The sequence below is a fragment of the Thioalkalivibrio sp. ALE20 genome (genome assembly GCF_000381405.1).
Lineage (GTDB): Bacteria > Pseudomonadota > Gammaproteobacteria > Ectothiorhodospirales > Ectothiorhodospiraceae > Thioalkalivibrio.
In genome coordinates this window covers 1-115,343 of record NZ_KB906475.1, presented here as the reverse complement: position 1 = coordinate 115,343, position 115,343 = coordinate 1, and the positions used below count along the sequence as shown (strand labels likewise).

The 115,343-nt window shown below is 66.5% G+C and carries 100 protein-coding genes, 1 tRNA gene, 1 other RNA gene and 3 pseudogenes (1 of these 105 running past the window's edge); 74 read left to right on the top strand and 31 right to left on the bottom strand.

What is annotated here, in order from left to right; all coding sequences use genetic code 11:
• The 7 genes from F790_RS0109075 to F790_RS0109045 all read right to left on the bottom strand — a co-directional run.
• Positions 1-1,232, bottom strand: partial view of an efflux RND transporter permease subunit gene (locus F790_RS0109075; protein ID WP_019591456.1) — the start only. The gene continues 1,840 nt to the left of window position 1, outside the view; 1,232 of the gene's 3,072 nt are visible here — the first part of the coding sequence; its start codon is at positions 1,230-1,232; its stop codon lies off the left edge, out of view.
• Positions 1,229-2,446 carry an efflux RND transporter periplasmic adaptor subunit gene (locus F790_RS0109070; RefSeq protein WP_019591455.1) on the bottom strand — a complete coding sequence of 406 codons (1,218 nt, stop codon included), beginning with the start codon at positions 2,444-2,446 and terminating at the stop codon, positions 1,229-1,231. The genes F790_RS0109075 and F790_RS0109070 overlap by 4 nt, the downstream gene beginning before the upstream one ends.
• A gap of 235 nt (positions 2,447-2,681) precedes the next feature.
• Complete coding sequence (gene phoU / locus F790_RS0109065; RefSeq protein ID WP_019591454.1) at positions 2,682-3,404, bottom strand: phosphate signaling complex protein PhoU; 723 nt, start codon at positions 3,402-3,404, stop codon at positions 2,682-2,684.
• Positions 3,405-3,417: 13 nt separating this feature from the next.
• Positions 3,418-4,245: a phosphate ABC transporter ATP-binding protein PstB gene (pstB, locus tag F790_RS0109060; protein ID WP_019591453.1), complete on the bottom strand. Its 828-nt coding sequence runs from the start codon at positions 4,243-4,245 to the stop codon at positions 3,418-3,420.
• 363 nt (positions 4,246-4,608) lie between these two features.
• Entirely contained in the window at positions 4,609-6,276 is a 1,668-nt protein-coding gene (pstA, locus tag F790_RS0109055) for a phosphate ABC transporter permease PstA (protein ID WP_019591452.1), read from the bottom strand.
• 9 nt (positions 6,277-6,285) lie between these two features.
• Positions 6,286-8,556, bottom strand: a complete 2,271-nt coding sequence (locus F790_RS0109050) for an ABC transporter permease subunit (RefSeq protein ID WP_019591451.1) — start codon at positions 8,554-8,556, stop codon at positions 6,286-6,288.
• 191 nt (positions 8,557-8,747) lie between these two features.
• Positions 8,748-9,716, bottom strand: a complete 969-nt coding sequence (locus F790_RS0109045; protein ID WP_019591450.1) for a PstS family phosphate ABC transporter substrate-binding protein — start codon at positions 9,714-9,716, stop codon at positions 8,748-8,750.
• Positions 9,717-9,874: 158 nt separating this feature from the next.
• Between F790_RS0109045 and F790_RS0109040 the strand changes: the two genes are divergently transcribed.
• On the top strand, positions 9,875-10,501 hold the full coding sequence (locus F790_RS0109040) for a YIP1 family protein (RefSeq protein ID WP_018869554.1): 627 nt from the start codon (positions 9,875-9,877) through the stop codon (positions 10,499-10,501).
• Positions 10,502-10,503: 2 nt separating this feature from the next.
• On the opposite strand, the gene phoR is transcribed toward F790_RS0109040, so the two are convergent.
• The 7 genes from phoR to F790_RS0109005 all read right to left on the bottom strand — a co-directional run bounded on the left by phoR (position 10,504) and on the right by F790_RS0109005 (position 17,725).
• Complete coding sequence (phoR, locus tag F790_RS0109035; RefSeq protein WP_019590043.1) at positions 10,504-11,817, bottom strand: phosphate regulon sensor histidine kinase PhoR; 1,314 nt, start codon at positions 11,815-11,817, stop codon at positions 10,504-10,506.
• Between the two features lie 13 nt (positions 11,818-11,830).
• Positions 11,831-12,520 (bottom strand): phosphate regulon transcriptional regulator PhoB, encoded by a 690-nt coding sequence (gene phoB, locus F790_RS0109030; RefSeq protein WP_018869552.1) that lies wholly within the window; start codon positions 12,518-12,520, stop codon positions 11,831-11,833.
• Between the two features lie 92 nt (positions 12,521-12,612).
• Positions 12,613-13,944: a DUF3422 family protein gene (locus F790_RS0109025; protein ID WP_019591449.1), complete on the bottom strand. Its 1,332-nt coding sequence runs from the start codon at positions 13,942-13,944 to the stop codon at positions 12,613-12,615.
• Positions 13,945-13,993: 49 nt separating this feature from the next.
• Positions 13,994-14,866 (bottom strand): squalene synthase HpnC, encoded by an 873-nt coding sequence (gene hpnC / locus F790_RS0109020; RefSeq protein ID WP_019591448.1) that lies wholly within the window; start codon positions 14,864-14,866, stop codon positions 13,994-13,996.
• A gap of 135 nt (positions 14,867-15,001) precedes the next feature.
• Positions 15,002-15,679, bottom strand: a complete 678-nt coding sequence (gph, locus tag F790_RS0109015) for a phosphoglycolate phosphatase (protein ID WP_019591447.1) — start codon at positions 15,677-15,679, stop codon at positions 15,002-15,004.
• Positions 15,676-16,380, bottom strand: a complete 705-nt coding sequence (gene ubiG, locus F790_RS0109010; protein ID WP_019591446.1) for a bifunctional 2-polyprenyl-6-hydroxyphenol methylase/3-demethylubiquinol 3-O-methyltransferase UbiG — start codon at positions 16,378-16,380, stop codon at positions 15,676-15,678. The genes gph and ubiG overlap by 4 nt, the downstream gene beginning before the upstream one ends.
• Positions 16,381-16,387: 7 nt before the next feature.
• The gene (locus tag F790_RS0109005) at positions 16,388-17,725 is read right to left on the bottom strand and encodes a TRZ/ATZ family hydrolase (RefSeq protein WP_019591445.1); all 1,338 of its coding nucleotides are present in this window, start codon (positions 17,723-17,725) and stop codon (positions 16,388-16,390) included.
• Positions 17,726-17,927: 202 nt separating this feature from the next.
• Here F790_RS0109005 and F790_RS0109000 point away from each other — a divergent pair, with 202 nt between their 5' ends.
• From F790_RS0109000 to F790_RS0108990, 3 genes are read left to right on the top strand one after another with little or no spacing between them, the layout of a single operon-like run.
• Complete coding sequence (locus tag F790_RS0109000) at positions 17,928-19,058, top strand: polysaccharide export protein (protein WP_038036657.1); 1,131 nt, start codon at positions 17,928-17,930, stop codon at positions 19,056-19,058.
• A gap of 18 nt (positions 19,059-19,076) precedes the next feature.
• Positions 19,077-19,517 carry a low molecular weight protein-tyrosine-phosphatase gene (locus F790_RS0108995; RefSeq protein WP_019591444.1) on the top strand — a complete coding sequence of 147 codons (441 nt, stop codon included), beginning with the start codon at positions 19,077-19,079 and terminating at the stop codon, positions 19,515-19,517.
• Positions 19,518-19,552: 35 nt separating this feature from the next.
• The gene (locus F790_RS0108990) at positions 19,553-21,781 is read left to right on the top strand and encodes a polysaccharide biosynthesis tyrosine autokinase (protein WP_019591443.1); all 2,229 of its coding nucleotides are present in this window, start codon (positions 19,553-19,555) and stop codon (positions 21,779-21,781) included.
• Between the two features lie 13 nt (positions 21,782-21,794).
• Here the strand turns inward: F790_RS0108990 and F790_RS0108985 are convergent, their stop codons facing one another.
• Together F790_RS0108985 and F790_RS0108980 are read right to left on the bottom strand one after the other, a co-directional pair.
• Positions 21,795-23,702, bottom strand: a complete 1,908-nt coding sequence (locus F790_RS0108985; protein ID WP_019591442.1) for a nucleoside-diphosphate sugar epimerase/dehydratase — start codon at positions 23,700-23,702, stop codon at positions 21,795-21,797.
• 316 nt (positions 23,703-24,018) lie between these two features.
• A tRNA-Ser gene (locus F790_RS0108980) sits at positions 24,019-24,109 on the bottom strand.
• A gap of 437 nt (positions 24,110-24,546) precedes the next feature.
• Between F790_RS0108980 and soxB the strand changes: the two genes are divergently transcribed.
• Both soxB and rlmM read left to right on the top strand, forming a co-directional pair.
• Complete coding sequence (soxB, locus tag F790_RS0108975) at positions 24,547-26,280, top strand: thiosulfohydrolase SoxB (protein ID WP_018869542.1); 1,734 nt, start codon at positions 24,547-24,549, stop codon at positions 26,278-26,280.
• Between the two features lie 255 nt (positions 26,281-26,535).
• A complete protein-coding gene (gene rlmM / locus F790_RS0108970; RefSeq protein ID WP_019591441.1) occupies positions 26,536-27,606 on the top strand; it encodes a 23S rRNA (cytidine(2498)-2'-O)-methyltransferase RlmM in 1,071 nt (356 codons plus the stop codon).
• Positions 27,607-27,616: 10 nt separating this feature from the next.
• On the opposite strand, the gene F790_RS0108965 is transcribed toward rlmM, so the two are convergent.
• Positions 27,617-28,036: a secondary thiamine-phosphate synthase enzyme YjbQ gene (locus tag F790_RS0108965; RefSeq protein WP_019591440.1), complete on the bottom strand. Its 420-nt coding sequence runs from the start codon at positions 28,034-28,036 to the stop codon at positions 27,617-27,619.
• Positions 28,037-28,708: 672 nt separating this feature from the next.
• Here F790_RS0108965 and F790_RS14835 point away from each other — a divergent pair.
• From F790_RS14835 to F790_RS0108915, 11 genes and pseudogenes are all read left to right on the top strand, one after another.
• A pseudogene (locus F790_RS14835) lies at positions 28,709-29,035 on the top strand (nuclease-related domain-containing protein); the annotation flags it as partial.
• 318 nt (positions 29,036-29,353) lie between these two features.
• A pseudogene (locus F790_RS14830) lies at positions 29,354-29,636 on the top strand (integrase core domain-containing protein); the annotation flags it as partial.
• Between the two features lie 216 nt (positions 29,637-29,852).
• Positions 29,853-31,511, top strand: coding sequence for a hypothetical protein (locus F790_RS14495; protein ID WP_156824326.1), 1,659 nt, complete (start codon positions 29,853-29,855; stop codon positions 31,509-31,511).
• Entirely contained in the window at positions 31,504-32,991 is a 1,488-nt protein-coding gene (locus F790_RS14245; protein WP_083938867.1) for a hypothetical protein, read from the top strand. The genes F790_RS14495 and F790_RS14245 overlap by 8 nt, the downstream gene beginning before the upstream one ends.
• Positions 32,992-33,468: 477 nt before the next feature.
• Positions 33,469-33,601 (top strand): annotated as a pseudogene (locus F790_RS14995) (transposase); the annotation flags it as partial.
• Between the two features lie 349 nt (positions 33,602-33,950).
• Complete coding sequence (locus tag F790_RS0108940) at positions 33,951-34,184, top strand: hypothetical protein (protein WP_019591436.1); 234 nt, start codon at positions 33,951-33,953, stop codon at positions 34,182-34,184.
• Entirely contained in the window at positions 34,181-34,534 is a 354-nt protein-coding gene (gene tnpB, locus F790_RS0108935) for an IS66 family insertion sequence element accessory protein TnpB (protein ID WP_019591435.1), read from the top strand. The genes F790_RS0108940 and tnpB overlap by 4 nt, the downstream gene beginning before the upstream one ends.
• A 48-nt stretch (positions 34,535-34,582) precedes the next feature.
• Complete coding sequence (locus F790_RS0108930; RefSeq protein ID WP_156824324.1) at positions 34,583-36,265, top strand: IS66 family transposase; 1,683 nt, start codon at positions 34,583-34,585, stop codon at positions 36,263-36,265.
• Positions 36,266-36,308: 43 nt separating this feature from the next.
• Positions 36,309-36,461, top strand: coding sequence for a hypothetical protein (locus tag F790_RS14670; RefSeq protein WP_019591433.1), 153 nt, complete (start codon positions 36,309-36,311; stop codon positions 36,459-36,461).
• Positions 36,462-36,800: 339 nt separating this feature from the next.
• The gene (locus F790_RS0108920) at positions 36,801-37,352 is read left to right on the top strand and encodes a heme NO-binding domain-containing protein (protein WP_019591432.1); all 552 of its coding nucleotides are present in this window, start codon (positions 36,801-36,803) and stop codon (positions 37,350-37,352) included.
• Positions 37,345-39,054, top strand: coding sequence for a response regulator (locus F790_RS0108915; protein WP_019591431.1), 1,710 nt, complete (start codon positions 37,345-37,347; stop codon positions 39,052-39,054). Before F790_RS0108920 ends, F790_RS0108915 begins: the two co-directional genes overlap by 8 nt.
• Before the next feature lie 138 nt (positions 39,055-39,192).
• Here F790_RS0108915 and ssrA read toward each other — a convergent pair.
• Positions 39,193-39,554, bottom strand: a transfer-messenger RNA (tmRNA) gene (gene ssrA / locus F790_RS14235).
• A 131-nt stretch (positions 39,555-39,685) separates the two neighbouring features.
• Here ssrA and purL point away from each other — a divergent pair.
• From purL to F790_RS0108745, 34 genes are all read left to right on the top strand, one after another.
• Positions 39,686-43,558, top strand: coding sequence for a phosphoribosylformylglycinamidine synthase (gene purL / locus F790_RS0108910; RefSeq protein ID WP_026332912.1), 3,873 nt, complete (start codon positions 39,686-39,688; stop codon positions 43,556-43,558).
• Positions 43,559-43,582: 24 nt separating this feature from the next.
• Positions 43,583-44,122 (top strand): PilZ domain-containing protein, encoded by a 540-nt coding sequence (locus F790_RS0108905; RefSeq protein WP_019590030.1) that lies wholly within the window; start codon positions 43,583-43,585, stop codon positions 44,120-44,122.
• A 66-nt stretch (positions 44,123-44,188) separates the two neighbouring features.
• On the top strand, positions 44,189-45,589 hold the full coding sequence (locus F790_RS0108900) for a sigma-54-dependent Fis family transcriptional regulator (RefSeq protein WP_019591429.1): 1,401 nt from the start codon (positions 44,189-44,191) through the stop codon (positions 45,587-45,589).
• A 144-nt stretch (positions 45,590-45,733) separates the two neighbouring features.
• Positions 45,734-47,107 (top strand): sigma-54-dependent Fis family transcriptional regulator, encoded by a 1,374-nt coding sequence (locus F790_RS0108895; RefSeq protein ID WP_018869493.1) that lies wholly within the window; start codon positions 45,734-45,736, stop codon positions 47,105-47,107.
• 80 nt (positions 47,108-47,187) lie between these two features.
• Positions 47,188-47,517 (top strand): flagellar hook-basal body complex protein FliE, encoded by a 330-nt coding sequence (gene fliE / locus F790_RS0108890; RefSeq protein WP_018869492.1) that lies wholly within the window; start codon positions 47,188-47,190, stop codon positions 47,515-47,517.
• 29 nt (positions 47,518-47,546) lie between these two features.
• Entirely contained in the window at positions 47,547-49,241 is a 1,695-nt protein-coding gene (gene fliF, locus F790_RS0108885) for a flagellar basal-body MS-ring/collar protein FliF (RefSeq protein WP_019591428.1), read from the top strand.
• A complete protein-coding gene (gene fliG, locus F790_RS0108880) occupies positions 49,231-50,244 on the top strand; it encodes a flagellar motor switch protein FliG (protein WP_019022113.1) in 1,014 nt (337 codons plus the stop codon). The genes fliF and fliG overlap by 11 nt, the downstream gene beginning before the upstream one ends.
• The gene (locus F790_RS0108875; RefSeq protein ID WP_019591427.1) at positions 50,241-51,005 is read left to right on the top strand and encodes a FliH/SctL family protein; all 765 of its coding nucleotides are present in this window, start codon (positions 50,241-50,243) and stop codon (positions 51,003-51,005) included. The genes fliG and F790_RS0108875 overlap by 4 nt, the downstream gene beginning before the upstream one ends.
• A complete protein-coding gene (locus tag F790_RS0108870) occupies positions 51,002-52,381 on the top strand; it encodes a FliI/YscN family ATPase (protein ID WP_019591426.1) in 1,380 nt (459 codons plus the stop codon). Before F790_RS0108875 ends, F790_RS0108870 begins: the two co-directional genes overlap by 4 nt.
• Positions 52,378-52,839 carry a flagellar export protein FliJ gene (fliJ, locus tag F790_RS0108865; protein WP_018945937.1) on the top strand — a complete coding sequence of 154 codons (462 nt, stop codon included), beginning with the start codon at positions 52,378-52,380 and terminating at the stop codon, positions 52,837-52,839. The genes F790_RS0108870 and fliJ overlap by 4 nt, the downstream gene beginning before the upstream one ends.
• Before the next feature lie 67 nt (positions 52,840-52,906).
• Positions 52,907-53,992, top strand: a complete 1,086-nt coding sequence (locus tag F790_RS0108860; protein ID WP_019591425.1) for a flagellar hook-length control protein FliK — start codon at positions 52,907-52,909, stop codon at positions 53,990-53,992.
• Between the two features lie 209 nt (positions 53,993-54,201).
• Positions 54,202-54,681, top strand: a complete 480-nt coding sequence (gene fliL, locus F790_RS0108855) for a flagellar basal body-associated protein FliL (RefSeq protein WP_019591424.1) — start codon at positions 54,202-54,204, stop codon at positions 54,679-54,681.
• Positions 54,682-54,691: 10 nt separating this feature from the next.
• Entirely contained in the window at positions 54,692-55,669 is a 978-nt protein-coding gene (gene fliM / locus F790_RS0108850; protein ID WP_019591423.1) for a flagellar motor switch protein FliM, read from the top strand.
• A gap of 16 nt (positions 55,670-55,685) precedes the next feature.
• A complete protein-coding gene (gene fliN / locus F790_RS0108845; protein ID WP_019570011.1) occupies positions 55,686-56,279 on the top strand; it encodes a flagellar motor switch protein FliN in 594 nt (197 codons plus the stop codon).
• A gap of 2 nt (positions 56,280-56,281) precedes the next feature.
• The gene (gene fliO / locus F790_RS0108840; RefSeq protein WP_018869482.1) at positions 56,282-56,716 is read left to right on the top strand and encodes a flagellar biosynthetic protein FliO; all 435 of its coding nucleotides are present in this window, start codon (positions 56,282-56,284) and stop codon (positions 56,714-56,716) included.
• Positions 56,713-57,468, top strand: a complete 756-nt coding sequence (gene fliP, locus F790_RS0108835; protein WP_018869481.1) for a flagellar type III secretion system pore protein FliP — start codon at positions 56,713-56,715, stop codon at positions 57,466-57,468. The genes fliO and fliP overlap by 4 nt, the downstream gene beginning before the upstream one ends.
• A gap of 9 nt (positions 57,469-57,477) precedes the next feature.
• Positions 57,478-57,747 carry a flagellar biosynthesis protein FliQ gene (fliQ, locus tag F790_RS0108830; protein WP_018869480.1) on the top strand — a complete coding sequence of 90 codons (270 nt, stop codon included), beginning with the start codon at positions 57,478-57,480 and terminating at the stop codon, positions 57,745-57,747.
• 29 nt (positions 57,748-57,776) lie between these two features.
• Positions 57,777-58,529 carry a flagellar biosynthetic protein FliR gene (gene fliR / locus F790_RS0108825; RefSeq protein ID WP_369772470.1) on the top strand — a complete coding sequence of 251 codons (753 nt, stop codon included), beginning with the start codon at positions 57,777-57,779 and terminating at the stop codon, positions 58,527-58,529.
• Between the two features lies 1 nt (position 58,530).
• Positions 58,531-59,691 (top strand): flagellar biosynthesis protein FlhB, encoded by a 1,161-nt coding sequence (gene flhB, locus F790_RS0108820; protein ID WP_019570007.1) that lies wholly within the window; start codon positions 58,531-58,533, stop codon positions 59,689-59,691.
• Positions 59,688-61,787, top strand: coding sequence for a flagellar biosynthesis protein FlhA (gene flhA / locus F790_RS0108815; protein ID WP_019591421.1), 2,100 nt, complete (start codon positions 59,688-59,690; stop codon positions 61,785-61,787). Before flhB ends, flhA begins: the two co-directional genes overlap by 4 nt.
• A 55-nt stretch (positions 61,788-61,842) precedes the next feature.
• Complete coding sequence (flhF, locus tag F790_RS0108810; RefSeq protein ID WP_081622833.1) at positions 61,843-63,249, top strand: flagellar biosynthesis protein FlhF; 1,407 nt, start codon at positions 61,843-61,845, stop codon at positions 63,247-63,249.
• Positions 63,233-64,057, top strand: coding sequence for a MinD/ParA family protein (locus F790_RS0108805; protein WP_019570004.1), 825 nt, complete (start codon positions 63,233-63,235; stop codon positions 64,055-64,057). The genes flhF and F790_RS0108805 overlap by 17 nt, the downstream gene beginning before the upstream one ends.
• On the top strand, positions 64,054-64,815 hold the full coding sequence (locus tag F790_RS0108800; RefSeq protein WP_018945948.1) for an RNA polymerase sigma factor FliA: 762 nt from the start codon (positions 64,054-64,056) through the stop codon (positions 64,813-64,815). Before F790_RS0108805 ends, F790_RS0108800 begins: the two co-directional genes overlap by 4 nt.
• Positions 64,816-64,854: 39 nt before the next feature.
• Positions 64,855-65,235 (top strand): chemotaxis response regulator CheY, encoded by a 381-nt coding sequence (locus tag F790_RS0108795; protein ID WP_018945949.1) that lies wholly within the window; start codon positions 64,855-64,857, stop codon positions 65,233-65,235.
• Positions 65,236-65,270: 35 nt separating this feature from the next.
• Positions 65,271-66,053, top strand: a complete 783-nt coding sequence (locus F790_RS0108790) for a protein phosphatase CheZ (RefSeq protein WP_019590015.1) — start codon at positions 65,271-65,273, stop codon at positions 66,051-66,053.
• A gap of 72 nt (positions 66,054-66,125) precedes the next feature.
• Entirely contained in the window at positions 66,126-68,393 is a 2,268-nt protein-coding gene (locus tag F790_RS0108785; protein ID WP_019590014.1) for a chemotaxis protein CheA, read from the top strand.
• A 2-nt stretch (positions 68,394-68,395) separates the two neighbouring features.
• The gene (locus F790_RS0108780; RefSeq protein ID WP_018869470.1) at positions 68,396-69,508 is read left to right on the top strand and encodes a chemotaxis response regulator protein-glutamate methylesterase; all 1,113 of its coding nucleotides are present in this window, start codon (positions 68,396-68,398) and stop codon (positions 69,506-69,508) included.
• 1 nt (position 69,509) lies between these two features.
• Positions 69,510-70,253, top strand: coding sequence for a flagellar motor protein (locus F790_RS0108775; protein WP_019590013.1), 744 nt, complete (start codon positions 69,510-69,512; stop codon positions 70,251-70,253).
• 7 nt (positions 70,254-70,260) lie between these two features.
• Positions 70,261-71,133: a flagellar motor protein MotD gene (gene motD, locus F790_RS0108770; RefSeq protein WP_019590012.1), complete on the top strand. Its 873-nt coding sequence runs from the start codon at positions 70,261-70,263 to the stop codon at positions 71,131-71,133.
• A gap of 17 nt (positions 71,134-71,150) precedes the next feature.
• Complete coding sequence (locus tag F790_RS0108765; protein WP_018869467.1) at positions 71,151-71,954, top strand: ParA family protein; 804 nt, start codon at positions 71,151-71,153, stop codon at positions 71,952-71,954.
• Positions 71,951-72,697 (top strand): chemotaxis protein CheW, encoded by a 747-nt coding sequence (locus F790_RS0108760; RefSeq protein ID WP_018869466.1) that lies wholly within the window; start codon positions 71,951-71,953, stop codon positions 72,695-72,697. The genes F790_RS0108765 and F790_RS0108760 overlap by 4 nt, the downstream gene beginning before the upstream one ends.
• Positions 72,698-72,835: 138 nt before the next feature.
• Complete coding sequence (locus tag F790_RS0108755) at positions 72,836-73,294, top strand: chemotaxis protein CheW (protein ID WP_018869465.1); 459 nt, start codon at positions 72,836-72,838, stop codon at positions 73,292-73,294.
• A 73-nt stretch (positions 73,295-73,367) separates the two neighbouring features.
• Positions 73,368-73,595, top strand: coding sequence for a hypothetical protein (locus tag F790_RS0108750; RefSeq protein ID WP_018869464.1), 228 nt, complete (start codon positions 73,368-73,370; stop codon positions 73,593-73,595).
• A gap of 83 nt (positions 73,596-73,678) precedes the next feature.
• Entirely contained in the window at positions 73,679-74,101 is a 423-nt protein-coding gene (locus F790_RS0108745) for a DUF2802 domain-containing protein (RefSeq protein ID WP_018869463.1), read from the top strand.
• A gap of 23 nt (positions 74,102-74,124) precedes the next feature.
• Here the strand turns inward: F790_RS0108745 and F790_RS0108740 are convergent, their stop codons facing one another.
• Together F790_RS0108740 and F790_RS0108735 are read right to left on the bottom strand one after the other, a co-directional pair.
• Positions 74,125-74,442, bottom strand: a complete 318-nt coding sequence (locus F790_RS0108740) for an EscU/YscU/HrcU family type III secretion system export apparatus switch protein (RefSeq protein WP_026300852.1) — start codon at positions 74,440-74,442, stop codon at positions 74,125-74,127.
• Positions 74,439-75,632 carry a flagellar hook-length control protein FliK gene (locus F790_RS0108735; RefSeq protein WP_019590010.1) on the bottom strand — a complete coding sequence of 398 codons (1,194 nt, stop codon included), beginning with the start codon at positions 75,630-75,632 and terminating at the stop codon, positions 74,439-74,441. Before F790_RS0108735 ends, F790_RS0108740 begins: the two co-directional genes overlap by 4 nt.
• Before the next feature lie 155 nt (positions 75,633-75,787).
• On the opposite strand from F790_RS0108735, the gene F790_RS0108730 reads away from it, so the two are divergent.
• The gene (locus F790_RS0108730; RefSeq protein WP_019591420.1) at positions 75,788-76,294 is read left to right on the top strand and encodes a low molecular weight protein-tyrosine-phosphatase; all 507 of its coding nucleotides are present in this window, start codon (positions 75,788-75,790) and stop codon (positions 76,292-76,294) included.
• A gap of 59 nt (positions 76,295-76,353) precedes the next feature.
• On the opposite strand, the gene F790_RS0108725 is transcribed toward F790_RS0108730, so the two are convergent.
• Complete coding sequence (locus tag F790_RS0108725; protein WP_019591419.1) at positions 76,354-79,383, bottom strand: Rne/Rng family ribonuclease; 3,030 nt, start codon at positions 79,381-79,383, stop codon at positions 76,354-76,356.
• Positions 79,384-79,861: 478 nt separating this feature from the next.
• On the opposite strand from F790_RS0108725, the gene F790_RS0108720 reads away from it, so the two are divergent.
• The 3 genes from F790_RS0108720 to F790_RS0108710 are packed head-to-tail and all read left to right on the top strand — an operon-like array spanning position 79,862 to position 82,547.
• A complete protein-coding gene (locus F790_RS0108720) occupies positions 79,862-80,845 on the top strand; it encodes an RluA family pseudouridine synthase (protein ID WP_019591418.1) in 984 nt (327 codons plus the stop codon).
• Positions 80,842-81,546, top strand: coding sequence for an HAD family hydrolase (locus F790_RS0108715; protein WP_018869457.1), 705 nt, complete (start codon positions 80,842-80,844; stop codon positions 81,544-81,546). Before F790_RS0108720 ends, F790_RS0108715 begins: the two co-directional genes overlap by 4 nt.
• Positions 81,547-81,587: 41 nt before the next feature.
• The gene (locus F790_RS0108710) at positions 81,588-82,547 is read left to right on the top strand and encodes a S49 family peptidase (protein WP_019590007.1); all 960 of its coding nucleotides are present in this window, start codon (positions 81,588-81,590) and stop codon (positions 82,545-82,547) included.
• A gap of 67 nt (positions 82,548-82,614) precedes the next feature.
• Here F790_RS0108710 and F790_RS0108705 read toward each other — a convergent pair whose 3' ends face one another.
• Genes F790_RS0108705 through F790_RS0108685 form a run of 5 tightly spaced genes read right to left on the bottom strand, consistent with a single transcriptional unit; the run spans position 82,615 to position 89,118 of the window.
• Positions 82,615-83,310 (bottom strand): CsiV family protein, encoded by a 696-nt coding sequence (locus F790_RS0108705; protein ID WP_019590006.1) that lies wholly within the window; start codon positions 83,308-83,310, stop codon positions 82,615-82,617.
• Entirely contained in the window at positions 83,311-86,781 is a 3,471-nt protein-coding gene (gene mfd, locus F790_RS0108700) for a transcription-repair coupling factor (protein WP_019591417.1), read from the bottom strand.
• 51 nt (positions 86,782-86,832) lie between these two features.
• The gene (locus tag F790_RS0108695) at positions 86,833-87,753 is read right to left on the bottom strand and encodes a carbon-nitrogen hydrolase (RefSeq protein ID WP_019590004.1); all 921 of its coding nucleotides are present in this window, start codon (positions 87,751-87,753) and stop codon (positions 86,833-86,835) included.
• Entirely contained in the window at positions 87,750-88,829 is a 1,080-nt protein-coding gene (locus tag F790_RS0108690; RefSeq protein WP_019590003.1) for an agmatine/peptidylarginine deiminase, read from the bottom strand. Before F790_RS0108690 ends, F790_RS0108695 begins: the two co-directional genes overlap by 4 nt.
• Positions 88,830-88,836: 7 nt before the next feature.
• Positions 88,837-89,118 (bottom strand): hypothetical protein, encoded by a 282-nt coding sequence (locus tag F790_RS0108685; protein ID WP_018869451.1) that lies wholly within the window; start codon positions 89,116-89,118, stop codon positions 88,837-88,839.
• A 242-nt stretch (positions 89,119-89,360) separates the two neighbouring features.
• Between F790_RS0108685 and F790_RS0108680 the strand changes: the two genes are divergently transcribed.
• Entirely contained in the window at positions 89,361-90,611 is a 1,251-nt protein-coding gene (locus F790_RS0108680; RefSeq protein WP_019022089.1) for a lipoprotein-releasing ABC transporter permease subunit, read from the top strand.
• Entirely contained in the window at positions 90,604-91,305 is a 702-nt protein-coding gene (locus F790_RS0108675; RefSeq protein WP_019591416.1) for an ABC transporter ATP-binding protein, read from the top strand. The genes F790_RS0108680 and F790_RS0108675 overlap by 8 nt, the downstream gene beginning before the upstream one ends.
• Before the next feature lie 18 nt (positions 91,306-91,323).
• On the opposite strand, the gene F790_RS0108670 is transcribed toward F790_RS0108675, so the two are convergent.
• Complete coding sequence (locus F790_RS0108670) at positions 91,324-92,001, bottom strand: DUF2062 domain-containing protein (RefSeq protein ID WP_018869448.1); 678 nt, start codon at positions 91,999-92,001, stop codon at positions 91,324-91,326.
• A gap of 95 nt (positions 92,002-92,096) precedes the next feature.
• Between F790_RS0108670 and F790_RS0108665 the strand changes: the two genes are divergently transcribed.
• The 17 genes from F790_RS0108665 (at position 92,097) to galU (ending at position 111,622) form a co-directional block, all read left to right on the top strand.
• Positions 92,097-94,355 carry a ComEC/Rec2 family competence protein gene (locus tag F790_RS0108665; RefSeq protein ID WP_019591415.1) on the top strand — a complete coding sequence of 753 codons (2,259 nt, stop codon included), beginning with the start codon at positions 92,097-92,099 and terminating at the stop codon, positions 94,353-94,355.
• 312 nt (positions 94,356-94,667) lie between these two features.
• A complete protein-coding gene (mtnA, locus tag F790_RS0108660) occupies positions 94,668-95,756 on the top strand; it encodes an S-methyl-5-thioribose-1-phosphate isomerase (protein WP_019569988.1) in 1,089 nt (362 codons plus the stop codon).
• A gap of 77 nt (positions 95,757-95,833) precedes the next feature.
• Positions 95,834-98,482, top strand: coding sequence for a DNA gyrase subunit A (gyrA, locus tag F790_RS0108655; RefSeq protein WP_019591414.1), 2,649 nt, complete (start codon positions 95,834-95,836; stop codon positions 98,480-98,482).
• The gene (gene serC, locus F790_RS0108650) at positions 98,479-99,561 is read left to right on the top strand and encodes a 3-phosphoserine/phosphohydroxythreonine transaminase (protein WP_019591413.1); all 1,083 of its coding nucleotides are present in this window, start codon (positions 98,479-98,481) and stop codon (positions 99,559-99,561) included. The genes gyrA and serC overlap by 4 nt, the downstream gene beginning before the upstream one ends.
• A 13-nt stretch (positions 99,562-99,574) precedes the next feature.
• Positions 99,575-100,738 carry a phosphoglycerate dehydrogenase gene (locus tag F790_RS0108645; RefSeq protein WP_019591412.1) on the top strand — a complete coding sequence of 388 codons (1,164 nt, stop codon included), beginning with the start codon at positions 99,575-99,577 and terminating at the stop codon, positions 100,736-100,738.
• 3 nt (positions 100,739-100,741) lie between these two features.
• The gene (gene pheA / locus F790_RS0108640) at positions 100,742-101,827 is read left to right on the top strand and encodes a prephenate dehydratase (protein WP_019591411.1); all 1,086 of its coding nucleotides are present in this window, start codon (positions 100,742-100,744) and stop codon (positions 101,825-101,827) included.
• Between the two features lie 9 nt (positions 101,828-101,836).
• Positions 101,837-102,988 (top strand): histidinol-phosphate transaminase, encoded by a 1,152-nt coding sequence (hisC, locus tag F790_RS0108635; RefSeq protein WP_019591410.1) that lies wholly within the window; start codon positions 101,837-101,839, stop codon positions 102,986-102,988.
• Positions 102,985-103,866 carry a prephenate dehydrogenase/arogenate dehydrogenase family protein gene (locus F790_RS0108630; RefSeq protein WP_019591409.1) on the top strand — a complete coding sequence of 294 codons (882 nt, stop codon included), beginning with the start codon at positions 102,985-102,987 and terminating at the stop codon, positions 103,864-103,866. Before hisC ends, F790_RS0108630 begins: the two co-directional genes overlap by 4 nt.
• A gap of 4 nt (positions 103,867-103,870) precedes the next feature.
• Positions 103,871-105,175 (top strand): 3-phosphoshikimate 1-carboxyvinyltransferase, encoded by a 1,305-nt coding sequence (gene aroA, locus F790_RS0108625; RefSeq protein ID WP_019591408.1) that lies wholly within the window; start codon positions 103,871-103,873, stop codon positions 105,173-105,175.
• Positions 105,172-105,897 (top strand): (d)CMP kinase, encoded by a 726-nt coding sequence (cmk, locus tag F790_RS0108620; RefSeq protein WP_018869438.1) that lies wholly within the window; start codon positions 105,172-105,174, stop codon positions 105,895-105,897. The genes aroA and cmk overlap by 4 nt, the downstream gene beginning before the upstream one ends.
• Positions 105,898-105,952: 55 nt before the next feature.
• On the top strand, positions 105,953-107,623 hold the full coding sequence (gene rpsA / locus F790_RS0108615; protein WP_019591407.1) for a 30S ribosomal protein S1: 1,671 nt from the start codon (positions 105,953-105,955) through the stop codon (positions 107,621-107,623).
• A gap of 85 nt (positions 107,624-107,708) precedes the next feature.
• Positions 107,709-108,005 (top strand): integration host factor subunit beta, encoded by a 297-nt coding sequence (locus F790_RS0108610; RefSeq protein WP_018869436.1) that lies wholly within the window; start codon positions 107,709-107,711, stop codon positions 108,003-108,005.
• A gap of 13 nt (positions 108,006-108,018) precedes the next feature.
• Positions 108,019-108,336, top strand: coding sequence for a lipopolysaccharide assembly LapA domain-containing protein (locus F790_RS0108605; RefSeq protein ID WP_018945980.1), 318 nt, complete (start codon positions 108,019-108,021; stop codon positions 108,334-108,336).
• A 6-nt stretch (positions 108,337-108,342) separates the two neighbouring features.
• Complete coding sequence (locus F790_RS0108600; RefSeq protein WP_018869434.1) at positions 108,343-109,569, top strand: tetratricopeptide repeat protein; 1,227 nt, start codon at positions 108,343-108,345, stop codon at positions 109,567-109,569.
• Positions 109,570-110,310 (top strand): orotidine-5'-phosphate decarboxylase, encoded by a 741-nt coding sequence (pyrF, locus tag F790_RS0108595; protein ID WP_018869433.1) that lies wholly within the window; start codon positions 109,570-109,572, stop codon positions 110,308-110,310.
• A 122-nt stretch (positions 110,311-110,432) separates the two neighbouring features.
• On the top strand, positions 110,433-110,675 hold the full coding sequence (locus F790_RS0108590; protein WP_051075378.1) for a helix-hairpin-helix domain-containing protein: 243 nt from the start codon (positions 110,433-110,435) through the stop codon (positions 110,673-110,675).
• Positions 110,676-110,734: 59 nt separating this feature from the next.
• On the top strand, positions 110,735-111,622 hold the full coding sequence (galU, locus tag F790_RS0108585) for a UTP--glucose-1-phosphate uridylyltransferase GalU (RefSeq protein ID WP_019591405.1): 888 nt from the start codon (positions 110,735-110,737) through the stop codon (positions 111,620-111,622).
• A gap of 18 nt (positions 111,623-111,640) precedes the next feature.
• On the opposite strand, the gene F790_RS0108580 is transcribed toward galU, so the two are convergent.
• The 4 genes from F790_RS0108580 to F790_RS0108565 all read right to left on the bottom strand — a co-directional run bounded on the left by F790_RS0108580 (position 111,641) and on the right by F790_RS0108565 (position 115,117).
• Positions 111,641-112,327: a rhomboid family intramembrane serine protease gene (locus tag F790_RS0108580; protein WP_018869430.1), complete on the bottom strand. Its 687-nt coding sequence runs from the start codon at positions 112,325-112,327 to the stop codon at positions 111,641-111,643.
• A gap of 22 nt (positions 112,328-112,349) precedes the next feature.
• Entirely contained in the window at positions 112,350-114,035 is a 1,686-nt protein-coding gene (gene ilvD, locus F790_RS0108575) for a dihydroxy-acid dehydratase (RefSeq protein WP_019591404.1), read from the bottom strand.
• A 7-nt stretch (positions 114,036-114,042) separates the two neighbouring features.
• On the bottom strand, positions 114,043-114,363 hold the full coding sequence (hspQ, locus tag F790_RS0108570; protein ID WP_018869428.1) for a heat shock protein HspQ: 321 nt from the start codon (positions 114,361-114,363) through the stop codon (positions 114,043-114,045).
• Positions 114,364-114,436: 73 nt separating this feature from the next.
• On the bottom strand, positions 114,437-115,117 hold the full coding sequence (locus F790_RS0108565) for a class II aldolase/adducin family protein (protein ID WP_019591403.1): 681 nt from the start codon (positions 115,115-115,117) through the stop codon (positions 114,437-114,439).
• Between the last annotated feature and the right edge of the window lie 226 nt (positions 115,118-115,343).

Here is a 115,343-nt window from a genome sequence, read left to right as displayed (position 1 = left end):
CGTCGCCGCGCGATGCTCTCCATCACCACGATGGAGTTGTCCACGATCAGGCCCACGCCCAGCGCCAGCCCGCCCAGGGTCATCAGGTTCAGGCTGTGGCCGCCGAAATGGATCAGCGCGAAGGTCGAGATCACCGCCAGCGGGATCGCGGTCGCGGCCACCAGGGTATAGCGCAGGTTGCGCAGGAACAGCAGCAGCACCAGCATCGCCAGCGCCGAGCCGTAGAGGATCGCCTGGCCGACGTTGGCGATGGAATTGCGGATGAATCCCGACTCGTCGCTGACCGCGCTGATGCTTGCCTGCGGGAAATCACGGTTGCTCGCGCGCAGTTCGGCGTGCACTCGGTCGGCGACCTCGACGGTGTTGGCGTCGGTCAGCTTGCGGATCGCCAGCACCACGCCGTCCTCGAAATCCACCCGGAAGCGGCGGGTCTCGCGTTCGTGGGTGTCCAGCACCCGGGCCACCTGGTGCAGGCGGGTGCGGCCGTCCTCGTCGCGGTGGACCACTACCTCGCCGATCTCGTCCAGCGCCTCGAACTGGGCCGGGGTGCGCAGGTTGAACTCGCGGCGGCCATCCCGGATCGGCCCGCCCGGCGCGATCACGCTGGCCCCGGTCAGGCGCGAGCGGATGTCGTCCAGCCCCAGATCCAGTGCGCGCAGGCGGTCCGGCTCGACCTCCACCCGGACCTCGCGCTCAAGTCCTCCGCGCACGTCCACCGCGGCCACCCCCGGCAGGCGCTCCAGGCGCGGGCCGATGCGGTCGTCGATCAGCCCGCGCAGGTGGATCGCGTCCAGTCCGCTGGCCACGCCCAGCAGCATGATGGGCGAATCCGCGGTATCGAACTGGCGCACGCGCGGGCGCTCCGCGTCGTCCGGCAGGCTGCTTTCGATGCGCGCGATGCGGTCGCGCAGGTCATCCATCGCCGCGCGCAGGTCGCTGCCCCAGGCGAGGGTGATGCGCACCCGCGAGTTGCCCTCGGCCGAGGTCGAGCGGATCTCCTCGACCCCGGTGACCGCGGCCGCGGCCTGTTCGATCGGCCGGGTCACCAGCTGTTCCACTTCCTCCGCGCCGGCGTTCGACCACGAGGTGTTCACGGTCATCACCGGCAGGGCGATGTCCGGCAGCAGGGCGACCGGCAACCGGGTGAGGGCGGACAGCCCCAGCACCAGCACGATCAGCGCCACCATGCTGGTCAGCACGGGGCGGTGAACCGTGAACTGCGCCGGATTCACTGGCCGGACCCCGTCGCGTCGTCGCGGATCCGCAGCGGGGTGCCGTCACTCAGCAGATGCTGGCCCAGCACCACCACCCGGGTCCCGGGTTCCAGTTCGGGTTCGCGCAGTTCGATGAAATCGCCGTCGCGTACCCCGGTGGTGACCGTGTGGCGGCGGGCGACCGGTCCGTCATCCCCGTCTTCCCCGGCATCCTCGACCACGAAGATGACCGCGCCGGCTTCGCGGTGCATGACCGCGTCGCGGGGGATGGCGAGCCTTTCCGCATGCCGGTCGAGTTCCACCGACAGTTCCGCGAACATCCCCGGCCGCAGGCGTTCGTCGTCATTGGGCAGCTCCACCTCCACCCGGGCCTGACGCGAACCCGGACGGAACTCCGGCGCGATGTGCGAGATTTCCCCGTCGAAGCGTTCCCCCGGCCAGGCCGGCGTGGTCACCTCCACGGGCATGCCCCGCTGCAGCCGGGCGTAGTCGCCCTCGGTGACGGACAGCACCGCGCGCATGGGGGTCAGCCGGACCAGCGTCAGCAGTGTGTCGCCGGTGCCCACCAGCGCGCCACGATCGACCTGGCGTTCGGCCACGTAGCGGGTGGCTCCGGGTTCTCCGTCGTCGTTGCGATCGGCGTGAATCCGGGTGTATTCCAGCTGGATGGCCGCCGAACGCACGGCGGAGCGGTTCTGCCGCAGGCGCGACTCGGCCAGCGCCACCGCGGTGACCGCCAGCTCCCGTTCGGTCTCGGCCGCCTCCAGCTCGGAGGACGATGCAATCCCCTGTTCCCGCAGGTCGCGGGTGCGAGCCAGCTCCCGACGCGCGGCCGCCTCGCCGGCGCGAGCCTCGGCCAGCCCGGATTCGGCCACCGCCAGCTCGGCCTCGGCACGCTCCAGTTCCTGTTCGAACTCCTCGGCATCCAGGCGCAGCAGCAGATCCCCGGGTTCCACCCGGTCGCCCAGTGCCACCGCCACCTCGCGCACGTGGCCGGTGACCCGGGGCGTGATCTCGATCCGGTCACCGCCTTCCAGCGAGCCGGTGAAGCGCCGGCGCTCGACCAGCTCGCGGCGCTCGGCCTCGGCGGTCACCACCGCTACCGGCCGTGCGTCACCCCCGCTACGCCGCTCGGAGCCGTCGGGATCGCCGCCGCCGGGCCACCACCACACGGCCACGGCCAGCACGGCCAGGGCCACGAACAGAACAGGGATCACGGACAGACGACGCATGGCAACCCGGGCAGGGACGAGGACGAGGCAGGATTGTACCTTGCCCGCCACCCCCTGAACGTCCCGTGAATACCCGATGAGTGCGGGGATCGACGTAACGCCGACGTGGCCCCGCGTGCCGCGATCAATCCGTCACGATCGATGGATGCCCGTGCAGGCGAATCTCAGGCTCGGGCACAAGCGGCGAGGGGGCGGGGCTCGCAGCCTGTGCCCGACGGTCCGGTCGCGACGCGCGTCAGCGCCGGTCGCCGGTGGCTTCGGCGGCCATCTGTTCGTAGCTGGTGTGGCGCACGTTCTTGCCCTTGACGAAGTAGACGACGTATTCGCAGATGTTGCGGGCGCGGTCGCCGATGCGTTCCAGGGAGCGGGTGGCCCAGACGATGTCCATCAGGCGGGGGACCGCGTCGGGGGCGGCGGTCATCTGTTTCATCAGTTTGTGGGTGACGGATCCGTACAGGCTGTCGATCTGGATGTCCTGCTGGGCGACCCGCACCGCCTGCTCGGTGTCCATGCGGGCGAAGGCGTCCAGCGCGCCACGGGTCATGTGGCGCACGTGTTCCCCCATTTCCGCGAGATCTCTCATCGGGGCGGTCTGGCGGTCGGCTTCGAGCAGATGCAGGCCCATGCGGCCGATGCGCTCGGCCTCGTCGCCCATGCGCTCGAGGTCGGTGATGGTCTTGATTACGGCGATCACCAGGCGCAGGTCGGAGGCAGTGGGCTGGCGTCGGGCGAGGATGTGCGTGCACTGCTCGTCGATTTCCACCTCCATCGCGTTGATGCGGTAGTCGGTGGTAATCACGGTCTCGGCCTGTTCGGTGTCACCCTCGACCATGGCGTTCACGGCATCGGCCAGCTGCTGTTCCACCAGTCCGCCCATTTCCATCACGCGCTTGATGATGTCTTCCAGCTCCTCGTTGAACTGCTGGGAGATGTGCTGCTTGAAGAAACTCTTGTCCATGGCGTGGGGCTCCTCAGCCGAAGCGGCCGGTGATGTAGTCCTCGGTCTGCTTATTCGCGGGCGAGGTGAACAGGGTGTCGGTGTCGGCGTATTCGATCAGTTCGCCCATGTACATGAAGGCGGTGTAGTCTGATACGCGCGCGGCCTGCTGCATGTTGTGGGTGACGATGACCAGCGTGTAGTCCTTCTTGAGCTCGATCATGAGCTCTTCGATCTTCAGCGTGGCCAGCGGGTCCAGCGCCGAGCAGGGCTCGTCCAGCAGCAGTACCTCGGGATCGATGGCGATGGCGCGGGCGATCACCAGGCGCTGTTGCTGGCCGCCGGACAGGCCGAAGGCGTTCTCGTGCAGGCGGTCCTTGACCTCGTCCCACAGGGCCGCGCGGCGCAGCGACTTTTCCACCACGTCGTCGAGCCGGCGCCGGTTCTTCACGCCCTGCAGGCGCAGGCCGTAGGCCACGTTCTCGTAGATCGACTTGGGGAAGGGGTTGGGTTTCTGGAACACCATGCCCACGCGGCGGCGCAGCTCGGGCACGTCGACATCGGCGCCGTAGATGTCCTCGCCGTCGAGGCGAATGGTGCCTTCGATGCGGGCGGCGTCGATCAGGTCGTTCATGCGGTTGAAGCAGCGCAGGAAGGTGGATTTGCCGCAGCCGGAGGGTCCGATGAAGGCGGTGATCCGGTTCTTGGGGATGCGGATGTCGATCCCCTTGAGCGCCTGGTCGTCGCCGTAGTACAGCTTCAGGTCTTCTGCGGTCAGGCAGATGTCTTCGCGATCGATGTTCAGGCCGCGCGGGGCCTGTTCCTGGGGCAGGTTGACGGCGTGGGTCCGGGTGTCACTCATTTCGGGTACTCCATGGGGAATGGGGTTCGACACATCGCGTCGGCGCGAAGCGTGCGGCAGCGGTCCGGAAAAGCGCCGTCATCGCGAGCGCCGCAGGCGCGTGGCGATCTCCGGGGCGGACGCCGCCGCAGGCGACTGGAGCGAACGTCGGGGTTGCGTCGCGAGGTTGCCGCGGCCCCTGCGGGGCCTCGCAATGACGGGGAAAGCCAGGCGTCATCGCGAGGCGCGCAGCGCCGTGGCGATCTCCGGGGCGGACGCCGCAGGCGACTGGAGCGAACGTCGGGGTTGCGTCACGAGGTTGCCGCGGCCCCTGCGGGGCCTCGCAATAACGGTGCCTGAGAGAGACGTTGAACATGGCCCGTCTCAGTCGCTTTCCGCGCGGTATTTCTCGCGCAGATGGTTGCGGATGGAGATGGCGGTCAGGTTAAGGACGACGATCAGCAGCACCAGGATCAGGGCCGTGGCGTACACCAGCGGTCGGCCGGCCTCGACGTTCGGGCTTTTGAAGCCCACGTCGTAGATGTGGTAGCCGAGGTGCATGAAGGCACGGTCCAGGTGCAGATAGGGGAAGGTGCCGTCCACCGGCAGGTTGGGCGCGAGCTTGACCACGCCCACCAGCATCAGCGGTGCGACCTCGCCAGCGGCGCGCGCCACGGCAAGGATCAGGCCGGTCATCATGGCCGGCGCGGACAGCGGCACGATCAGTCGCCACAGGGTCTCGGCCTTGGTGGCGCCCAGCGACAGGGAACCGTGGCGTACGCTGCTGCCGATCCGCGTCAGGCCCTCCTCGGTAGAGACGATCACCACCGGCAGGGTCAGCAGGGCGAGCGTCAGCGATGCCCAGATGATCGCCGGCGAGCCGAAGGTGGGCGAGGGCAGGGCATCCTCGAAGAAGAGCTGGTCGATGTTGCCGCCGACCAGATACACGAAGAAGCCCAGGCCGAACACTCCGAACACGATCGACGGTACCCCGGCCAGGTTGTTCACCGAGATGCGGATGATGCGTACCAGCGGGCCCTGTTTCGCGTATTCGCGCAGGTAGATCGCGGCGAGCACGCCGAACGGGGTCACCACGATCGACATCAGGATCACCATCAGCACGGTGCCGAAGATCGCCGGCAGGATGCCGCCCTCGGTATTCGCTTCACGAGGGTAGCCGGTCATGAAGTCCCAGAAGCTGCCGACGTAGTGGCTCAGCTTCGCGGCCGTGCTCATGTCGTTCGGCCACCAGGCATTCACGATTTGCGACAGCGCGATGGTGGTGCGCTGGCCATCGGCAGTCTCCAGCACGATGGCGTAACGGGCGACTTCTTCGCGCAGGGCGTTGCGTTCGGATTCCAGCTCGGCGTATTGGGCGTCCAGGGCCGCCTGTTCCTCGTCGAGTTCCCGGTGGCGCTGCGCGCGTTGTTCCTCCGTCAGCGAGGTATCCCGCTCGAGGCCGCGACGGTCGAGCCGCACCCGTTCCATCTGATGATTGACCTGACCGATCTCGACCCGCTCGATGCGTTCGAGCTGCTGCACCAGATCGCGGGTCTCCCGGATGCGTTGTTCGAAGGCGGAGCGCGCCGCGTCGCCTTCGGCCACGGTCTCGCCGTCCTCGCGGTATTCCCGGATGAAGCCGAAGAAGTCACCCCATTGCAGGCGTTCCAGCACCACGGCGTCGCGCGGGGTGCGGCGTTCGGACATCGCGTCTTCGAGATACCAGCGGAAGTCGCGTGAATCGAGGTCGCGGTTGCCGCGCTTGATCAGGTGGCGCACGACGATTTCCTGACCCTCCGGCACCTGAAAGCCGGCTTCCCGCGCGGCCTGGGCGGTCATGGTTTCCGAGCGTGCGAGTTCGCCCATCACCCCCCGGGGCTCGCTGTCATCCGCGGGCTGGTATTCGAACTCGATGACCTCGGACGGCCAGAAGAACGACAGGCCATTCACCGCGATCATGGTGATCAGCCCGAAGACCATCACCAGTGAGGCGGCGATTGCCCCGGCATTCAGCCAGATCCACGGAGTGCCGGACTGGAACCAGTGTTTCATCGTTGTTCCTTACAGGGTGCTGTATTTGTTCCGCAGGCGCTGGCGCACGATCTCGGCGATGGTGTTCACCGTGAAGGTGAGGGCGAACAGGACCAGCGCGGCCAGGAACAGGATGCGGTAATGGGTGCCGCCCACCGCGGTCTCGGGCATCTCCACCGCGATGTTCGCGGAGAGCGTGCGCATGCCCTCGAAGATGTTGAAGTTGACCACCGGGGAGTTGCCGGTCGCCATCAGCACGATCATGGTCTCGCCGACGGCGCGGCCGAAGCCGATCATCACCGCCGAGAAGATCCCCGGGCTGGCGGTCAGCAGCACCACGCGCACCACCGTCTGCCAGGGGGTGGCGCCCAGGGCGAGCGAGCCCTGGGTGAGGTGCCTGGGCACGTTGAAGACCGCATCCTCGGAGATCGAGTAGATGGTCGGGATTACCGCGAAACCCATCGCGATGCCGATCACCAGGGCGTTACGCTGGTCGTAGGTGTAGCCGGCGTCGGTCAGCCACTGGCGGGCATCCCCGTTGAACATCCAGATTTCCAGATGCGGGCTGATGAACACCGCGAACCAGCCCACCAGCAGGATCACCGGGATCAGAATCGCGGCTTCCCAGCCTGCGGGGATCGCACGGCGTACGCCCTCCGGCAGGACCCGCGTCCAGACGAAGGCCATCACCAGCATGGCCAGCGGGAGCAGGATCAGGATGCTGGCTACCGCGGGCAGGTTGGCCTCGATGAACGGGGCCAGCCACAGGCCCGCCAGAAAGCCCAGGATGACGGTTGGCAGGGCCTCCATCAGTTCGATACTGGGCTTGGTCAGGCTGCGCATGCGGCTCGACATGAAATATGCGCTGTAGATCGCCCCCATGATGGCCAGCGGGGTGGCGAACAGCATGGCGTAGAAGGCGGCCTTGACCGTGCCGAGGGTCAGCGGCACCAGCGAGAACTTGGGCTCGAATTCGTCGGTGGCGGACGACGACTGCCACACGTAGTCGCCGCCGGAACGGCCCTCGTACCAGACCTTTTGCCACAGCACGTGGAAGGAGACTTCCGGGTGCGGGTTGGACAGGTCGTTCACGAACCAGGTCTCGGCATCGTCGATCGCGATCAGCATCCGATTGCGCGGGTCGATGTACGCGCGGTAGAGGGGACGGTCGCTGATCGTCTGCTGGAGCAGGGTGCGCTGCGAGGTCGGGTAATGGACCGCCAGGGCGCCGGAGGCGTCGGTGGTGGCGAACCCCTTGCGGATGTATTCCGGCTGGGTGTTGGTGACCGCATCGGCATGTTGCGGGAAGTCGCGGACGCGGGTGATGCGGTTCACGTTGTCTTCGTCGCGCACCAGCATGTACTGGGCGACCGAGCCATCCGAGCCCCCGACCACGACGGAAACCGTCCCCAGGATGTATTCCAGCGAGGTGACCCTGGCATCGTCCCCGCGCACCACGCGCTTGCTGTCAACGAGCCGGGCGTTGCGCGGGGTGCTGATGTCGAAGAAATGCAGCCGGCCCCGGTCGTCGCCCACCATCAGGTTGCGCCCGGTGATGTCGACCAGGATGCGGGTTGGCGTCGCGCCCTCGGGCAGGGAGGGCAGGTCGTGGGCCGAACGGGTGACCTCGGTCTCGCCGGTCATCATCGAGGTGCGTTCCTCGAAGTTGACCAGCCGCAGCTCGCCGTCCTCGGTGGCTGCGGCCACCCGCACGCCGCTGGAACCTCGCTGGATGCCGACCACGTCGATGGCCCGGCCCTCGGAATCCACGTCCAGCAGCGCCGAATCCTCGTCTCCCAGGGGGTACACCAGGCCCGGATCGTATTCGCGACCCTGCGGCGTAAAGCGTTCGTTGTATTCGTATTCGATGGCCAGCACCTGGCCGTTGTCCAGGCCGGCCGCGACCAGGCGCGTGCGCGGTTCGGCCATGCTGAAACTGGTGACCCGTACGTCATCCGGGATCGGCAGCGGCTGTTCGCTTACCACCTCGCCGCTGTACGGGCGGAAGAAGACCGCCCGACGGTCTTCGGTCAGACGCACGGCCATTTCGCGATGCCGATTGACCGCCAGGTGGATGGTCCCCGTGTCGGCCCCGCCGGGCGCATCGTAGGCCGCGCGTTCCTCCAGCGAGGCGCCCTGGAACATCGGGAGGGTTTCGCTCAGGAGGTAGACGAACATCAGGGTCAGGGCGCCGATCACGGCCAGACCGAAGAATCCGATCAGGTAGCGGGCCGAGGTGTCCTTGGCGCGGCGCCAGCGCTGGAAGCGGTCGAGAGTGGTGTTCGCGATGGTGCCGGGCATTCGGTTCCCCTGAAATATCGACGGGCGCGTGACGGTCGTTGGCAGGGATCCTAAGGGCGCCTTGTGACATTCCGATGACACTGCGGTGACAGGCATTTGAACGCGCAGCGGCTCGAGGAGAGAGGCATAAACGAAAAAGGCCCGGACAGTGTCCGGGCCCTGGCGCCTCCCCATTGCGGGAGGTGCACCGGTTATTCGAGGCCGAGGGCCTCGCGCTGGCGCTTGGCGACCGTCTCGGGCAGCGGGACGAAGCCGTCACGCACGACCACCTCCTGGCCTTCCTGCGACAGCACCATCTTCAGGAACTCCGCCTGGCGCGGGGCGAGGCCGTCTTCCGGGTGGTTGTTGACCGCGACGTAGAGGAAGCGCGACAGCGGGTAGTCGCCGGAAGCGGCGTTCTCGGCAGTCGGCTCGTACAGGGCATCCTCGCTCTCGCCGAGGGCGATGGCGCGGACACCGGAGGTGTTGTAGCCGATGCCGGAGTAGCCGATGCCGTTGAGGGACTCGGCGACACCCTGGACGACCGAGGCGGAGCCGGGCTGTTCGTTCACCGAGTTGCGGTAGTCACCATCGCACAGGGCATGTTCGCGGAAGTAGCCGTAGGTCCCGGAGACCGCATTACGTCCGTAGATGGTGATGTCGCGGTTGGCCCAGGAGCCTTCCAGGCCGAGCTGACCCCAGCGGGTGATGTCTTCGGCACCACCGCAGCGGCGGGTGGAGGAGAAGACGGCGTCAACCTGGGCAATGGTCATGCCCTCGATCGGATTGTCGCGGTTCACGAACACGGCGATGGAGTCGATGGCCACCGGCACCAGGGTCATCTCGTAGCCGTGGCGCTCTTCGAACGCGGCCTGCTCGCTGTCGCGCGGCTGGCGGGACATCGGGCCGAAGTCGGCGGTGCCCTCGGTCAGGGCGGGCGGGGCGGTGGAGGTCCCGGCGCCCTGGATCTGGATGTTCACGTTCGGGTAGAAGTCCTGGAACTCCTCGGCCCACAGTGCCATCAGGTTGTTCAGGGTGTCCGAGCCTTCGCTGGACAGGTTGCCGGAGATGCCGCTGACGGTCTGGTAGGCCGGCAGGTCCGGGTCAACATCGGCCATCGCCGGTGTGACGGCAAGGGCGGCGGCCGCGGCGGCGGCCAGAACGGTACGCTTGAACAGCATGGGTCACTCCCTCGTGCTTGCTTGACGGTGCGTCGGACCGGTGGGTCCTTGATGCCGGATTATCGGGAGCCATGCTTGCAGTTTGGTGACGGCAACGTGACAGAAGCATGACAGGGGGCTGTAACGGGATTGTCATCGGCGCTTCATACAGTGCACCCATGAAAGCTGATCGTCCCCTTCGCGTCTGGCCCCTGGCCGCCCGTGTCCTGGTTCGTCCGGGACCGGTGCTGCGCTCGCTCGCCGCTCACGGTCCGCTGCCTTCGTGGCAGGCCGTGTTCCTGCGTTTCTCTCTGCCCCTGGTGCTGACCAGCGTCATCCTCAGTCAATGGCTTTACGGGCTGATGCCACCCGCGCTGCCCCCGGAGTCCGTTCCGGATCCGGTGGGGTTCGGCGTCTACAGCGTGCTGGCCATGACGGTGGGGGTCGCGGGGCTGACCCTGTCGGCTCACTATCTGGTGGAGCTGTTCCAGGGGCCGGCGGGTCCCGAGCGGGCCGCCATGGCCGTGACCCTGGGGCTGGTCCCGGCATGGCTGGGCAACGTGGTCGCGGCGTTCCCCTGGCCCTGGGGCAACGGCCTCGCGCTGGCCCTGATCCTGTACAGCCTTGCGCTGCTGTATGTGGCTCTGCGTGAACTGCTGGGACTGAAACGCGGCAACCGGATCGGCCTGTGGGCGGCCACGCTGTTCTCCGGGGCGTTCATCACGCTGGTCTTTGGCTGGGCTTTGATGGACCTGATCCCCGGGGCTGCCCCGGAGCTGCGTCTCGGCACGACCTGGTTGATCTGAATTCAGTTTTCGCAGCGCCGCACCGTATGCGGCGGGAAATGGCAACTGAAGCGGCTGCCGACGCCGAGTTCGCTGTCGATCTGCAGCTGTCCCTGGTGGCGCAGCAGCACATGCTTGACGATGGCCAGACCCAGGCCGGTGCCGCCGCGATCCTGGCTGCGGGCATCGTCCACGCGGTAAAAACGCTCGGTCAGCCTCTCCAGATGGTGGCTGGCGATGCCGGGACCGTTGTCGTCCACGGCGAGAGTGGCGCCGCCGTCGTCGGTTGCGGACCAGCTCAGGGTGACCCGGGTGCCTGCCGGGGTGTACTTGATCGCATTGAACAGCAGGTTGGCGAAGGCCGATCGCAACTCGGTCTCGGTGCCGAGGATCTCCAGATCGGGCTCGGCATCCAGTGCCAGGTGGTGGCCGCGGTCGCCGGACAGCAGTTCGGCCTCGTCGATCAGGCTGCGCAGCATCTTGGTCGGGTTGAACCAGGTCTGCTCGCCCTGTTCCGAGCCGGTCTCCAGGCGCGAGAGCATCAGCAGGTCGTCCACCAGCAGTTTCATGCGCTCCGACTGTTCGCGCAGCAGGCGTACCGAGTCCATCAGTTCCGGCTGGTCGACCAGTTCGTCCTCGAGGGTTTCGGCCACGCCGTAGAGCACGGTCAGCGGGGTGCGCAGTTCATGGGACACGTTGGCGATGAAATCCCGGCGCATCACCTCCAGACGGTGCAGGTGCGTGGTGTCGCGCGCCAGCAGCAGGTACTGGTGCTCGCCGTAGGGCACCAGACGAATCTCCAGCCGCCGGTTCGCATCCAGCGGCGACGGCATGTTGAGGCTCTCCTGCGGCGGACTGGCGGGGTCCATGAAACGCAGGAAATCCGGATGGCGCACCAGGTGGGTAATGCGGCGGCCCTCGTCGGCCGGCCATTCCAGATCCAGCAGGCGCGCGGCGGTGGGGTTCGCCCATTCGATCCGGTGCTCGGGGTTGAGGACCACCACCGCGTCGGGAAGGGCGCTGGCCGAGTCGCGGTAGCGTTCCAGCGTGCGCCGCAGGCCGGCCACCCGGCGCAGTCGCCGCTGGCGGCGCTGGTGCAGGTTGGTGAAGATCTCGCCCCATATGCCGCGGGCATCCGGGGGCTCGCTGCGGCCGCCGCGACGGGCCCAGTTTTCCAGCCGGTAGAGCTGCAGGAGGTTCCAGCCCAGCGCGGCGGTCAGCAGGCCCGTCGCGGTGATCCACGGGTAGCCGAGGGCCCACCCGGTGCCGAGAATGATCAGGCCGGCGAGCAGGTTGCGGGCAATAACCCGTGGCCAGGGGTTGAAGGGGGGCTGCAAGGGGCGGGTCCGGTCAGGGCTGGTCGGAGAAACGGTAACCGGAGCCCCGCACTGTCTGCACCAGGTCGTCGTGTCCGGTTTCGGCCAGCGCCTTGCGCAGGCGACGGATATGCACATCCACGGTGCGTTCCTCCACGTAGACGTTGGTGCCCCAGACCTTGTCCAGCAGCTGCTCGCGGGTGAAGACCCGGTCGGGGTGGGTCATGAAGAAATGCAGCAGATTGTATTCGGTGGGGCCCAGACTGACCGGTTGCCCGTTGCCGCTGACCCGGTGCGAGACCGGATCGAGCGCCAGACCGCGGACCTCCACCGGCTCCTCCGAGCTGGTGGGCGTGGTGCGCCGGAGCACGGCCTTGATCCGCGCCACCAGCTCGCGCGGCGAAAACGGTTTGACGATGTAGTCATCGGCGCCGACGTCCAGCCCGCGGACGCGGTCTTCCTCCTCGCCGCGCGCGGTCAGCATGATCACCGGAATGTCCTTGGTGACGGGGCTGGCCTTGAGTTCCCGGGCCCAGTCGAGCCCGCTGATGTCCGGCAGCATCCAGTCCAGCAGGACCAGATCGGGCGGGTCCTGGAGCAGGTCGGTGCGCGCGCTGCGGACGTCGCCTGCCTCGCGCAGATCGTAGCCGGCCCGGTTGAGGGGCAGGCGGAGCATCTCGCGAATGGCGAGGTCATCCTCCACAAGCAGGATCGAAACAGCCATGTCGGCCTCCGGTTGCGTGATGACCGCATTGCATAACAGGCGTGTTACAGACGTGTGAACACGGCATCATGCGACGGGAATCCTGCTCGCCGTCATTGGCGCCCGTCCTCGCCGTGAGTGGCGGTGATGCGCGCGCGCATGCGGCGCAGGGCATACCACACCCCGCCGACCACCACCGGGACGGTGGCACCGATGGCGATGTTGACCGGGATCGGGAGCGTGCCGGCTTCGTCCATCCCGCGCAGGAAATAGGCCAGCAGGCTGGTCAGATAATAGGAGATCACCACCACCGACAGTCCTTCGACGGTCTCCTGCAGGCGCAGCTGCAGATGGGCGCGCCGGTTCATGGAGCGCAGCAGGTCGCGGTTCTGGTTTTCCACGGCGACGTCCACCCGGGTGCGCAGCATGGAGGTGGTCCGGTGAATCCGGGTCGCGAGGTTGTTGAGCCGTTCGTCCTGCGAGCGGCAGGTGCGCATGGCCGGGTCCAGACGGCGGCCGAGGTATTCGCACAGGGTCTGCAGGCCCGGGATACGCACCGGGCGCAGTTCCTCGGCGCGCTTGTCCACCATGGAGGCATAGGCGCGTGCGGCGTGGAAGCGGGTCGCCGTGTGGCTGCCCATGCGCTCGACGTCGGCGGCCAGATCGGACAACGCGGCCAGCAGCCGCTGTTCGCGGTCGGTGCCGCCGAAGCGATCGGAGATGCCGGCCATCTCGTCGTTGATGTCGTTGAGGCGGCCCTCCAGTTCGTTGAGCTCGGGCATCAGCTCGCGGGCCAGCGGCAGGGCGAGCAGGGCCATCAGACGATAGGTCTCCAGCTCGAGGACGCGCTGCACCAGGCGGCCGGCCTGACGGGGTGACAGGTCCACGTCGCGGACCAGGAAACGCTCGAAGCCGTCCTCGCGCACCCGGAAATCGGTGAACACCCGGCCGTCGCCGCCGGACACGCCGTTGCCGGCGAACGAGTAGGGAGCGAACAGCTCGCCCAGGTCCTGCATGCTGCGCACCGGGGCCTCGCGCGGCTCCAGCTCCAGGTGGATGGCGGCAATGGTCTCTCCCGGCAGGCCGGTCAGCCAGTCGATGGGCACCCGATGGATGGCGGGATGGGTAAACGGTTCCTGCCGGGGTTCGTTCACCACGAAGAACGCCCAGGTGGAGAATTCGTTGTGGCGTTCCCAGCGCAGGCGGAACTCGCCCAGGTCCACGGCCACGAAGTTCTCGCCGTTCAGCGGGGGCTCGATTCCGTGCCGCCGGCACAGGTCGGCCACACATTCACGTTCCCGGTCGATGGCATCGCGCGGACTCAGCAGGGTCAGCCAGGACACCCGCGCCGGCGGCTCCAGCGGTTCGTAAAAACGGGTGTGGACCTCCTCCTGGATGGATTCGCGCAGGGGGTGGTTGCCGGGCAGCAGCGGGTTGGTTTGCATGTCGGGCGCCGGGTAGTCGTTCGGAGTCGGAGTGGATCGAGGAGGGCGTTCAGCCGCTGCGGCCCCGTCGGCGCGGCCGCAGGCTGTGCCACAGGATCACCGCCATGTCGCGGGTGCGCAGGCGGGGGCGCGCGAACACGTCGTCCTGCTGGCGCAGGCGCCACAACACGCGCGCACCCCCGTTGACGATGGCACGGGTCTCGAGACCGAGCCGCCCGCGCAGGGTTCCGCCCAGGGGAGCGCCGGCGCGCAGCAGGCGGTCGGCGCGGGCGTACTGGAACTGCATCAGGTTCTGCAGGGGCAGGGTGTTGAGCCGCTCGCGAAGCATGACCTCGGTCACCCCGTAGCGGGCCATCTCGTCCTGCGGCAGATAGATGCGGTCGTTCTCGCGGATGTCCTGGTGCAGGTCCTGATAGAAGTTGATCAGCTGGAGCGCGGTGCAGATGGCATCTGACTGGCCCAGCATGGCGTCGTCGGGATCGCCCTGCAGGTGCAGGATCAGGCGGCCAACGGGATTGGCCGAACGTCGGCAGTATTCCATCACCTCGCCGATGTCCGCATAGCGGGTCTTTTCCAGGTCCTGGATGAACGCGTCCGTGAGGTCGACGAAGGGTTCAACGGGCAGGTCGAAGCGCCTCTTCGCGTCCGCCAGCGCGATCCATTCGGGGGCGGTCTCCGCGGCCGGGTCGTCCAGCGCGCGGACGTGTTCCTGCATCGCCTGCAGATCGGTCCGGCGGGCCTCGACCGGACGCGCATCCTCGTCGGCGAGGTCGTCGGCGTCGCGTGCGTAGCAGTAGATCGCGGCCACCGGGTCGCGCATCTTGCGTGGCAGCAGGCGCGAGGCGACGGGGAAGTTCTCGTAGTGCGACCGGGCACGCTGGCGGCAATGCCGATAGGCAGCGGCGATGTCGGGGCGGGCCATGTCAGCTCCAGTCGGGGGTCTTGGTGCACCCATTATGCCGGTTTTGTCCTGTGTGGGAGACCGGCCTTCCGGCCGATGGGACGGGCGGCGGGCGATCGTCGAGGGGCTCGGCTCCTGCAAGGCGGGGCCCGTGACTCAGCCGGCTGCGCGGGTGAACGTCTCGCGCCAGCCCCAGAAGTCGCCGGGATGGTCCAGGACACCGTCGGCGCCCCAGCCGTCGGGGTTCTGACCGGCGTCAATGTAGCCCCAGGCGGCGATCAGCGTGCTCATGCCGGCGGCACGGCCGGCAGCGATGTCGCGCTCGGCATCGCCCCAGTAGCAGTGGTGTGCGGGCTCGAGCCCGGTCTGGCGGGCGGCCAGCCACATGGGGTCGGGGTCCGGCTTGCGCCGCGCGAGGCTGTCGCCGGAGACGATCGCGCTCATGCGCGGGGCGAGGCCCAGGGCCTCCAGCAGCGGTTCGGTCAGCCACGCGGGCTTGTTGGTGACCACGCCCCAGTGCCAGCCGCGCGCCTCGATCTCGTTCAGCAGGACATCCATGCCGGGGAACAGCCCGGTCGCGATGCACAGGTCGCGCGCATAGATCTCCAGATAGCGCTTCTTCAGAGCCTCGGTCCGGGCCTCCGGCGCGTCGGGGAAGGCCAGGGTGACCAGGGCATGCGAGCCGTGCGAGACATGGTTGCGCACGGCATCGAAGGGCAGGGGCGCGCGGTCGTTCTCGGCCAGCAGCCGGTTGAGCGCGGCGTGCATGTCGGGTGCGGTGTCGAGGAGGGTCCCGTCCAGATCGAACAGGACCGCGCCCGGTTCGTGGCTCATGCGCGTGCGGCCATCAGGTAGTTGACGTCGGTGTTCGGGGTCAGACGGTAGCGTCCGGACAGCGGCGACCACGTGAGCCCGGTCAGGTGGGCCACCTCCACGTGATGCCGGCGCAGTTGCGCGGCCAGTTCCGACGGACGAATGAAACGGCCGTACTCGTGGGTACCGGCCGGCAGCAGGCGCATCACGTATTCGGCGCCCACGATGGCCTCGGCAAACGCGCGCGGCGTGCGGTTGATGGTGGAGAGGAAGATCCAGCCGCCGGGACGGACCAGCCGGCACAGGGCGTCGATCACGTTCTCCGGGTCCGGCACGTGTTCCAGCATTTCCATGCAGGTCACCACGTCGTATTCGCCCGGGTGTTTTTCCGCGTGCTCCTCGGCCGTTACGTGCAGGTAGCGCACGGAAACACCGCTGTCGTGGGCGTGTTCGCGCGCGACTTCCAGGTGTTCGGCTCCGGCGTCCAGTCCGGTGACCTCGGCGCCGCGCACGGCCATCGCTTCGGACAGGATCCCGGCGCCACAGCCGACATCCAGCACCTTCTTGCCGGCGAGGTCGGCGTGGCCGTCGATCCATTCCAGGCGCAGCGGATTGATCGCGTGCAGGGTGGCGAAGGCCCCGTTGGGGTCCCACCATTCGTGCGCGCGATCCGTGAATTTGTGGATCTCGGCCGGATCGACGTTGGAGTGCGTCTGGGTCATGGGCAGTTCAGTTCTCGCAGGCTTGCAGGGTCTCGGCCACGCGGCCCTGCCACCGAACGGCGCTGGCGTGGATGGCCTCAAGGTCCAGCGTAAGCAGTTCGCGGTCGGCGAGCAACGCCCGGCCGTCGACCCACACGTCGCGCACGGCCTCGCGGGTGGCGGCATAGACGATGCGTGCGTGCGGTTCGTGTTCGGGTTGCAGCTCCGGGCCGGTCAGGTCGAGGCTGATCAGGTCGGCGCGCTTGCCCGCTTCCAGCGAGCCGATCTCGTGGTCCAGCCCCAGGGCGCGAGCGCTGCCCAGGGTCGCCATCTCCAGCACGCGCTCGGCCGGCAGCGCGGCCGCATCGCCGCTCACGCCCTTGGCCAGCAGGGCCGCGGTGCGCATCTCGCCGATCATGTCGAGGTCGTTGTTGGAGGCGGTCCCGTCGGTGCCCAGCGCGAGGTTGATCCCGGCCCGGTCCAGGCGCGCCACCGGGCAGAAGCCGGACGCCAGCTTGAGGTTGGATTCCGGACAGTGCGTGATCGACACCGGCCGGTTCTCCAGCAGGGCCAGGTCTTCGTCGCTGACCTGGGTCATGTGCACCGCCATGAACGGCTGGTCCAGCAGACCGAGGCGGGCGAGGCGGGCCAGCGGGCGTTCACCGCCGTTGCTCACCGCCTCCTCCACCTCGCCGGCGGTTTCGTGCACGTGGGTGTGCACCGGCACGCCCAGCTCCCGCGCGCGCTCGCCCACCCGCTGCATGCTCTCGTCACCGACGGTGTAGGGCGCGTGAGGAGCGACGGTGAAACGAATGCGGGGGTGATCGCCCCAGGTCTCCACCACCTCGCGGCCACGCTGGAAGTATTCGTCCGGGGTCTGCGCCCAGGGGGTGGGGAAGTCGAACACCGTCAGGCCCATCACCCCGCGGATCCCGCTGGCATCCACCGCGGCGGCCGCGTCCCCCACGAACAGATACATGTCGGAGAAGCAGGTGGTGCCGCCGCGCAGCATCTCCGCGGCAGCCAGACGGGTGCCGTCGTAGACGAACTCCGGCGAAAGCAGCCGGCCCTCCACCGGCCATACGTAGCGCTTCAGCCACTCCATCAGCGGCTGGTCGCTGCCGATGCCGCGCAACAGAGTCATCCCGGCGTGGGTGTGGGCGTTCACCAGCCCCGGCATCAGGGCGTGCCCCTCGCGATGTTCGTGGCGGGCCTCGGGATGCTCGGCGAGGGCCTGCTCGCGGGGCCTTACGGCCAGGATCGCACCGTCGCGAACGACTACCGCATGGTCTTCCAGGACGGCCCCCCGTGGAACCACGGGCAGCACCCAGGAGGCGCTCAGGATCAGCGTGGCTGCTTCGGACATCGGTACTCCGAGATGACGGTTTGAAGATCGGGTTTCGGAATCCGCGCATGGTAAGGAAACGTGGATCAATGTACACGTTCGCGGTCCGGCTGAGGGACCGCTCCGATACTCGGAAAGGATGGGGCCGGAACTGTGGAACATGCCCGCACCGAGCTGTATCCTTGCGGCCTTCAGAGATCGCCAAACCCGGGTGCAGTTGCCAATGATCGCAGCAGGAAGCTGGAAAACCGCGGTGCCTCTCGTGGTCGCCGTCGCCCTGTCGGGCTGCGGGTTTGCGCCGGGTGGTTTCATTCAGGAGCGCGCCGAGAGCGAACCACTGCACGACATGGTGGAAGTGAAGCCGATCACCCGCGGTCTGGTTCGTCAGGAGGCCGAGGATCCCGTCCAGCCGGATCTGGAACAGGCACGCGAGGAGCTCGAGGCGGATGACACGCGGTACGACTACCGGATCGGTCGCGGCGACGTGCTCAGCATCATCGTTTATGACCATCCCGAACTGACGATCCCGGCCGGTTCGGAACGCTCGGCGGCCGAATCCGGCAATACGGTGCATTCCGACGGGACCATCTTCTATCCGTTCGTCGGCCGTGTGGAGGTCGAGGGTCGAACGGTAGCCGAAGTGCGGGACATCCTCGCGGAAGAACTCGCCGCGGTCATCAATGATCCGCAGGTGGAAGTGCTGGTGGCGGATTACCGCTCGCAGCAGGTCCACGTGACCGGCGAGGTGCGCGAGCCGGGGCGCCAGCCGGTGACCAACGTGCCGTTGACGGTGCTGGACGCGATCAATGATGCCGGTGGCCTGACCGAGGAGGCGAACTGGCACAACGTACGTCTGACACGCGATGGTGAAGAAGTGCCGTTGTCGATGTACGCGATGCTGAGCGAGGGCGATCTGTCCGAGAACCGCGTGCTACGGGATGGCGACGTGCTGCACGTGCCGGACACCACAGACCAGAAGGCGTATGTGCTGGGCGAGGTGGGTGAACCGCGCAGTATCCCGATGGGGCGCGGACGGATCTCGCTGACCGACGCACTTACCGATTCCGGTGGCTTCAACGAGGCGACGGCGGATGCCAGCGGCATCTTCGTGGTCCGTCAGGCGCCGCCGGACAGTGACCTGCTGGCGACGGTTTACCAGCTGGACGCCCGGGATGCGACGGCGCTGGTGCTGGGGACGGAGTTCGAGCTCGAACCCATGGATATCGTCTATGTGACGACGACTCCCCTGGGGCGCTGGAACCGCGTGATCAATCAGTTGCTGCCGACTGTTAACGCTGTTTATCGTGCCTCCCGGGCCACGCGCGACGTGCGCGAGCTGCGCGACGACTTCTGAGCGGGCAGAGTAGAACGGATGTTTGAACGGATCCTGGTGGTATGTACGGGCAATATCTGTCGCAGTCCGGTGGCCGAAGCGATGCTGCGTCGGCATGCCCCGGAGCGCAGCATTGGTTCGGCCGGTCTCGGCGCGCTGGTGGGCGAGGGTGTCGCGCCGCAGGCCCGGGCACTGGCGGAGGCCGATGGCCTGGACGTGTCCGGTCACGAGGCCCGGCAACTGACCACCGGCATGCTCGAGCAATCCGATCTGGTGCTGGTGATGAGTGACGGGCAGCGTCAGGCGATCGGCCGCAACCATCCCCGTGCCCTGGGCAAGACCATGCGTTTCGGCCACTGGCTGGATGACGGCCACGGTCGCGATATCCCCGATCCGTATGGCAAGAGCGACGAGGCATTTCGGGAAGTGCACGCGCTGCTGACCGAGGCCGCACAGAGCTGGGCGGAGCGGCTGGGCTGATCTCCCGGCCGCGCCACGACAGGAACAGGTAACCGATGACGCAGACCCCCGCTTCCCCGCCGCCGGCGGATGACGAGATCGACCTTGGCCGGCTGTTCGGACTGCTGCTCGATCACAAGTGGTGGATCGTTGGCATTACGTTCCTGTTCATGCTGGGCGGTGGGGCGTATGCGACCCTCTCGACGCCGGTCTATCAGGCGGATGCGCTGGTCCAGGTGGAGGATACCGGCGGTGTCAGTGCGCCACTGAACGACATGCGCGAGATGCTCGGACGCGAGCCGCGTGCGTCGGCGGAGCTGGAGATCCTGCGTTCGCGCATGGTGCTGGGTCAGGCGGTGGATCGCGAGCGCCTGGACCTGATCGTGCGTCCGGTGCGCCTGCCGGTCATCGGAGATTTTCTGGTCCGCCGGGACTGGGACCGGAGCCGGGCCGCCGTGTTGGGCGGCGTCGCCGAGCGCTATGCGTGGTCCGGAGAATCGCTGACGGTGGGCGATCTGCGGGTCACGCCCGCGATGGAAGGGGAAACCCTGACACTGCAGGTCACCGGCGAGGATCAGTTCCGCCTGTCCCACGACGATCGGGTCCTGGGAGAAGGCCGAATCGGGGAGGAGGCGAGCTTCCTCGACGGGCAGGTCATCCTGTTTGTGGAGGACATCTCGGCCGAGGCCGGGGCCCGCTTCGAACTCCAGCGCCGCGCTCGGCTGGCCGCGATACGCGATCTGCGCAACCGTTTCCAGGCCACGGAACAGGGCAATGAGAGTGGCGTCTTCAGCCTGACGTTCACCCACACCGATTCGGAACAGGCTCGCGGCGCCCTGAACGCGATCAGTGACATCTATCGCCGACAGAACGTCGAACGTCAGGCCGCGGAGGCGGAACAGAGCCTGGAGTTCCTGGAAGAGCAGGTGCCCCAGGTACGGGCACGGCTGCGGGAAGCGGAAGACGCCCTGAACGAGTATCAGGTGGAGCAGGAAAGCGTCGACATGTCGATGGAGACGCAGGCGGTCCTCGACCGGCTGGTGGACCTGGAGCGCCAGATCACCGAGCTGGAATTCGAGGAGGCGGAGATCTCCCGTCGGTACACGCAGAACCATCCGACCTACGTCACCCTGCTGGAAAAGCGCGAGCAACTGGAGAACGAACGTCGGGAGCTGCAGCAGGAGATCGGGGGCCTGCCGGAGACCCAGCAGCAAGTACTCCGCCTGCAACGCGATGTCGAAGTGAACCAGGAAGTCTATGTCCAGCTGCTCAACCGCATGCAGGAGATGGACATCACGCGAGCCAGCACGGTGGGGAATGTCCGCATCCTGGACGATGCCGCAGTTCTGCCGTCACCGGTGGAGCCACAGCGCGGGCTGATCGTGGCGCTGGCCACGGTCCTCGGCGGCATGCTTTCGGTGGCGCTGGTGCTGCTGCGCGGGATGCTCAACCGGGGCGTTGAATCACAGGAGCAGATCGAGGAACTGGATCTACCGGTCTATGCGACCGTACCGCTGTCGGACGTGCAGCAGAAACTCGTCAAGCGGCTGCGGCGGCGGCGTGATCTGAAAAGCGGGCGTCGACGCGGGGCCACCGGGGAAGAAGGGGTCGTAACGGGGGTGCTGGCCTCGTATTCCCCGACGGACGGGGCCATTGAGGCGCTGCGTGGTCTGCGCAGCAGCCTGCATTTCGCGATGCTCGAGGCGGCGGACAATCGGCTGGTGATCACGGGTCCCAGCCCGGGTGTTGGCAAGAGTTTCATCTCGGTGAACCTGGCGGCGGTGTGTGCCCAGGCGGGCCAGAAGGTCCTGGTGGTCGACGCCGACATGCGCAAGGGACACGTCCACCATGCATTCGGCGAGGCCAGCGCGGGCGGGCTGTCCGATCTGTTGTCGGAGAAGCTGACGCCGGGAGAAGCCATCCGGGAGACCGATATCGAGGGGCTGGACTACATGGCCAGGGGCTCGGCACCCCCGAATCCCGCCGAGCTGCTGATGAACGAGCGTTTTACCCGGTTCCTCGATCAGGCGAGCGGGCAGTACGACCTGGTGCTGATCGATACGCCGCCGATCCTCGCGGTGACGGACGCCTCCGTGGTGGCGCGCCACTGCTCGACCACCCTTATGGTGGTGCGTTTCCAGCTCAACCCGCCGCGCGAGATCGAGGCGGCGCGGCGTCGTCTGGAGAGTGCGGGCGTGGAGACGCGGGGTGCGATCCTGAATTCCATGGAAGCCACCGCCAGTGCCAGTTACGGCTACGGCTACTACCACTACTCGTACAAGTAACGGAAGCCCCGGTTCACCCGGCGGGACGATATTCGGGAACGATCTCCCGCAGACATGCGCGGGTCGCCGCGGCATCCATGGCCTGGTCGGCGCGTTCCAGAGCCTCCAGTGCCTCGCTCAGGGCATCCGCCGGTGCCCGGTCTTCGCGGGCCTGCATGATGCGGGGGTGGCGCGTGCTCTCTACGTTGTCGCCAATGAGCAGTTCTTCGTAGAGCTTTTCGCCCGGGCGCAGCCCGGTGAACTGGATGGCAATGCCGTCGGGCGGGTTGCCGTTGTCATCCCGGACCTGGCGGCCGTGCAGGCGGATCATGCGTCGGGCGAGATCCTGGATTCGTACGGGCTCGCCCATGTCCAGAACAAAGACCTCACCGCCGCCGGCCATGGTGCCGGCCTGGATCACCAGCTCGGCGGCCTCCGGGATGGACATGAAGTAGCGCGTGATCTCGGGGTGGGTCACCGTGACGGGGCCGCCCTCCCGGATCTGGCGATGGAACAGGGGCACTACGGAACCGGACGATCCGAGGACGTTGCCAAAGCGCACCATGGAGAACAGGGTAGCCGGGGCGCCGGCTGCCCGGTCCTGCAGGATCATTTCCGCCAGCCGCTTGCTCGCGCCCATGACGTTGGTGGGGCGCACGGCCTTGTCGGTACTGATGAGGATGAATCGTTCCACGCCGGCCGCGATCGCGGCGTCGGCCAGTACCCGCGTGCCGAGGACATTGTTGCGCACTCCCTCGACGGCATTCTCCTCGACGATGGGTACGTGCTTGTAGGCGGCCGCATGGTAAAGGGTCTGGATTCGGTGCCGGTCGAGGACGGATTCCACCCGCCGGGGCAGGGTGACCGACCCCAGAACGGCATGGATCGGGCAGTCCACGCGGAGCTCGTCGCGCAGGGCCTGCATCTCCTGTTCGATACGATAGAGCGCGAATTCGTTGCGTTCGAAAAGGACGAGTTCGGCCGGTCCCTGGCGGAGGATGCGCCGGCACAGCTCCGAGCCGATGGAACCCCCGGCACCGGTGACCATTACGCGGCGATCCACAATGCTGCGTTGCAGCAGGTCCGGCTGAGGCGGGACCGGGTCGCGTCCCAGGAGATCCGCCACGTCGATATCCTCGAGCTGGTCCAGGCGTGCCTGGCCGGAGACGACGGCCTCCATGGAGGGTACCGACTGCACGTGCAGTGGATAGGGCTCGAGGCGCTCCAGGATGGCCTTGCGCGCCGAGCGCGAGGCCGAAGGAACGGCCAGCAGGATGCGCCGGATGCCGTACTGGTGCATCAGCGTGCCGATCATCCGCGGGGGGTGGACCCGAATGCCGTTGATCGCCTGCCCCTGCAGGGCGGGGTTGTCGTCGATGAAGGCGACGATGCGGAACTGCCCGGTGGTACCGAGGCCGGCCGCGAGCTGCATCCCGGCGGCACCGGCGCCATAGACCAGTACGGGTTCCGCGTGGCGGCGCAGTTCGTTCACGTTCTGGTACCAGCTGCGCACGAGAAAACGGCTGCCGCCCACGTAGATGAAGGCCAGGAGGGCGAAGGCCACCGGGACCAGGCGAGGGAAGTCGTCCAGCCGCCCAATCGCCGCAGCCGCCCAGAGGAATCCGGCGAGCAGGACGACCCCGGTGGCCACGGACCATACCGCGCGGGTGCCCATGAAACGAACCACGGCACGGTAGAGGCCCAGCCGGGCGAAGATGAACACACCGACCACCGGCAGCAGGGGAAACAGCCACCAGGCATTGATCAGGGCTTCGGGCAGGGGTTCGGCCAGCCGGAGGGCGAAGGCCGTCCACAGGGCGAGCGGGAGCATGACCACATCGGCCGCGACCATCAGCCAGCGCTTGGTTCGGCGCGGCAGGTTGACGAGGGAGCCCAGCCAGCGGGTGCGGTGGTCGCCCGGTTGATCCTTGGGGTTGCCCATTCTTCCCTGGTCCCGGCGCGGGGTGCGCGCCTTACGCGGAGCCGATGTAAAAAAAGGGCCGCGAGGGCCCTTTTTTGCCGAATTCCGGCGTTGCCCCCTCTGCGGGCGCCGGAATACCCCCTGAAATCTGGCGGAGAGGGAGGGATTACTCGCCACGCTGTGGCTCGCCCTCCGGGCCATCGCCTGCGGCGATGTTCGGGTGCCGCGGTGCGGCACCCGTCGAACCCGGTTTGCTCGATTCCTCGGGTTCGAAATCCCTCGTCCGACCGGGATTTACATGGAACCAGGGGCCCGGTTGCCCCCTGGTTCAAGAATCTGGCGGAGAGGGAGGGATTCGAACCCTCGATACGGGGTTACCGTATACACACTTTCCAGGCGTGCGCCTTCGACCGCTCGGCCACCTCTCCGTAAGCTGCGAAAGGTTAAACGACATCGGCGCCTTGTGCAATCGACGAGACCGCGCGGTCCCGAGGGGCAGGCCTCCGGGGTGTGCCGGCATTACTCGTTGATCTGCATCACGAACTCGCCATGTGCGGACGCTACACTTGAGCTGTCCGCTTTCTGCGGTGGTGGTCGCCGGCAGGGTCTCTGCCCCGGGCCGGGCACCGTTGAGTGGTGTATGTCGCGTGTTGGCCCCTTCAGGACGAAGGGGCCTTTTTTGTGTCCCCTTCCTGTGTGGGCGTTTTGCGACGCAGGCGGCGTTCCGCGTCACGCTGTAGCCATGGCCCGTGTCCGGACGGAATAACGGATGTCGGGCCGACGTCTTTTGGTTCACCAGGGCGTCTGTCGGCGCGATCCGGCAGACGGCTTTCTTCATTCAGGTCCTAACACTCAGGAGTGGTATATGAACCTCACGCGGAGGGAATTCCTCGAAGTCATGGTGGCCGCCAGCGCGGCCGGCCTCGCCACCAATGCCTGGGCGGGCGAGAGCATCGACTGGCAGCGCGCGCCGTCGGATTTCTACGACATTTCTCCGTTCGGGAACGTGTCTCTGCTGCACTACACCGACTGCCACGCGCAGCTGCGCCCGGTCTACTTCCGTGAGCCGGACGTGAACATTGGCGTGGGGGACATGCAGGGCAAGCCGCCGGTGCTGGCCGGCGAGGCGCTGCTTGACCACTTCGGGGTCGAAAAGGGCACACCCGAGGCCCATGCGCTGACCTTCCTCGATTTCGCCGAGGCGGCCGAGAAATACGGTCGGGTCGGCGGCTTCTCGCATCTGTCGACGCTGGTGAAGCGCCTGCGTGCGGACCGGCCGAACTCCCTCCTGCTGGACGGTGGCGACACCTGGCAGGGTTCGGCGACCTCGCTGTGGACCGGCGGGCAGGACATGGTCGACGCGCAGAAGCTGCTGGGCGTGGACGTGATGACCGGTCACTGGGAGTTCACCTTCGGTGACGAGCGCGTCAAGGAAGTCATCGAGAACGACTTCAAGCCCAACGGCATCGACTTCGTCGCGCAGAACGTCGAGGATCGCGACTGGGGTGACCGGATCTTCGAGCCCTACACCATCCGCGAGATGAACGGCGTCCCGGTGGCCGTGATCGGGCAGGCCTTCCCGTATACCTCGGTGGCCAATCCGGATTACATGTTCCCGGAATGGTCGTTCGGCATCCGTGACGACAAGATGCAGCAGATGATCGACGAGGTGCGTCAGAAGGGCGCGAAGGTCGTGGCGATCCTGTCGCACAACGGCATGGTGACGGACATCGAAATGGCCCGCCGGCTGCGTGACGTCGACGTGATCATGGGCGGCCACACTCACGACGCGATCCCCGGTGCGCTGGAGATCGAGAACGCCGCGGGCGAGCGCACGCTGGTGACCAACGCCGGTTCCAACGGCAAGTTCCTGGGTGTGCTGGATCTGGATGTGAACGACAGCGGCATCAAGGACTACCGCTTCAAGATGCTGCCGGTGTTCGCCAACATGCTGGACGCGGATCCGGAGATGGAGGCGCACATCGAAGAGGTGCGCAAGCCGTTCGAGGACCAGCTGCGGGAAGAACTGGCGGTGACCGACGACGTCCTCTACCGCCGCGGCAACTTCAACGGTACCTTCGACGAGGTCATCGTCCAGGCGATGATGGAAGAGATGGATGCCGAAGTCGCGCTGTCGCCGGGTTTCCGCTGGGGCGTGAGCGTGCTGCCGGGCCAGCCGATTACTTTCGAAGAGCTGATGACCCAGACCGCAACGACGTACTCCGAGACCACGCGCAACGAGATGACCGGCGCGGATCTCAAGCACGCGATGGAAGACGTGGCCAACTCGATCTTCAACGAAGATCCGTATCGTCATCGCGGTGGCGACATGGTGCGCACCGGCGGTATCCGCTACACCATTGACCCGCACAAGCCGATGGGCGAGCGCATCACCGACATGGAGATCAATGGCGAACCCATGGATCCGGAACGGCGCTATGTGGTGGCGGGCTGGGCCGACGTGCATCAGCCGCATGACACGCCCCCGGTCTGGGAAGTGGTGGGTAACTGGCTGCGCAACCAGGATACGGTCAACGTGGGCGAGCCCTACCTGCCGAAGCTGAAGAACGTGGAGGGCGATCCCGGCCTGGCTCGCTAAGGCCGCCAGTTGCTCCGGATCCTTGTGATCCGGAGCCGGATCGTGAAGGGCCGTCCCGCGAGGGGCGGCCTTTTTTGTTGCCCTTGAGAGGCCCCGGGTGAGAGGCCCCGGGAACGCTCTCGGGGTGGCTTCGGAGTAACCTTGGTGGGAGCGTGCTTGTACGCGAACGACGCGGGGTGTTGATTGGCGCCGCGATTCGCGGCCGGGGCCGCTCCACAGGGCGCCGCAGGCGCGCGGAATTACTTGGGGAGAATCATGGAAGAACTGCTTTTTTATTGCCGGGCGGGGTTCGAGAAGGACCTGGCCGGCGAGCTGGCCGCGGAAGCCGCGCGGGAAGGCCTGGCCGTCTATCCACGGTTCGTTGAAGGGACGGCCTTCGTCCGCTTGTTATCGGCCGATGGCGATCCGGCACCGCTGCGCGACGCCTTTCCCCTGGATGAGCGGATCTTCGCGCGCCAGCGCCTCCCGGCGCTGCATCCGCTGGAGGGCCTGTCACGCAAAGACCGGGTGAGCCCGGTCGTGGAACGCATTCGCGCGAGTGGCTGGTCGTTCGAGGCCATCTGGCACGAGACGCCGGATACCAACGAGGGCAAGGAGCTTCGACGCCTGGGAAAGGCACTGGAGCGCCCGCTGGAGTCGGCACTACGCAAGGCTGGCGCGCTGCGCGGGCAGGGTGAGGCGCAGGGTCGTCGTCTGCATTGTTTCTGGACGGCCGGCGACCGTGTGCAGCTGGGTCTGGCCACGCCGGAGAGCAGCAGCGACCGTCCGGGGGGCATCCTGCGCCTGAAGGCCCCGCGCGCAGCGCCCAGCCGTTCCGCACTGAAACTCGAGGAAGCCTGGTTCCACTTCCTGACTCCCGAGGAGCGCGAACAGCGACTGGCGGAGGGCATGACGGCGGTGGACCTGGGGGCGGCGCCGGGGGGCTGGACCTGGCAGCTGGTGCGGCACGGCCTGCATGTCCAGGCCGTGGATAACGGTCCGATGGATGCCGACCTGATGGCCGGGGGACAGGTGGAGCATATCCGCGAGGATGCGTTCACCTGGGTGCCCCCGCGTCCGGTGCACTGGCTGGTGTGCGACATCGTGGACCGGCCCGGACGCGTCGCGGACCGCGTAGGCGACTGGCTGGAGGCGGGATGGGCTGAAGAGGCGATCTTCAACCTCAAGCTCCCGATGAAGAAGCGCTACGAGACCGTGCGTGAATGTCTTGATCGGCTGGAGGGCCGGCTGGCCGGGCACGGATTTCGCGTGCACGCCCGCCAGCTGTATCACGATCGCGAGGAAATCACCGTGCATGCCCGTCCGGCCCGTGGTGCGGCCGGCTGAAGAAAACGGGTTATTCGCCCTGCACGGTCACGGTGATACGCCGGTCGTGTCCGGCGTAACGGTGTTCCCAGAGGAAGACCCCCTGCCAGGTACCCAGAGCGGGGCGGCCGCGGGTCACCGGTAGAGTCAGGTCATTGTGGGTCAGCATGGCCCGGGCATGGGCGGCCATGTCGTCGTCGCCTTCCATGTCGTGGCGGTAGGCGGGGTCGCCGTCGGGCGCCAGCCGGGCCAGTATCGTCTCCAGATCGCGCCGGACGTCCGGGTCGGCGTTCTCGGTGATCAGCAGCGACGCACTGGTGTGGTGCTGGAAGACGTGGCAGGTGCCGGTGGTGATGCCCGAGCGATGGATGATGTCGCGCACGGCATCGGTGACGGCGATGCTGCCGCGGCCCCGCGTGGTGATCGTCAGGTCTTCCTGGTAAACGCTCATAAGCAACAAAAAAAGGCGCCCTCAGGCGCCTGATTTTCTTCAGAATGTGGTGGAGGCGGCGTCAACGTAAAAGCTATCGCAAACCCTTGATTACGCGTCCTTTCTGTGGATTGCACGGCCAGTGTTGCCCCCAGAGTTGCCCCCGCAAGGTAGGGGCTGGCGAATGCTGGGGGCAACGTCTCCCCTTGCGATGGGGGCATCATGCCCGCCGGCTGGCTGGCCGTCTATCCCACGCCATCTGACTCTCTCCAAGCCTGGCCAATCAACCGCTCCACCTTGTTCACTCGGGTAACGTCCTCCCGTTGGGCCAGGGTATCTTTCGAGACCTGACCGGTCGTAGATCGTCTTCCGGGACAACTCGGGGTTTTCGGTGTGCAGGTCCTTGAGTTTCCGGATTGGGGTCAGAAGGCCAAGGGCTCTTTGAGACCGGTTCGCCAGGCAGGGTGGGCAACTTTTCTTTGATGCTTTAGGCTCCAACTTACACCGTGTGGACAAGGAACGACCATGCTCCGGACCAATGACAAGGATCGTTTCGTGCTGAATATCCCCTCTCCCTCCCGCGAGTCTCACCGCCGTTCCCTGGCTTTCGCGACGCGTGTTGACGCAAGTCTGGCGGATACTCCTGACCCACAGCGGCTCGCCTTCTCCTGAGCTAGCAGTCCGGAGCACTCCATGGCCTATACCCACCCCTCCAATCTCGACGCCCTCCAACTGGACGGTGCCCATCGCCCGGAAGTCGAGACATTGAGGCGGCTGGGTCGTGAGTTGAAAGACGACTACACCGTCTTTCACTCTGTGCGCTGGGCCGCGGATGTCGACCAACGCGCCGGTTTCGGTGAGATCGATTTCCTGGTGGTGAACCAGGACGGGGATGTCCTGCTCATCGAGCAGAAGGACGGCGCCCTGGTGGAGCGGCGGGATGACCTGGCCAAGGACTACGGCCACGCCAATGGGCCCAAGTCCGTCATCAACCAGATCCATCAGGCCCTGGACGGACTGCGGGAGGCTCTGGGTCGAGCGGATCTCGGGTTTCTGCCGCGACTGGAGCTGATGCTCTATGCCCCGGGCCATCGGGTGGGTAATGTCCCGGCCGGCCTGCAGGAGGCGGCTATCGTCGATGCGGACCGCCGGGACGGGCTGGCGGACGTCATTCGTGAGCGGCTGGGGCCGGGAAGTCCGGCACATGCCGGTGGAGCGCGCCAGGTACAGGAGGTCATCGCCCAGCCTTTGGACTTTCATCCGGATATCCACCACGACGCCGAGTACATGGAGCGACCTATAACCGGTTGGCTGGAGGGATGGGCGAGGTCATCGCCGGACCGGTTCACCCAGAAGCGCCGGGAGCCTTCGGGGAGCCACGTCTTCGACCAGCTCTGCGCCGACTTCGGTATCGACCATCGGCTAACGCCGCCACGCCCCCCAGACCAACGGGCTGGTGGAGCGCTTCAACGGCCGGATCGCCGAAATCCTGCGAACGACGCACTTCGATTCCGGCGCCGACCTGGACTCGATGCTCTGGCACTACAACCGGCTCCACAATCATCACATCCCGCAGCGGACCCTCGGTCATCTGACACCAACCCGGAAGCTCAAGGACTGACAGACCGAGAACCCCGATTTGTTCCGGAGAAGGTCTACGATCAGTCAAATCTCGACAGTAGCAATACAAAAAGGTACCCAAACCACGACTCTCTAGCGCTTTTCGTTGTGCCTTGATCATAGTTATCGCCCCTCGTAGGAGAGCATCATAGGATGAACTCTTCCCGAGGCATCCGGAAACTAACAACTTATCCAAAACCCTTTGTAAGGAGAAAAAATGACTTCCATAAATGAGCATGTTAAGCAGAGCCTTCCCCGTGCTTTTAAAAACAAAAAGGCGTGTCATGTATCTCCGGAAATACCGCAAGCCAAACTGACAAACGCTGTAGATGCATTTTCATTTGAGGGAGAGGAAGGCGCGATATTAGGCCTTGTTGATACAACTATCCGAGGGAATGGGAAGGAGGGTTTGATTGTAACGGGGGAGAGAATTATAAGAAAAGCTCCAAGTCAAACGAAAGTTTTTAAGTTTGAAGAAGTAAAGCAGGCCACGTATGAAAGTAGGCCGGAAGCAAAGTTCACTGAACCGAAGGAAGTCCTTCAAGTCGAGACCATCGATGGCGATACCCATGAGTTATATTATTTAAGTCAGATCGACTTAAAGGAGTTTGGTGACTTCATTAATGAAGTTGTGACTGAGTTTGATGAGTATCATGAGCAAGAGCAATTAATCCCAATCTGTGATTTGAGTGACGAGCTAAAATCTAATTACATAAAGGTCATTGCTAATATGGCCATTGATAATGAAGGCGTCGTGGACGATCAAGAGTTTGCCGAACTCTTAAGCCTTATGAGCCGCTTGAATATTTCTCCCGATCTGAGAAATGACCTCCGGCTATATTTCGCCTCGCCGGAAGAATCCTCTCCAACCGAAAAACTTATATCCGCCATCGATAAAGAGATCCCAGATGGAATGAAGAAGGCTGTCCATATCTCCTTGGTAAAGGACATTATTAGTGTTCACTCAGCTCTCAGTGGGGAGGCGAGTAAAGAATTTTCATTTTTGGAGAAAAATAAAGAATTCTTCGATGTGAATGATGACGAAATTGATGTCGCCGTTATGGCGATAGAAAACGATAAGAAAATGCTAAATAGGGATTATACTGATGATGATCTCACTAAAAGTATTAAAGAAATGTCAGCGAAGGCAAGTGCAGTTGGAGTACCTCTAGGGGCTGTCTATCTTTCAGGTTCTGTGGTTGGTCTCTCTGCCGCAGGAATGAGTTCTGGGCTTGCGGCCCTTGGAATGGGGGGAATCCTTGGGTTTTCCAGTATGGCGACTGGGATCGGTGCCGCTGTCATGCTCGGGGTCTTTGCATATAAAGGATTCAAAAGTCTGGCGGACTCTGGGCTTGATGAAGCAGATAAGCGTCGAGAATTGATGTTGCAAGAGGTTATCAGACAGGGCCAAAAAACAACTTCCTTGATTATTGAAGATATTAACGCGTTATCTGTGCAGCTTAGTGAAGCTCTGGCATCTGCTAATGCCACTGAGGAAAAGTTAAATGAGCTTGCGCAAAAGCTGAAACAGTATGTCTCCGCTTCCCGGAAAATATCGAGTCGAACAGATGAAGCCCAAGCAAGCAAAGAGCGACTTAAGTCCCCCGAATATGTCGAGGTTAATCGGTTGGTTGAGCTCACCAAGCAAGAGTCATCCAAAAAGCATTATGATTTTATTATTAAAAGTTACGTGAAGTATGGGGAGGACGCAAGTAATTCGGACCTCGCAAAGGAAGACTGTGAAACACTTAAGCTTCGAGACGACTTAGGAGAAACAGAGTTCCAAGATCTGGCGTCTTCGTTCGAAGCTATAAAGTATAACGAAATCAATACCACGAACATTAAAAGCCGGTTTTTTGGGGGGAAGAATGGCTAACGGAAAAGCTGAAAAGGCCGCTGTTGCCCAGAAACATCAAAATGACAAGGCAGGACGGCGTGTAGGTGAACTTAATAAAGGCGCGGATGAGCTTACACAAAAAAATAACAAGAATTCAGATTTATTGGGTGAGCTGGAGGATGAAATTGATCAGCTCATGGCGAATGAAGGGGTGAGTTTCGATAGAGAAGCAGATATAAAAAATACTGAAATTGACGCTTTGCTATCTGAGGCTGAAGCGAGAGGTGCAAGTAGAGCACAGGAGTATACGAAACTAGACTATATTGAATTTGAAGAAAACTTTGACTGGCAGGGTTATGATTTTGATGTTGAGAGATATCTAGAAAGAAGTGAGATAAATCTAAGCGACGATCCTTTTTCGTACCTTTTGTCGGAAAGAGATCGGATAAAAGTAGAGAAAAGAATCGATCAAGACCTAACTTTTAAAACCGCAGATTGTGATAAGGTTGATTATGCAGCGGCTGCAGTGTGCGGCGCGATCGGGGGTGTTATAGATGTAGTACTTATTCAAGGTCCCGGTGAGGGTGGTGTATCTGAGTTGACGGACGAGGCGGTAGATAAGTCGGTCCGGGGATTCGCGAAGTTGATGGGCTGGGAAGGTCCAAGGGAGGGTTCAGATCCGACGAATAGCGCAATTGGGTTTCTAGAAAGAAACTTTTCGGTTAATTATGATCATCGGCATGGTGGGGATGTTGGTGGTTCGTTCAAAATGAGCACGAAAAACCACCACATCAAAAGTTTGGGCCACTCGCCGGATTTGGTTGGGCTTTTCTTTTCAATACTTGATCAGTTTAATGATACCGCTTCCTTTGTAAGTGATGGCCAACTGGTGCAAGTTGAAACAGAAAATTTTGAGCTTAAAGGCAGTAATTTTTTTGCGAAGCTTTTTTGTGGTTTCGTTAATTGGTTCGGCCATTTGATGTCAGATGCAGGCGGATCCTCTGGTGGTAGTGGCCGAGGTTCTGGGATACCCATTCCTTTTTATTCGCTGCTTCAGTTTTTTCAGGTCGGAGAGTTTGGGCAGCATAAAGATACCTTCGCAAAGGTTGCAGTAAAAGTCTTTGAGGAAGGGTATGACTTTCGGCACGGGTTAGCGATGGCAATCCCCGTCGCAATTACGGAAATTCTTACGAGGTTTGTTTGGGCTTATAGACAGGTCTTTCAATTCGAGCGTGATTTTAGGAGTTTGTCGATTGTAAAGGTCGAGCCGGAGTTGAATCGTATGCTTGTTGTATCCCACGGAGTCCTTTGCGTGATGGACGGGACTGATGCGGCTGCCCGATCTGGTGGCGATATAGTTAGTTTTTTTCTACGGGCAAACCTAGTGGCCTGGGTTCGTCTTGCGTTTGTCGCGAAACGGGAGATTCAAGCGATCTACAAGGAGGGGAGGCTTGATATAGAGATGGCTAATAAGGAGCTCGACGTTGAGTATGAGCGGCTTATTAAGACAAATTGGTGATTACGTGTCAGATCACACGTGATTTCGTGGCCGTTGGTCAAAGAGATCTGGGCGCTCGCATACCAGCTTTTCATCGCCTGGATGGGCGGCTGGTGGTTCAAGGTCTTCTGCGGTAGGTGGTGATTGTACAGACGCACGTACCGTTTGAGCGTCTGCTCCAGACTCGCCCGGTTATCGAAATGGTGCGTCGCCAGGATCTTGCTGGTCCGGCGATTGAAACACTCGATCATGTGGTGGTCGGGGAGGGAAGCCCTTCCACTTTCCGGAGAAGGGCTTGCCCTAGCTATTCAGCCCCGCCTAGCGCGAGGCTTTTTCGTGGACGCGTTCGGTGGCGCCTACCGGGTCTCGATGATTATGCGCCTTCGATGCGCAGCTCGTCGATGTTTCGGCCCTGGCCTTCCCACCCCCACTGTCAGGCTAGTTGGAACCTCCCCTAATGTTAGGGTGTTATCAACGACGGGGCGAAGAGAGGTTCCTGTGAAGTACTCGGATGAACGCAAGGAGGCGGTGCTGAAGAAGCTGCTGCCGCCGCATAACCGGACCGTGGCCCAGCTGGCCGATGAAGAAGGGATCTCGGCCGCCACGCTGTATAACTGGCGCCGGAAGGCCCGCGAGCAGGGTCGGCTGTTGCCGGACAGCAGCCCGGAGCCCGAGGGCTGGAGCTCCCGGGACAAGTTCAATGCCGTGCTGGAGACGGCGCCCTTGTCCGAGGCCGAGGTGGCGGAGTACTGCCGCCGACGGGGTCTGTATCCCGAACAGCTCCAGCGCTGTAAGCGTCCAGCGAAATACCTTCTTTCGTCGTTCCGCCGCGGGTCCGATCATGAAGCCGAGTCCAGTTGGAGAGGAACGGCGGCATGGGTTGGAGGCGACGGAGTCGGGAGGAGTGGCAGCGGTTGGTATCGGGTTGGCCGCGTAGCGGTCTGACCCAGGAAGTGTATTGTGCGCGGCATGGGATCTCGGTGGGCAGTCTGCTGCGCTGGCGTCGGCTCCTGGGTGAGGAAGCGGAGACGCCGCGGGTGGAAGGGAGCGCGGCGGCCGAGTTCGTGCCGGTGACGCTGGTGGGCGATCCGCCTGCGGCGGGCGGTGCGGACCTGACCCTGGTGCTGGCCGACGGGGTGCGGCTCGAGATCGGGGCGGCCTGTCCGGCCGAGACCCTGAAGCGGGTTCTCGGCGTCCTGCGGGAGTCTGCATGATCGCGCTGGACGCGCACACGAAGGTGTACCTGGCCCGGGGTCCCACGGACATGCGCTGTCAGATCGATGGTCTGGCGGCCCGGGTCGAGGACGTGCTGCAGGCGGATCCGTTCTCCTCGCACCTGTTCGTGTTCTGCAACCGGGCGCGGGACAAGATCAAGGTCCTGGTCTGGTATCGCAACGGTTTCTGGCTGTGGTATCGGCGCCTGGAGAAGCAGCGCTTCTGGTGGCCTTCGGGCACCGAGCCGGGGCCGGTGGAGTTGTCGGTGCGGGAGCTGCAATGGCTTCTGGAAGGGCTGGATCCGACGACCGTTCAGGGTCATCGGAAGGCGTCTTTTTCTCTGCTTTAGTCGCTGATTTTGCTGCATTGTTGGGCCGTTTCCGGTATCATGCAGCGCATGGCTGAAGCCGCTTCCAAGCTCCCCGATGACCCGGCCGAACTGCAGGCGATCATCCGCCGGATGACGACCGAGCAGACCGCGCGGGAGCAACACTTCGAGGCGGAACAGACCGCGCGGGAGCAGCGCTTCGAGGCGGAGCTGCAGGCACGGAACGAGGCCATCGAGCAGCGCGACCGCAAGATCGAGCAGTTGCTGGAGCGCCTGGAGCTGCTCCGGCACCAGCGCTTCGGGCCGAAGGCGGATCGCATCGCGAAGGAGCAGCTGGCCCTGTTCGACGAGGCCGAGCTGAACGTCCTGCTCGAGGAACTCGACGCGCAGATCGACGAGGCCAAGACCCCGCGTTCGCCACGAACCGAACCCCAGCAGACCCCGAAGCGCAGGCCCCTGCCGGCGCACCTGCCGCGCGTGGAACGCATCCTGGATCTGTCCGCCGAGGAACAGGCGGCGATCGCCGAGACCCATGTCCACATCGGCCTCGACGAGTCCGAGCAGCTCGGTGTACTGCCCAAGCAGTACTATGTGATCCGGACCCAGCGCGCCAAGTACGCCCCGATCGATGCCGAGGTGCCGGAGGCCGAGAAGGGTCTGCGCATCGCGCCGCGCCCGGCGCAGATCCTGCCCAGGGCGATCGGCCACAGCTCCCTGCTGGCCGAGGTGGTCACCGGCAAGTTCATCGACGGGTTGCCGCTGTACCGCCAGGAGAAGATCTTCGCCCGCGAGGGCATCGAGCTCTCCCGCCAGACCCTGTCGGGCTGGCTGGTGCAACTGGCGACCCCGCTGGCCCCGGTGATGGCGGCCCTGAAGCCGCATCTGACCCGGGGCCCGGTGCTGCAGGTCGACGAGACCCCGGTGCAGGTCCTCGACGAACCCGGACGGGCCAACACCACGAAGTCCTACATGTGGGTCTACCGCGGTGGGCCGCCCGACCACCCGGTGGTCTGGTTCCAGTACGCCGCGAGCCGGGCGGGCGAGGTCCCGATCGAGTTCCTGTTCCCGGAAGGGGCCGATCCGCCCCCGGAGCACCGGTTCTACCTGCAGACCGATGGCTATGCGGCCTATCACGCGTTGGCGGAGCAAGACGGCATCCGGGGCCATATGGGCTGTTGGGCGCATGTGCGCCGAAAGGCCGTCGAGGCCACGAAAGGTCGGACCCGGAACGGGGCCGCGCATGCGCTGGTGGCCTTGATCGGCAAGCTGTATGCCATCGAGCGCCGCCTGCGCGGCACGTCGGCGGAGCACCGCTACGCGGTGCGTCTCGCCGAGTCGAAACCGATCCTCGACGAGATCAAGGCGTGGCTCGACGACAAGGCGCGGAAAGTGCTGCCCAAGGGCCTGCTCGGCGAGGCCATCCAGTACACCCGGAAGCAATGGCCGATCCTGGTCACGTTCCTGGAGGATGGTCACCTCGAGATCGACAACAACCGAGCCGAGAACGCCATCCGGCCGTTCGCCGTGGGGCGCAAGGCCTGGCTCTTCTCCGGCAGCCCCAAGGGGGCCGAGACCAGCGCGATGCTCTACACCCTGGTGGAGACCGCGAAGGCCGCCGGACTCGAGCCACGCGCCTACCTGCACTACCTGTTCGAGACCCTGCCGACGGCGACCACCCCGGACGCCCTTGAGGCCCTCCTGCCGCACCGCCTCACCCCGGACGATCTCAAAATCCCGGCCCCGGAACTGTAAGCCGAATACCCTGGGTTGCCCGGACGCTTACCAGCTTCTGTGGGTGCGGCACTTCGACACCGTCGAAGAGCTGAGGCAAGCCCTGCTGGCGTTCAAGGACCGCTACAACCGGAATTGGCTGCTGCAACGACATCGCTACCGCACGCCTGCGCAGGTGCGGCGCGACCACGTGGTGCCGGACGCGAAGGCAGCGTGATTTTGTGCATTCCAGTGTCCAGGAATTCGGGGGCTTTACACACCGGCGAGTTCGCCGGATGGCTGGAGCAGTGGAACAGCTGAAGCCCCCGTGAATTCACGGAATAAGCGCAACCCCTGAACCCGTATGGGGTGGCCAGCTGCCGCTTCAGGGCCCCATGCCTCGTTTCCCGAACGGAGGGATTGAGGCAGATCATGTCCGAGCCAGTGCATCCGCGTTTCCGCGCCTCCCGGGCTTGTCCGCGCTCGAGAAATGTGAAAGCTTCAACAAGAAAGCATGTTACCGGTATATGCAAGGGGCTGCCGGGCCGGTTCCTGGAAGCACCCGGGAGGGGGAATAATGAAGGGTATCGTTTTCACGGAATTCCTGGAAATGGTGGAGGACGTCTTTTCGCCCGACGTGGCCGACGCCATTATCGAACACGCGAATCTCCCCAGCGGCGGGGTCTACACTGCCGTCGGGACCTACGACCACTCCGAGATGGTGCGGCTGGTGACCGCTCTTTCGCGCGAGACCGGAACGGAAGTGGACGACCTTCTGGAAGTATTCGGGAAATACCTCTTTGGGCGATTCAGGGCACTCTACCCCGACTTTTTCACCGGGGTCGACAGTGCCTTTGGCTTTCTGGAACACGTAGAGGACTACATCCACGTGGAAGTGCGGAAGTTGTATCCCGATGCGGAATTGCCCACATTTGACACCAGACGTCTTGATAGCGAAAGGCTGGTCATGGAGTACTCCTCGGCGCGGCCTTTTGCCCATCTGGCCAATGGACTCATTCACGGATGTCTGGAGTCTTTTGGTGAGACGGCCGAAGTCGACTTTGAGGATCTTTCCCATGGGGAAGATACCCACACGCGGTTCACGCTGCGGCTAGTCGGCAATGGATGACGGGAGCACCCTGCAACGCAGGCTGGATCGTGAACGGGCGGCGCGCAAGCAGGCCGAACGTATAGCCGAAGAGAAGACACGAGAGATTTTCGAATCCAATCGTGAACTGCGCAGGCTGAATGAAAACCTGGAGAACGAGGTCGCCAATCGGACGGCCGAACTTCAGGCGGCCCGTGACGAGGCGGTGGAAGCGAATCAGGCCAAGAGTCTCTTTCTGGCCAACATGAGCCATGAGCTGCGTACTCCGCTGAATGCCATTATCGGTTACAGCGAGATCCTGCTGGAGGAGGCGGGGGATGACGGGGCGAACGAGCTCCTTACGGATTTGCACCGGATTCTCTCGGCAGGCAAACATTTGCTCAGCCTCATCAATGACATCCTTGATCTGTCCAAGATCGAAGCCGGAAAGATGGATATTCATCTCGAAAGCTTTGTGGTTGGCGAACAATTGCGTGAGGTGATGGCCACGGTGGAGCCGCTGGCGGAGAAAAACGGTAACCGGCTGGTGCTGGACGTGGATCCGGGCATTGAAGCGATGACCATGCATTCGGATCTGACCAAGTGGCGCCAGGGTGTTTTCAATCTTCTCTCCAATGCCTGCAAATTCACGGAACAAGGGGTGGTCACACTCTCGGTTTTCCATGAGCCGGATTCCTCCGGGGGACAGTTGCGGTTCTCGGTGAACGATACGGGGATCGGCATGACCCCGGATCAGATGAAGCGGCTCTTCCAGGCGTTCTCCCAGGCAGATGCCTCCACTACCCGCAAATTCGGCGGTACAGGGCTGGGACTGGCCATCACGCGGCATTTCTGTCAGATGCTTGGTGGCGAAATCCGTGTGGTCAGTGAATACGGGGAAGGTTCTACGTTCACGATGGAGTTGCCGGTGACAACGCCGTCCGGCGAGACCCCTCCGGAGGTTCGGGGCGGTGAGTCGGCGACCGGCAATGCCACGCACGGGACGACCATACTTGTGGTGGATGACGACCCCTCCGTACGCGATCTTCTGGCCCGGCAGTTGCGCAGCGAGGGGTACTGTGTCGAGGTCGCGACGGACGGCGAACAGGCGCTGCAGAAGGCCAGGGAAATCCGTCCGGTGGCGATCACGCTGGATGTAATGATGCCGCAGATGGACGGCTGGGCGGTGCTGAGCCGGATCAAGCGCGATCGTGTTCTGACCGATATACCTGTGGTGATGGTCACGATCATGGATCAGAAGACCACAGGATTTGCGCTGGGGGCGACGGACTATGTCACCAAGCCAGTGGATCGAAAGCGACTTGCCACCGTGCTCTCGAAATTGACGACGTCCGAGCCGCGTAACCGGATTCTAGTGGTGGAAGACGACGCCGGGACACGGGATGTTCTGCAGCGTACTCTGCAACGGGACGGGTGGATGGTTTCTCTGGCCAGCGATGGAGTCGAAGGCCTGGAGCGCCTTCGGTCCGAGCCGCCAGCTGCAATCCTCCTGGACCTGATGATGCCCCGTATGGATGGTTTCGATTTCCTGGAAGAGATTCGTCGAAACCCCGACTGGAAGGACATCCCGGTTATCGTGGTGACAGCCAAGGAGTTGTCGAATGCCGAGCTTGAACGCCTCCACGGCCGCGTCAGTGAGGTAATCGGGAAAAAGCCTCGCGAGCTGGAAGAGCTCTTTGGGCACATCCGCTCCGTGATCAGCGAACACCAGGCGGCAGACTGAAGACATCTCCGCTCACACGCGAAAGCGGCTCGAGGTCGCACGTGTGGCTTGATCGGCGTTTCCCTGTCTCATCGTGATTGGGCAGGCGCTGAAGCACAAGAAAAAGGCACCCGCAGGTGCCTGATTTTACAGCTTAACTGGTGGAGGCGGCGGGAATCGAACCCGCGTCCGCAGGCCCTCCGCCCTCGGCTCTACATGCTTATCCTGTCTTTGCGTTTAACCAGCCGCTACCCGACAGGCAGGGAAGACGTCTGGCGATCCCGGTTGAGTTTTAACGGATCCGCGCCGGGCACGCTTCACCGCGAGCTTGTGAGAGTCGACGCCCGATACTGGACGCACAAGCACGGCTCCAGTCGGACGGCACCCTACCGGGTTTTAAGCGGCGAGTGCGTAGTTGTCGTCGTTGGCAACTATTTTTTTGCAGTGATTTTTACGAGGCTCACTACATCCTCGGCATGCACCTCAGGTTTCGCGACCCGCGTCGAATCCAGGTCGCCCCCTTTGCAACTACTGGGACAGGGTACCGCAGTCGGAGTTCCCGTGCACCTCCGACATTCTCCCGGAGGTGGCGGTGCTCCGGTACAATGCGCGGCTCGAAACAGGTCCAACCACGGCACACCGGGTGAAGATGATGCGGGTTTTTGAAGGCGGCACGGCGGTTTCCTCCTTTCGACTGCGGACGCTGGAAACGGCGCTGGAGGAGCGTACCGGGGTGCCGGTCCGTCTGGCGGCGCGTCATCTGTATTTCGTGCAGTTGCACCGCCGGCTCCATGCGGGCGAGGAGAAGCGTCTGGCCGCCCTGCTGGACGAAGGCGAGGCCTGGTCCGCTCCGGCATTCGAGCCGGTGCGCGAACCCGTGGTGATCCCGCGCCCGGGCACCATCAGCGCCTGGTCATCCAAGGCCACCGAGATTGCCCATCATGCGGGACTGGAATCCGCCGTCGAGCGGATCGAACGGGGTACCCACTGGTACGTGGGTGGTGAGCTGCCGCAGGGGCTGAACCTTGTGGACATGGCTGCGCCGCTGTTCGACCGCATGACCGAGGCGGTCATCGAGGATCCCGCGGACGCGGGCGCCCTGTTCCGCGCGGAGACGCCGCGTTCGCTGCAACGGGTGGGCCTGGAGCCGGATGCCCGGAGCGCGCTGGCGCGCGCCAACGGGGAGCTGGGGCTGGCGCTGTCGGAAGAGGAGATCGATTACCTGGCCGAAGGCTATCGAGCGCTGGGGCGGGCCCCGACCGATGCCGAGCTGATGATGTTCGCACAGGCGAACTCCGAACACTGCCGGCACAAGATCTTCAACGCCCGCTGGGTGGTGGATGGCGAGGAGCAGGACCGTACGCTGTTCGGGATGATCCGCGAGACCCATCGGCTCCATCCGGACGGGGTGCTTTCTGCCTACAGCGACAATGCCTCGGTGATCGAAGGCCACCGTGGGGTGCGGCTGATGCCCGGGCCCGATGGCGAGTACCGTCGCGAGGACCTGGATCTTCCGGTGCTGATGAAGGTGGAAACCCACAACCATCCGACCGCGATCTCGCCGTGGCCGGGGGCGGCCACCGGCTCCGGTGGCGAGATCCGGGACGAGGGCGCCACCGGGCGTGGATCGAAGCCCAAGGCCGGGCTGACCGGTTTCACCGTGTCCAACCTGCGCATTCCGGCGCATCCGCAGCCCTGGGAGCGGGATTTCGGACGGCCCGATCGGATCGAGAGCGCGCTGAACATCATGCTGGAGGGGCCGATCGGTGCCGCGGCCTTCAACAACGAATTCGGACGACCGGCGCTGTGCGGGTATTTCCGCACGCTGGAGTCCGCGTTGCCGCAACCGGACGGTGGAGAGGTCCTGTACGGTTACCACAAGCCCGTGATGCTGGCCGGCGGCGTGGGATCGATGCGCGCCGAGCACGTGCACAAGGGCGAGGTGCCCGCACAGACGCCCATCGTGGTGCTGGGCGGTCCCGCCATGCTGATCGGGCTGGGGGGCGGGGCCGCCTCTTCGATGGCCAGCGGCTCGAGCAGCGAGGCCCTGGATTATGCCTCGGTGCAGCGTGGCAACCCCGAGATCCAGCGGCGCTGCCAGGAGGTGATCGATCGCTGCACCGCGCTGGGCGAGGACAATCCCATCCGTTCCATCCACGACGTCGGGGCCGGCGGACTGTCCAATGCGATCCCGGAGATCCTGGATGATGCCGGTCGCGGCGGGCGCATGGAACTGCGCGAAGTGCCCACCGCCGAGCCGGGCCTGTCGCCGATGGAACTGTGGTGCAACGAGGCGCAGGAGCGCTACGTTCTGGCGGTGGACGCCGCGGCCCTCGAGACCTTCCGCGCGATCTGCGAGCGCGAGCGCGCGCCGTTCGCGGTGGTGGGGCAGGCGACCGATGACGGCCACCTGCGAGTGGATGACCGGCTGTTCAACGAGCCGGCGGTGGACATGCCGATGGGCATGCTGCTGGGCGCCACACCAAAGATGACGCGCGAGGACGCGCGCCGGGCCGCGCCGGTCACGACGCTGGAAACGGCCGGTACGGATCTGGCCGAGGCGCTGGAGCGAGTCCTCAATCTGCCGGCGGTGGCCGCCAAGCACTTCCTGATCAGCATCGGTGACCGCTCGGTGGGCGGCCTGGTGGCGCGGGATCCCATGGTCGGTCCCTGGCAGGTGCCGGTGGCCGACTGCGCCGTGACGCTGACCGACTTCGACGGATATACCGGCGAGGCCATGGCCATGGGTGAACGTTCGCCGGTGGCGATCCTCTCGGGACCGGCCTCCGGACGCATGGCGATCGGCGAGGTGGTGACCAACCTGGCCGCCGCGGACATCGAAGGCACCCGGACGATCCGCCTGTCGGCGAACTGGATGGCCGCTGCGGGGGTGTCGGGCGAGGAGGCCGCACTGTTCGATACCGTTCGGGCGGTTGCCGAAGATCTGTGCCCGCAGCTCGGCATCAGCATCCCGGTAGGCAAGGACTCGCTGTCGATGCGCACGGTCTGGCAGGACGCCGACGGTCACGAGCGCCACATGCATGCGCCGGTAACCCTGGTGGTATCGGGCTTCGCGCCGGTGACGGACGCGCGCCGGACCCTGACCCCGGAGCCGGATGCCCGCGAGGGGGGCAGCCTGTGGTTCGTGGATCTGGCGGCCGGCCGGATGCGGCTGGGCGGCTCGGCCCTGGCGCAGACGGCGGGTGGCATCGGTGAAGTGCCCCCGGATGTGGAAGATCCGGCGGCGCTGCGCGCATTCGTGGACGCGGTCGGCCACCTGCGCCGCGAGGGGCTGCTGTGTGCCTACCACGACCGCTCGGACGGAGGCCTGATCACGACCCTGCTGGAGATGGGCTTTGCCGGGCGTCTCGGCCTGGACATCGACGTGCCGGCGGGGATGGACCCGGCTGCCTGGCTGTTCAACGAGGAACTGGGGGCGGTCCTGCAGGTGCGGGCCGGGGCGGAGGAGGCCCTGCGCGAGACGATGCAACAGGCCGGTCTCGGCGCGCATCTGCACGAGGTGGCCCGTCTGCGCAGAGACGAGACGGTCACGGTCGCGCAGGCCGGGCGGAACCTGCTGGAGTCGACGCGCGCAGGGCTCCAGCGCCAGTGGCAGGCGACCACCCGACACATGCAGCGGTTGCGCGACAATCCCGAATGCGCCGACGAGGAATACGCACGCATCGACGCCGATGACGGACTTACCGAACGCCTGCATTTCGATCCGTCGGAAGATATCGCGGCGCCGTTCATCGCCAGCGGGGCGCGGCCACGCGTGGCGATCCTGCGCGAGCAGGGGGTCAACGGTCAGCTCGAGATGGCGGCGGCCTTCGAGCGCGCCGGTTTCCAGCCGGTGGACGTGCACATGACGGACCTGCTCGAGGGCCGGCGGGATCTGGCCGACATGCAGGGCCTGGCGGCCTGCGGCGGGTTTTCCTACGGTGACGTGCTGGGCGCCGGCGGGGGCTGGGCCCGCACGATTCTCAATCACGAAGGGCTGCGCACGCAGTTTGCGTCCTTTTTCGAGCGCAACGATACCTTCAGTCTCGGCGTGTGCAATGGCTGCCAGATGCTGTCGCGGCTGGCGCCGCTGATCCCGGGGGCCGGGCACTGGCCCCGCTTCGTGCGCAATCGTTCGGAACAGTTCGAGGCGCGCCTGTCGCTGGTGCGTGTGGAGCCGGGGCCGTCGGTGCTGCTGGAGGGGATGGGGGGCTCGGTGCTTCCGGTGGTGGTTTCGCACGGAGAAGGGCGCGTGGAATATCCCGGCGAGGCCCCGGTGTACGACCAGGCGGCGCTGCGCTACGTGGAGGCCGACGAGTCGCCGGCCGAGGCCTACCCGGCCAACCCCAACGGTTCGCCGCGCGGCGCCACCGCCTTTACCAGCGAGGATGGCCGCGCGACCATCATGATGCCGCATCCCGAACGGGTGTTCCGCACCGTGCAGCACAGCTGGCACCCCGCGGAGTGGGGCGAGGACGGTCCGTGGATGCGTCTGTTCCGCAACGCCCGGGCATTCGTTGGCTGACCGGCGGCCGCACAGGGGGAAATGATGAGCGAACAGGACTGGAGCGACTGGCTGGGGGAGACCCTGACAGTGAACACATCGCTGGCGGTGGGCCCGACCAGCCGTCCGCTCACCCACGGCGAACTGGCCGAGCGTCTGGTGGACGGTATCGAACTGTTCGAGGCCGGCGGTGGACGCAACCATGCCGCCCACGGGTCGGCGGACGAGACTACCCAGGAACTGCAGCGGCTGGAACGCAAGCTGGACCTGCTGGTGCATCTGCTGGCCGAATCGCTGGAGCCCGAACGCCCGTCGGTCCGGCCGGTCGTCATCAGCCGCGGCGGGATCGTGCTGCCGGAGGGCACGCTGCCTGAAGATGCCGATCGTCTGGCGTTGTATTTGAGCGACTTTCTGCCCCAGCCCCTGGTGCTGGGTGTCGAACCCCCGACACGTCGTAACGAGGCCCAGTTGATCCGCTGGACCCCGCATGATGACCGCATGCATGACGCCCTGGGCCGGTGGATTTTCCGTCTGCATCGACGCGACGTCGCGGAGAAACGACAGAAAGTTGACGGGGGCGGGTGATCGCTATAATACTGTGATCGGCTTCACGTATGAGGCCACTCATACCCCGACCGGAGCCCTCACGGCATGGCGACACCCGAGGAAGACGACACCGGCCTTCACATCGCCCTGGGCGGCGAGCCGGATGCCGCCCGCGACACGCGGGCCGTCCTGGCCTCCATGGGGTGCGAGGCCGAGACACGCATCGACGCGAACGGACTCACCGACGGCCCTCGCGAGCCTGCCGCCATCTGGTTGTGCGGCCCGGCATCCACGGTCGCGGCCCAGGCGGATGCCGCACCCGACAGCCTGCCAGTGGTGGCCCAGCCGACCGACGGTGGCAAGGTGGAGCACCAGGCCGTGGACTGGGTGGTGGAACACCCGGTGTCGGTTTCCCGGGTGACCCAGATCCTGCAGTGGTTGCGGTTCGGCGGTCAGCGCGTGCATGACGACGTGCCCGGACTGGTCGGCCACCATCCGACCATGGTCGGGGTGAAGCGGCTGGTGGCGCAGGTGGCACGAACCGATGCCACCGCGCTGATCCTGGGCGAGACCGGTTCCGGCAAGGAGGTGGTCGCCCGGGCCATCCATGATGCCTCGGATCGCGCCGACAAGCCGTTCGTCGCGGTCAACTGCGGCGCGATTCCCCCGGATCTGCTGGAAAGCGAGCTTTTCGGTCACGAGAAGGGTGCGTTCACCGGGGCCTTCACCGCGCGCACCGGACGCTTCGAGCTGGCGCAGGACGGCACGCTGTTCCTCGACGAAATCGGAGACATGCCCCTGCCCATGCAGGTCAAGCTGCTGCGGGTGCTGCAGGAACGGGTGTTCGAACGCGTGGGCTCGAACAAGTCGATCACCACCCACGCGCGCATCATTGCGGCGACCCATCGCAACCTCGACGAGGCCGTGGCGGAGGGGAATTTCCGTCAGGACCTGTTCTTCCGTCTCAATGTCTTCCCCATTGAGCTGCCGCCGTTGCGCGAACGCGCCAGTGACATTCCGCAGCTGATCACGGCGCTGGAGGAGCGGCTGCGCGAACAGGGGGGCAGCCCCGCGCACCTGACGCCGGCGGTGGTGGCTCACCTGGAACGTCTGGACTGGACCGGCAACATCCGCGAACTGGGCAATCTGCTGGAACAGCTGTCCATCATGTACCCCGATCTGCCGGTGGACCTGGGGCAGCTGCCGCCGCGCGTGCGTCCGGAAGGGGTGGAGGATCGCAGCGGTGCGGCGGCCGAACCGGGCGGGGCATCGGCCGGGTCGTCGGCATCGGCCACCGGCCCGAACATGCCGGGACCGGATGGCCTGCCACCGGAAGGCGTCGATCTGCGCGATTATCTCAACGACCTGGAACGCTCGATGATCGAAGCGGCGCTGGCCGATACCGGTCATGTGGTGGCGCGGGCCGCGCGGCGGCTCGGCATGCGGCGGACGACGCTGGTTGAGCGCATGCGCAAGTTCGGGCTGGGACGGGATTCTGACGGCTGAGCCTCCGTGGCAAGGCCTTGCCGCTGTCGAGATCCCGACGAAAACCGGCAACCTTGTTTGCAGGTCCCTGAATAACCGGGGTTTATTCATAGTGGCACACTAACTGCTTGAGGCAGTCCGAATCCCATCGACAGGACTGCACCGATGCCTCGAGCGACCCTTCTTCTGGTCAATGCCGACGCCGCCCTGCGTGAACGCGTGGTGCAGGTGCTGGCCACCATCCCGCGGGTTCGCCTCCAGGACTGCAACGAAGGGGAGCTCGAACGTTCCCTGGAAGCGCAGCGCCCCGAGGTCGTCCTGATCGCGCATCCCGCGACCGCCGCGCTGCGTGAACGGATCCCGGCACGGTTGCCGGTCGCGGTGATCAGTCCGGATGCGACCCATGAAAACGAGATCGCCGCCATGCGCGCCGGCGTGGATGCCCATTTCGGCCTCCCGGACATGGCCGCGCCGCTGGCGCAGTGGCTGCGCGATCAGCTCCCCGGCCCCGGCACCCGGGCCCGGATCCCGGAAATGGTGGCGCACAGCGAGCGCATGCGTTCGCTGGATGCCTTTGCCGAACGGATCGCGCAAACCGCTGCGACGGTCTTCATTACGGGCGAGTCGGGGGTCGGCAAGGAGGTGCTGGCGCGGCAGATCCATGCGCGCTCGGCCCGGGCTCAGGGGCCGTTCGAGGCGATCAACTGCGCCGCTCTGCCCGAGGCCATGCTGGAGGCCCTGCTGTTCGGGCACGCGAAGGGGGCCTTTACCGGCGCGATCGAGGCGCGGCCCGGCAAGTTCGTACAGGCGGACGGGGGCACGCTGCTGCTGGATGAGGTGACGGAAATCCCCGTGCATCTGCAGCCCAAGCTGCTGCGTGTGCTGCAGGAACGGGAAGTGGAACCGCTGGGCGGGCGGCGCACCCGTCCGGTCGACGTGCGGGTGATCGCAACCTCCAATCGTGATTTGCGCAAGGCGGTGGCGGAAGGGGTGCTCCGCGAGGACCTGTATTACCGCCTGAGCGTGTTCCCGGTGCGGATCCCGCCGCTGCGCGAGCGGCCGGAGGACATTCCGTCGCTGGCGCGGGCGCTGCTGACCCGCGCAAGCCAGGGCCGGCTGGTGGAACTGGCACCGGAGGCCGAATCGCGGTTGATGGGGCATGACTGGCCCGGGAATGCCCGCGAGCTGGCCAACGTGATGGAACGGGCGGCCACCCTGGCCGGCGAGCGCAGCGACGGGCGGGTCACCGCCGAGTCCATCTGGCTGGATGCCGACATGCTGGAGCATGGCGAAGGTGTCAGTGCGGCTGGCGCTCCTTCCGTTCCGGCGGCTTCGGATGACGACATCCCGTCGGCCCCTCTGCTGGAACAGACCCTGCAGACCCAGGAAAGCCGGGTGATCCTCAACGTGTTGCGAGAAGCGGGAGGGCGACGCAAGGAGGCCGCGGAACGGCTGGGAATCAGCCCGCGCACCCTGCGCTACAAGCTCGCCCGACTGCGCGAATCGGGCATCCATGTCCCCCGCACCGGAGTGGTCTGAGAACTGGCCCGGCATTTGCTTGGGATTGGGTTGAGCGGGGGCGAGGCACCGTCGTCCCGTGTGGAAGCCGGAGGTAACGCATGAGTGAAATGCAGATCCAGAACGTGTTGCAGCAGATGCGGCAGCTCTCGGAAAGCGGGAGCGTCGAGGCTCCTGCGTCCGGAGGCGGAACCGGTCAGGCCGGCGGCGCCGACTTCCAGAACGTCCTGCGTGACTCGCTGCGCAACGTGAACGAGGTGCAGCAGGAGGCGACCGATCTGCAGACCCGTTTTGAACTGGGTGATGAAAACGTGTCCCTGCCGCAGGTGATGGTGGCGATGAACAAATCCAGCCTGGCATTCGAGGCCACCAATCAGGTGCGCAACCGCCTGCTGGATGCCTATCAGGAAATCATGCGGATGCAGGTGTAGGCCTGTAATCCCTCCGGAGAGACGTGATCATGGCCGCAGCACAGCAAACTCTGCCCGCCGTCGTCAGCGGCGGCATCAAGGATTTCGGCACCATGCCGGCCGGCCGGCAGCTGGCCCTGATCGGCATGCTGGCCGGTGCGCTGGCCGTGATCGCGGGGATCGTGTTCTGGGCGACGAGTCCCACCTTCGTCCCGCTGTATTCGTCGCTCGAGCAGGACGAGGCCGCGGAGGTGGTGACCGCGCTGGACGGGGCCGGCATCCGCTACCGCATTGATACGGATACCGGTCAGATCAAGGTACCGCGCGGCGATGTGGGTGAAGCCCGCCTGCATCTGGCCGGTGAAGGGCTGCCGCGCTCCGGGGATGTGGGCTTCGAACTGCTGCAGGAGGACACCGGCATCGGCACCAGCCGGATGATGGAAAGCGCGCGCCATCGCCGGGCGATGGAAGGCGAGCTGGGCCGTACCGTCTCCTCGCTGGACGCGGTCGAGCGTGCCCGCGTGCACATCGCCGAAGGACAGGATTCGGTCTTCGTGCGTGAACGCACGCCGGCGACCGCCTCGGTCACCGTGCACCTGCACGGGGGCCGCTCCCTCAGCGAATCCCAGGTCCGGGCCATCGTCCACATGGTGGCCTCCAGTGCCTCGGACCTGTCGCCCGAAAACGTGACCGTGGTCGACCAGCAGGGCCGGCTGCTGACCGAGGACGGGCTGGAAGAGGGCGGCATGCGCAGCAGCGGCGACCGTCTGTCGTTCCAGGGTCAGGTGGAGCGCCGTTATGCCGAGGCGATCCGGGACCTGCTGTCGCCGCTCGTGGGCGGCGACCGCGTGCGGGTCCAGGTATCGGCGGACATCGATTTTTCCGAAATCGAACGCACCGAAGAACTCTACGACCCCGACACCATCGCGCTGCGCTCGGAGCAGATCTCCGAGGATGTCCGCGGGGACGCGGGCGAAGGACCGATGGGCGTGCCGGGGGCGCTGACCAATCAGCCGCCTGCCGGGGGTGCCGTGGGCGAAGAAGAAGGCGAAGGTGCCGAGAACGCGGAGAACGGGGCGACCGGTGAACGTTCGGGCTCGGCGACGCGCAATTACGAAGTCGACCGCCGCATCGCTCACATCCGCGAAATGCCCGGCGGCGTCGAGCGTTTGTCGACCGCCGTGGTGGTCGATTTCCGCGAGGAAGTGGGCGAGGATGGCGAGGTCCAGCGCGTCGCACGCGACGCCGAGGAGATCGAGCGTCTGGAGAACCTGGTCCGCCAGGCAGTGGGCTTCAGCGAGCAGCGCGGGGATTCGATCAACGTGGTCAGTGCTCCGTTCGAGGCGCCGGTGGAGGAAGAAATCGTCGAGGCAGAACGCCCGTTCTGGACCCAGGCCTGGTTCATGGAGCTGGCCAGGCTCATCGGGGCGCTGCTGCTGGCCCTGATCATCCTGCTGACCGTGATCCGTCCGGCCCTGAAACATTTGATGAGCGGTGCAACCGCACGCCCGGCGCAGCAGCCGCAGGCGGAGTCGGACGAGAATCTGGCTCTGACCGACCAGAGCGGGGAATCCGCGGCCGGTGGTGGCGGTCCCAGCGGTGAGGGCTCCGCGGTGGCTTCGCTGACCGGGCCCGAAGAGGATCAGCAGGAGATGGACCTCGAGGCCGTGCGGGGGATGGTGAAGGAAGATCCCAAACGCGTGGCGCAGGTAATGAAGACCTGGTTGAACGAAGATGGCCGATAGCAAGAAGTCCAAACTGGATGGCGCGGAACGGGCGGCCGTGTTCATGATGAGCCTCGGTGAGGATTCCGCCGCCGAGGTCATGCGCCACATGGGGCCCAAGGAGGTCCAGAAGATCGGCGCGGCCATGGCCAACATGGAGCGCATCTCGCGCACCGACGTGAACGCGGTGCTGGAGGACTTCTCCGGGCACGTGCGCGAGCAGACCGCGCTGGGTATTGGCGCCGATGATTATGTACGCAGCGTGCTGCAGAACGCGCTGGGCGAGGACAAGGCCGAGGGCCTGATCGATCGCATCCTGCTGGGGCGCAATTCCAAGGGCATCGACGCGCTGAAGTGGCTGGACCCGCGCGCGATCGCCGACATGCTGCGCAACGAGCACCCGCAGATCGTGGCGATCGTGATGTCGCATCTGGATGCCGACCAGGCCGCCGAGACCCTGAGCTACCTGCCCAAGCGGGTGCAGTCCGATGTGGTGATGCGCATCGCGACCCTGGACGGGGTGCAGCCCTCCGCGCTGCAGGAGCTGGATGACATCCTCGACCGTCAGCTTTCCGGCAACAACACGGCCAAGACCTCGATGGTCGGCGGGGTCAAGACCGCCGCGGACATCATGAACCTGATGGACGGGTCGCGCGAGGCGGAGATCATGGATACGGTCAGCGAGATGGACCAGGACCTGGCCGGGCGTATCGAAGAGCTGATGTTCGTCTTCGACAATCTGATCGACGTCGACGACCGCGGGATCCAGACCCTGCTGCGGGAGGTGTCCACCGAGTCCCTGGTGCTGGCGATGAAGGGTGCCGACGACGACCTGAAAGACAAGATCTTCAGCAACATGTCCAAACGCGCCGCCGAAATGCTGCGCGAGGACCTGGAAGCCAAGGGGCCGGTGCGCGTGTCCGAGGTCGAGGGGGCGCAGAAGGAGATCCTGCAGGTCGCTCGCCGCCTGGCGGAGAACGGTGAGATCGTGCTTGGCGGCAAGGGCGGGGAGCAGATGCTGTGAGCGTGCACGACGCCGGGTCCGCCAGCGCGGCCTCCCTGTGGGAGCCGCCGGAGTTCGACGAGAACGGCAACGAGCCGGAACAGCGGCGCCTGCCCACCGCCGCCGAGATCGAGGCGATCGAGGAAGAGGCGCGCCAGAACGGTTTCGAGCGGGGCTACGCCGAGGGCCATGAACTGGGCAAGCAGGAGGCCGAAAAGGCGGCGCGGGCGCGCGAGGAAAAGAAGCTGCGCGAGGCCGTGGCGGCCCTGGAGTCGGTGGGTCAGGGCCTCAGTGATCCACTCGCCGAGGCTGCCGATGCACTGGAACCGGAACTGCTGTCGCTGGTGACCGCGCTGGCGCGCCAGGTAATCCGGGTGGAGCTGCAGACCCGACCGGAGATCATCCGCGAGGTGCTGGACGAGGCGATGCAGCAGTTGCCGGGACGCAACCGCAGCGTGCGGGTGCACCTGCATCCCGAGGATCAGGCCCTGGTGGAGCAATGGGGGTCCGCGCAAGCGGGCGAGATCACCTGGATCCCGGACCCGGAACTGGCGCGCGGAGGCTGTCGGGTCGAGGCGGGTGCGTCCGAAGTGGATGCCAGTCTGGAGCGTCGCCTGCGGCAGGCCGTGGAGGCCATCTGGGACGGCCACGCGAGCGTGCCGGACACGGATCCGGAGCCGCGCGAGCCGGTCACGACGTCGGCGCATGACGGGGCGGGTACGGAGAAGCGAAAGGAACCCGGGGACGATGCGTCCGCCCGTGATGAGGAGGATCCGGCATGACCGCCAGTATTCGCGATGCCCATACACGCCAGCGCGAAGGGCTCACCGCGGGGCTGCGCGAACGGCTGGAGCAGTCGCGCGGGCGGGTCGAACGGGTGGCGGCCCCGCAGTCGCAGGGGATCCTGTCGCGCGTGACCGGTCTGACCCTCGAGGCCGAGGGCCTGCGTCTGCCGCTGGGCGGCCGCGCCCTGATCCATGGCGAACGCGGCGAAACCGTGCCCGCCGAGGTCGTCGGATTCCAGAACGACCGGACGTTCCTGATGCCGGAGGAGGCGGCCGCCGGGCTGGTGCCCGGGGCCCGCATCGAGCCGGTGGACACCCAGCGTTCGATCCCGGTGGGTAATGGCCTGCTGGGGCGGGTGATCGACGCCCGTGGCGAGCCACTGGACGGCCTCGGGCCGATCCGGACGCATGATCGTGCCACGCTCAACGGACAGCCGATCAACCCGCTGTCGCGCGCCCCGGTGCGCGAGCCTCTGGACACCGGCGTACGCGCGATCAACGCGCTGCTGTCGGTCGGGCGCGGCCAGCGGCTGGGCCTGTTCGCCGGTTCCGGCGTGGGCAAGAGCGTGCTGCTGGGGATGATGACCCGCCACACCAGCGCCGACGTGATCGTGGTCGGGCTGATCGGGGAACGCGGGCGCGAGGTCAACGATTTCATCCACGAGATCCTCGACGAGGAATCCCGCCGGCGTACGGTGGTGGTGGCGGTCCCGGCGGATCAGTCGCCGCTGCTGCGCCAGCACGGGGCCTGGGTGGCGACTACGGTGGCGGAACAGTTCCGCGATCAGGGGCTGAACGTGCTGCTGCTGATGGACTCGCTGACCCGCTTCGCCCAGGGCGCGCGCGAGATCGCGATGGCCATCGGCGAGCCGCCGGCTTCCAAGGGCTATGCGGCCTCGGTGTTCGCGCGCCTGCCGCAGCTGGTGGAGCGTGCCGGCAATGGCGACGTGGGCGGGGGCTCGATCACCGGATTCTATACGGTGCTGGCCGAGGGAGATGACCCGAACGATCCGATCGTGGACGCCGCGCGGGCGATCCTTGACGGGCATGTGGTGCTCTCGCGCGAGATCGCCGAGACCGGTCGCTACCCGGCCATCGATGTCGGTGCATCGATCTCGCGCGTGATGAGTGCGCTGACGACGCCCGAACACGAGAAAGCGGCACGGCGGTTCCGTGATCTGGCCGCCACCTATCAGCGCAACCGCGACCTGATCTCGGTGGGGGCCTACCGCAAGGGTGCCGATCCACACCTCGACCAGGCCGTGGCGATGCATGACCGGCTGGAGCAGTTCCTGGCGCAGGGCACGACCGAGGCGGTGGATTTTGCCACCGCGCGGGATCAGCTGATCGCACTCACCGGGGGCGGGGCATGAATCCGCAGCGCATCGAACGGCTGTTGCGCATCCGCCAGATCGGCGAGACCGAGGCGACTCGCGAACTGGGCGAACGCATTGCTCAGCTGAACGCCGCGGAGGCCCAGCGCGAGCAGCTGGAAACCTTCCAGCAGGAATACCTGGCGGCCTCCATGCCGCAGGACCCCAACACCCTCAAGTGGCTGGCCGGCATGCGGCAGAAGCTGCGCGAGGCGCTGGAACAGCAGGCCCTGCGCATCCAGGCGGCCGAAAGCCAGGTGGAGACGGCTCGCGAGCAATGGCTGGAACACCATCGCGACTGCATGTCGCTGGAAAAGCTGCTGGAACGCACGCGAGCCGAAGACCAGCGTCATCAGGCCCGGCGGCAGCAGGTGGAGCAGGACATGTGGGCGACCCGCCAGGCCTTCGCACGGGAACCGGAATCCGGTGAACGGACGGTGAACTGGCAGGAATCTTGAAAGGCACGAGTACGCAGCCCCCGCAGGGGTGGACGCGCGCGGTGCGCGCAACAGGCGAGGACGGGACATGATCGCAGCACAGGCATCGGGACAGGGGCTGGGGGCGCTGGCGCAGCTGCTCGACGGCGGCGAGGGCATGGATCGGCTCAAGGAGTTGAAAGACAAGGGAAAAGGCGGGGAAGACGGTTTCCTGAAGGCACTCCGCCCGCAGCTGGAAGCGATGCTGGGTGCGCTCGGGGTGGATGATTCCGAGCTGGCCGAACTGGATCTGGAAGGACTGATCCAGCGCTTCCAGGATCTCCTGAAGGGGCAGGATCTGACCGCTGTGGACGGCATGCAATTGCCGCCCGGCTGGCTGACCGGCGAGGAAGGTGACGGAGAGATCGACGGCCGCGAGCTGCGCAGTCTGCTGGAAGACGGGCCCGGGTCCGGAGCGGCGGGCGACGGCATCCCGGTTTCTCTGATGCGCCTGTTCCTGCAGGCCGGTCCGGAAGAGCAGAACCCGGGGTCCCGGCTGCAGGAACTGGCTCCGGGGACGCTGACCGGCGGTGGTTCGCGTGAGGGGACCACCGAGGTCCTGGCCCAGTGGCTGACACAGGCCTCGGAATCGGCGCGCAGCGGCCGTGAGAATGCCCAGGCACTGGCCCAACCGGCAGCCCAGGCCTCCGATGCCGAGGGTGCGCGGGGCGGCGGGATGCGGCTGGATCTGACCCGGCTGCTGCAGACTTCGGGCGATCGCCAGCTCGCGGAGCAGATCCAGATGATGGCGCAGGCCCGTGGCGGGCGCACCGAGATGAAACTGCATCCGCCTCAGCTGGGGGTCCTGGATGTGCGGGTCAGCATGGATGGGGACCGTGCCAGTGTACAGTTCTTCAGTACCAACCCCGTGACCCGTGAGGTGCTGGAAGCGGCAATGCCGCGCCTGCGTGACAGTCTCGCCGACAGCGGGCTCGAGCTCGCCGATGCCTCGGTGTCGGATGAACCGCCGGACGATTCCGCGGATACCGAAATGGCCGGCGACGGTTACGGAAGCGGGGATGAACCCGGCGTCGCCACGGGTGCGGAGGGCGAAGGGAGCGAGGACGATGAAGGTCCCGTCGCTCCCGGCAGCACCCTTTCCTTCCTCAACCGTCGGGTGGACCTGTTTGCCTGAGGCCCGTTCCGGCAGACCGGCCGCCAGAATCTCGACTTCTCGCTCGATGGAGCGTCCGGTTCGTTGACGCATACGCCGGGCGCTCGACCCTCGGGATGACGAACGACACCCCTAAAGTGGGTTCAACTCTCTGTTTATAAAGTAGTAATTATTCATGGCACCGCGCTTGCTTGGGTTCCGTCAGCGAATCCACGCAATGCGGGTGTGTCATGGCGGAGAAGGAAGTCGAACTCGAGAACAAGGGGGGCGGCGGCAGGAAATGGATGATCATCATCCTCCTGGTCATTGCGGTTCTGCTCGCCGGCGGCGGGGGCGCGGCCGCCTGGTACCTGCTGTCGCAGGACGCTGACGAAACGGCGGAAGATCTGCCGCCCGAGCGCCACTATTCGTCGCTCGATCCCATGACGGTGAACATCGATGCCCCGGGAAGCGTGCAGTTCCTGCGCGTGCAGATCGGTCTGGTGTCCACCGACCCGGCGGTGCTGGAAGCCGTGGAGGATCACCTGCCCGTAGTCCGCAACGACATCCTCGGCATCCTCTCGGATCAGGAATATACCGAGCTGAACACGCGGGAAGGCAAGGAAGCGCTGACGGAGGAGCTGACGGCCACTGTCCGTGCGATCCTGGAGTCGCGCGAAGCGCCCTCCGATCTGGAGCGCGTGGTGTTCACCGAACTGGTCATGCAATAAGGCGCGCGTCATGGCACAGCAAACCGATATCCTGAGCCAGGACGAGATCGACGCGCTGCTGCACGGCGTCGATGCCGGTGACGTCGAGACCGAGGAGGAAGAGTTCCCCAGCGACGGTCAGGCGCGCGAGTTCAATTTCGCCACCCAGGACCGGATCGTGCGCGGGCGCATGCCCACGCTCGAGATGATCAACGAGCGTTTTGCGCGGCATCTGCGCGTGCGGCTGTTCAACATGCTGCGGCGTTCGGCCGAGATCTCGGTCAGCGGCACCCGGCTGACCAAGTTTTCCGAGTACATGCACTCCCTGTTCGTGCCCACCAGCCTGAATCTGGTACGCGCGCATCCGCTGCATGGCACCGGACTGTTCGTGTTCGACCCCAAGCTGGTGTTCATCCTGGTGGACAACTTCTTCGGCGGCGACGGGCGCTTCTATACCCGCATCGAGGGCCGTGACTTCACCCCGATGGAGATGCGGGTGGTGCACAGCATCCTCGAGGGCGCGTTCGAGGACATGACCAAGGCCTGGGAGCCGGTCATGGACATCGACTTCGAGTTTCTCAACTCCGAGGTCAACCCCCAGTTCGCGAACATCGTGAGCCCCACCGAGATCGTTGTGATCAACGAATTCCACATCGAGCTGGATGGGGGCGGCGGCAATCTCCACGTGACCCTGCCCTATTCGATGATCGAACCGATCCGCGAGCAGCTGGATACCGGTATCCAGTCGGATCGCTCCGATGTCGATCAGCGCTGGATGAACGCCCTGCGGGAAGAGGTTCAGGACGCGGACGTGGAGATCTCCTCGGTGCTCACCGAGGCGGAGGTCACCGTGCAGGAGCTGCTGGACATCAAGCCGGGCGACATCATTCCGGTGGACATCCCCGAAGAAGTCACTCTGAAGGTCGAGGACATCCCGCTGCTGCGCGGCAAGTTCGGGGTTTCGAATGGCCAGAACGCGATCAAGATCACCGGTCGCGTACAACGATAGGCAAGAGGACAGGACGATGGCAGACGACGACAAGCGTCCGGATCAGGAAACCGAACAGGGCGACGGCGAGGAATCGGTGGATCAGGATGCCCTGGCCGATGAATGGGCCGCGGCCCTGGCGGAGCAGGATGACAGCTCCGGGGGCGAGGCGGAGGACCCCGACGCGCTGCTGGCCCAGGCGCAGTCCAATTCGCACGAGAGCGATGCGGCCAACGCCGCCTCCACTGGCACCGGCGGCCGCAGCAAGGCGGCTGCCGGGGGCGAGCGGGAACGCAAGCACAAGCCGGATCCGAATGCGCAGCCGCTGGAACCGGATGAACTCACCGATTCCGGGGGCGGCGAAGAAGAAGACGTGAATCTGGACATGGTGCTGGACGTGCCGGTGACCATCTCCATGGAGATCGGCCGCACCCGCATCCCGATTCGTAATCTGCTCCAGCTCAACCAGGGTTCGGTGGTGGAACTGGAACGCCTGGCCGGCGAGCCGCTGGACGTGCTGGTCAACGGGACCCTGATCGCCCACGGCGAGGTGGTGGTGGTGAACGAGAAATTCGGGATCCGTCTGACCGACGTGATCAGCCCCAGCGAACGCATCCGGAAGCTGAAATAGCCATGTTCTCGCGTGTTCTTCCCGGATCGCTCTGGCTGCTGGCGCTGCTGCCGGCCGGCGCCCTGGCCGACGAGGACGGCGGGGCAATGAACGCCGCGGCCTACCTGACGCAGCTGATCGGCGGCCTGATGATCGTGATCGTGGCGATCGTGGTGCTGGCCTGGGTGCTCCGGCGTACCCAGGGGAGCGTGGGCCACGGTCGGCAGATGATCGATGTTCAGTCGGTCCGCTCGGTGGGTGCCCGTGAACGGCTGATGCTGGTTCGCGTGGGTGATGAACAGGTGCTGATCGGCGTGGCGCCCTCGGGGATCCGGACGCTGCACACCATGGAGACGCCGGTCGAGGTGCCCGCCGGCGGCGAAGGCCCCGATTTTTCCGGCGTGCTCAAACGCGCGGTACGTTCGCGCCGCGCCGGCGGGGGAGGTCAGGAGTCGTGAGTCTGCGGAGCTATTTCCCCTGGCTGCTGCTGGGGCTGTGGCTGCTGCCCGGCCTGGCCGGCGCGCAGGTGGGGCAGGGCATCGAGGCGGTGACCATCACCACGGACGAGGACGGCGGGGAGACCTGGTCGGTGACCCTGCAGATCCTCGTGCTGATGACGCTGCTGACCCTGCTGCCGGCGGCCCTGATCATGATGACCGCCTTCACCCGGATCCTGATCGTGCTGGCGATCCTGCGCCAGGGCCTGGGCACGTCCCAGACACCGTCCAACCAGATCCTGATCGGGCTGGCGTTCTTTCTCACGCTGTTCGTGATGGCGCCGGTGTTCGAAGAGATCCACGAGGTGGCGGTGGAGCCCTACCTGGCCGAGGAGATCGGCACCGAAGAGGCCCTGGAAACGGGTATCCAGCCGCTGCGGGGTTTCATGCTGGAGCAGACCCGCGAAAGCGATCTGCGCATGTTCGCGGAGATCAACGGCATCGACGGCTTCGAGGATCCGGACGACATCCCGCTGTCGCTGCTGGTGCCGTCGTTCGTGACCAGTGAGCTGAAGACGGCGTTCCAGATCGGCTTCCTGATCCTGATCCCGTTCCTGATCATCGATCTGGTGGTGGCCTCGGTGCTGATGTCGATGGGCATGGTGATGCTGTCGCCGCTGATCATCTCGCTGCCGTTCAAGGTGATGCTGTTCGTGCTGGTGGACGGCTGGGCCCTGCTGATGAACACGCTGGCAACCAGCTTTTTTGTTTAGGAGAGGCGGATGACACCCGAAACGGTTGTGGATATCGGGCGCGAGACGCTGATGGTGGTGGTGCTGCTGGCGGCACCGCCGCTGCTGACGGCGCTGGCCGTGGGCCTGGCGATCGGCATGCTGCAGGCGGCGACCCAGATTCAGGAAATGACCCTGTCATTCATTCCCAAACTGCTGGCGATGTTCGCCGCGCTACTGATCAGCGGGCACTGGATGCTGTCGCTGGTGATCGAGTTTACCGAGCGCCTGTACGAGAACGCGCCGGGGATGGTGGGCTAGGGGGCCTCGTGGAGATCACCACCGACCAGATGCTGGTGTGGGTGGCCGCCGTGATGTGGCCGCTGGCCCGGATTGGCGCGATGCTGGTGGTCATGCCGATCTTCGGCGGCGACCAGCTGAACGCGCGCATGCGCATGGGCCTGGCGCTGGTGCTGGCGGTAGTGGTGGCGATGCAGGAGCCCGCCCTGCCCGAGGTGGATCCGATCAGCCTGGAGGGGGCGATCGTGACCCTGCATCAGGTCCTGATCGGCCTGACCATGGGTTTCATCCTGCAGCTGGTGTTCTCCGCAATGACGCAGGCGGGGGAGGTAGTGGCCCTGTCGATGGGGCTGGGCTTCGCCTCGGTCATGGATCCGGCGCAGGGCGTTCAGGTACCGGTGATCTCCACGGTTTTCGTGACCATGGCGACCCTGATCTTTCTCGCCCTGAACGGCCATCTGATCCTGTTCGAAATGCTGCTGGCGAGCTTCGAGACCATGCCGGTTGCGCCGTCCGGACTGGATGCGGAGGCCTTCATGCAGGTGGCGCTGTTCGGCCAGACGATGTTTGCCGGGGCGGTGCTGGTGGCGCTGCCCGCAGTCGCCTCGCTGCTGGTGGTGAACATCTCCATGGGAGTGATCACACGGGCCTCGCCTCAGCTCAACATCTTCGCCGTCGGGTTCCCGATGATGATCCTGATGGGCTTCGTCCTCCTGCTGCTGATCCTGCCCGGGCTGCCCGAGCGCGTGGGCGAGCTGGCCATGGAAGGTTTCGGACTGATGCAGGTCCTGCTGGGGTTCTGACATGGCCGAGAACGAGAACGGACAGGAAAAAACCGAAGAGCCGACCCAGAAACGGCTCCGCGAGGCGCGCGAAAAGGGGCAGGTCCCGCGCTCGCGGGAGCTGTCGACCTTTCTGGTGCTGATCACCGCCGGCATCTTCATGCTGTTCTTCGGGCCTACCCTGGGCGGGCAGCTGGCCAACCAGACCCGCGCGCGCCTGGATTTCGAGCCGGAGCTGGCCCATGACCCGGATCTGCTGCTGCCGTACCTGGCCGATCAGATCTTTCAGACGCTGATGGCTCTGCTGCCATTGTTCGGGATCCTGATGGTGGCGGCGGTGATGGCGCCCATCCTGATCGGCGGCGCCAATTTCTCCTGGCAGGCGGCGGCGCCCAAGGCATCGAAGCTGAACCCCATCAAGGGCCTGCAGCGGATCTTTTCCTGGCAGGGGCTGATGGAGTTCGGCAAGACCCTCGCCAAGTTCACGCTGGTCGGCTCGGTCGCGATGCTGACCCTGTGGACGTTCTCCGACCGTCTGCTGGGACTGGGCTACGAGCCACTGCACCAGGGCGTGTCGCATGCGGCCCAGATCGCGCTCGGCACCTTCATCGCGGTGTCGGCGGCGCTGATCATCGTGGCGGCGATCGACGCGCCGTTCCAGATGTGGAATCACCAGAAGCAGCTGCGGATGACGCGGCAGGAGCTCAAGGACGAGTACAAGGAGACCGACGGCAAGCCCGAGGTCAAGCAGAAGATCCGCCAGCAACAGCAGGAAATGGCCCAGCGCCGGATGATGGAAGAGGTGCCGAAGGCCGACGTGGTGATCACCAACCCCACGCACTATGCCGTGGCGATCGTCTACGAGGCCTCGAAGATGTCGGCGCCGAAGGTGGTGGCCAAGGGCGTCGACGAGGTCGCGGCGAATATCCGCGAGATCGCCGACGAGCACGAGATCATCCGGGTCGAGGCGCCGAAGGTGGCGCGCGCGCTCTATTTCACCACCGACCTCGACCGCGAGATTCCCGACGGGCTGTTCGTGGCCGTGGCGCGCATCCTCGCCTACGTTTACCAGCTCAAGCGGGCCGACCAGGGCGTGGACATGCCGGACGACCTGCCGGTGCCGGACGAATATCTCGATCCCCACCAGGGACGTTACGGCCGGCGCCGGGAGGGTGACGCATGAACCTCTTCGATCGCCTGAGCGGCATGGGCCGCTGGGGGCTGGGGGCCCCTCTGCTGCTGATCGCGATGCTGTCGATGATGGTGCTGCCGCTGCCGCCGGTGGCGCTGGACGTGCTGTTCACCTTCAACATCGCGCTGTCGCTGGTGGTGATCATGGTCGCGGTGTACACCCCGCGGCCGCTGGAATTCGCGGTGTTCCCGACGGTGCTGCTGGTGGCCACCCTGCTGCGTCTGGCACTGAACATCGCCTCCACCCGGGTGATCCTGCTGGAAGGGCACACCGGGACGGACGCGGCCGGGCAGGTCATCCAGGCCTTCGGCGACTTCGTGGTCGGCGGCAACTACGCGGTCGGCCTGGTGGTGTTCGCGATCCTGATCATCATCAACTTCGTGGTGGTGACCAAGGGCGCGGGGCGCGTGTCCGAGGTCAGCGCCCGCTTCACCCTGGACTCCATGCCGGGCAAGCAGATGGCGATCGACGCCGACCTCAATGCGGGACTTCTGACGCAGGAGGAGGCGCGCCGGCGGCGCGACGAGATCGCCCAGGAGGCCGACTTCTACGGTTCCATGGACGGGGCCTCGAAGTTCGTGCGCGGTGACGCCATCGCCGGCATCCTGATCCTGTTCGTGAACATCATCGGCGGACTGACCATCGGCGCCCTGCAGCACGGGATGTCGATCGGCGATGCCGCCACCAACTATGTGCTGCTGACCATCGGCGACGGGCTGGTCGCGCAGATCCCGTCACTGGTGCTGTCCTCGGCCACCGCCATCATCGTGACGCGCGTGTCCACCACCCAGGACATGGGCCAGCAGGTGGTCGGGCAGATGTTCTCCAACCCGCGCGTGATGTACGTGGTCGGCGGGGTGATCGCGTCGCTGGGCATGGTGCCGGGGATGCCCAATGCGGTGTTCCTCGGACTGGCCTCGCTGGCCGCCGGAGGTGGCTACCTGATGTCGCGCCAGCGTCGCGAGGAGGCGGCCGAGGTGGAGCGTCTGCCGGAGGCCGAGCAGGAACCCTCGCCGGAGAACCGCGAGCTGTCGTGGGACGACGTGCCGCCGGTGGATCTGGTGTCGCTGGAGGTCGGCTACCGCCTGATCCCGCTGGTGGACCGGACCCAGGACGGGCAGCTGATGGGGCGGATCAAGGGCGTGCGCCGCAAGCTGTCGCAGGAGCTGGGCTTCCTGCTGCAGCCGGTGCATATCCGCGACAACCTCGAACTGAGTCCGAACACCTACCGCATCTCTCTGCTGGGCGTCACCGTCGCCGAGGCGGAGGTGTTCCCGGACAAGGAGCTGGCGATCAATCCGGGCGAGGTCTTCGGCGAGGTGCCGGGCACGCCGACCAAGGATCCGACGTTCAACCTGGATGCCCTGTGGATCGACCCCGAGAACCGCGAACAGGCGCAGGGGGCCGGCTACACCGTGGTGGACGTCTCCACGGTGATCGCCACCCATCTGTCGCAGGTGTTCCGCGAGAACGCCCACCGGCTGATCGGCCACGAGGAGGCCCAGCACCTGCTGGACCAGCTGGCGCAGCGTTCGCCCAAGCTGGTGGAAAACCTGGTGCCGAAGACGCTGTCGCTGAGCGTGATCCTGAAGGTGCTGCAGAACCTGCTGGCCGAACAGGTATCCATCCGCGATCTGCGCACGATCGCCGAAACCCTGGCAGAGGAGGGCGCCAAGAGTCAGGATCCCGGCACTTTGACCGCTGCGGTGCGGGTCGCGCTGTCGCGCTCCATCGTCCAGGACCTGGTGGGACCGGAGGAAGAACTGCCCCTGATCGCCCTCGACCCGTCGTTGGAACAGCTTTTGCATAAGTCTCTGCAGGGCAGCAATGGCGACACCGTCGGGCTGGAGCCGGGCCTGGCCGAGCGCCTGCAGCGATCGGTGGGCGAGGCCGCCCAGCGTCAGGAGGCGGCGGGACAGCCGGCGGTGCTGGTGGTGGCCCCGGAAATCCGCTCCTGGATCGCCGGGTGGCTGCGGGGCGCGGTGCGCAACCTGACCGTGCTCGCATTCACCGAGATCCCGGACAACCGGCGGATCCGGGTGGTGGCCACGGTGGGACAGGATGAAGCAGACAAGAAGTCGGCGTGATGTGCGAACGGGCATGGCCTGAAGCACCAGTCAACGATCGGCGGGAGAGCGAACGATGAATGTCAGACGATACCGGGCACGGGACATGCGCGACGCGATGCGCCAGGTCCGCGAGGAGCAGGGCGAGGACGCCGTGATCCTGTCCAGCCGCCGGGTCGACGGCTGGCTGGAGGTGGTCGCCGCCCTCGATGGCGGCGAGGCGCCCGCCGGAACGGCGGAGGGTGACGGCCGGGGTGCCCCGCGGCAGGACGACGCCGGCAGCGGGGCACGCCCCGCCCGGGGATCGATGCGCCAGGGCGTGCGCGATGAACCGGCGCCACGTACTGAGCAGCCCCGCGCACCGGAGCCCGCGGCGGCTTCCACCGGCGGGGGGGCGGGTGCCGCGTCCCGGCAGCGGCCGGCCCCGCAATGGCCCACCGACCCCGAGGTGTCCGCGATGCGTCAGGAACTGCGGGATCTGCGCAGCCTGCTGACGCGGCAGTACGAAGAGAACGAGCAGGCCCGCTGGGCGGCGCGGCATCCACTGGCGGCCGAATGCAAGGCGCGGCTGATGGATCTGGGCTTCCGCGAGCCGCTGGCGCGCAGCCTGGCCGGCAGCATCCTCGACGATCATACCTCGGAGGAGGCATGGGAGCGCCTGCGGGCGCGCCTGTCGGGCGCCATCGTGACCGCGCGCGCCTCGATCCTCGACGAGGGCGGGGTACTCGCGCTGGAGGGACCGACCGGGGTCGGCAAGACCACCACCATTGCGCGGATTGCACTGCGCCAGATCCGCCGCATGGGGCCGGATTCGGTCACCCTGGTCACCATGGACGCCCAGCGCATCGGCGCGACGCGGCAGTTGCAGGCCTTCGGCCAGATGGCGGGCACCGCGGTGCGTGTGGTGGAGACGGAGGCCGAGCTGCGCGAGATGGCGCGGCGCTCGGCGGGCAGCGGGCACCTGATCCTGGTGGATACCGCCGGACAGTCGCCGCGTACCGCCCCGCGCGAACCCCTGCTGACGGACATGCCTGCCGACGTGCGCGCGGAGACCTGGCTGGTGATCGCGGCCACCACCCAGGGCATGGCCCTGCGGCGGGTGCTGGAGGCATTCGCCCCCACGGAACCCTCGGCCCTTGTGCTGACCAAGCTGGACGAGGCGGAACAGCTGGGGGAGGTGCTTTCGGTGCTGCTGGACCAGCCGCTGGGTGTCGCGTTCATGAGCGACGGCCAGCGCATCGCCGAGGATTTCCATCGCGTGGATACCGGACATCTGACCCGCCTGGCGCTGCAGGAGGAACCCGAACACGGGGCGGCCGATGCCTGGGTCGACGAGGCGATGCAGGCCTGGCGGCGGCGCCAGGCGACGGAACGCGAGGCCCGGCGGCCGCGATCCGCGGACGAGCCGGCCGCGGGCGAGGAGCCCGCCCCGCTGGAAATGATTCAACCGGTGCTGAAGGGACGTCATGTCACACAACACTAAGCCCCTGAAGGTGGTCGCGGTGGCCTCGGGCAAGGGCGGGGTCGGCAAGACCAATGTCTCGGTCAACCTGTCGGTCGGACTGGCCCGTCTGGGACGCGAGGTCATGCTGTTCGATGCGGACCTGGGGCTCGCGAACGTCGATGTGCTGCTGGGCCTGCGTCCGCAGCGGACGCTGCACGACCTGGTGACCGGGGACGTCGAGGATCTGGAGGACGTGATCATCGAGGGCCCGGAGGGAATCCGTGTGGTGCCTTCCGCGTCCGGGATCGCGACCATGGCCAACCTGAGCCGGCCGGAACATCACGGCCTGATCCAGGCCTTCAGCATGTATACGCGACCGCTGGACGTGCTGGTGGTGGATACCGCCGCCGGGTTGCAGGAGTCGGTGACCAGTTTCTGTCAGGCCGTGCAGGAGACCCTGGTGGTGGTCACCGACGAGCCGGCATCGATGACCGACGCCTATGCACTGATCAAGGTCCTGCATCGGGATCATGGCGTGAACCGGTTCCGCGTGGTCGCAAACATGGTGCAGGGCCGTGCCGGGGCGGAACGCGTGATGCAGAAGCTGCAGGCGGTTTGTTCCACCTATCTGCCGGAGGTCATACTGGATCTGGTGGGCGTGATTCCGCTGGATGATGCCCTGCGCCAGGCGGTGCAGAAACGGGCGCCGGTGGTGCAGCAGTCTCCGGGCAGCCCGGCGGGACGGGCGTTCCTCGAGCTCGCGCGCAAGGTCGACGGCTGGCCGGTGGCCCGCGGCGCCAGCGGGGGGGTTGGATTCTTCGTCGAGAGGATGCTGCAAAGCGCATGAACACGCCAAAGAACAGACTTTCGGGATACGCCCGGGCGGGGACCGGGGGACCGGATCAGCTGGTCGCGGACCACGTCGAGCTGGTGAATCGGATCGCCCATCACCTGATGGCTCGGCTGCCGGCCTCGGTGCAGGTGGATGACCTGGTGCAGGCAGGCATGGTTGGGCTGATCGAGGCCGCGCGGCAGTTCGAAGGCGGCCAGGGGGCGACCTTCGCCACCTACGCCGGGATCCGCATCCGCGGGGCGATGATCGACGAGCTGCGTCGCAGCGACTGGACGCCGCGCTCGGTGCACCGCAACAGCCGGCGGATCTCCGAGGCGATGCAGACGGTGGAGGCCCGCGAGGGCCGCGCCGCTCGCGCCCCGGAGATCGCCGAGGAGCTGGGCGTCCCGGTGGAAACCTACTACCAGATGCTGGATGATCACGCCGGTGCCCATCTGTTCGCGCTGGACGAGGTGGGCGGCCCGGAGGGCGAGGCGGATCGCGTGCTGGAAGGGCAGGAGCAGTCCCCGTCGCGGCGCATCGAGGCCGGGGAGTTCCGCGAGGAACTGGCCGGCGCACTGGGCGATCTGCCCGAGCGTGAACGACTGGTGCTCAACCTGTACTACACCGAAGAACTCAACCTGCGCGAGATCGGTGCCGTGCTGGACGTGACCGAATCGCGCGTCAGCCAGATCCGCAGCCAGGCGGTGCACCGTCTGCGGGCGCGTCTGGGCTCGTGGCTCGAAGACGTCGAGTCCCTGCAGATATTCTAAGGTTCAAACACATTCCCGGAGCGAACTGTGGACAAGGGTATGAAAATCCTGATCGTGGACGACTTCTCCACGATGCGGCGCATCATCAAGAATCTCCTGCGGGATCTTGGCTTCAACAACACCATGGAGGCCGACGACGGGAGCACGGCCCTGCCGATGCTGCAGAACGGCGACTTCGATTTTCTGATCACCGACTGGAACATGCCCAACATGCCGGGCATCGACCTCCTGCGCGAGGTACGCAAGGACGAGCGGCTGAAATCGTTGCCGGTGCTGATGGTCACGGCCGAAGCCAAGCGCGATCAGATCGTGGAGGCGGCAGAGGCCGGCGTGAACGGTTACATTGTGAAGCCCTTCACGGCCGAGACGCTCAAGGAGAAGATCGAAAAGATCTTCGAACGTATTGAAGCTCAAGGCTGAATACCGCGACCGGCTGACACGGCAAGAGAGACCCGATGACCGAACAAGAGAATGCCTCCGGGGAAGACCGGCTCGCGCTGGCGCGGGAGCTGGTGGGCGCTCTGGAAGGCGGTGACGAGGAGGCTTCGCGCCGCCTGATCCAGGAGCTCGCGCGGCCTTATGAACGCGAACTGTTCGACGAACTGGGCAAGCTGACCCGCGAACTGCACGAGGCACTGGAGAGCTTCCGGGGCGATTCGCGTCTGGTCGAGCTGGCGCAGGACGAGATTCCGGATGCGCGCGAGCGTCTGAGTTACGTGGTGACCCAGACCGAACAGGCCACGCACGAAACCCTGAATGCAGTGGAATCGTCCCTGCCGATTGCCGAGGCATTCGCCGGGCGTGCCGCGGAACTCACCGAAAAATGGACCCGGTTCCGCAACCGCGAACTGTCGGTGGAGGAATTCCGCGAGTTCGCGCGCGAACTCGATGCATTTTTCGAACAGACCGGCAAGGACACCGAGGAACTGCGCCGGTTGCTGTCACAGGTCCTGATGGCACAGAGCTACCAGGATCTCACCGGGCAGGTGATCCGGCGGGTCATCCGTCTGGTCACGGATCTGGAGGAAAACCTGGTCTCGCTGATCCGCCTGTCTTCCGGGCGCCTGGAGAAGGATGCCCGGGCGGCGGCCGAACAGGCCCCGGAGGCGGAACAAACCGCGCGCGAGGAGGACCGCCGCGGGCATGGACCCGCGGTGCCCCACACTCAAGATTCCGGCACGGATGTCGTTCAAGGACAGGACGAGGTGGACGATCTGCTGTCGAGCCTGGGGTTCTAGGGTCCGTCCCGGGATCCCCTTGCACCGGCAGCCATCTGCCGACGATTCGAGTCACCGGAACGGAGAGACCGCATGGCCATCGACCCCAACGACGAAATCCTCCAGGACTTCCTGATCGAGGCGGGGGAGCTGCTGGAAGGCCTGAACGAACAGCTGATCGACCTGGAACAGCATCCGGACGATACCGATCTGCTGAATGCGGTCTTCCGCAGTTTCCATACCATCAAGGGCGGGGCCGGTTTTCTCGGGCTCGACCCGCTGGTGACGGTTTGCCACAACGCCGAAGACGTCTTCAACCTGTTGCGCAATCACGAGCGCCAGGTGGACGGCCAGCTCATGGACACCATGCTGCGGGTGCTGGACACCCTCAACGTGATGTTCGGCGAGCTGCGCGACGGCCAGGAGCCGACGCCGGCGCCCGAAGATCTGGTCGACACCCTGCGACGCATGGCCCGCAACGAAACGGTCCCCGTCGGCGGCGGGGACGAAGCCGCCCCGGTCGCGGAAGAAACGCCGCACGCGGCTCCGGCCGGGGAGGCAGCGCCGGCGACGGCCGACGACTGGCCGTCGGAGGCGCTGGAGGAAGCGGCCGAGTCGCCGTCCGCGCCGGAGCCGGCAGCGGATGACGCGCCGGGCGATGACGAAGTCCGCGTGGGTGCCGGGGACGAGATCACCGACGACGAGTTCGAGGCCCTTCTGGACAGCCTGCACGGAGACCAGCCACCGAAACCGGTGGATCCGGGCACGGCAGCGGAGTCGGCCCCGGAGGTCGCGGCTGCGGATGGCGGTGACACGGGTGGGGGCGAGGACGAGATCACCGACGATGAGTTCGAGAGCCTGCTTGACGAACTGCAGGCGAAAGGCGCTGGTCCACCGACAGCCCCGGCCGAACCGGCCGAGCCGGGCCCGTCCGCCGCCGCGGCGGGCGGGACCGGAGATGCGGACACCGGGCCCGCCGCAGAACCGGCGGCAGCCTCGCCCGGGGACATGGCCGGGAAGGAAAAGGAACAGAAAGCGGAAAGTTCCGGTCCTGCGCCCGCCTCCGGCGGTGCGCGCGGCGGCGCTTCCGGCGGTGGCGGCGCCGGCGGGAGTACCGGGGGCGGCGGCCAGGGCGGCGGTGGACACCAGGGCGAAACCTCGGTGCGCGTGGATACCGAGCGGCTCGACGAGATCATGAACCTTGTGGGCGAGCTCGTGCTGGTGCGCAACCGGCTCAGCATGCTGCGCTCCGAGCACGTGGACGATGAACTGGGCAAGGCGATCAGTTCGCTGGCGCTGGTGACCTCGGATCTCCAGGCGTCGGTGATGAAGACCCGCATGCAGCCGGTGAAGAAGGTCTTCAATCGCTTTCCGCGCGTGATTCGTGATCTGTCGCGTAACCTGGGCAAGGAAATCGATCTGGAGATCTTTGGCGAGGAGACCGACCTCGACAAGAACCTGGTCGAGGCCCTGTCGGACCCGATGGTGCATCTGGTACGCAATGCGGTGGACCACGGGATCGAGATGCCCGACGAGCGCGAGGCGGCCGGCAAGCCGCGACGCGGCACGGTGGTCCTCGGGGCCGCCCAGGAGGGCGACCATATCGCCCTGATCATCAAGGACGACGGACGCGGCATGGATCCGGAGGCCCTGCGCCGCAAGGCGGTGGAAAAGGAGCTGATGGAGCCCGCGATGGCCGAGCGCATGACCGACCGCGAGGCCTTCAACGTGATCTTCATGGCCGGCTTTTCGACCAAGGCCGAGATCTCGGATGTCTCCGGCCGGGGCGTGGGCATGGACGTGGTCAAGACCAGCCTGAACCAGCTCAACGGCACCGTGGAGATCGATTCGGAGGTGGGCGTCGGCACCACGCTGCGGGTAAAGCTGCCGCTGACCCTGGCGATCCTGCCGGCGCTGATGGTGATCCTGGGCGAACGGCGTTTCGCGATCCCGCTGGCGGCGGTTTCCGAGATCCTCGACCTGGACCTCACCCAGACCCATTACGTGGACGAGCAGGAAGTCATCGTGGTGCGCAACCAGACCCTGCCGATCCATTATCTGTCGCGCTGGGCGAAGCCCGGCGTGGAACCACAACCCCGCGAGAACGCCCATGTGGTCGTGGTCCATGCGGCCGACCGCAAGGTCGGCCTGGTAGTGGATGGTCTGGTGGGGCAGGAAGAGGTTGTCATCAAGCCCCTGGGCCAGAATCTTCAGGGGGTCAAGGGCCTGGCGGGGGCGACCATTACCGGCGATGGTGGCATTGCACTCATTCTGGATGTCTCGGACCTGGTCACCCTGCTGGTGAATCAGGTACCGGGCAGCGGGCGCGCGCGCCGGGCCGCCCGACGAGCTGAGGGCTGAGGATGCCGGTCAAGGTTCTGGTGGTGGATGATTCCGGGTTTTTCCGACGCCGGATTGCGGAGATCCTGAACGCGGATATCGGGATCGAGGTCGTGGGTACGGCCGAGGATGGCCAGAAGGCGGTCGACGCCGTGAAGGAACTGGACCCGGATGTCGTGACCATGGACATCGAGATGCCGGTGATGGACGGCATCACGGCGGTCCGCAAGATCATGGCGGACCATCCGCGACCGATCCTGATGTTCTCCAGCCTGACCACCGAGGGTGCCCAGGCGACCCTGGACGCGCTGGAGGCCGGGGCGGTTGACTTTCTGCCCAAACGCTTCTCCGACATGGCCGGGGACGAAGACAGTGCCCGTGCCCTGCTGCGCCGGCGGGTCCGCAGTCTGGCGCGCAGCCGCGCGCGTTCCTCCAGTGCGCCGGGAGGGGACCGGCCGAAAACCGAGGCACCCGTGTCGGAACGCCGGCAGGCTGCGGACCGCAAGGCGAGCGAAACCGCGCGCGAGACGCCCAAGCCGCCGGTGGCCCGTCCGCCGGCACCGCTCAGTTCCCTGCGCGCGGTGCTGATCGGGACCTCCACCGGGGGGCCGGTGGCGTTGCAGGAGGTGCTCAAGCACCTGCCGGCGAACTTCCCGCTCCCGGTGGTGCTGGTCCAGCACATGCCGGCAAGCTTCACCCCGGCGTTTGCCGAGCGGCTGGACGCGATCTGCCCGATCCGCATCAAGCAGGCGGTGGACGGCGACTTCCTGCGCCCGGGCACGGCTCTGCTGGCCCCCGGTGGCCAGCAGCTGACGCTGGAACGCGGTTCCCAGACCCGCGTGCGGGTGACCGAGAGTCCGGCGGGCACCATCTACAAGCCGAGCGTGGACGCGGCCTTCGAATCGGCCGTCGATGCGCTGCGCGGCCAGGTCCTGGCCATCATCCTGACCGGCATGGGGGCGGACGGCCGCGAGGGCGTGCGCGCGCTGAAGGGTTGCGGGGCCCAGGTGTGGTCGCAGGATGCGGCGACCTCGGTGGTGTACGGCATGCCGGCGGCGGTCGCAGAGGCCGGATTGACGGACCACGTGTATCCGTTGCCGGAGATTGGACCGGCCCTGGTCAAGGGGTTCTGCTGACATGGATATCCTGAGCCTCATCGGGATTCTCCTGGGGCTCGTTGCGGTGCTGGGCGGAAGCATCGCCAAGGGAAGCGGGATCGGCGCGCTGTGGAATGCCGCGGCGTTCATCATCGTGGTGCTGGGCACCCTCGGCGCGACCCTGGTGCAGGCGCGTCTGGGGGTCTTCACGCACGGCATGAAGATGCTGCCGTGGGTCTTTCGTCCGCCGGCGATCGACAACGCGGCGATGATTCGGCGCGTGGTGGACTGGTCGAACATCGCCCGCAAGGAAGGACTACTCGGACTGGAGAGCGTGGCCGAAGAGGAACGCGACCCGTTCGCCCGCAAGGGGCTGCAGCTGCTGGTGGACGGAACCGAGCCGCAGGTGATCCGGCAGATCCTGGAATCCGACGTGGACAACCGCGAGGCCTTCGATCTGCAGGGCGCCAAAGTCTTCGAGAGCATGGGGGTGTATGCGCCCACGCTGGGCATCGTGGGCGCGGTCATGGGGCTGATGGCGGTGATGCAGAACCTGACCGATCCGGATCGTCTGGGCGCCGGGATCGCGGCCGCGTTCGTGGCCACGGTCTACGGGATCGCTTCGGCGAATCTGCTGTTCCTGCCGGTGGCCAACAAGCTGAAGGCACTGGTGCAGGAGCGCTCCCGTCACCAGGAGATGCTGATGGAGGGTCTGATCGCGATCGCGGAGGGGGAGAACCCCCGCAATATCGAGAGCAAGCTCGGCGGCTACGTGCACGGGTAGGACGAACATGGCCCGGCGCAAACGTCAGGAGGAGGAAGCCAACCACGAAGCCTGGGCGATCCCCTACGGCGACCTCGTGACGCTGCTGCTCGCGTTTTTCGTGGTGATGTATGCGATCTCCTCGGTCGACGAGGGCAAGTACCGGGTGCTGTCCGATTCGCTGGTGGAAGCCTTCGGGACCCCGGGGCAGCTGGAGCCGATCCAGGTCGGCGATCCCGGCGTGGTCGCACCACCGTCGGACGCGGACGTACCGCGTACGCTGGCACCCATCGACATCCGGCCGGGGCTGCTGGACGACGGCCCGCAAGCGCTGGACCGGGCGGCCTCGGGTCTGTTCGAGGAGCGCGGTGACGAAGACCTGCAGGGCCTGCTGGACGAGATCGCCGAGGTGGCCGCCGAGATCGAATCGGCGATGGCACCGATGATCGAGGACGGGCAGGTGGACGTGACGCGGGACACCTACTGGCTGGAGATCGAGATCACCAGCCAGTTGCTGTTCCCCAGCGGCGAGGCCACCCTGAACCCGGATGCGGAGCCCGTGCTGGAAGATATCGCGGGGGTGCTGGCGCCGCGCGCGGCGCGCATTCACGTCGAGGGGCATACCGATAATGTGCCGATCACCACGGAGGTCTATCCTTCCAACTGGGAACTGTCCGCCGCGCGGGCGGCCACAGTGGTCAGGATGTTCGAACAGCAGGGCATGGACCCGGCCGACATGGTGGCGCTGGGGCACGGGGAACACCGACCCGTGGCCGACAACGAGACCGCGGCCGGGCGGGCGGAAAACCGCCGGGTGGCGATCGTGGTGCTGCCCGGGGCCCCCCCGCGCGAGGACGGACAACGGGAACCGGAACAGCTGCGTGCGGTGCCGTCGCCGTAGCCACGAGAGGACGTCGCATGAAGATCTGGGCAGTAGCCAACCAGAAGGGCGGGGTGGGCAAGACCACAACGACGGTGACCCTGGGCGGATTGCTGTCCGGTCCGGACCAGCGTGTGCTGCTGGTGGACATGGACCCGCACGGCTCGCTCACCGCGTATTTCGGACACGACCCCGAGACCGCGACGCGCGGCGTGTACGAACTGTTCAATCAGGCGGTGGAAGGGGAGCGTCCGGACCCGGCCGGGCTAATACGCGAGACGCCGTTCCCGGGACTGGATCTGCTGACCGCGAGTACCGCGCTGGCAACCCTGGACCGTCAGCTCGGTACGCGGGGCGGCATGGGGCTGGTGCTCCGCCATGCGCTGGAGGGCGTGCAGGACGACTACGACTATGTCCTGATGGACTGTCCGCCGATGCTGGGCGTGCTGATGGTCAACGCCCTGGCGGCCTGCGACGAACTGCTGGTCCCGGTACAGACGGAATTCCTCGCCCTGAAGGGGCTGGAGCGCATGATCAACACCCTGACGATGGTCCAGAAATCGCGCAAGGCACAACTGAACTACCGCATCATCCCGACCCTGTTCGACCGGCGAACCCGCGCGGCACACGAAGCGCTTGCCGAGTTGCGGCGGCAGTACGGCGACGAGGTCTGGTCCGGGGTGATTCCGGTGGATACCAAGTTCCGTGATGCCTCCAGCGCAGGACAGCCGCTTTGCTTCATGATCCCGGATGCCCGCGGCGTGCTGGCCTATGCCGACCTGCTGGAAACCATCGGCGGACGGCTGCCACGGACCCACGGGGAGAGGAGACAGGCGAAATGAGCCGTCACCGGCAACAGAACGGGCCGCTGCTCGCCGAGCCACAGGCCCTCGAGGACTACTTCGGCGACCTGCTGGACGCGCCGGAGCCGGCCCCCGCCGAGCAGAAGGAGGAACGGTCCGCGCAGGATTCGCGTACACCGGTGGCCGAGGCACCGGCCGGCCCGCGCAGCCTGATGCGCGACGACATCCTGGAGCCGGTGGACAGCCCGGTGGAGGTTCCGGCGAGCGAACCGGCGCCGGTTGCCGGCCCCGCCGCGCCGCCGGAATCTCCCGCGGGTCCGACGTATCCCCGGCCGGAAAAGCCGTTTTCGGCCCTGGTCATCGAAGCCGGGCCACTGACCCTGCTGGCTCCCCTGGTGGACCTCGGAGGCGTGACACCGCTGGATCAGCTGAACATCCGCCCGACGCCGGCGCATTCTCCGTGGTATCTGGGCATCGCGGACAGCAAGCAGGGCCGGGTGCAGTTGATCGACCTCGCCGCCATCGTGACGCCGTCGGACCGGGAGTACGAACCGGACACCGCGCGTCAGGTGGTCTTTCTCGCGAACTCGCGCTTTGCGCTGGCCTGCCGGGCGATTCACGGGACCCGCACGATCGATCCCGAACAGCTTCGCTGGCGCAGCGAACGGCGCCGGCTGCCGTGGCTCGCGGGCGTGGATCGCGAGAAGATGGCGACCCTGCTGGACCTGACGGCATTGCACGGCAGTCTCGAGGCCGGGGACTGGGAGTCCGGCCAGGGGTGAACCACCGGCCGGACCAGGTGGCCTTCAAGCCGCCCGGACGTCGGCCGTTACATTGAAAAAGAATCCATGTTGCGTGTCCGTCCCGCCGGACACGACCGCTCCAAGAGGATGAGCATGAGCGCACAAGACGTTGAATCCATGGCCAAGGCCGATACCGCTCCGTACGTGACCTTCAGCCTGGCCGACGAGACCTACGCCATCGACGTGCTCCAGGTCCAGGAGGTGCTGAAGGTGTCGGACATCGCGCCGGTACCCGGCGTACCGGATTACATCCTCGGCATCATCAACCTGCGCGGCAACGTGGTCACGGTGATTGATGCGCGTCGGCGCATGGGGCTGGAAGACCGCGAGCCGGACGATGCCTCGCGCATCGTGATCATCGACGTGGACGACCAGAACGTGGGCATCCTGGTGGATTCGGTGTCCGAGGTGGTGCGGATTTCGCCCGACAGCGTGGAGGCGGCGCCGGAGGTCGGCAACGACGAAAGCAGCCGTTTCATCCAGGGCGTAACCAGTACCGAAGCGGGTCTGACCATCCTGGTCGACCTGAACAAGCTCCTCTCCGACGAGGAGTGGGCGCAGCTGCGGGAGCTGTAGCCCGGCGCCGGATTCGCCCGGTCGGGCGGGACGGCGCACCGATGCACGGGCCGACCGTGCGGGAGGTGAAAAAATGGTGGACGAGCTCCAGCACGACCGTTCCGTACGGCCGCTTTACCCGGTCCTCAGGCCACCTCGCGACGTGCGTCCGGTGCACACCAGCGTGGCCGGCCACGCCCTCAGCGACGACCATGATCGCGACCCGATCCTGCGCCCCGGGATCCCCCCGGCCCAGCAAAAACCGCCACGCCTGGCCGAACGCGAACGGCGCCGGGGCGGGCGGATCGACGAATACGCCTGATTGCCGTCGCATCGCATCTCCGGACTGGCCTCGGACCGTGACTTCACGCGACAATCGGGCCAGCCAACGGGGAGCACGGGTTGATGGGAGAGAATCTACTGGTCTGGCTTGCGGCGGGGATCGCGCTGCTGGCCACCATCGTGGCGGGATTCGCCGTTGCGCTGGTGCTGCTGCTGCGGCGGCAGCTCACGGCTCTGCGGCAGGACTACCAGCGCCAGGCGACCTCCCTGATGGCCCTGCAGGGGGCGATGAAGGTCCTGTCCGAAGGGGTGATCAATCACGGTCAGGCGCAGGCTTCGGTACAGCGGGCGCTGGAACGCCTGCACGACCAGCACACCGAGCTGCGCGCGCGTGACCCGGATCAGGGCTCGTACGAGAAGGCCATTCAGCTGGTCCGCGAGGGTTATCCGCGCGAGGAAGTCCGCCGGCTCTGCAGCCTGACCGCCGCGGAACTGGACCTGATCTACAGCCTGCACGGTGCCGGGAGTGCGCGTGACGACGACTGACGGGGGCTGATGACGGGGGCTGATCAGGATCGTCCGAGGTCCTCCGGGGTGATCCCCGCCAGCAGGAACACGAAGGCCAGTACCTCCGCCACGGCCACATAAAGCTCCTCGGGGATCTCCTCGCCCAGCGGGACCTGGGCCAGGGCCTCGGTCAGGGCGGCGTCCTGATGCAGCGGGATATCGTTTTCCTCGGCGATCCGGAGGATCTCCTCCGCGGTCACTCCGGCGCCCGAAGCTGTGATGCGCGGTGCCTGCCGGCGATCCCACTCCAGGGCGACCGCCCGGTCATGCCCCGGCGCCCCCGTGGCCCCGCCCGTTCGCCTGTCGCGGCCACGAGTCATGCGCGTTCGTCCAGCATGCCGTGCACCCGGTCCGGCCGGGCCTGCGGATCGGTATCCACGTCGCCCTGACGCACCGCAAGACTCGCCGGTTCCAGGTCGCGCGCGGCGAGGTTGTCGCGCAGGGACCCCTGGCCGGCCTGCAGGCGTTCCACGGTCTCCGCACGTTCGGCGGTAAAATGTATGTGCAGTTGTCCGGCCCGTGAATGCAGCACGATGAGGGTCGGGCCCAGGGCCGGCAGATCGAGGGTCAGGCGACAGCGCCAGTCCCCTTCGGTGGCCCCGTCGTGTTCGCCGGCGTGTTTTTCGATCTCGCCATGCAGGCCCTGTATACCCTGCGGGGTCCGAAATGGCAGTTCGAACAACCAGCGCTGAGGATCCGCTCCGTCGCTGGCGGCCTGCAGCTGGAGACTGGCGAGGCGGGCCAGCATGCCCTCCAGCAGCGGGCCCGTCCCGCCCGCGGGGGCCGACCCGGCACTGACGCCCGGGCCGGTGCCGGGCATCTGCCGCAGGGCGTCGGCCGCCCGCAGCAGCCGGGCCTTGAGGTCGCCCGACACGTTCGGGCCCGCGCTGCCCGGTGTACCGGACTGGGCCAGCATGGACTCCAGCCACACCCCGGAGGCACGCGTCGCCTGCTGCAGGCCTTCGGGGCGGGTCAGGCCGGAGACGTCGGGGAGACCGCGCACCAGGGCGTCGATGCGCATCGAGGCCGTGTCGGAGCGGGCGTCCGCGGGCGTTGCGGCGGCGGAGAGGGCCTGCAGCGTTGGTGCCAGGGCGCGCGCCGCGGGCAGGGTCCGGCGCAACAAGGCCGCCAGGCGATCCATCTCCGCCGGCGACCCGGTCCCGACGCCCGGTGAACCCGCGGACGGCAGGAGCCGCACTTCCAGCGAGGGCGAGCTGCGCGTGACCTCGGCCATCAGGCGCTGGCCGCTTTCGGCGCGGGCAGCCAGCGCCTCGGACATCGCGCCGGCCAGCCGAGCGACCATCACGCCGGGGCGATCGCCGCTGCCACCGCTACCACCCCCGGTTGCGGGCAGCTGCAGCCGGACGTTGCCGTCCGCCAGGCGCTCGATCATGCGGACCTCCATCCGCTGTCCAACGGCGGCCAGCGGATCGCGGACCCCGCCGGCACGCGCACCGTCCGCGGAGGCGGGGAGGGGTAGCAGAGGACGCGATCCGGTGAAATCGCCCATGGGGAACGCTCTTCTCGCTGGAATGCCGGATCAGCATGGCACAAAGCCCGGCTCGGGCGGAATCTCGGGCACGAGCATGCCTGCTTGTCACAAGGGCCGCGGCCGGGCAGGCTCCCGCCGCGTCGAGTCATTTATTCATCAACAGAGGAAACAACATGTCCAAGCTGCGTGTACTCATGGTCTGCATGGGTAACATCTGTCGTTCGCCGATGGCACATGGCGTACTCGAACAGCGCCTGCGCGAGCGCGGGCTGGAGAACGCGATCGAAGTCGATTCGGCCGGGACCCATGGCTATCACATCGGCTCCGGGCCGGATCCCCGGGCGCGCGATGAAGCCCGGGGCCGCGGCTACGACATCAGCCACCTGCGCGCGCGCCAGCTGGAACGCGAAGACTTCGATGAATTCGACTACATCCTGGTAATGGACGAGGCGAACGAGCGGATTGCTCGCCAATTGCAGGGCAAGGATACGCGCGCCCGCCTGCAACGCTTCCCCGAGTACGCCGTGAACCGGCCCGAAACCGAGGTCCCGGACCCGTATTACGGTGGAGGGGAGGGTTTCGTCCATGTGATGGACCTGGTCGAGGCGGCCGCGGACGGCCTGCTCGAGCACTTCGAACGCGAGCACGGCATCCGGCCGCGGAAGGGATCCACTGGCTGACCGGGAAACCCGCCTCCACAGGTACATGCCTGCGGGGACGGGATTCATGGAACCGGGCCTCAGTCCTTCTTCGACCCGGAACCGTCTGCGTCCGTCTCGCCGCCGGTATCCGCGGGCTCACTGTCCGCGGGCTTGCTGTCCCCGGCGTCCGCTGCCGGGCCGGCGTCGGAGGCTTCGCTCGCGGGTGCGCTCTTGCGGGACCGGGTCGAGCTCGTGCGGCGACGGCGGCTGGACGGGGCCGTGCTGGACTCCGGGGATCCGTCGGATGATCCGGTTTCGGGCGCGGATGCGGTAGCCGCTTCGCTGGCGGGCTCCGTCACCGGCTCCGCGCTGCCCTCGTCACTCGTATTGCCCTCCGCCTTTTGCGCGGCCCGCGAACGTCCGCGGCTCCCGGAGGAGCGCCGCCGACGGCTGCTGCTTCCACTCGCGTCTTCGCCGGTGTCATCGCTGGCCGCCTCCGGAGCCTGCTCCGTCTGTGCCTCGGCCGGGGCCTGGTTGTCTGCGTCCCCTTCGCTGGCGGCGGGTTCCTTCTTTTTCGCCGGTTTGCGGGTGCGGGGTTTGCGACCGCCGGATGCCGGTGCCGCCTCGCTGTCTTCCTGCGAGGGGCTCACCTCCGGTGCTTCGGCGTCGGAGCGGACCGGGGTAGGGGCCTGCGATCCGGATTCGCTGTTGTCGGTCGTGGGCTCGCCGGAGTCGGTGCCGCCGGAATCGGTGGCGCTGGCGTCCAGGTCGCCACGGGGCTCCTGGCTGTCCGCTGCCGCGTCGGCGCTGCGGGAACGGCCACCACGACGCCGGCCACCACGGCGGGAACGCCGGCTGCGCGTCCGCCCCTTGCCGTCATCCCCGCTGTCCACGCCGCTACCGGAGGTCTCCGGCGCACGATCCGCGGCTTCCTGTGTGGTGGCCTCCACGGGCGTTTCGGTGCTGATTTCGGCCGTTTTCGCGCCTTCAGGGGCGGTCCTGGCTTCGCTCTTGTCTTCACCCTTGCGGGACTTGTCGGCGCCGCCGCTCTTCCCGGAACGCCCGCCGCCGGGGGACTGGTCCTTGACTTCGCCGGGGTCGCCGGTCTTCTCCTTGCGCGGCTTGTCATCACCTTCGGGCTTGCCGCCGCTCCGGCCGCCACCCTTGCCGGTGCGCGTTTCCTCCCCGGACTTGTCGGGTTTGTCGGACTTGCGGGACTTGTCACCCTTGCCGCCGCGGGAACGGCGGCTGCCATTGCCACCGCTGTCGCCGCTCCTGTCGCCGGACTTGCGGTTGCGATCCGGCCCGCGCTCGCCACCCTTGCCACGGCGCCGGCCACGCCCTTCGCCCTCTGGCGCCGTGTCCGATTCGGCCGGCGTGCCGGCAGTGCTGGCCGGGGGACGGCTGTTGGGGAACAGCGCGGACCAGATGCGTCCGAAGAATCCGGGCTGGGCCACCGGTTCCGGCGGCGGCCCGGCCGGAGCGGAGGAACCCGCACCGGTCGGCGGCGCGGCCGGGGACTCCGGCGGTGGTGCGGATACCCTGACGCCCTGAACCAGCGGTTTTTCCGGCTTCTGCCGGCGCTCCTGATGCGGGTCCGGGTCTTCCTCCACGATTTCCACCAGCTGGTGGCTGCTGCGATCGCTGACCACTTCCTCGCGTTCGTCACCGCGCACGCGCTGCACGGTGAAATGCGGGGTAAAGAACTGCGGGTTGGGGATGATGCTGATCTCGACCCCGTGACGCTCTTCGATCTCGCCGATGGCCTGGCGCTTCTCGTTGAGCAGGAAGGTGCCCACATCCACCGGGACCTGGGCCAGGACCAGGCCCGTACGGTCCTTCATGCCTTCCTCCTCCATCAGGCGCAGGATGGACAGCGCCATGGATTCCACGCTGCGGATCTGGCCGTGGCCGTGGCAGCGCGGGCAGGTGATCTGACTGGATTCGCCCAGCGAGGAGCGCAGCCGCTGGCGCGACATTTCCAGCAGCCCGAAGCGGCTGATGCGGCCGACCTGGACGCGCGCGCGATCCATCTCCAGCGCCTCGCGCAGGCGGTTCTCGACCTCGCGCTGATGCTTGTTGGCGCTCATGTCGATGAAGTCGATGACGATCAGGCCGCCGAGATCACGGATCCGCAGCTGCCGCGCGACTTCCTCGGCCGCTTCCAGGTTGGTGTGGAAGGCCGTCTCCTCGATGTCGCCGCCCTTGGTCGAGCGCGCCGAGTTGACGTCGATGGAGATCAGCGCCTCGGTATGGTCGATCACCAGGGCACCGCCGGAGGGCAGCTGCACCTCGCGGTCAAAGGCACTCTCGATCTGGCTTTCGATCTGGTAGCGGTTGAACAGCGGGACCGGGTCGGTGTAGTGCTTCAGCTTGCGCAGGCTGTTGGGCATGACCATGCGCACGAACTCGTCGGCCTGTTCGTAGATGGTGTCATCGTCGATGATCACCTCGCCGACATCGGTGCGCATGTGGTCGCGCAGGGCACGGATGATGACGTTGCTTTCCTGGTGGATCAGGGCAGGGGCCCGGGCCTTTTTCGAGGCCTCGGTCACCGCCGACCACAGCGCTGTCATGTAATCGAGGTCCCACTGGAGCTCTTCGGTGCTGCGGCCGACACCGGCGGTGCGGGCAATCAGGCCCATCTCTTCGGGGATGTTCAGGCCCGACAGGGCCTCGCGCAGTTCGGCCCGGTCCTCGCCCTCGATCCGGCGCGAGACGCCGCCGGCCTTCGGGTTGTTGGGCATCAGGACCAGGTAGCGCCCGGCCAGGCTGATGAAGGTCGTGAGCGCTGCACCCTTGGTGCCACGCTCTTCCTTTTCGACCTGGACCAGGATTTCCAGGCCTTCCTTCAGGAACTCGCGGACGGGCTTGTCGCTGTCGGCCGGTGCTCCCACCGCCGAATGGGCGATTTCCTTGAACGGCAGGAAGCCGTGGCGGTCAGCCCCGAAGTTGACGAAGGCCGCTTCGAGGCTGGGCTCGACGCGGGTGATCTTCGCCTTGTAGATGTTGGCTTTCTTGCGCTCGCGCGAGGGAAGTTCGATGTCGAGGTCGTACAGCCGCTGGCCGTCGACCATGGCGACGCGCAGCTCTTCCGGCTGCGTTGCGTTGATCAGGATGCGTTTCATGCGATGGACTCGTTGGGGCGTCCCGCTGCTCCCCGACAGGGCCGGTCGGGCGGGCGGTGACCGTGCGGCACGGATGCTGTGCTGAAAGAGTGCGCGCAGGGGCGGCGCGTAGCGTGAGCCAGCGCGCCAGCCAGGTATTCACCAGCAGCCACGGGATCAGCCGTCCTTCTGGACAGCGACCGGGGAAGCAGGACTGGGTTAAAAGAAATAGTGTCACGCGTTCGCTCTTGGCGAGGGCCGTCCGGCCCCGGCGCCTGAGGCGCGGGCCGGAGCGGTGGATGATTCGTGGCGGCGTACGCCCGAAACGGGGTACCGCCAGCGGGCAATGTAGGATACAAGGCCCTGCCGCGGCAAGTTTTTTGCTACTTTATGACGACGCACGGCAGGATCCGTTCTGTCCCCCGGGTGACGATCGTCGCGGCGTCGGCAAGCACGGCGCGCATGGCCGCGGGCAGGGGACTGCGGTAGCATTCCGCGCATGAAATCCCGATCTTCCGACGCCGGCGCTTCCGGCCCCCGCGAGCTGGTGGTGGGCGAGCGCGCCGACGGCCAGCGTCTCGACAATTTCCTGTTGCGCGAACTCAAGGGAGTGCCGCGGAGTCTGCTCTACCGGCTGATCCGCAAGGGGGCCATCCGCGTGGACGGCCGGCGGGCCAGCGCGCGCCAGCGCCTGTCCACGGGCTCGAAGGTCCGCGTGCCGGACCTCGAGCGTCCGCAGGAGACCGGCACCCCGGATGTGCCGCCGAAGGTGCTGGAACGCCTGCGCGGGGCGATCCTGTTCGAGGACGACGACTACCTGGTGCTGGACAAGCCCTCGGGTCTGGCGGTGCACGGGGGCAGCGGTCTGCCGTTCGGGATCATCGAGGCGATGCGGGTGTTGCGGCCGGATGCGTCGCTGGAACTGGGTCACCGTCTGGACCGCGAGACCTCCGGGTGTCTGGTGCTGGCCAAGGGGCGCGAGCCGCTGCAGGCCCTGCACGAAGCCCTGCGTGACGGGCGCGTGGACAAGCGTTACCTGGCGTTGCTGGTTGGCCGCTGGAAAGATGACCAGCCCATCCATTGCGATGCCCCGCTGAGCGCGGATCGCGGCGACGACGGGCGCCGACGCATGTCCGCGGCAGGCGACTCCGGCGGACGCCAGCGCGCAGCGAACAGCGTGTTCATGCCGCTGGAAGCCCATGGCGCCTTTCAGCTGGCCGAGGTCCGCATCGGCACCGGACGGACTCACCAGATCCGGGTGCATGGCCGCGAGATCGGTCATCCGGTCGCGGGCGATCATGAATACGGCCTGCCGGATGCCAATCGCAGGCTGCGTCAGCTGGGCCTCGGACGCCTGTTCCTGCATGCCCAGGCGTTGCGCTTCGAGGACGGAAGGGGCGAGGAGCGGATCTTTTCCGCTCCCTTGCCGGACGAACTGCAGCAGGTGCTGGAAAATCTGGACACGGCGGACGCGACGACATGACGGCAACGGGCAAGGATACGCAGGTGGCATTGCTTCCGCCCGACACCGGGGAACTCCGCCTGGTGGTCTTCGACTGGGACGGGACGCTGATGGACTCGCCGCGGCGCATCATCCATTGCCTGCGCCGCGCGGCCCGCGAGCACGGTCTTCCCGAGCGCGAGGAAAGCGCGCTGCGTGGCATCATCGGGCTGGGGGTGCAGGCGGCGGTACGTCAGCTCCACCCCGAACTGGACGACGCCGGGATACAGGCGTTCGCCGCGAGCTACCGCCAGTGCTACCTGGAGGCCACGGATGCCCCGGACGAGCCGCTTTACCCCGGCGTGGAGGCGCTGCTGGAGGACCTGGACCGGCGCGAGATCCTGCTGGCGGTAGCCACGAGCAAATCCCGCGCCGGGCTCGACCGGACGCTGGCGGCCAGTGGACTGGGCCCCCGCTTCGTGGCCACCGTGACCAGTGACGAGCAGCCGTCCAAGCCCGCCCCCGCGATGCTGGAGGACCTGTTGCGGCGTACGGGGGTCGCCCGCGAGCGGGCGCTGATGGTGGGCGACAGCATCTACGATCTGCAGATGGCGCGGGCGGCCGGGGTACGGGCGGTGGGGATCACCCACGGGGCCCATTCGGATGCGCGCCTCGCCGCCGAGGAACCGGCGGCGCTGGTGCCGGACATTCCCGCGCTGCACCGCCGACTGATGGAACCGTGACGGAACGCGGATCAGTGTTTCCCTGGAAGAGGACGAACGAGATGGGATGGTCGAAAGACGACAAGCCGGGCTGGGAACGTGAAACCCTGGAGAACCTGGTCCAGGCGCAGGTCATCGAACAGCGCCGCGCGCGCCGCTGGGGCATCTTTTTCAAGATCCTGCTGTTCGCCTATCTGTTCGCCCTGCTGATCCTGGTGCGGGGCGACGGCTTCGACAGCTGGTTCGAAACCGACAGGAAACCCGGGGAACACGTGGCCGTGGTGGACGTGGACGGCATGATCGCGGCCTCGGCCCGCGCCAATGCGGAGGACCTTACCCGGACGCTCCAACGGGCGTTCGAGGATGACGGCACGCAGGCGGTGATGCTGCGCATCAACTCCGGTGGCGGCAGTCCGGTCCAGGCCGGGATCATCCACGACGAACTGCTGCGCCTGAAGGAGGAACACGAAGACATCCCCCTGTACGCGGTGATCGGCGACATCGGGGCTTCGGGCGCGTATTACATCGCGGTAGCGGCGGACGAGATCTACGCCGACCGCGCCAGCCTGGTGGGCTCCATCGGCGTGCGTCTGGACAGCTTTGGCGTGGTGGACCTGATCGACAACATCGGTGTCGAGCGCCGGCTGTTCACCGCGGGCGAGAACAAGGCCTTCCTCGACCCGTTCCTGCCGCTGGAGCCGGACCATGTGGATCACATGGAAGGCCTGATCACGGATGTCCATCAGCAGTTCATCGATGTGGTCCGTGCCGGACGCGGCGAACGTCTGGACGAGGACGCCGATATTTTCAACGGCCTCACCTGGACCGGCGAACGGTCCGTGGAGCTCGGGCTGACCGACGGTCTCGGCAATCCGCGCAGCGTGGCTCGCGACGTCATCGGTATCGAGGAGATGGTGGAATTCCGTCCGCGCCGCACGCCCATCCAGCTGTTCCTGGAGGACCTGGGCACGGTGGTGATGCAGCAGGTGCTGAATCTGGAATCCACGCCTCAGTGGCGATGAGCCGGTGAGCCGGAACCCGGCAGGGGCTGGGCCGCCCCGCGGACTCCATGTCCGGTGGGCGCGCGCCTCAGTCGCTGGTGTCGATGCGCGTGACGCGCGCGATCATGCCGACGACCGGGTGATCAAGATAGAACAGGTCGTCGCCCGAATTCATCCGCTGATGGCCCCGGACGGCAATGGCGCCATTGCCGGCGGTCGCGTCATGGAAGATCAGGTCGGTCTCCAGATGCAGGAAACGACCGACCCAGACCCGCAAACGGCCTTCGAGTTCGTGACGTTCCTCTGCCGGTTCCTGCAGGATCGGCGAGGCCGGACCGCGATCGTCGTACAGCGGCGTGCGGCGCTCGAGCGGGCGCCCCTCACGTACCGTCAGCCACGGCGTGGAGGCATGGTCCCGGCCGCGCTGGTCCCAGGCGAGGGTGGCTATCAGGCGGCTGTCGCGATCGTCCTCGATGCGCCGGACCACATGGCCAAGGTCGAAGCCCCGGCGCGAATGCCGGTAGGTCCCTTCGCCGATCGGGCCGGATCCCGGCGATGGCTGCAACGCGGCCCCCGTGGTTTCCAGTAACCGGCGGCCTTCTTCGGTCAGGTGCTGGAAGATCACCAGCTCGATGCGGTACTCACGCCCGACCTGCGCCAGCGCCGGGCCGGCGGGCGCCAGCCAGGGCAGGGCCACCAGCGTGCCCAGCAGCCGGCGCCGACCGGGGCTGTGCGGACCGGACCGGACGTCGGTCGTCGGGGACTCGCGATGTTTGCGTGACATTCAGGCCGCCTCCTGGTTGCGGCTGATGGTGTTCAACAGGCGGCGAACCGCCTCGGTTCGGGCTTCCAGCGTCTCCATGCTGCCATGGAAGTGGAAGGCCTTCTGTCCGTCCAGACGATACCCCTGCGGGTCCGACTGCACCAGTTCCACCAGGGCCCCGATGTCCAGATCGGGATCCGTTCCAAAGACCAGGCGACCGCCGGCCGGCCCCATCTCCAGCTTGCGGATGCCCAGCGGCGTCAGGCGCAAACGCAGGCGTGCCGCCGCGAACAGGGTGCGCGCCGGATCCGGCAGCAGGCCGAAGCGGTCGACCAGCTCCACTTCCAGATCACGCAGGGCGTCCTCGGAATCGGCGTTGCTGATCCGCTTGTACAGGATCAGCCGGGTATGCACGTCGGGGACGTATTCGTCCGGGAGCAGCGCCGGCATTCCCAGCTCGACCTCGGTCCCGGTTGGCTCGGGGGCCTCCAGCTCGGGCATCTTGCCGGAGCGCAGCGCGCTCACCGCGCGGTTGAGCAGGTCGTTGTACATGTTGAAGCCGACCTCGGTGATCTGCCCGCTCTGCTCGTCACCCAGCAGCTCGCCGGCACCGCGGATCTCCAGGTCGTGTGAAGCGAGGGTAAAGCCGACTCCCAGGTCTTCCAGCGAGGCGATCGCCTCGAGGCGCTTCTTCGCGTCCGCGCTGAGGCTCTTCCACGGCGGGGTCAGGAGATAGGCGTAGGCGCGGTGATGCGAGCGGCCGACGCGCCCGCGCAGCTGGTGCATCTGCGCCAGACCCAGCTTGTCGGCGCGGTTCATCACGATGGTGTTGGCAGTGGGCACGTCGATCCCGGTCTCGATGATGGTGGAGCAGACCAGGATGTTGTAGCGACGGTGATAGAAATCGAGCATCACCTGTTCCAGCTCGCTCTCGCGCATCTGGCCATGCGCCACGCCGACCCGCGCCCCGGGCAGCAGTTCACGCACCTGCGCGGCGGTCTTGTCGATGGTGTTGACCTCGTTGTGCACGAAGTACACCTGTCCGCCGCGCCGGATCTCGCGCAGGCAGGCCTCCTGGATGACCGCGTCGTTCCATTCGTTGACGAAGGTCTTCACCGCCAGACGCTCGCGCGGCGGGGTGGTGATGACCGACAGGTCACGCAGCCCGGCCAACGCCATGTTGAGCGTGCGCGGTATCGGGGTGGCGGTCATGGTCAGCATGTCCACCTGAGCGCGCAGCTTCTTCAGGGCCTCCTTGTGGCGCACGCCGAAGCGCTGCTCCTCATCGACGATCACCAGCCCGAGATTGTCGATCTTCAGGTCCTTCTGCAGCAGCTTGTGAGTGCCGATGACGATGTCGACCTTCCCTTCGCGCAGGCCCTCGAGCACGGTTTCCTGCTGTTTGGCCGAGCGGAACCGCGACAGCGATTCGATCTGCACCGGCCAGTCGGCGAAGCGGTCGATGAAGTTCTGGTGGTGCTGCTGCGCGAGCAGGGTAGTGGGCACCAGAACCACCACCTGCTTGTGGTTCTGCACCGCGACGAAGGCGGCGCGCATCGCCACTTCGGTCTTGCCGAAGCCCACGTCGCCGCAGATCACCCGGTCCATCGGCTGATCCGCGGCCATGTCGGACAGCACGGCATCGATCGCCTGCTGCTGGTCGAGGGTCTCCTCGAACGGGAAGCCGGCGGCGAAGGCGTGATATTCGGGGGTCTCGGTCTCGAACACCGTGCCCTGCGTTGCGGCCCGGCGGGCATGGATATCTAGCAGCTCCGCGGCCACGTCGCGGGCCTTCTCCGCGGCCTTGCGCCGGGCCTTGCTCCACTGCTCGCTGCCGAGGCGGTGCAGCGGAGCGTGTTCGGCATCGGCCCCGGCGTAACGGCTGATCAGATGCAGCGAGGAAACCGGCACGTACAGCCGCGCCCCATCGGCATACTCGAGGGTGAGGAATTCGGAGGGCTGGCCGTTGATCTCCATGGTCTGCAGGCCCAGATAACGGCCCACGCCCTGTTCCTCGTGCACCACCGGGGCGCCAATGGTCAGATCGGAGAGGTTCTGGATCACCGCCTCCGCGTCGCGGGTCGGGCGCGCCCGCCGCCGGGTCTGGCGTGCGCGCTCGCCCATCAGGGCGGATTCGGGGACGACGATGCGGTCATCCGGCAGCCGGAATCCTGCCGCCAGTGTACCGACGGTCACGTGCAGCCCCGGTTCGCTCGCGAGGAAGTCCTCCCAGCCAGCCACCGCATGATGGTCCAGGCCGTGATCCCGCAGCAGGGTCAGCAGGGCCTCGCGGCGTCCGGCGGACTCGGTGGTCACCAGCACACGCGGGCCTCCGGAGAGCACGTCCTGCAGCCGCCGCGCCGGGTCGTCGCGGGCGGGTTCCAGGGCCATGTCGGGGTGATCCTCGCACTGGAATCTCACCTCGCGCCCGCGCCCGGCGGGCAGGGGAGCGGGGTTGGCTCCCAGGGCGAGCCCGGACGTGTCCCCCAGTGCTCCGGCCAGCGCCTCGGGGTTGAGATACAGCTCGTCCGGAGGGAGCAGGGGCCGGTCCACCTGATGACGCAGCTGGTCATAGCGCTGGAAGACCTCGTCGGCGAACTGTCCGGCCGCGGTGGCGATGTCGCCCACCTGCACCACGCGGGCCTGCGGGCAGTAGTCGAACACCGTATCCAGCGCTTCGAAGAACAGCGGCAGATAGGATTCGATGCCCGGCGGCACAAGTCCTTCCGAGATGTCGCGATAGATCGGGTGGCTGCCGGGATCACCTTCGAAACGGGTGCGGTAGCGGCTACGAAATTCCCGGATCGCCTCTTCATGCAGCGGAAATTCGTGGCTGGGCAGGATCTCGAGGCGCTCGGTGGTCTCGGTGGAGCGCTGGGATTCCGGGTCGAAATGACGCAGCGAGTCGATCTCGTCGTCGAGGAACTCGATGCGCACGGGCTGCTCCGCGCCCATCGGGAACAGATCCAGGATCTCCCCGCGCACCGCGAATTCGCCGTGGCTGATCACCTGCTGTACCGGGTTGTAGCCCGCCTGAACCAGGTCCTCGCGCAGCTGCATGCGGTCGAGACGCTGACCCTTGTGCAGCGCGATGCCCTGTTCCGCCAGCCACTGGCGCGGGGGCAGGCGCTGCATCAGGGTGGCGACCGGCATCAGGATGATCCCGCGTTCGAGTCCGGGCAGGCGGTACAGGGTGCGCAGCCGCTCGGAGATGATGTCCTCGTGGGGCGAGAACACGTCGAACGGCAGGGTCTCCCAGTCGGGCAGGCGCAGCAGGGGGATGTCCTGCCCGGCGGTGAAGAACGACCACTCTTCCTCCCACTGGTCCGCGGCCTCGTTGGATTCCGTGATCACCAGCAGCGGGTGCGGGAAATCCGCGGCGGCCCGCGCCAGTGCCAGCGTGCTGGCGCTCGCTCCCAGGCCGGTCCAGGTCTCGAACCCGGAGCGGGGAAGGCGGCCGGGATTCAGGGGGTTGCGCAGTTCTTCGGACATGCGGTGTGAAGCTTCCGGAATGGCGGACGCGGCATTATACGGATTCCGCGCTTACGATTCCGGGTCGATGTAGCGCTTCAGGATGGGATCGTAGGCGTCGATGCGCCGGTCCCGCAGGAACGGCCACATGCGCCGGACAGTGTCCACACGGGCGATGTCCAGGGTAAACGCCAGGACCTCGGGCGCCTGCTCGCCGGCGCGGGCGAGAAATTCGCCCTGCGGGCCGGCCACAAAGCTGCTGCCCCAGAAATGGGCGCCGGCAGACGCGCCCGAAGGGTCGCGTTCGTGCCCGGTGCGATTGCACGCGACGAGCGGCAGACCGTTGGCCACCGCGTGCCCGCGCTGAACCGTGATCCAGGCCTCGCGCTGGCGTTCGCGTTCGTCCGGAGTATCCTCCGGATCCCAGCCAATGGCCGTGGGGTAGATCAGTACCTCGGCCCCGGACAGGGCCATGATCCGGGCCGCTTCGGGGTACCACTGGTCCCAGCAGACGAGCACGCCCAGCCGGCCGACGGAAGTATCGATCGGCCTGAAGCCGGTATCGCCGGGGGCGAAGTAGAACTTCTCGTAATAGCCCGGATCGTCGGGGATGTGCATCTTGCGGTACGTGCCCACCAGGCGCCCGTCGCTTTCCAGCACCACCGCGGTGTTGTGGTAGAGGCCGGGTGCGCGGCGCTCGAACAGCGACCCCACCAGCACCACGCCGTGGCGCCGGGCGATCTCGCCGAGGCGGCGGGTGGAGGGGCCGGGGATCGGCTCGGCGCGATCAAAGGTCGCGGCGTCCTCGGTCTGGCAGAAGTAGGGGCCGGTGTGCAGCTCGGCCAGCACGACCAGCCGTGCGCCACCGGCCGCGGCCTCCGCCACCGCGTCCTCGGTGGCCTGAAGGTTGGCGTCGACGCTGCCGGCATCACGGTGCTGGACCAGTGCGGCCGGCAGGGGCGCCCGGCGTTCGGGACGGGGGGCGGCGGTCATGCGCTGGCGGCTTCGTCTTCCTCCGGGATGCCGAGGGCGCCCCGCGGATAATGCATGGTCAGACAGTGCAGGCTGCCACCCTGACGCAGTACCGCACGGGCGTCCAGCAGCAGGATGTCCCGTCCGGGAAAGGCCTCGGCCAGACGCTCGCGGGCCACGGCATCGGCCGGATCATCGTGCGCCGGCACCAGCACCGCGCCGTTGAGCAGAACGAAATTGGCGTAGGTGGCCGGCAGGCGCCGGCCGGCATGCTCCAGAGGCCGCGGCCAGGGCAGGGGGATCAGGTGGTAGGGCTCGCCCGAGGCCTGATGCAGTGCCTCGAGTTGTCGCTCCATCGCCGCCAGTTCCGCGTAGTGCGGGTCTTCGGGGTCGTCGCAGTGCTGGTAAGCGATGGTGTCCGGGGCGCAGAAGCGCGCCAGGGTGTCGATGTGGCCATCGGTGTCATCGCCTTCCAGATGGCCGTGCTCCAGCCAGAGGATCCGCCGGGCGCCCAGGTGCTGGCGCAACGCGGCCTCGATGGTTGCATCGTCGAGCTCCGGATTGCGACCGGCGTGGCGCAGGCAGGAGCGGGTCACCAGCAGGGTGCCCTGACCGTCACTCTCGATGCTGCCCCCCTCCAGCACCAGGGGGACATCTTCCACCGGGCTGGTGCCGAAGACCCCCTGCGCGGCGAGCGCGGCGGTGATCGCATCGTCCCGGTCGGCCGGATATTTGCCGCCCCAGCCATTGAAGGTGAAGTCCAGCAGATGTGGCCGGCCCTGGTGATACACCGTGATCGGGCCGTGATCGCGCGCCCAGGTGTCGTTGGAATCGGCGAGCGCGAACCACAGACGGTCGCTGCGGATACCGGCTTCCACCAGCAGCCCGGAAAACGACTCGATATGTTCGGGATCGCGGGCCACGATCAGGACCGGTTCGTACTGGCTGATGGTGGCCGCAAGTCGGGCGAACACCGGCTCGACCTCCTCCAGGCTGTCGGCCCAGTCGCTGTCCGCATGCGGCCAGGTCAGCTGAATACCCGCATGCGGCTCCCATTCCGCCGGCAGCCGGCGGATATTTTCGTGTCCGGTTTCCAAGGCGGCGTCAGTCGTCGTTGCCGTGCACGATGGTGTGGATCACCCAGCGATCCTCGAACACCACCGAAAAACTGTCGTAGTCCCAGCGGGTGATCGGTGGCTCGCCCACGGTCGGGTGCCGGGTTGCCGGCTCGCCGTAACGGCCGCGTACCGTTTCCTTGGTCTGCCCGCGAGTTGGCACGCTCTCGCGTTCCTTGATGGTGAACGAACCGTCCTCGAGCCGCAGGATGTCGGCCTGGGCGGTTCCGGCAAGCCCCGCGCCGCCGGCGAGAAGGAGGGCGACAAGCACTCCGGACGCACGGTGGATCGGGGATCGGGAGGCAACGCGTTTCCCTGGCATGGCCATGTCTCCGTCTGGATGTGGGTCCCGGGGTCGGACCGGGCTGGCTCGCACTTATAGTAGGGGAATACGGGATTTTGTGCATCCGCGCCTTGCCCCGGAAAACCCGGGGTGCCCTGCGCGAGCGTGTACATCGATCATTGTTTCCTCGGGGGATGGGCGGACGTTCGCAGTTCTGGCATTCTTGCCGAATGTTCCGACCCCTGTCCGTTGCGATCGGCCTGCGCTACACGCGCGCCAAACGTCGCAATCACTTTATTTCGTTCATCTCCGTGGTCTCGATCCTTGGCCTGATCCTGGGCGTGATGGCGCTGATCACGGTGCTGTCGGTGATGAACGGCTTCGAGAAGGAGCTGCGCGAGCGGATCCTCGGCATGGCGTCGCACGCCACACTGGAGGAGAGCCGACGGGCCCTGGCGGACTGGGAAAGCGTGAAGGAGCGCGTGCTCGCCGCCGACGAACGCGTGCAGGCCGCGGCCCCCTACGTCCAGCGCGAGGCCATGCTGAGTGCACGCAACCGGATTTCCGGCGGCATGATCCGGGGTGTGGATCCGGCACTGGAGCTGGAAGTGGCGCCGATCGGCGAGCACATGGAGGAGGGGGCGCTGGAACAGCTCGAAGGCGGCGCCTACCGCATCATCCTGGGCCGCGAGCTGGCCGCGGAACTGCAGGTGCGGGTGGGTGAATCGCTGATTCTGATGGCCCCGCAGGCGAGCGTGTCTCCCGCCGGGGTGATGCCGCGCATGCGGCGCTTCGAGGTGGTCGGGCTGTTCGAGGTCGGCATGTATGAATACGACCGGGGTACGGCCTTCATCCATCTGGACGACGCCCGCGCGGTGTTCCGCACCGGCGAGGATGTCTCCGGGCTGCGCCTGCGCGTGGACGACATGATGCAGGCGGGCCGGATCGCTCAGGACCTGACGCGCGAACTCAACGGCGCCTATTTCATCTCCGACTGGACCCGGCAGCATGCGAATCTGTTCCGGGCGATCCAGATCGAGAAGATGGTGATGTTCATCATCCTGTCGCTGATCGTCGCCGTGGCGGCCTTCAACATCGTTTCCACGCTGATCATGCTGGTCACCGACAAACAGGGCGATATCGCGATCCTGCGCACCCTCGGGATGCCACCCTCCGGCATCATGGCGGTATTCGTGGTTCAGGGGATGGTGATCGGTCTGTTCGGGATCCTTCTGGGGACGGCGGCGGGTGTTGCGCTGGCGCTCAACATCGACGTGGTCGTGCCGTTCATCGAACAGGTGACCGGGGTCGAATTCCTGTCCGCCGATGTCTATTACATCAGCGATCTGCCATCGGAACTGGATCCCGCGGATGTGCTGCGCGTGGGCGGGGTGGCGTTCCTGCTGACCGTGCTGGCGACCCTGTTCCCGGCCTGGCGTGCGGCACGGACTCAGCCGGCGGAGGCGCTGCGCCATGACTGAACACGACGTGCATGCAGCGGTGCTGGAGGCGCGGGGTCTGGAACGCCGCTTTCGCGACGGCAAGCTGGACGTGACCGTGCTCGGCGGGGTGGATTTCACCCTGGAGCCCGGCGCGCTGGTGGCAATCATCGGCGCCTCCGGCAGTGGCAAGAGCACGCTCCTGCATCTGCTCGGCGGCCTGGACCGTCCGACCGCCGGCGAAGTCCGGCTGCTGGGCACGCCCTGGTCCGGGATGAGCGAGGCCCGTCGCGGGCGCCTGCGCAACCGCCATCTGGGCTTCGTGTACCAGTTCCACCATCTCCTGCCCGAGCTGACGGCGGCGGAAAATGTCGCCATGCCGCTGCTGATCCGCCGGACCTCGGGGCCGCAGGCACGTCGCGAGGCGTTGCACTGGCTGGAACAGGTGGATCTGGGTGATCGTGCGGAGCACAAGCCCGCGGAGCTTTCCGGTGGCGAGCGGCAGCGCGTCGCCATTGCCCGGGCGCTGGTGACACGACCCTCGGCGATCCTCGCGGACGAGCCCACCGGCAATCTCGACCAGGAACGGGCACAGCACGTGTTCGCGCTGCTGCGGGAAATGAACCGCGCCACGGGCACGGCGCTGGCTCTGGTGACCCACGACACCACGCTGGCCGCGCAGATGGACCGTTCGGTTCACCTGGTCAAGGGACACCTGCAGGGCAACGGCGACTGAGCACGGCGGTACGCCGGGTCAATGCGGGCGCGAATGGTCGTCGCCGTCGGAACGAGTGCCGGAAGCCCGGGAGTCCGCTTCCGGTTCGGCGGCCTTCGTCTCGCGTGATTCCCGCGGGGCTTCCGGATCCACCGGGGTGCGGGAGAAGACCTCGCGCAGCTCGGCCTCGCGCTCGCGCCGCTGGCGTGCGAGATAGCGCCGATGGCGCACGCGCTGGATCACGTTCAGGCGCCAGAGACCTCGCACCAGCAGATAGCCGGCCAGGCCTGCCACCGCGCCCAGTACCAGTGAACCGGTCGTCAACGGCTTCCATACCGTCAGCATCTCGGTGGCGAACCATTCCCAGGTGATCTCGGTGCTGAATTCGCGCCGTTCTTCGCCCAGGAGCTTGCGGCCCACGGTATAGGCCGTATACAACATTGGGGGCATGGTCACCGGGTTGGAAATCCACACCAGGATGACCGAGATGGGCAGGTTGACCCGGGCCAGAATGGCGATCGCCCCCGCGATCAGCATCTGCATCGGTAGTGGCAGGAAGGCCACGAACAGCCCCACGGCAAAAGCACCGGCCACGGAGCGGCGGTTGAGATGCCACAGATCCGGCGAGCGCAGGCGTGGCCCCAGCGGGGCCAGCGCACGGTGTCCCCGCAGGCGATCCATGCCGGGGAACAGCTTCTTGATGATGTGTCGGGCCATGGTCTCGGGTTCGACTCCTGCCGGCCTTGCGCGTCACCGCCTGGGGCAGGTGGACCCTACCCCGTGGATGCCCCGCGGACAATGCCGGGGCGGACATGATTCCCTTCGCCGCGGGTTTTGTGGCCGTTCTGTGGCTGGTGCACCAGCTGCCGGCCCTGCCGCCACCGTGGATCTTCGTGGCGCTCGCCACCACTCTGGTCACTTCCATGATAACGCGCCGTCCGGTGGCACTGTCCGCGGTCCTGGCGGGGAGCCTCGCGGGGCTGCTGCTGGGAACCGTTCATGCCACGACCTGGCTGGACCGGGTGGTGACGCAGGTCGAACCGGAGTCCACGCTGAGTGGCCGGGTCGTGGACCTGCCGCGCCACGGCGAACGCAGCTCGCGATTCCATCTGGCGACGCATGGCGACCCACCGCGCCGGCTGGAGGTCTCGGTCTACCCCCCGCGGGCGGATGTCGGGGCCGGGGACGTGCTGCGCCTGAAGGGGCGCCTCTATCCACCGCAGGGTCGTGCCAATCGTGCCGGCTTCGACCGTGAGGCGTGGTTCTATCGCGCAGGCCTCCATGGTCGCCTGAACGTCTCGGCCGCTGACCTGCGTCACGCGGCCGATGACACGGCCCCGGCGGGCCTGCGCGGAGCCCTGCACCGACAGCGCGCCACGCTCCGGGACCGCCTGCAGGCCGCCGCTCCGGAACTGCGCCACCCGGGACTGGTGCAGGCGCTGGTGATCGGCGAGCGCAGCGGCATGACGGATGCCGAATGGACCGCCTTCCTGCAGACCGGCACCAATCACCTGATGGCGATCTCGGGGTTGCACGTGGGCCTGGTGGCGGGGTTCTCAGCCCTGCTGGCCACGCTGCTCTGGCGTCATGTGGCCGGCGTACGGGAACGCTGGCCCCGCCGCGTGCTGGCGGCCACCGCGGCGGCCCTGGCCGCGCTGGGATATGCGGCGCTGGCGGGTTTCAGCATCCCTACCCAGCGCGCTCTGCTGATGCTGCTGGCGGTGCTGGCCGCGTTGCTGCTGGGGCGGGGCGGAGCCCCGTGGCGGGCGCTGGTGCTGGCAGCGCTCATCATCCTGATCCGTGACCCGCCCGGCGTACTGGCGCCGGGCTTCTGGTTCTCGTTTGGTGCCGTGGCGGTGATCCTCGGCCTGCTTCAGGGGCGCCGCGCTCGCCCCGGGCTGCGCGAAGCCATGGCGATCCAGGTGCTGCTGGCGCTCGCCATGCTGCCGCTGGCGCTGGCATGGTTCCAGCTGGGATCGTGGATCGCGCCGCTGGCCAACATCGTGGCCGTCCCGTTGATCTCCTTTGTGGTGCTCCCGGCACTGCTGACAGGGGCCGGACTGGCCATGCTGTGGCCGCCCCTGGGCGGCCCGCCGTTGTGGCTCGGCGATGCGGTTCTGGGGCTGCTGGTCACGCTGCTGCAGGCCCTGGCCGACCTGCCGGCCGCGGTGGCCGAACGGGGCGTTCCGCTGGCGGCGGCCCTGCTCGCCGGCCTGGCGGTAATTCTTCTGCTCCTGCCCGGACGTCGCCGGATGGCCCCCTGGGTGCTGCTGGCGGTCCTGCCGCTGGGCTTGCCCCTGCGCCCGGACCTGTCCCACGGCGAGCTGCGGGCGGAATTGCTGGATACCGGGCACGAGGCAGTGGTGTTGCTGGAGACCCGCAACCACGTGGTGGTCTACGGGCCGGGGCGTGCCCGCGACGTGGAATCGGCCTTGCTGCCTGCGCTGCGGGCACGCCAGCGACCCCGGGTCGACCGGGTCATCGTGGCCGACGGGCTGCTTGACGACAGCGGGTCGCGCGCCGCCGCACTGCAGGCCCTGACCGCGGCCGTGGAGGTCGAGCGGGTGCTGCACCGTGACGAGCGACACCCCCGACGGATCGGCGAGTCCGGTCCGGTCTATCGGGCCTGCCGGGCCGGGCAGCAGTGGCAACGGGACGGGGTAGTGTTTCGCGTCCTGCATCCACCACGCGGCTGGGATGCCTCGCGCGCCGCCAGTTGCGTGCTGCGCATCGAGAGCGCCGGTGGCGCATTGCTGCTGACCGGCGGGCTGCGCGGACTCGGTGCGGCGGTGCTGGGCCACGAAACGCCCGACGAGGACCTGCAGGCACGCCTGCTGGTGACCGCCGAACCCGCGATGGCCGTCGACGGTGAAGAGGGGCTGGCCGGGGTGCGGGCACCCACCCGCTGGCTAGCGGGCACGATGCCCGACGGTCCCGAGAGGCCGGGCCCCGTCGACCTGCGTGCCACGGCCACGGACGGGGCCCTGCGCCTGCGGGCCGGAACCGCCTGGGAGGCGGGCGCGGGCTGGCGGAACGAACGTCGCCGGTTCTGGCAACGGCCGCACCCCTGAACGACCGAGGCAATCCATGTCACTCCAAGCCAGGGAAACCCTGATCAATGTACACGCTCGCGTTGGCACCCCGGGTTTTCCGAGACAAGGCGTGGCGCGCAGCCGGTAGTGGTTCTACCGGCAAGTGCCGCAACGCAGGATCGGGGAACCCGGGGTGCCAACCCCGAAGGGGCTCGGCCGCTTTTGAGCGCGCACGGCGTTGCGGCTCCCTTGTGCAGAATGACTGCACGGCGGTCACCGCGCCTTGTTCGCACGCAAAAGCGACTCGAGCGCGAGTGTGTACATTGATCAGAGTTTCCCTAGACTGGGCGGATGAATGATTTTGCTTCCGATACGATTCGCCCCGTCCGCTTTGCCGACGACCGTCTTTGGCTGCTGGATCAGCGCCGTCTGCCCGCGGAGGAAACCTTCCTGGCTCTGGATGATGCCCCGGCGGTGGCGGACGCGATCCGCGAGATGGTGGTGCGCGGGGCACCGGCGATCGGCATCACCGCGGCGTTCGGGGTGGTGCTGGCCTGTCATCGGGCGCTGCAGGCCTCGGACTGGCGCGAGCGCGTGGGCGCCGACATCGCGACCCTGCGGGGGGCACGACCCACCGCCGTGAACCTGTTCTGGGCGCTGGACCGGATGCAGGCGGTGGTCGCGGCCGCCGGAAGCGCCCGGGCCGCGCTGACCGCGACGCGCGAGGAAGCCATGGCGATGCTGGAAGCCGACATCGCCGGCAATCGCGAGCTCGGCGCCCATGGCGCCGCGCTGATCGAACCGGGCCGCGCCGTGCTGACCCATTGCAACACCGGCTCCCTGGCGACCGGGGGCTACGGGACCGCGCTGGGAGTGATTCGCGCCGCCTGGGACCAGGGGCGCATCACCGGGGTCTACGCCGACGAGACCCGTCCCTGGATGCAGGGCAGCCGGCTTACGGCCTGGGAGCTGGTGCATGACGGGATTCCGGTGACCCTGCTGTGCGAAGGCGCCGCGGCGCGGCTGCTGCAGAGCGGCGAGGTCGGCTGCGTGGTGGTGGGCGCGGATCGCATTGCGGCCAATGGCGACACCGCCAACAAGATCGGTACGTACGGGCTGGCATTGCTGGCGCGAGCGCACGGCGTGCGTTTCATGGTCGCCGCTCCGGTCGCCACCATCGATTATGCAACCCCCGCCGGCGATGCCATCCCGATCGAACAGCGCGATGCCGGTGAAGTACTGACGCTCGCGGGCCAGCCCCTGGCAGCCGCCGGGGCCGCCGCCTACAACCCGGCATTCGATGTCACTCCCGCCGGGCTGATCGACGCCATCGTGACCGAGCGGGGAGTGGTCGAGAACCCCGACGCCGAACGCCTGGCGGCATGGCGGCCGGACCCCGGAGATACCCCCGAACCGCGAGGCGTTCACGAGGGAACCTGACCGCCCCGGCAGGGCGCCTCCGGCGGGGGAATATGGTATGATCGCGGGCTTGTTCTAACGGACGGCGTGACCCATCAATGGCTGAATTCGCCAAGGAAATCTTCCCGGTCAATCTCGAAGACGAGATGCAGCAGTCCTACCTCGATTACGCGATGAGCGTGATCGTGGGACGCGCACTCCCCGACGTGCGCGACGGCCTCAAGCCCGTCCATCGTCGTGTGCTCTACGCCATGCGCGAACTGGGCAACGACTGGAACAAGCCGTACAAGAAATCGGCCCGCGTGGTCGGTGACGTGATCGGTAAATACCACCCGCACGGCGACTCGGCCGTCTACGACGCCATCGTCCGCATGGCGCAGTCGTTCTCGATGCGCTACATGCTGGCCGACGGACAGGGCAACTTCGGCTCGATCGACGGCGATTCGCCGGCCGCGATGCGCTATACCGAAGTGCGCATGGCGCGCATCGCCACCGAGCTGCTGGCCGACATCGACAAGGAAACGGTCGATTTCGTCGACAACTACGACGGTTCCGAACAGGAGCCCTCGGTCCTGCCCGCGAAGTTCCCCAACCTGCTGGTGAACGGCTCCTCCGGGATCGCCGTGGGCATGGCGACCAACATCCCGCCGCACAACCTGCGCGAGGTCATCCATGCCTGCGTGGCGCTGATCGACCACCCCGAGATCGATGTCGACGGCCTGATGGAATACCTGCCGGGCCCGGATTTCCCCACCGCCGGGATCATCAACGGCGTCGAGGGGATCCGCGAGGCCTACCGCACCGGGCGCGGTCGGGCGGTGATCCGTGCGCGTTCGCACGTGGAGCCGCTGGAAGGCGGGCAGCGCGAGGCCATCGTGGTCACCGAGCTGCCGTACCAGGTGAACAAGGCGCGCCTGACCGAGAAGATCGCCGAGCTGGTCAAGGAAAAGCGCATCGAGGGCATCTCCGAGCTGCGCGACGAGTCCGACAAGGACGGCATGCGCCTGGTCATCGAGCTCAAACGCGGCGAGATGAGCGAGGTGGTGCTCAACCACCTGTACATGCACACCCAGATGCAGAACGTCTTCGGCATCAACCTGGTGGCGCTGGTCGACGGCCAGCCGAAGGTCCTGGACCTGCGGCAGATCCTCGAGGCGTTCCTGCGCCACCGCCGCGAGGTGGTGACCCGCCGCACCATCTACGACCTGCGCAAGGCACGGGAACGGGCCCATGTTCTGGAAGGGCTGGCGATCGCGCTGGCCAACATCGATCCGGTAATCGAACTGATCCGCAACGCGCCCAATCCGGCCGAAGCGAAAGCCGGCCTGCTGGCGCGCAGCTGGCCGCCGGGCATGGTGGAAGGGATGCTCGACCGCGCCGGGGCCGCGGCCTCGCGCCCGGAAGACCTGCAAGCCGAATTCGGCATGGGCGAGGACGGCTACCGCCTGTCCGAGACCCAGGCCCAGGCGATCCTCGACCTGCGCCTGCACCGCCTGACCGGGCTGGAACAGGACAAGATCGTCGACGAATATCGCCAGCTGCTGGATACCATCGAGGACCTGCTGGACATTCTCGGCTCGCCCGAACGCCTGCAGCAGGAGATCCGGGGCGAGCTGCTGGGCGTGGCCGAGCGCTTCGGCGACGAGCGCATGAGCGAGATCCGCGAGCAGCAGGCCAACCTGACGCTGGAGGATCTGATCGGCGAGGAGGACGTGGTCGTCACGCTGTCGCACGCCGGTTACGTGAAGTACCAGCCGGTGGCGGACTACCGCGCGCAGCGCCGCGGCGGCCGCGGCAAGGCGGCGGCCAGCTTCAAGGAAGAGGACTTCATCGACCGCCTGCTGGTGGCCAACACCCACGATACGGTGCTGTGTTTCTCCAGCCGCGGCCGGGTGTACTGGCTGAAAGTCTACGAGCTGCCACAGGGCTCGCGCGCATCCAGGGGCAAGCCCATCGTCAATCTGTTGCCTCTCGAATCCGACGAACGCATCAATGCGATCCTCCCGGTGCGGAGCTACGATCCGGATCTTTACGTGTTCATGGTCACCGCCCAGGGCACGGTCAAGAAGACCCCGCTGACGGACTTCTCGCGACGGCGCGCCAGCGGCATCATCGCCGTGGATCTGCGCGAGGGCGACCACCTGGTGGACGTATCGCTGACCGACGGCAGCCAGGACGTGATGCTGGTGACCACCGCGGGCAAGGCGGTGCGCTTCTCCGAGACCGACGTGCGCGCCATGGGTCGCACGGCCTGCGGGGTGCGTGGCGTGCGCATGGACGACGACCAGCGGGTGATCGCGCTGCTGAACGTGGACGAAGGAGCGGCGCTGTTTGCCACCGAGAACGGCTACGGGAAGCGCACCCGCTTCGACGAGTTCCCGGTCCACCGGCGCGGCGGCCAGGGCGTGATCGCGATCCAGACCGAAGGGCGCAACGGCGCCCTGGTGGGAGCCGCCCGGGTGCAGGAAGACGACGAGGCGATGCTGATCACCAATGGCGGAACGCTGGTGCGCATGCCGGTGGAAGAGATTCCGCTGATTGGCCGCAACACCCAGGGCGTACGCCTGATCCGTCTGGATTCCGGCGAACAGCTGGTGGAACTGGCACGGGTGGCGCGCTTCGCCGGCGACGAGGACGATACTGACGCGGAAGCCGACGCGGAGAATCAACAGTCGGCCGCCCCGGAAACGCACGAGGACGAGCCGCAGGGCGGCCGCGAACCCAGCGAAAAGGGAGATGAAGAATGAGCCGAATCTGGAACTTCAGCGCCGGTCCCGCGGCCCTGCCGCAGGCGGTGCTGGAACGGGCACGCGACGAGATGCTGGACTTCCACGGTGCCGGGATGTCCGTGATGGAGATGAGTCATCGCGGCAAACCCTTCATGGAAGTCGCTGAAAAGGCGGAAGCCGATCTGCGCAAGCTGATGGGCATCCCCGACGACTACGCGGTGCTGTTCCTGCAGGGCGGGGCCACCGGCCAGTTCTCCGCGATCCCGATGAACCTGCAGACCGGCGGCCAGCCGATGGACTACATCGACACCGGCGCCTGGTCGGGCAAGGCCATCAAGGAAGCGCAGAAGGTCGGTCCGGTGAACATCGTCGCCAGTTCCCAGGCCGAGGGCTATGCGTCCATCCCCGAGCGTTCGACCTGGAAGCTCGATCCGAACGCCGCCTACGTGCACTACACGCCGAACGAGACCATCGGCGGCGTGGAATTCCACGAGGTCCCCGATGTGGGTGACAAGCCGCTGGTCGCGGACATGTCCTCCACTATCCTGTCGCGTCCGATCGATGTCTCGAAGTTCGGCGTGATCTACGCCGGCGCCCAGAAGAACATCGGTCCGGCCGGCGTGACCGTGGTGATCGTGCGCAAGGACCTGCTGGAACGCGAGAAGGGCCAGGTACCCGCCGTCCTGGACTGGAAGCTGCAGGCCGACAACGACTCGATGTACAACACCCCGCCGACCTTCGGCTGGTATTTCGCCGGCCTGGTCTTCGAATGGCTGCTGGAGCAGGGCGGGCTGGAAAAGATGGCCGAGATCAACCAGCGCAAGGCAGAGAAGCTCTATCGTTTCATCGACAACTCGGCGTTCTATCGCAACCCGGTGGAACCGAGTGCGCGTTCGTGGATGAACGTGCCGTTCATCCTCGCCGACGACAGCCTCGACGGTCCGTTCCTGAAGGAAGCCGACGCGGCCGGTCTGTCCTCGCTGAAGGGCCACCGCTCGGTGGGCGGCATGCGCGCGAGCATCTACAACGCAGTGCCTGAAGAGGCCGTCGACGCCCTGATCGAATTCATGGCGGATTTCGAGGAACGCCACGCCTGAAAAGGAGGTCGTGATGTACCGCGTCAAGACCTACAACAACATTGCGCTGCGGGGGCTGGAACGCTTCCCGCGCGAAAGCTACGAAGTCGCCTCCGGTCTGGAAGACCCGGATGCGATCATGCTGCGTTCGCATGACCTGCACGGGGAGACCATCCCGGATTCGGTGCTGGCCGTGGGGCGCGCCGGCAGCGGGGTGAACAACATCCCGGTGCAGGATCTCACCGAGCGCGGGGTTGCGGTTTTCAACGCCCCCGGGGCCAACGCCAACGCGGTCAAGGAGCTGGTGATCGCGGGGCTGCTGCTGGGGGCACGCAACCTGGTCCCCGCGGCGGGTTACGTGCAGTCCCTGGATCCCGATGACTCGAGCTTCACCGAGGCGGTGGAGCAGGGCAAGAAACGCTTCAGTGGCTTCGAACTGCCCGGGCGACGGCTGGCCGTCCTCGGGCTGGGCGCGATCGGGGTGAAGGTCGCCAACGCGGCCCGCTCCATGGGGATGGAGGTGGTCGGCTTCGACCCCAAGATCACCGTGGAGAGCGCCTGGCAGATGGCATCGGACATCGAGCGCGCGCGTTCGGTGGATGCGGCGCTGGAAGGGGCGGATGCGGTCACGGTGCACGTGCCTCTGACCGAAAACACGCAGAACCTGGTCAATGCCGAACGCATCCGTTCGATGAACCCCGGTGCGATGGTTCTGAACATGGCCCGCGACGGGATTGTGGATGATGCCGCGGCCGGCGCGGCCCTCAACGAGGGCCACCTGCACGCCTACGTGACCGACTTCCCGGTCCCCGGGCTGCTGGATCACCCGCGGGTGATCACGCTGCCGCACCTGGGCGCGTCGACCACCGAGTCGGAAGAGAACTGCGCGGTGATGATCGCCGATCAGCTGCGTGACTATCTCGAAAACGGTAACGTCGTCAATTCGGTGAACCTGCCGACCCTGGTGCTGGAGCGCAAGGGACAGGCGCGCATCGCGGTGGTTAACCGCAACCTGCCGGACCGTGTGGCGCAGATCTCGCATGTCATCGGTGAATCCGACATCAATATCCTGCATCTGATGAATGACTCGCGCGGGGACATCGCCTACACCATGCTGGACGTGGACGGACATCCCAGTCCGAGCACGCTGGATGCGCTATATGGCATCGACGGTGTACTGCGGGCGCGGGTGCTCTAGGTCGTGAGCGAAGGGGAGTCCCTCGCGTCGCTGCGCGCGCGGATCGATGCGATCGACGGCGAGTTGCTGGCCCTGCTCAGCGAGCGGGCCCGCTGCGCGGAATCGGTCGCGCGGGTCAAGCGCGACAACGGCGAGGAGCCGGTGTTCTACCGGCCGGAACGCGAAGCCGAGATCCTGCGTCGGGTGCGGGAGGAAAATCCGGGGCCGCTGGCGGATGACGTGATCGTCCGGCTGTTCCGGGAGATCATGTCCGAATGTCTGGCCCTGGAGCACCCACTCACGGTGGCTTATCTGGGGCCGGAGGGGACCTTCACCCACCTGGCCGCGCGCAAGCATTTCGGCCATGCGGTCACGACCACGCCGCTGGCGTCCATCGACGCCGTGTTCGGCGCGGTGGAAACCGGGCGGGCGCAGTTCGGCGTGGTTCCGATCGAGAACAGCTCCGAGGGCGTGGTCACGCATACGGTGGACTGCTTCATGGACTCGTCGCTGCAGATCTGCGGCGAGGTCGTGACGCCGATCCACCATCACCTGCTGTCGCAGAGTGCCGATCTCGGCGAGGTCCGCCAGGTCCTGGCCCACGCCCAGGCCCTGGCGCAGTGCCGTGAGTGGCTGGATACCTGGCTGCCACACGCCGAGCGTCATGCGGTGGCCAGCAACGCCCGCGCGGCGGAACTGGCGGCCGGGGATGGGTCCGCGGCGGCGATTGCGTCGCGCGTGGCGGCGGAGCACTACGGGGTTCCGGTGCAGGTGGAGCACGTGGAGGACCGCGCCGACAACACCACCCGGTTCCTCATCATCGGCACGGCCACCACCCGTCCCAGCGGCGCGGACCGTACGTCGATCATGCTGAGCACGGCCAACCGGCCGGGCTCGCTGTATGCGTTGCTGAAGCCGATCGCCGAGGCCGGCATCAGCCTCACGCGCATCGAATCCCGTCCCTCGCGCTGTGCGCAGTGGACCTACGTGTTCTTCCTCGACCTGCTGGGACACCGGGAGGACCCGGAAATCGCCGGGTGCCTGGAACAGCTGAGGGAGACCGCCGACACGGTGAAGATCCTGGGCAGCTACCCCCGGGCCGCAACCTGAGAGGCATCCATGGCAACGAATCCTTCCGAATCCGCAGCCCCCGGGCCGGGTCCGGCCGCCCGGGCCGTGTCCGGCGTGCAGGGACTGCAGCCGTATCAGCCGGGCAAGCCGGTGTCCGAGCTGGAACGCGAGCTGGGCATCAGCGAGGCGGTCAAGCTCGCCTCCAACGAAAACCCGCTGGGCCCGTCGCCGCGCGCCGTGGAGGCGGCCCGGGGCGTGTTGGGCGAGGCCCATGTCTACCCCGATGGCAATGCGTTCGAGCTGAAGGCGGCGCTGGCCGCGCGTCATGGAGTGGCTCCGGCGCAGATCACCCTGGGCAACGGCTCCAACGAAGTGCTGGAGCTGATCGCGCGGACCTGGCTGGCGCCGGGGCGGGCGTCGGTGTTTTCCGCCCACGCCTTCGCGGTGTACCCGCTGGTGACGCAGGCCACCGGGGCCGAGGCGCGCGTGGTCCCGGGCGTGTCGGCGGACGATGCCCGCCAGCCGTTCGGGCACGATCTGGATGCGATGCGCGCCCGGGTGGATGACGACGCCGCGGTGGTGTTCGTGGCGAACCCGAACAACCCGACCGGTACCTGGGTGGATGCGCAGGCGCTGGAGGCCTTCGTGGCGGCGATGCCGCCGCAGACGGTGGTCGTGATCGACGAGGCGTATGCCGAATACGTGGAAGAAGACGGTTATCCGGATGCCACGCGCTGGCTGGACCGCTATCCCAACGTGGTCGTCACCCGGACCTTTTCCAAGATCCAGGGGCTGGCGGGGCTGCGCCTGGGCTATGCCGTGAGTTCGGCGCCGGTGGCCGACATGCTCAACCGGGTGCGTCAGCCGTTCAACGTGAACGCGGTCGCTCAGGCGGCCGGTCTGGCCGCGCTCGAGGACAGCGACCACATCCGGCACTCGGTGGCGGTCAACCGGGAAGGCCTGGTGCAGCTGGATCGCGAACTCCGGGCCATGGGCCTGCGGGTCATCCCTTCGGTCGGCAATTTCATTACCTTCGACACCGGCACCGACGTCAACGCGGTACATGACCGCCTGCAGCGGCGTGGGGTCATTGCCCGGCCGGTGGAAAACTACGGGCTGCCCGGGCATCTGCGCGTCACGGTCTCGACCGCGGAGGATAACGAACGATTCCTGGCTGCCCTGCGCGAGGCCCTTGCATGATCGACCGGCTGGTCATTTTCGGAGTCGGCCTGATCGGCGGTTCGCTGGCGCTGGCGCTGCGGGTGGCCGGGGAGGTGGGGACGGTCGTGGGCTGTTCGCGCAATCCGGACAATCTGCGCGAGGCCGAACGCCTGGGTGTGATCGACGCATGGACCACCGATCCCGCCGAGGCCGCCCGGGGGGCCGACATGGGTGTGCTGGCCGTACCGCTGGGGGCCATGGAAGGGCTGGCGGCATCGCTCGCCGGGATCTGGCCGGAGGATGCGCCGCTGACCGACGTGGGCAGCAGCAAACAGGCGGTGCTGGAGGCCCTGGCGCGGGGGTTCGGCGAGGTTCCGCGGCAGTTCGTCCCCGGGCATCCGATCGCGGGCACCGAGCAGAGCGGGGTGGCGGCCGCCTTTCCCGAACTGTTCCGCGAACGGCTGGTGATCCTGACGCCGGCCGACGCCACCAGCGTAATGGCGACCAACCGCGTGACCGCGATGTGGCAGACCGCCGGCGCGCGGGTCGAATTCATGACGCCGGCGCATCACGATCACGTGCTGGCAGCCACCAGCCACCTCCCGCACGTGCTGGCCTTTACCCTGGTGGCGTCCCTGTCGAAGATGAGCGACCGCGACGAGATCTTCCATTATGCTGCGGGCGGTTTCCGCGACTTCACCCGCATTGCCTCCAGCGACCCGGTCGTCTGGCGCGACATCTGTCTTGCCAACGGGCCCTCCATCCTGGAGGTGATCGAACGTTACCAGGCCGATCTCGAATCCCTGCGGCAGGCGATCGAGCAGGGCGACGGGCAGCGCCTGGAGCAGGAATTCACCCACGCCAAGACCACGCGGGATCGTTTCTGTGATCCCGCCCGAGCTCAACTGGATACCTGAACCGATGGATACCCTGACCGTTCAACCCGGCGGCGTCCTCAGCGGGACCCTGCGGGTCGCCGGCGACAAGTCGATTTCGCATCGGGCGATCATGCTGGGGGCGCTGGCCGAAGGCACCACCCACGTGACCGGCTTCCTCGAAGGGGAGGACTGCCTCGCTACCCTGGAAGCGTTTCGCGCGATGGGTGTCCCCATCCGCCGCGAAGGGCCGGGCGAGGTCATCATCGAGGGGGTCGGGATGCACGGCCTGCATGCCCCCGATGGTCCGCTGGACATGGGCAATTCGGGTACCGCCATGCGACTTTTGTGCGGTGTGCTCGCCGGGCAGGCGTTCGACAGCGAACTCACCGGCGACACCTCCCTGTCGCGTCGGCCCATGCGCCGGGTCACCGAGCCGCTGGCGCGCATGGGCGCGCAGATCGACACCGCCGAAGGCGGCACCCCGCCGTTGCGGGTGCGGGGCGGACAGCCGCTGCAGGGCACGGAATACGCCCTCGAGGTCGCCTCCGCCCAGGTCAAGTCCGCACTGCTCCTTGCCGGCCTGTGGGCCGAGGGCCGCACCTGCGTGACCGAACCCGCGCCAACCCGCGATCACACCGAACGCATGCTGGAAGGTTTCGGCGTCGAAGTGGAACGCGACGGGGCCACGGCCTGTGTGGCCGGCGGCGGGCGCCTGCGCGGTGGCGACGTGGACGTACCCGCGGACATCTCTTCGGCCGCCTTCTTCATGGTCGGGGCGTCGATCGCGCCGGGTTCCCACGTGATCCTGCGCCACGTCGGGGTCAACCCGACCCGGACCGGCGTGATCGAGATCCTCCGCCGCATGGGCGCCGATATTCGTCTGCTGGATCTGCGCGAGGTCAGTGGCGAGCCGGTGGCCGACATCGAGGTGCTGTCGCACGAGCTGCGCGGGATCGAGATCCCGGAGGATCAGGTGCCGCTGGCCATTGACGAATTCCCGGCCATCTTCATCGCCGCCGCCTGCGCCCACGGCGAGACCGTGCTGACCGGCGCCGAGGAATTGCGCGTCAAGGAAAGCGACCGCATCCAGGTGATGGCCGACGGCCTCGCGGCCCTCGGCGTCGACTGCGAGGTTCGGCCGGACGGCATCCGCATTCAGGGGGGCGACGGTTTTCAGGGTGGCGAGATCCAGAGCCACGGAGATCACCGCATCGCCATGGCCTTCGCCATGGCCGCACTCCGCGCCGACGCGCCCGTCACCATTCACGATTGCCGCAACGTCGCGACGTCGTTCCCCGACTTCGCCGACCTGGCGCGGCAGACCGGACTGCATCTGGAGGCCCAATGACCCCGGTACTGACCATCGACGGTCCCGGCGGCGCAGGCAAGGGTACCGTCTGCATGCGCATCGCGGCGGCCATGGGCTGGCACCTGCTCGACAGCGGCGCGCTGTACCGCCTGGTGGGCCTGGCCGCACGCCGGCAGGGTGTGGAGCCGGACGACGCGGCGGCCGTCCCCGACCTGGCTCAGGCGCTGGACGTACGCTTTGAAATCGACCGCGATGCCACACGGGTCACGACCCTGCTGGAAGGCGACCCCGTGGACGAGGAGCTCCGCACCGAGCAGGCGGGCAACGACGCCTCGCGTGCAGCAGCCATTCCCGCCGTGCGCGAGGCACTGCTGCAGCGCCAGCGCGATTTCGCGGTGCCGCCCGGCCTGGTCGCCGACGGGCGCGACATGGGGACCATCGTGTTCCCCGAAGCGGATCTGAAGATCTTTCTCGATGCCAGTGCCGAGGAACGTGCGCGGCGTCGCCAACTGCAGTTGCTGGAACAAGGACTTAGTGCTAGCCTTGAAGAACTTCGGGAAGAGATGGAAGAACGCGACCGTCGCGACCGCGAACGCAGCGTGGCGCCGCTCAAGCCGGCCGAGGATGCCTGGGTCCTGGATACCACGGATCTGGACATCGTCGCCGTGGTCGATCTCATCCTGGAGCGCCTGCGGGACGTACTCCCGGAAGACCGCCCCCCTGCCGACGAAACCCCGGGCAGCGGGATCGACAACACTTGAAACCGGTTTCAGGAAGTTTCTGTAACCGCATTTAATTTAACAGGTTTTTAAATCCATGAGTGAAAGTTTCGCGCAACTGCTCGAAGAGAGCATGGCCTACACCCAGATGCAGCCGGGTGCCATCCTCAGTGCCACCGTCATTGAGGTGAACCCGGAAGTCGTCGTGGTGAACGCGGGCCTGAAGTCCGAGGGAGTCATCCCCAACGAGCAGTTCATGAACGACGAAGGGGAACTCGAAGTCGCCGTGGGCGATGTCGTGGAAGTTGCCCTGGAAACCCCGGAAGACGGCTTCGGCGAGACCCGCATGTCTCGCGAGAAGGCCAAGCGTGCCAAGGCCTGGGATCGCCTCGAACGGGCGATGGAAGACGAGGAATACGTCACCGGCAAGATCTCCGGCAAGGTCAAGGGCGGCTACACCGTCGAACTGGGCGACATCCGTGCATTCCTGCCGGGTTCACTCGTGGATGTCCGTCCGGTGCGCGATACCGCGTATCTGGAAGGCAAGGAGCTGGAGTTCAAGCTCATCAAGCTGGACCGCCGTCGCAACAACGTGGTCGTGTCGCGTCGCGCCGTGGTCGAGCAGGAATACAGCGCCGAGCGCGAAGAACTGCTCAAGAACCTGCAGGAAGGTGCGCAGGTCAAGGGTATCGTCAAGAACCTCACCGACTATGGTGCGTTCCTGGATCTGGGCGGCATCGACGGCCTGCTGCACATCACCGACATGGCCTGGAAGCGCGTCAAGCATCCGTCCGATGTCGTTGAAATCGGACAGGAAGTCGAAGTCAAGGTGCTCAAGTTCGATCGCGAGCGCATGCGTGTCTCGCTGGGCCTGAAGCAGCTGGGCGAGGATCCGTGGGAGAACATCACTCGCCGTTACCCGACCGGCACCCGCATCTTCGGCAAGGTCACCAACATCACCGACTACGGCTGCTTCGTCGAAATCGAAGACGGCGTGGAAGGCCTGGTGCACGTCTCCGAAATGGACTGGACCAACAAGAACGTCAACCCGGGCAAGGTCGTGGCCATTGGCGACGAGGTGGAGGTGATGATCCTGGACCTGGACGAAGAGCGCCGCCGTATCTCGCTGGGCATGAAGCAGTGCCAGTCCAACCCGTGGGACGACTTCGCCGCCAACCACAACCGTGGCGAGAAGGTCCGTGGCCAGATCAAGTCGATCACCGATTTCGGCGTATTCGTGGGCCTGGAAGGCGGCATCGACGGCCTGATCCACCTGTCGGATCTTTCCTGGAGCGAATCGGGCGAAGAGGCCATCCGCAACTTCAAGAAGGGTGACGAGGTCGAGGCCGTGGTCCTGTCCGTGGATCCGGAACGCGAGCGCATCTCCCTGGGCCTGAAGCAGCTGGACCGCGACCCGTTCGCCAACTTCGTGGCCGAACACAGCAAGGGCAGCATCGTGAAGGGTACGGTCAAGGAAGTGGACGCCAAGGCCGCCGTGATCGAACTGGCCGATGGGATCGACGGGATCCTGCGCGCCGCCGACATCTCCCAGGACCGCGTGGAAGACGCGCGTACGGTGCTCAACGTGGGCGACGAGGTCGAGGCCAAGTTCATGGGCGTGGACAAGAAGACCCGTGCGATCAGCCTGTCCATCAAGGCGAAGGATCGTGCCGAGGAGGCCGAAGCCGTGTCCGAATACGGGCAGGGCGGCGGCGCCACCACCTCGCTGGGCGACCTGCTGAAGGAACAGATGGGCAAGAACGACTAAGCCCTGTTCCACCGCCCGCATCCGCGTCGCAACCGCGGGTGCGGGCCTTTTTTTGTCTTTCCTCCCCCTTTGCTGCGAGTGCCAGATGACCAAATCGGAATTGATCGACAATCTTGCCCGCAAATCACCGCACCTTCCGCCACGCGACGTCGAACTGAGCGTCAAGGCCCTGCTGGAGCGGATGAGTCAGGCACTGGCCAGTGGCGAGCGGGTGGAAATTCGCGGATTCGGCAGCTTTGCGCTGCATTTCCGGCCCCCGCGCATGGGCCGGAATCCCAAGACCGGCGAGGGCGTGGCCCTGCCCGGCAAATATGTCCCTCACTTCAAGCCCGGCAAGGAATTGCGGGAACGCGTCAATGACGGCGCGCAAAAGGACCAGTAGGCGGATACGACGAATGGCCGAGCGCGGAAAGTCCCGGCTGCGGCACTGGGTCGCATTCGTGGCCCTGATCCTGATCTCCTCGAGCATCGGGATCCTGGTGGTGTTCAACGAGGGCGCCGCCACCCTCCATCTCCCCGGTCTCACCCTCGAGGCCCCCTTGATCGTGCTCCTGGGCCTGAGCGCCCTGGCGGGTGTACTGATTGCATCCCTGATCTTCTGGCTCAGGCTGCGGCGTCTGCAACGCAAGATCGACCGGCTACGGGATGAGAACCGTGCGCTGCGGGTCGAGGTGGAACAGCTGCGGACCGCGCCGATGCGGGATTTCTACTGAACCGGAATGATTGAGGACTGGTTCTGGCTGCTGTTGCCGGTTGCCGCCGCCAGTGGCTGGTGGGCCGCGCGCCGAGGGGTTCCCGAGGAGGAAGAAACCCGCGATCCCGCGCTGGACCGCTATCTCCAGGGCGTACGATACCTGCTGGACGATCGTACCGACGACGCCCTGCAGACCTTCATCGAGATGGTCGAGGTCGACCATGAAACCTTTGAAACCCATGTGATCCTGGGGCGGCTGTTCCGGCGGCGGGGCGAGGTGGACCGCGCGATCCGCATTCACCAGAACCTGGTGGCGCGCCCGGCGCTGACCGATGCCCAGCGGGCACAGGCGCTGTGCGAACTGGGCCAGGACTTCCTGCTGGCGGGGGTGCTCGATCGGGCCGAGGGGGTGTTCCGCGAATTGATGAATTCGCCGAACCAGGCCTCCGAGGCACTGGAAGGCCTGCGGCACGTCTACGAGACGCAGCGCGAGTGGGACAAGGCGATCGAGGTCGGCAACCGGCTGCGCGCCGAGGGCTCGCCACAGGAACCCCTGCGGGTTGCGCATTACCATTGCGAACTGGCGAGCGAGGCGCTGGAACGCAATGACCTGGCCGAGGCCTCCGAGCGGGCAGGCCAGGCCGAAGCCCTGGTACCGGGTCTGTCGCGGGCCCTGCTGCTGAAATCGGAAATCGCCGAACGCGAGGGACGCATTCGCGAGGCCATCGATTACGGCAGTGATGCAGTGGCCCGCACGCCGCGGCTGGCACCGTTGCTGGTCCCGCGGCTGGAGCAGCTGCATCAGGCCCTGCCGGGCGAGCATCGTCTGGCGGCGCTGGAACAAGTACTGACCGACCTCGCCGAGACCCGCGGCGTGACCATGGCGCGTATCGCGCTGATGCGGCTGTATCGACGGACCGGACGCATGGACCGGGCGCTGCATGAGCTGGGGGTCATCCTGGCCCAGCGCCCGGTACCCACCTCGGGGCTGCTGGAGGCGGTGCGCTGGATGAAGGTACTGCCCGCGGTGCAGAGCTACGTAAGCGAATTTACGGCCTTCGAGAAGGCTCTGTCGGACCAGCTGCGCAGTCAGCACCTGTATCAATGCACCAACTGCGGGTACCAGGGCCGCGGCCATGTCTGGCAATGCCCCAGCTGCCGGCGCTGGGACACCCTGCGCGGGCTGGATTTCGATATCGATCAGAACACTGAAGACGCCGAAGCGGCGCTGATTCGCGAGGAGAGCCACTGAATGGACCCGGTAACGGAAACCCCGAACCTCCAGGAGCCGCGGCTGATCGTCGCCCTGGACTTCGCCTCCGGCGACGAGGCGCTGGCCTTCGCCCGCAGTCTGGACCCCCACCAGTGTGCGCTGAAGGTGGGTTTCGAGCTGTTCGTGGTCGCCGGACCGGATCTGGTCGAACGGCTGCACGGGCTCGGCTTCCGGGTGTTCCTGGACCTCAAGTTTCACGACATCCCCAACACGGTTGCGGCCGCCTGTCGCGCGGCGGCCCGCATGGATGTGTGGCTGGTGAACCTGCACGCTTCCGGCGGCCTGGCGATGATGCGGGCAGCCCGTGACGCGGTCCGCGAGGTCAATGAACGGACGGCCCTGCTGGCCGTAACGGTGCTGACCTCCAGTGACCGCGCGACCCTGGAGGAGACCGGCGTGCAGGACACCCCGGATGGCCAGGTCATGCGCCTGGGGCGCCTGGCGGTGGAGCAGGCGGGGCTGGACGGGCTGGTATGTTCCGCGCGCGAAGCGGCGATGCTGCGCGAGGAGCTGGGGGCGGCACCCAGGCTGGTGACGCCCGGGATTCGCCTGGAAACGGCCGGGGACGACGACCAGAAACGGGTGATGACGCCGGAACGGGCGCTGGAGGCCGGCGCCAGTGCCATTGTGGTGGGCCGGCCGATCACCCGTGCGCAGGATCCCGCCGCGGCGATGCGGACGATCGCGGGACGCATGCAGGGGGTTTCCCCGACGCAGTGATCGGGCTAGGATCCATGGTGAGCGCACGGGAGAAGGCGCTCGCCACCATTGAAAAAACAAGGAGGTTCACCATGATCCGTACTGTATCCATGTTCCGTTCCGCCCGGGTGTTGCTGCCCGCCATGGCGCTGGGGCTGAGCCTCGGCTCGGCGGTCACTGCCGGCGAACAGGTGCCCGTCAACGTCAATTCGGCACCGCTGGAGGAGCTGGTCACCCTGAGCAATGTCGGTGAGGTCACGGCGCGTGCCATCCTCGAACATCGGGAAGAACACGGGGATTTCGAATCCGTGCAGGCCCTGACCGAGGTGTCCGGCATTGGCGAACGGACGGTGGAAATGAATCTGGATCGGATTGAACTGGAATAGGGAGAGCGGCCGGGGCATGACCGCCATTGTGCGGCCATGCCCCGCAGCCCGGAGGGCACATGACCGAAAAGAGCAAACGAATCCGTACCGCTGTCTTTCCCGTGGCCGGCATGGGGACGCGCTTTCTGCCGGCGACCAAGGCCAACCCCAAGGAAATGCTCCCGGTAGTGGACAAGCCACTGATCCAGTATGCCGCCGAAGAGGCCGTCGCGGCGGGGATCGACACCCTGGTGTTCGTCACCGGACGCAACAAGCGCGCCATCCCCGATCATTTCGACAAGGCCTACGAGCTGGAGAACGAGCTGGAGGAGCGGGGCAAGACCGAGCTCCTCGAACGCATCCGCAACATCGTCCCATCGAACGTCACCTGCGTGTACCTGCGCCAGGCCGAAGCCCTGGGGCTGGGGCATGCGGTCGCCTGTGCGCGCCCCGTGGTGCGCGAGGAACCGTTCGCCGTGATCCTCGCGGATGACCTGATCGAGGCCGTGGATGGCGGGGCCACCGCACAGATGGTGGAGCAGTACAACGGCCATGGCTGCAGCGTGCTGGGGGTGGAAGAGGTGCCCGAAGACCGAACCCATCAGTACGGCATCATCGATCCGGAACGCACCGGCCCCCGCAGCTGGGACGTGAAGGGCATCGTGGAAAAGCCCGATCCGGCCGATGCGCCGTCGAACGTCGCCGTGGTCGGGCGCTATGTGCTGACGCCGCGGATCTTCGATCTGCTGGAGCGGCAGGAGCCGGGAGCCGGCGGCGAGATCCAGCTGACCGACGCCATCGACCGCCTGCGGCAGGAAGAGCGGGTCACGGCCTGGGAATTCTCCGGGCGGCGTTTCGATTGCGGCAGCAAGCTGGGCTATCTCGAGGCCACGGTCGAGTTCGCCCTCAATCACCCCGAACTCAAGGACGATTTCCGCGAATACCTTCGCACCCGGACGGACAGCTGACGCGTCCGGGCCCGGCGCTCACCACCAAAGCCGCCGATGCCGGGGCCGAACCGGCAACCGCCCGCGCCAGTACTGGATCATCAGCAGCCCCACCACCATGCCGCCCAGATGCGCGAAATGGGCGATCCCCGACATGGTCCCGGATACCCCCAGATAGAGCTCGAGGATGCCGTAACCGATCACGAAGTACTTGGCCTTGATCGGAATCGGCAGGAAGATCAGGAACAGGCGCTGGTTGGGGAACATCATCCCGAATGCCAGCAGCACCCCGAACACCCCGCCGGAGGCCCCCACGGTGGGGTAGATGGCATCACCGTTGCCCCCTGCAGTGACCACCAGCTGCACCAGACCGGCCCCGATCACACAGATCAGAAAATAGGTCGCGAACATGCGCGAACCCCATGAATTCTCGACCTGAACGCCCAGCATCCATACCACGAACATGTTGACGAACAGGTGCAGCGGCCCGCCATGCAGGAAGCCATAGGTCACCAGCTGCCAGAGCTGGAAATCCGGCACGCGCATCATCGAGCCGTCCTGCATGATGGTGGACGGGGTGCCGATCGGCCACAGGGCGAAATGGGCCATCAGCCAGTTGCCCAGCGCGGGCATGGCCAGGAACAGCAGGACGTTGGTGACCAGCAGGAAACCGATCACCGGAGGCATCATGCTGAAGCGCGGCGAGCGCGGATCAGGATGGGTCATGCGGAGGGTGCGCCGGTCCGGCTCAGAAGTCGTCGGTCACGGCGCCGCGGCTGGCCGATCCCACCGTGCGCGCGTATTTGGCAAGCACTCCGCGGGCCACCGGGGGCTCCGGGACCTTCCAGGCCGACCGGCGGCGTTCCAGTTCCTCGGGGTCGATGTCCAGATCCAGCTGGTTCCGGTCGGCGTCGATCACGATCGGGTCGCCTTCCTGCACCAGCGAGATGGGACCACCCGCGGCCGCCTCGGGCGCGACATGACCCACGACCATGCCGTAGGTGCCACCGGAGAATCGCCCGTCGGTGACGAGACCCACTGCATCTCCCAGACCGGCACCGATCAGCGCCGCGGTGGGGGCCAGCATCTCGCGCATCCCGGGCCCGCCGCGCGGCCCTTCATAACGAATGACGATCACGTCCCCTTCGCGGATCGAGCCGGCGAGAATCGCGTCCAGGCAGTCCTCCTCGGAGTCGAAGACCCGGGCGGGTCCGCGAATGCTGCGCCGCTTGAGGCCGGTCACCTTGGCCACGCCCCCCTCGGGGGCCAGACTGCCCTTGAGGATCGCCAGGTGGCCCTGCGGATAGAGCGGGTCGGCGGGTGTTCGGACCATGTCGGTGGCCTCCGCCGGCGGGGCGGCGGGCGCATCGCGAAGGGTTTCCGCCAGGGTCTCGCCGGTGATCGTCAGGCACTCCCCGTGCAGAAGCCCGGCGTCCAGCAGCAGGCGCATCACCAGCGGGGTGCCGCCGGCCTGATGGAAGGCGGTGGTGACGTAACGCCCGGAGGGCTTGAGATCGCACAGGACCGGGGTGCGGCGGCGAATCCGTTCGACATCGTCCAGATCCAGGGGCACCTCGGCGGCGTGCGCGATCGCCAGCAGGTGCAGCACCGCGTTGGTGGAGCCGCCCAGGGCCATGACCACCGCGAGGGCATTCTCGAAGGCCGGCCGGGTGAGGATGTCGCGCGGCTTGCGATCGGCATGGATCGCTTCCAGCAGGACCTCGCCGGAGCGCGCCGCGGACTCGCCCTTTTCCGGATCCTCGGCGGCCTGGGTCGAGGATCCCGGCAGGCTCATCCCCAGCGCCTCGAAGGCCGAGGACATGGTATTCGCGGTGTACATGCCCCCGCAGGAACCCGCGCCGGGACAGGCGTTGCGCTCCACCCCCTGCAGGTCCTCGTCGGACAGCCGACCGGCGCCGTGCTGTCCCACGGCCTCGAAGGCACTGACAATGGTCAGTTCCTGGCCCTTGTAATGGCCGGGCTTGATGGTGCCGCCATAGACGAAGATGGCCGGCACGTTGAGGCGGGCGAGGGCGATCATCGCCCCGGGCATGTTCTTGTCACATCCCCCGGTGGCCAGCACCCCGTCCATGCTCTGCCCGTTGACCACGGTTTCGATCGCGTCGGCGATCACCTCGCGCGAGACCAGCGAGTATTTCATCCCCGGTGTGCCCATGGAGATGCCGTCGGAGATGGTGATGGTGCCGAAGGTCTGGGGCATGCCGCCGGCCTGACGCACCGCTCGTTCCGCGCGTTCGGCAAGCGCGCCGATCCCCGTGTTGCAGGGGGTAATCGTACTGTGCGCGTTGGCGATCCCGACGATGGGACGCTGGAAGTCGTCGTCTCCGAACCCGACGGCGCGCAGCATGGCGCGATTGGGTGTGCGGCGTGGCCCTTCGGTGACCACGCGCGAGCGGCGGTTGTCCTGGCTCATGGTGTCCTCAGTGTGTCCGGGTCTGGTTTTCGCGACTGTAACGCCCGTTCATGAAACGGTCGAAGAACTTGCCCAGGTCCGGGTGATCGATCTGTTCGCCCGAGGTGTCGCTTTCCAGATGACGCTCGGCCACATAGGTGCTGTGGGTGTAGCCATCCACCAGCACGTGGTACCACGGCTGGTCCTTGGGCGGCCGGCTCTTCGCGACCGTCTCGTACCATTCGTCCGAGCCGTTGTAGACCGGGTCGACATCCACGATGACGCCGCGGTAATCATATTTGAGGTGATGGACGATCTCGCCCACCGAAAAACGGGTGCCGCTGGCCATGGTGCAATCTCTCTGCTCGCAGGGGTGAAAACAAAAGAATAGACCGGGCGAGCCCGGGGCGCGTCACGCCGTCTCAGGGTTCGTCCGGTTCCTGTTCGGATCCGTTCGGGGCCGCCTCCCGCCGCGGGCCGTACTGCCTGAACGCCTCCCGTATGCGCTGCATCTCCGCAGCATCCAGCAGGGCGGGGCCGCCGATGGACAGGCTCAGCACGTACTGCTGCGCCAGCAGTTCGACCTCCTCGGTGAGCCACAGCGCGCGTGCGAGGTCCGGCCCGGTGGCGATCATCCCGTGGTTCGCCAGCAGACAGGCGTAGCGGTCATCCAGTGCGGCAAGCGCATGTCGCGAGAGTTCCGGTGTCCCGAAGGTGGCATACGGGGCACAGCGGATGGAGTCGCCGCCGGCGGCCGCGATCATGTAATGCAGCGGCGGGATGTCGCGCTGCTGGATCGCGACCACGCTGGCGTACACCGAATGCACGTGCACCACCGCATGGATATCTTCGCGTTCCCGCAGGATCGCGCGGTGGAAATGCCATTCGCTGGAAGGCTTCTGGTGCGCGGACCAGCGTCCGTCGGCATCCATGTACACCAGGTCCTTCGGCGCCAGGTCCTCGTACGCCACGCCGGAGGGGGTGATCAGCAGGCCGTGACCGCAGCGTACACTGACGTTACCGGATGTACCCTGGTTGAGGCCGCGCCGGTTGGTTTCCAGCGCCGTGTCGATCACCGCCTCGCGCAACTGTTGCTCGTTCATGCGCCTGCCTTCGTCCGGAACCGTCCCGCGCATTCTGCCTGACACGGACCCGCGGGGCATCCACCCGCACCCGCCCGCGCGACGCCGTTTTATGCCCCCGCCATCGCGAGCCGCGAGGCTCTCTTCCCCGTCGTAAGTCGCGGGGGCTCTCTCTCGTCATCTCGAGTCACGCAGCGACGTGGCGATCTCCATCCAGGGCCACCGGTTCCGGCGTGCCGGCAAAGTC

Bases quoted from the DNA above. Each gene is read 5' to 3' on its own strand.
- F790_RS0108705 (WP_019590006.1), bottom strand. From the start codon at position 83,310: ATGTCACGCAAACATCGCGAGTCCCCGACGACCGACGTCCGGTCCGGT.
- gyrA (WP_019591414.1), top strand. From the start codon at position 95,834: ATGGCTGAATTCGCCAAGGAAATCTTCCCGGTCAATCTCGAAGACGAG.
- F790_RS0108920 (WP_019591432.1), top strand. From the start codon at position 36,801: ATGAAGGGTATCGTTTTCACGGAATTCCTGGAAATGGTGGAGGACGTC.
- fliN (WP_019570011.1), top strand. From the start codon at position 55,686: ATGGCAGACGACGACAAGCGTCCGGATCAGGAAACCGAACAGGGCGAC.
- F790_RS0108775 (WP_019590013.1), top strand. From the start codon at position 69,510: ATGGATATCCTGAGCCTCATCGGGATTCTCCTGGGGCTCGTTGCGGTG.
- F790_RS0108710 (WP_019590007.1), top strand. From the start codon at position 81,588: ATGGGATGGTCGAAAGACGACAAGCCGGGCTGGGAACGTGAAACCCTG.
- F790_RS0108720 (WP_019591418.1), top strand. From the start codon at position 79,862: ATGAAATCCCGATCTTCCGACGCCGGCGCTTCCGGCCCCCGCGAGCTG.
- F790_RS0108895 (WP_018869493.1), top strand. From the start codon at position 45,734: ATGCCTCGAGCGACCCTTCTTCTGGTCAATGCCGACGCCGCCCTGCGT.
- F790_RS0108610 (WP_018869436.1), top strand. From the start codon at position 107,709: ATGACCAAATCGGAATTGATCGACAATCTTGCCCGCAAATCACCGCAC.
- F790_RS0108765 (WP_018869467.1), top strand. From the start codon at position 71,151: ATGAAGATCTGGGCAGTAGCCAACCAGAAGGGCGGGGTGGGCAAGACC.
- pstA (WP_019591452.1), bottom strand. From the start codon at position 6,276: ATGAAACACTGGTTCCAGTCCGGCACTCCGTGGATCTGGCTGAATGCC.
- F790_RS0109045 (WP_019591450.1), bottom strand. From the start codon at position 9,716: ATGCTGTTCAAGCGTACCGTTCTGGCCGCCGCCGCGGCCGCCGCCCTT.
- aroA (WP_019591408.1), top strand. From the start codon at position 103,871: ATGGATACCCTGACCGTTCAACCCGGCGGCGTCCTCAGCGGGACCCTG.
- rpsA (WP_019591407.1), top strand. From the start codon at position 105,953: ATGAGTGAAAGTTTCGCGCAACTGCTCGAAGAGAGCATGGCCTACACC.
- F790_RS0108745 (WP_018869463.1), top strand. From the start codon at position 73,679: ATGGGAGAGAATCTACTGGTCTGGCTTGCGGCGGGGATCGCGCTGCTG.
- fliR (WP_369772470.1), top strand. From the start codon at position 57,777: ATGCTGGTGTGGGTGGCCGCCGTGATGTGGCCGCTGGCCCGGATTGGC.
- F790_RS0108680 (WP_019022089.1), top strand. From the start codon at position 89,361: ATGTTCCGACCCCTGTCCGTTGCGATCGGCCTGCGCTACACGCGCGCC.
- F790_RS0108740 (WP_026300852.1), bottom strand. From the start codon at position 74,442: ATGACTCGTGGCCGCGACAGGCGAACGGGCGGGGCCACGGGGGCGCCG.
- ilvD (WP_019591404.1), bottom strand. From the start codon at position 114,035: ATGAGCCAGGACAACCGCCGCTCGCGCGTGGTCACCGAAGGGCCACGC.
- F790_RS0109050 (WP_019591451.1), bottom strand. From the start codon at position 8,556: ATGCCCGGCACCATCGCGAACACCACTCTCGACCGCTTCCAGCGCTGG.
- F790_RS0108795 (WP_018945949.1), top strand. From the start codon at position 64,855: ATGAAAATCCTGATCGTGGACGACTTCTCCACGATGCGGCGCATCATC.
- F790_RS0109070 (WP_019591455.1), bottom strand. From the start codon at position 2,446: ATGCGTCGTCTGTCCGTGATCCCTGTTCTGTTCGTGGCCCTGGCCGTG.
- F790_RS0108605 (WP_018945980.1), top strand. From the start codon at position 108,019: ATGGCCGAGCGCGGAAAGTCCCGGCTGCGGCACTGGGTCGCATTCGTG.
- F790_RS0108805 (WP_019570004.1), top strand. From the start codon at position 63,233: ATGTCACACAACACTAAGCCCCTGAAGGTGGTCGCGGTGGCCTCGGGC.
- F790_RS0108870 (WP_019591426.1), top strand. From the start codon at position 51,002: ATGACCGCCAGTATTCGCGATGCCCATACACGCCAGCGCGAAGGGCTC.
- F790_RS0108780 (WP_018869470.1), top strand. From the start codon at position 68,396: ATGCCGGTCAAGGTTCTGGTGGTGGATGATTCCGGGTTTTTCCGACGC.
- fliM (WP_019591423.1), top strand. From the start codon at position 54,692: ATGGCACAGCAAACCGATATCCTGAGCCAGGACGAGATCGACGCGCTG.
- serC (WP_019591413.1), top strand. From the start codon at position 98,479: ATGAGCCGAATCTGGAACTTCAGCGCCGGTCCCGCGGCCCTGCCGCAG.
- F790_RS0108665 (WP_019591415.1), top strand. From the start codon at position 92,097: ATGATTCCCTTCGCCGCGGGTTTTGTGGCCGTTCTGTGGCTGGTGCAC.
- F790_RS0108695 (WP_019590004.1), bottom strand. From the start codon at position 87,753: ATGACCGCCGCCCCCCGTCCCGAACGCCGGGCGCCCCTGCCGGCCGCA.
- phoB (WP_018869552.1), bottom strand. From the start codon at position 12,520: ATGGCTGTTTCGATCCTGCTTGTGGAGGATGACCTCGCCATTCGCGAG.
- ubiG (WP_019591446.1), bottom strand. From the start codon at position 16,380: ATGACCCAGACGCACTCCAACGTCGATCCGGCCGAGATCCACAAATTC.
- fliJ (WP_018945937.1), top strand. From the start codon at position 52,378: ATGAATCCGCAGCGCATCGAACGGCTGTTGCGCATCCGCCAGATCGGC.
- F790_RS0108930 (WP_156824324.1), top strand. From the start codon at position 34,583: ATGGCTGAAGCCGCTTCCAAGCTCCCCGATGACCCGGCCGAACTGCAG.
- F790_RS0108580 (WP_018869430.1), bottom strand. From the start codon at position 112,327: ATGACCCATCCTGATCCGCGCTCGCCGCGCTTCAGCATGATGCCTCCG.
- cmk (WP_018869438.1), top strand. From the start codon at position 105,172: ATGACCCCGGTACTGACCATCGACGGTCCCGGCGGCGCAGGCAAGGGT.
- mtnA (WP_019569988.1), top strand. From the start codon at position 94,668: ATGAATGATTTTGCTTCCGATACGATTCGCCCCGTCCGCTTTGCCGAC.
- F790_RS0108735 (WP_019590010.1), bottom strand. From the start codon at position 75,632: ATGGGCGATTTCACCGGATCGCGTCCTCTGCTACCCCTCCCCGCCTCC.
- F790_RS0108965 (WP_019591440.1), bottom strand. From the start codon at position 28,036: ATGAGCGTTTACCAGGAAGACCTGACGATCACCACGCGGGGCCGCGGC.
- F790_RS0108985 (WP_019591442.1), bottom strand. From the start codon at position 23,702: ATGGGCAACCCCAAGGATCAACCGGGCGACCACCGCACCCGCTGGCTG.
- F790_RS0108675 (WP_019591416.1), top strand. From the start codon at position 90,604: ATGACTGAACACGACGTGCATGCAGCGGTGCTGGAGGCGCGGGGTCTG.
- F790_RS0109000 (WP_038036657.1), top strand. From the start codon at position 17,928: ATGATCGCAGCAGGAAGCTGGAAAACCGCGGTGCCTCTCGTGGTCGCC.
- F790_RS14495 (WP_156824326.1), top strand. From the start codon at position 29,853: ATGACTTCCATAAATGAGCATGTTAAGCAGAGCCTTCCCCGTGCTTTT.
- F790_RS0108785 (WP_019590014.1), top strand. From the start codon at position 66,126: ATGGCCATCGACCCCAACGACGAAATCCTCCAGGACTTCCTGATCGAG.
- pstB (WP_019591453.1), bottom strand. From the start codon at position 4,245: ATGAGTGACACCCGGACCCACGCCGTCAACCTGCCCCAGGAACAGGCC.
- F790_RS0108725 (WP_019591419.1), bottom strand. From the start codon at position 79,383: ATGAAACGCATCCTGATCAACGCAACGCAGCCGGAAGAGCTGCGCGTC.
- hisC (WP_019591410.1), top strand. From the start codon at position 101,837: ATGGCAACGAATCCTTCCGAATCCGCAGCCCCCGGGCCGGGTCCGGCC.
- fliG (WP_019022113.1), top strand. From the start codon at position 49,231: ATGGCCGATAGCAAGAAGTCCAAACTGGATGGCGCGGAACGGGCGGCC.
- galU (WP_019591405.1), top strand. From the start codon at position 110,735: ATGACCGAAAAGAGCAAACGAATCCGTACCGCTGTCTTTCCCGTGGCC.
- F790_RS0108755 (WP_018869465.1), top strand. From the start codon at position 72,836: ATGGCCAAGGCCGATACCGCTCCGTACGTGACCTTCAGCCTGGCCGAC.
- gph (WP_019591447.1), bottom strand. From the start codon at position 15,679: ATGAGCCACGAACCGGGCGCGGTCCTGTTCGATCTGGACGGGACCCTC.
- F790_RS0108590 (WP_051075378.1), top strand. From the start codon at position 110,433: ATGGCGCTGGGGCTGAGCCTCGGCTCGGCGGTCACTGCCGGCGAACAG.
- flhB (WP_019570007.1), top strand. From the start codon at position 58,531: ATGGCCGAGAACGAGAACGGACAGGAAAAAACCGAAGAGCCGACCCAG.
- F790_RS0108915 (WP_019591431.1), top strand. From the start codon at position 37,345: ATGGATGACGGGAGCACCCTGCAACGCAGGCTGGATCGTGAACGGGCG.
- F790_RS0108600 (WP_018869434.1), top strand. From the start codon at position 108,343: ATGATTGAGGACTGGTTCTGGCTGCTGTTGCCGGTTGCCGCCGCCAGT.
- phoU (WP_019591454.1), bottom strand. From the start codon at position 3,404: ATGGACAAGAGTTTCTTCAAGCAGCACATCTCCCAGCAGTTCAACGAG.
- pyrF (WP_018869433.1), top strand. From the start codon at position 109,570: ATGGACCCGGTAACGGAAACCCCGAACCTCCAGGAGCCGCGGCTGATC.
- F790_RS0108905 (WP_019590030.1), top strand. From the start codon at position 43,583: ATGAGCGAACAGGACTGGAGCGACTGGCTGGGGGAGACCCTGACAGTG.
- hpnC (WP_019591448.1), bottom strand. From the start codon at position 14,866: ATGGCCCGCCCCGACATCGCCGCTGCCTATCGGCATTGCCGCCAGCGT.
- rlmM (WP_019591441.1), top strand. From the start codon at position 26,536: ATGGAAGAACTGCTTTTTTATTGCCGGGCGGGGTTCGAGAAGGACCTG.
- fliO (WP_018869482.1), top strand. From the start codon at position 56,282: ATGTTCTCGCGTGTTCTTCCCGGATCGCTCTGGCTGCTGGCGCTGCTG.
- F790_RS0108995 (WP_019591444.1), top strand. From the start codon at position 19,077: ATGTTTGAACGGATCCTGGTGGTATGTACGGGCAATATCTGTCGCAGT.
- motD (WP_019590012.1), top strand. From the start codon at position 70,261: ATGGCCCGGCGCAAACGTCAGGAGGAGGAAGCCAACCACGAAGCCTGG.
- purL (WP_026332912.1), top strand. From the start codon at position 39,686: ATGCGGGTTTTTGAAGGCGGCACGGCGGTTTCCTCCTTTCGACTGCGG.
- fliE (WP_018869492.1), top strand. From the start codon at position 47,188: ATGAGTGAAATGCAGATCCAGAACGTGTTGCAGCAGATGCGGCAGCTC.
- flhA (WP_019591421.1), top strand. From the start codon at position 59,688: ATGAACCTCTTCGATCGCCTGAGCGGCATGGGCCGCTGGGGGCTGGGG.
- F790_RS0108860 (WP_019591425.1), top strand. From the start codon at position 52,907: ATGATCGCAGCACAGGCATCGGGACAGGGGCTGGGGGCGCTGGCGCAG.
- fliL (WP_019591424.1), top strand. From the start codon at position 54,202: ATGGCGGAGAAGGAAGTCGAACTCGAGAACAAGGGGGGCGGCGGCAGG.
- F790_RS0109025 (WP_019591449.1), bottom strand. From the start codon at position 13,944: ATGCAAACCAACCCGCTGCTGCCCGGCAACCACCCCCTGCGCGAATCC.
- F790_RS14245 (WP_083938867.1), top strand. From the start codon at position 31,504: ATGGCTAACGGAAAAGCTGAAAAGGCCGCTGTTGCCCAGAAACATCAA.
- fliF (WP_019591428.1), top strand. From the start codon at position 47,547: ATGGCCGCAGCACAGCAAACTCTGCCCGCCGTCGTCAGCGGCGGCATC.
- hspQ (WP_018869428.1), bottom strand. From the start codon at position 114,363: ATGGCCAGCGGCACCCGTTTTTCGGTGGGCGAGATCGTCCATCACCTC.
- F790_RS0108630 (WP_019591409.1), top strand. From the start codon at position 102,985: ATGATCGACCGGCTGGTCATTTTCGGAGTCGGCCTGATCGGCGGTTCG.
- F790_RS0108760 (WP_018869466.1), top strand. From the start codon at position 71,951: ATGAGCCGTCACCGGCAACAGAACGGGCCGCTGCTCGCCGAGCCACAG.
- flhF (WP_081622833.1), top strand. From the start codon at position 61,843: ATGAATGTCAGACGATACCGGGCACGGGACATGCGCGACGCGATGCGC.
- F790_RS0108565 (WP_019591403.1), bottom strand. From the start codon at position 115,117: ATGAACGAGCAACAGTTGCGCGAGGCGGTGATCGACACGGCGCTGGAA.
- F790_RS0108715 (WP_018869457.1), top strand. From the start codon at position 80,842: ATGACGGCAACGGGCAAGGATACGCAGGTGGCATTGCTTCCGCCCGAC.
- F790_RS0108645 (WP_019591412.1), top strand. From the start codon at position 99,575: ATGTACCGCGTCAAGACCTACAACAACATTGCGCTGCGGGGGCTGGAA.
- F790_RS0108730 (WP_019591420.1), top strand. From the start codon at position 75,788: ATGTCCAAGCTGCGTGTACTCATGGTCTGCATGGGTAACATCTGTCGT.
- F790_RS0108800 (WP_018945948.1), top strand. From the start codon at position 64,054: ATGAACACGCCAAAGAACAGACTTTCGGGATACGCCCGGGCGGGGACC.
- tnpB (WP_019591435.1), top strand. From the start codon at position 34,181: ATGATCGCGCTGGACGCGCACACGAAGGTGTACCTGGCCCGGGGTCCC.
- soxB (WP_018869542.1), top strand. From the start codon at position 24,547: ATGAACCTCACGCGGAGGGAATTCCTCGAAGTCATGGTGGCCGCCAGC.
- mfd (WP_019591417.1), bottom strand. From the start codon at position 86,781: ATGTCCGAAGAACTGCGCAACCCCCTGAATCCCGGCCGCCTTCCCCGC.
- F790_RS0108790 (WP_019590015.1), top strand. From the start codon at position 65,271: ATGACCGAACAAGAGAATGCCTCCGGGGAAGACCGGCTCGCGCTGGCG.
- F790_RS0109040 (WP_018869554.1), top strand. From the start codon at position 9,875: ATGAAAGCTGATCGTCCCCTTCGCGTCTGGCCCCTGGCCGCCCGTGTC.
- F790_RS0108900 (WP_019591429.1), top strand. From the start codon at position 44,189: ATGGCGACACCCGAGGAAGACGACACCGGCCTTCACATCGCCCTGGGC.
- F790_RS0108670 (WP_018869448.1), bottom strand. From the start codon at position 92,001: ATGGCCCGACACATCATCAAGAAGCTGTTCCCCGGCATGGATCGCCTG.
- F790_RS0108750 (WP_018869464.1), top strand. From the start codon at position 73,368: ATGGTGGACGAGCTCCAGCACGACCGTTCCGTACGGCCGCTTTACCCG.
- F790_RS0108990 (WP_019591443.1), top strand. From the start codon at position 19,553: ATGACGCAGACCCCCGCTTCCCCGCCGCCGGCGGATGACGAGATCGAC.
- F790_RS0109005 (WP_019591445.1), bottom strand. From the start codon at position 17,725: ATGTCCGAAGCAGCCACGCTGATCCTGAGCGCCTCCTGGGTGCTGCCC.
- fliQ (WP_018869480.1), top strand. From the start codon at position 57,478: ATGACACCCGAAACGGTTGTGGATATCGGGCGCGAGACGCTGATGGTG.